A 115343-nucleotide genomic window follows, 5' to 3' on the forward strand; every position below is an offset into this window, starting at 1 on the left:
TTACAATGTACGCGGGAAAAGCAAATTAAAAAAGTGAAAAGACAATGGAAAATTAATTTTAATTGAGTGAAACCATCCTCCGTGGCTTAATTTGAGCGATGAACTATTTTGATGAATGGATCCCCTGCCTACGCAGGGATGACAGCCAACAATTGACATGCTACCTGGTTAAATTTTGTGAGGATCTCTCAAGGCTTATCCGCGGGATCCAGAAGAGCTGTACTAAAATACTGGACCCTGCGGACAAGCCGTAGGGCGTAGGCAGAGATTTAAAATTACAAGGCACTTTCAGATGTCTTGTTTTCATTAATTGTCTTTTTGAGGATTTCTTTTTTATCAGGCCATTGCTGAATTAATGACTTATTCAATTGGGCACAATGTTCTGCAAGCCAAGGCCCCACTTGTACCAAGATTAAAGGTATTTTAGGTTTGATACATGTTTCAAACTCTTTCCGCGCTTCTCTTTTACACAGATCCTTGTTTTCCAGACAGCTTTTTATAATATCATCGGTTAATTGCTGCCAATTTTCTGGTGGAGTCACTCCCAGGAAGGATTCTGTCATGATTTTTGAGAGGATATTTTGGCTGACCGATGCGAATTTTTTGGGAGCAATTTTTTCTTCGCAAAACTCATGGCGTAAGAGTTCATTGACTTGTTTGCCGATCCGTTCTACGTCATTCATGTTAAAACATGGGGTTAAGTTAATCCCCGCTTGCGGTGCAGTATTTGCAATGAGTATATTACTGCTTAAAAGAAGACCTAGACACATGAATATCCTTATCATGTTTTCATCCTTAATAACGCCCTTAATAAAAATGAATATAGAAGAAAAATCAGAAACATTCTATTTCGGGTAAATCCTGATTGCTTGCGCGGAACTGCCAACTAACGGGTAAACTCATCTGCAGAGGGTGGCTCTGATGACCACAACATTTTTATTTTAAAATTACCTTCATCTGAATCAGACGATATGGCTAAACTGCCATCCTCCAAGGTCTTAAGGCTGAACGTAATTTTAAGTTCTTTTGGTTTCTTCTTTGTCGGTATTTTATCGACTGAATCAACAAAGAAACGAATGACTTCGGGTAGCACAGATAAGGAGTCTTTGAAATTACCGTTCCCTTCTCCTGTGCTTCCTTCTTCTACTTCAATGAGAATCGAAGTATTGCTTCCAGAAAATGATTTATATTTAGGCATTGTCGTCGTCATCCTCAGTAGTGCCAGCTTCAAGATCCGGCAATTCCATATCACTTTGCAACCATACAAGCGTGGTTGGAACCTTAAACATCCAGGCTTCAGGGTCATCCGGTGCGATGACTATATCCTCGTTAATATCACCAATCATACTTTCATTTTGTAATTCAGCAACATACTCTTTATAGAGTTTAAATTCAGCATCTGTATTATCTTCTACACCCGCGGCCGCAAAAGTTCCGGATGGGTCAGGTGGATCAAATTTTGGCACATCACCTCCTGGCCACATTTTACCAGTCAGTTGATAAAAGAGGATTGCTTTGGTTGCCTCAATACGAACTGGAACGAGTACTCGCGCAGCACCAGCACGTAAAAAATCTGCAAACAAGGGGTCGTTATCTTTAATAGGATAAATATCAAGCCAATATTTTTTACGTCCCCAGTAGTAAGGATAAAACTCATAGGTCATGTTCTTCCAATCAAATGATTGTTCCAAAAATTGAATTTCTGGAGTCATTTCCAAAGCGTTATCAATATGAATTTCTGGGTAATTATTTGGGACATTCGCATTGGTATCGTGGGTTATTCCGGGTACGGCATTGTATTTAAAACCGGTCCAGAGGGTAATACATCCTTTTTTAAGTTCTTCTCTTTCAATGGTACGATTAAGAAGTGGATTGTTTCCTCCAATTTCGACACCCTCTTGCACTTGTGCCGCTGCAAGACGTTCTTCATATTCAAGTCTTTTTTTATTGTAGGCCGCCATAATCGTTTGATATGTTTTAAGCCGCCATTCATCTTCATATTCCTGGGTTAATTTGCAAACAATCGCAATACTTATCATCAGAGAACCAATTCCATGCCCGCGTACACCAATAGGAAACATGCCGCTAATCGCGGGAATGCTTACCCCGTTTGAAGTAGACTCTTTCTCATCACGACTCAGCACATGTACAGACCGATGGATGGAAAAGCGATAAACGTCCCCTGCTCCGCCAAAGGTATAATACCAAGAGCTGCTGCCGTAAACGTATCCGGGAGGAATTTCCAATTCATTGTCGGTGAATATCCATTGTTCTTCTGCCTTTAATTCACGGCCTATGACCCGTGAAGCTATTATTTCTTTTCTCGGTGGGGGTACGATCCCATCCGCACCATAGCTCTGAGCTAATGCAAGGTAGTTGGTACGGGTAATATGATGAGGAGCTAACGGTTTATTTGTCACTGGATCGACTGGTGACAAGGGTTCTTCAGGCAGTATTTCATTATCAAGCGTATGTTGTCGTGAAAAAATATAAAATGCAGCAGGCTCAGGTATCATAAATTCATAATATAAGCGTTTTCCATAGTTCACCACTTTGGCTCGGTAATATTTATCAACCCAGCGATAAATACCACTTTTATTTTCACCATCCGTATTCTCAAACTGATGATAATTTTTTTCTTCAAATTCATCTAGAGTTCGGATGACTCGTTCTTCCCGAACACGTTCAACCAAGCTTTCTAAGGAGTGCTCCACAACTTCCTTGGCATAATTGACTGCATTAAGATCGGACTCAGTTTTGGAATTGCTGGTGGAAAATTGGGTTGAGACACCGATTTGCACGGGGCCAAACCCAGCCGAAACTTCGGCACCTATCTGAAAACGTGTTTCAGATTGAATGGTTTTTTGAGTTTCCTGCTGCATTTCAAATCGCTCAGTCGTTTGTAGATCACGTTTACTTTCTTCGGTGCGTTCAAACTCACTGGTTATGGTTTCTTCCATTTGTCGTAAACGTCGATGATGACGACCACGGCTTTCTGTCGCCATGACATTCTCGATATGAGCGACCTCCCCTGCAGCATAGCGAACGAGGGTTTGCTTCACTACTTTTAAATCGGCAATGCCAATGGGTTTAATCTTTGATTTGGTCATTTGATGCATCCTTTCTACGTACTATTACAGGGACACCCCTAACCAAGGTAACTCGTTTTGTATACTCTAGCTTAAAAACTTCGCTCTCCAGTTCCGCCTCTTGTCGTTCTAATAAGGCACTGAGTTGGGTTGCGTCATGCGTATCCAGAGAGATACCCAAATGCTCCAAAGCCTTTGCCGCATCGCTGCCAATTTCCTTAGCCGTTAGCATCCAGGGGGCTTTTCGAGTGCTTGTTGAGCCTCCAGAATCTGGAATAGGTTTCGTTTTTTCTGATTCTTCTTTTTCAGTAACTTCAGCCAATTTGGCATGAAATACTTTGACGATTTGGGCACGCGTAGCCTGCAATTGAGCGATTGTCTTTCTTGTCTCCGCAATTTTATTGCTAATGCTCACCGGGATTGAACTACTGCCTGTTTGCTGCTCCGATTCTTTGGTATCTTCCGTTTTTACTGCCCGCACCAATTGATTAGGCACAGCAAAAGACCATTTATTAAAATCATTGATTAAATCCTTAAAGGCATCTCCAGCCACCAATCGCTCTAAAAAATGCCAGAATCTAAGCCAAAATTCGAGTACAGGGCGATCTTGTGCGCGTCTCGTGATTAAGGCAACATTACTGTAATAACTATGCCATAATTGCTCTTTGAGCTGCTTAAATTCCTTACTCCCTACAAAATGTTCCAGGGAATTAAAACTCGAATTAATTTGTATTAATAAGGGATTAAAAAAGGATTTAAATTGGGCTTCGTTTTCAGAGATTTTCAAAAGACGCTGAATTTCTGCCTGACGCGCTAAAAAAGGTTGCCAATTGGGAGCACGCAGAAAATAAGTGGATGAATCCATAAAATCATTGGAGACACGTCGACGTGCATCGTCCAAGGAAACATTATTTGTGGCTAGCCCTGTTATGCGTTTCACCCATTGATGACTCTCAAAATTAATGGTGCGCCCTGGCTTGGATTCCTCAACTTCAGGATTTCGTATCACAGCAAATTTGAATAAAATTTCTGTTTTCATCATTTTGATTCTCATCCTGAGACTTTATAGTCCATAATGAACAATTATAGTTCGCAAAATGGATTTTTCAAACAATAGGATAAGGATATGAGTGCTTACGAAAATTTTTCAGCCGAAATAAGTAAGAATAAAATCAAATTGAACTTTATCTACATTTTAAGCGGAAAAAAGCTGGTTATTGAACTAACTGATTTACGTGGCGCACAGGCTAAAGGACGAATGCCTGCTCATTATCAATATTTGGAACCTACGTCTGATCGTCCTTATGCCATTTTTAAACTCATAGCAGGACCTGGAGTAAGTATTATACTCAACGGATATCCTCCTGAGCCTTATACACCCAACTCATTTTTCCCTTTGGTTGAGATTATTAGAGTACAAGATCCTGAACTCGTGCCCATTATTGGCACTGATTTTAATACCCATAACCTGCTTGGTGAATTCCAGGTAAATCCACCCGAACCGCCACAAGGTAAAGATGTTGGGGATCTTAGGAAATGGTATCTGTATTCGATTCCCTCCAGTAATTTTTTTATGCTTTCACCCCTTAATAATGGGATTATTATTCGCCATCTGCAATCGAAGCAAGATTTGATTATTACCGTACCGCGTCATAATGGTGATATAGAATTTTTAGATTTATTAAACCAGATTGATCAAGTACATTCAGATGCACAATTTGCGTTCCAGATTAATGCAAACGGAAGCATCGATGCCAAGCGCGGAAATAAATTTAGTAATCTTCCATTGCTCGAAATAGTGAAGACTCCCGCGGTTAAAGTCGAATTGGTACGAGAACCTATTTATTATACTCCCGGGAATGTATTACTCGGTGGCAAAAAAACCTCAAGTGCGGTGAGTTTTTTTGAAATTTACGAAACAGAAAAAATAGCGAATGTACCCACACAAGGCCTGCAATTTAATGAGATCAAATCCTATTGGCAACGCCTTAATCCGAAATCAATTCCAATTATTCAACCGATTGTTCTTAGTCCGGAACTAACAGCAATCGATTTAGCCGTTCGTTTTATACCCGCTATCGGTGATGTAGTTGACATTGCTGAGTTTACCAAAGGTTGGTATAGCGGTCGTGATTTATATGGCCGAAAATTATCGAGCACCGAAATTGCAATACTTGGCATCGGGGCGCTACTTCCATTTGCAGCAAGCGGCGCTGCCCGCAGTGTGTCCGTATTAAGACGTTCTTTTGGACGTCGGGCAGAAAAAACAGCGCGATTACTTGAGAAAATAAAAAAAGGTGGACTCAATGCGGAAGATGCAAAACTGATTCGCGAAGCTGAAAAAAGAATTAAAAAAGGACTAGCGGCTACAGTAGAACAAGTGGAGGAGCTGAGTAGAATCTATAAAAAAATTAAAAGCGAACCACCAACTATTGATGATCTGCTCAATGTAGACGGCACGGGATTTATGCATAGTGAGTTGCAAGAGGCTTATCGCATCTACACAAAAGGTAAATCAAGCCCAGAAAGCCCCCGCAAATGGGCCCTGGGTAAAACGCGAAATCCTGAAGCAATCAAATTACTTAAAGGTTTTTTAGGCAGCGACTATATAAGGCGCGCCAAGTATAAGTTACGACAAACACAGCATCTTATTAATAACTTTGAGGTTCCCCGGCCAATGGACCTGTCTGATGACGAAGCCATGCAATTGTTAGCGAAATTCTTTAAGCAACCCGAAAAACTCACAGAACGACTTGAAGATTTTTTTCCGACAACTTTTGCTGGCATTAGCCCCCAAGAGGTATTAAAAAATTATCGAATTCGCACAGCCACCGTCACACAGGGGAGTTTCAATGTTCTTAAAGGCAATTTAGCTGAAATTCTTTCAAAGGATATCAAACTCAAACATCTTGATGAAATTCGCAAAACCGTACCCGATGCCAAACTGATTAGCGGTCTTAAAATTCAATTAATGGAAAAAGGGAAACTCAATCCAGAAAAATTATTTGCTGATGATGTCATCGCGGTCATTGAAAAAGGTAATTTAAGAATTCTCAAATTGTATGAGGTAAAAGCAGGTTATCGAGGAGGACACGAAGCGACCGAACAGATTTTTGATTGGATAGAAGGACGCCTGCCTCATGCAGAAGGCAGTAGACTGCTTCTGCCCAATGGCCAACATTTTACCTACGACCCCAGCAGTATGGGAAAAGGGCGTGTTATTGGACTAAACAACGCCCCCCGTTGTATTATAACCGCTAAAGGAGCGTCACATTTAGGTGTTGATTCCAGCATGCAAGTGGCTGCGAGAACAGAGCGCATCGAACTTGAAATCACCTCAGCACAAATGGAAGAAAAGTTAAAAAAACAATTTTTCACTGAATATCTTGAAGAAGTTGCTCGCAAGAAACAGTTAGCTGATTTTAGTGAAGAATTTATGGATGAATTAGCAAGTAGAGAGATAAGAACCGAGTTTAGTAAAGAATACCAGGATCAATTGGCACGTAAAAAATCAACCGAAATCTTGGTAGATATTATTCCTACGCCGCAAGTGGAATACCTTGAAGAGGTGACCTCGTCCCAACTTGATTTTCTTGTTGCAGAAATCTTCAGCAAGGTCACAATCAAATAAGGGGAGAGGACACACTTTTTGGTCCATCCTGCTGCGTTAACGAGAGATAATGTCGGTATCATCCGATTTTATCCCACGAGTAAAATCACCCCCATGACGAAGACCGCAGAAATCCTTAGCCTTTTCCTTTAAACAGTGTGCTTGGCTAAGCTTTTTTTGCAAAAATCGACTGGTATTGATGGCTCCTTTCGAATCGTCGTGTAACCAATAAGTCATGGTCATTAGAAAAATGAGTGTCAAACCGGTCTCTTCAATAGCACGGTGGTAATAAGTTGCTGAGCGTTTGGCTGCCTCTCGCCACCATTGTACGGTTCTGCTCACTCGCAAAAGCGCAGGAAATTGCACATGAATATGTCCCACTTCCAGTTGTGACCAAAGCATTTGTCTCGCAACATTGCGATTACTTTGCAGCACGTGAAACCAAGACATTAAGAGTTTGTGTAGCCGCTCTGGGGCATCTAGCTCCATCATTTCTGGCTGCTCTGCTCTTGTTAACATTGCTTTGTCCGCCCTATCGAAAAAAGCATCCACTAATTCATTCTTTTCACGAAAAAAAGAACGAATATCCTCAAGATTAACATTAAGCCGCTTGGCAATATCAAATAACCGCACATTTTCCCATGAAGTCTGTTCAGCAAGAGAGAGTGCAGCATTTACGATTTCATCCACAGTCACGCGTACTTTTTTCATAGTTAAAATCCTTTTCGCAAACTCCATACTATAGGTATAGAACAATTCACTATCTTCTCAACTGAAACATGCTGTCCTGGGTGGTGAATTTTTTTAAATTGTTACACAATTTGTGGTGTACTATGATAATCAATCAAAAGTACAACATGTCTTGCCTATGAATTTGACGAACCAACATTCATTACAATTAGCGATTGTTATAATTTCTTGTGCGCTTGTTAGTATTGGACAACTTGCCTCAGTGATTTATTTGCCTTCGCTACCTGAAATCACGCACGCGTTGCATACCAATTCAGCTTTAGTTGGTTCCACCCTTACCATGTATATGTTCTTTTTTGGGATTTCCCAATTAATTGGTGGCGCGTTATCAGATATCTTTGGTAGAAAGCCTGTTATTTTGTTTGGCATGACGATTTATATAGTTGCTGCTGTGTCCTGTGCGACAGCTGAAACCATTACTGTACTACTGCTTGGCCGCGCTGTTGAAGGTTTGGGGGCAGGCTGTATTACCTCGGTTGCCAGAGCAACATTAAATGATTCACATAGCGGAACGTCACTCACTAAAGCAATTGGTTATTCTTCGATAATCGCCTCATTAACTTCCATGTTTTCACCAACCTTAGGCGGGTTAATTCAGCTGATAAGTAACTGGCGATTCATTTTTTGGTGTTTAGCCGGGTACTGCCTGATAATCATGGTCATTACTATTTATTTATTTGAGGAAACTTCTCCTTGGGAAACAAGGCAAAAAGCCAGGTTAAAAGATTCTTTATTTCATCTCTATGCATTAAATAGCAATCGCCAGTTTATCAAATACACCCTGACAGCGACTTTGTCTTTTGCAGCAATGAGTAGTTATTATGTTGCGTCTCCGTTTATGTTACAGCAAGGATTACATTTAAGCCCAGTCATGTACAGTTTAACTTTTATTCTGACTTCTGCGGGTTTTATAACAGGCTCATTGATTAATCAAACAACCATTTTGCCAGCGGATCGGTTGTTATCCATTGCTAATATGATTATGACAGGTAGTCTTATTATTCTCACTCTAGTCGCTGGAATTGGGTTGTTTAATATTTACACCGTACTTGTACCCATTGTTTTTATGACTGGATGTATTGGTATCCTTTATCCCCGAGGAATGTCTGCAGCAGTTGCTCCTTTTAAACACATGGCAGGGTCAGCCGCTGCAGTGGTTGGTTGTGCGCAAATGACCTTTTCAGCCATAGGAGTACTCATCATGTCCCATCTACCCAAAACATATCCTCTCCCGATGGCATTAACTCTGACTGCTATATCACTCATGGTTACCCTTATCTATCATTGCATGGATAAAAGGTAACCAGGAGACTTATGAAAAAGACTTATGGGGATCAATAACAAATTTTTTGGGCGCTCCATGATCAAACTCAACATAAGCACGAGGTGCCTCATTTAAAGTAATCACAGAAACATTGACGGCCTTTGCTATTGGAAGTCGGTCGTTCAAAATAGCCATCATTAAACCATAATTATATTTCATTACCGGCGTTTGGCCTGTAGCAAATGACAGTGATTTTGCCCAACCCGTACCCAGGTGCAAACTTAAAATACCTTTTTTTGCCGCTTTATCTACACCGCCTGGATCTGCTGTGACATATAAGCCAGGGATCCCAATAGCACCAGCCGCCCGAGTTACTTCCATCAACTGATTGAGAACCACAGCAGGTTCCTCAATTGCTTTTCCATCTGCATCGTGCCCCCTTGCTTCAAACCCAACACAATCAATAGCGCAGTCGACTTCAGGTACCCCTAAAATTTGCTGGATTTGTTCACGCATAGACGCATCCAAAGAGGGATTGACCGTCTGACAGCCAAAGCTTTGGGCATGAGTTCGCCTATCTTCATTGACATCACTAATAATAACAACAGCTGCACCAAGAAAAAATGCTGAAGCAGCTGCAGCAAGACCAACAGGCCCCGCACCCGATATAAAGACCGTTGATCCTGATTTAACACCTGCTTTGATACAACCGTGATAACCCGTAGGTAAAATATCGGAAAGACACGTTAAATCACGAATTTTTGCTAGAGCCTGATCTTTATCAGGAAATTTTAATAAATTAAAATCTGCATACGGAATCATGACATATTCTGCTTGACCACCAATCCAGCCTCCGAGATCGACATAGCCATAAGCACCTCCAGCACGCGAATCATTTACATTGAGGCATACATCCGTGAATTGTTCTTTGCAATTTTTACAACGCCCACACGCAACATTAAAGGGAACAGAACAAAGATCGCCTACCTTTATAAATTCGACATCTGATCCTGCCTCAATCACTTCACCTGTAATCTCGTGCCCTAAAACCATTCCCACTGGCGCTGTCGTTCTTCCTCTCACCATGTGCTGATCACTACCGCAAATATTCGTAGATATCACTTTGAGTAGTACTGCATGATTAATTTTTTTCCCTTTAGGATTAACAAATTTTGGGAAATCGATTGCATCCACTTTAACGGTTCCTTTACCGGTATAAATAACACCTCGATTTGTTTGCATTCCATGCTCCTTAAAGATTAGGTAGAAAACATTTTTTTGACAAAAATCGAATCAAATTCCATTCAAACACCTTCGGCTATTCATTTAATTTTAGCTCTTCTTGTCTTATTTTCCTGACTAAGCTTAGATGTACCTTGTAAATGGATCCCTGCCTACGCAGGATGACAGTCTTTTAAGCATAGCTGTAGACTGTAGAATAGTATTTTCCTAGTTAGATTTTGTGAGGAACTCTCAAGCTTTATGGCGGAATCCAGCTCCAGCCGTCAATGCACGATCGACTGGATACGGTGCATAAGCCACGGTAAGCAGACAAAAAAGATATGCGGGTAAATGCATCTAATCAGTGTCATCCCTGCGTAGGCAGGGAGCCATCCATCAAAATAGTTAATAACTCAAATTTAAGCCACGGAGGATTGTTTCACTACCGCAAATAGGTAAAAAAGATAATTATTACAACCAATGTACTAAGATATATATATATACATCCTACATTGCAGGTATGTTATGGAAAACTATCTGATAAAAACCCAACATCTTGGAATACGCTTAATTAAAAAAACAGATGACAAACATTTAAAACTTATAGAAAGAGACCCTGCAGTTAAAGAGTTTTTTCCTGAAGGCCTTTTAAACGATAAAGACATTAAGGATTATATTGATGAATGTTTGGTTGATTATAAAGAGAAGCGTTTACCCTGTTTTGTTATTTTTAAGCATTCTAATGACGAATTTGTAGGAGAATCCTATTTCAACCAGCTTGAAACTGGAGAAATAAAAGTAGGGTATCTTTTACATCAAAAATTTTGGCATAAAGGATATGCTACAGAACTATTAAAAGCGCTTCTGCGCTGGGCAAGGGAGAACATAGAAACAGATTATATTATCGCCTATGCCGATAGGGATAATACCGCTTCATTTCGGGTCATGCAAAAATGCGGTATGAAGTATTATAAAAAAGGGCATTATAAGGATATGGCCTGTTATTATTACCGAATTCGTAATCAATAAATCTAGGGTCTGTTTACATTTCTACTATCTTGGCCCAACTGTCCTGATTTTCTGTGCTTCGATGCTCACATACTTGGTGTATGCTGCGCTTCGGTGCTCGAAAATCAGGCCATTTTGACTCAAGCTAGCGAAATGCAAGCAGCCCCCCTAAACGGGAGCCACACAGAAAAAAGTAATTACATTCTTCATTACTTTTTCGCAGAGGTTAAGTTGTTCTATCGTGATAAATTCATTAGGATTATGTGCTTGTTTAATATCACCAGGACCACAAATAACCGTAGGGATATGTGCATTTTGAATGATTCCCGCTTCTGTTCCATACGAAACTTTTAATCGCTCCTTTATCCCAGTCACTGCACGAACTATCCTCGTGATGGATGAATCCTCAAGGGCACGAAATCCAAGTGCATCCGAGGTTTCATCAAAATAAATCATTGCTTCGGAATAGGTTTTCCTCATTTCAGGGAGCAGCTCATTATTAATATAATTTTCAATTTGACTGCGGAAATTTACGATGGGAAATTGATTGATGTAACGCACTTCAAGAATAAATTCACAACCACCAGGAATTACATTCGTTGCATTGCCGCCACTGACAATATTGACGGTTATCGTACTGAATGGACAATCAAAATCATCATCAAATGGCCCATTTTCTTTTACATAACGCGCAATAGAATTAATATAAGAAATTAAACGACTCCCATATTCGATTGCATTACATCCTTCAAAGGCAAGTGAAGAATGAACTGCTTTTCCCTGTATCTGACAATGATAAAGTTTTCTGGATTTCCCACCTATTATTGGTCGCATATTCGAAGGTTCACCCACAATACAACCCTCTGGCCGAATGTCATTTTTTTTAAAAAAATCAATTACATAAGGAATGCCAACACAACCTATTTCTTCATCGCAAGTCAATGAAAAGTGAATCGGCTTCACCAGGTTTAACTTTTTAAACTCAGGAACAAGAGCGAGAATAACCGCAAGAAACCCCTTCATATCACATGCGCCGCGACCATAAATTTTATTATCAGACTCTGTGGCTACGAAAGGATCTGTATTCCATATTTGCCCCCCTACAGGGACAACATCAGTATGACCTGACAGAAGAATACCTCCTTCTGTTTGACCATTCCGTGCAGGAATTGTTGCAAATAAATTAACTCTGGATTCTTCCGGTCCAGGTATCATTTGAGAATGAATATGATGTGATTTAAACCAGTCATCTATTGTTTCAATGAGCTCCAAATTCGTAGTGTTGGAAATAGATTTGAAGCTGATGAGATGGGCTAACCATTGTAAAATATCCATTGCTGTCCTTGCATGATCAATTAGCAATCACTTTGGACTACAAATTATATAGTGTCAAGACGCTTGGACTTCGCACTTATCCAAGTTTACTTAGCATAGACCCAATAAGCTTCAAAATAAGAATGGTTTAGAAGTTAGTAATTCGTGTTAATCCAGAGCGAGTTGACACAGGTAATATCACAATAAATCCAAGCAGTATCTTTTATTTAGATTATAATTAACCCAAAAGGATTTATTTCTCTAGGAGATTTTATGAGAAATCTTCGGTTCAAAAAATCTGCCGTTGGAACAATTGGTGTTGAATTAGAACTTCAACTTATTGATCCCAAATCTTTTTCATTAATTTCCAAAGCCAAAGATCTGATTAGACATATTAAAGCCGGCCCGAACCAAGTAAGAATAAAACCTGAGATAACGCAAAGTATGATTGAAATTAATACTTCAATCCATCAGTCACCACAAACCATGTTACAGGAGCTATTTGAATTGAAAGCCTATTTGTTAGAGCAAGCCTCTAACCTTGGGATTGCTATTTGTGGTGGTGGAAGTCATCCTTTTCAAAGCTGGGCCATGCAGAAAATATTTCCAACATTAAGATATAAAAATATTTCAAGGAGATATCGCTTTTTATCCCAAATGGCGACCGAATTTGGTCAGCATATCCATATAGGCTGCGAAAACTCAGAGAATGCACTTTATCTTACTCATGCACTCTCGCGATATGTTCCCCAATTAATTACCCTCTCAGCCTCCTCACCTTTTTATCAGAGTGTTAATACCAACTTTTGCTCATCCCGCTCTATAATGTTTAATGCCTTTCCACTCAGCGGTGTTATACCTTATTTAATTAATTGGAAAGAATTCTCAGATTATTTTTATAAAATGCGGCATCTGGGTATTGTCTCATCCATGAAAGATTTTTATTGGGATATCAGACCCAAGCCCGAATTTGGCACGGTTGAAATTAGAGTTTTTGATGCACCCTTAACCATCAAAAAAGCCACATTAATTACTGCTTATATCCAGTCTCTGGCCATTTATTTATTGGAAGAACGGCCTACACAAGTAGTCAATGATTTATATTATCTCTACAACCAAAACCGATTTGAAGCATCCCGCTATGGGTTCGACGGTACTTTTATTAATCCGTATACAATGAAGCAGGGTTTAATTATTGACGATATATTTGATACAGCTGAGAAAATAAAAAAATATACGAGTCAATTAGGAAATACTGACTATGTGACTCAGTTATTGGATGACGTAACCAATAAAATTAATGACTCCTTGGTATTATTTCAAATATTGAAAAAGGTAGGTTCCTTGCCTAAAGTTGTTGAAGAGCAATGCAGAATATGGTCCGAAGAGATGAAACAGCAAGAAAATCATGACTGAGGATATATCAATGGATAACATGGTTATTGAATCGGATGAAAACGAGTTAAATCTTAATAAACAACTGACACAAAGCATAGGTGACTTTCTGAGCCCGCTTGAGCTGGAGTTCCTGATTAAATACGCTAAAATTTCTTCATTCGTGGAAGGTGAAACCATTGTGCATCAAGGAAAAAGAACAGACAGTGTCTATCTTATTCTGGAAGGTACAGTCCTTGTAACTGCGCGAATAATGAACGAGAGCGTCACCAATATGGAAACACTTCCGTCCGGTCATTTTTTTACAGCAAATAGCTTTATTGAGGATGGGCCTTGTTCTACCTCTTTTATAGCATCCAGTTCAGTTCTCTGCTTAGTCATATCTAGAAGTTACTTTGAATTACTTTCTGTTGATTTTCCGGAAACACGATATAAGTTATTACAGGTTTTTGCACAACAGATTTGTAGCCGTTTAAAAACTGTACACGATATCATTACTTCTTTTATTTCTGATTCTGATATGACGAGTTTGTCATTTTTTGAAAGAATTATTTATTCATTAAATCAACCCAAGAAAATTATTTTTGAAGAAAGTAATATCGCTAAAAGCGAGATAGAAAATTTACTTTTATTTAAATCATTGACTCAAGATGAAATTGATACCTTACTCAAACAGTTTGTTATTCTGAATGCACCAAAGAATTGTATCCTGGTAAATGAACGAGATAGCACTGCTTCATGCTATCTGGTCCTTTATGGTGCGATTCAAACATGCATCATACAAGATGGCAAACTTGCTAAATTATCGGTGATTGGTCCTGGAACGTTAATTGCCAGCATTGGTTGTATTGAAAATAATGTACTATTTAATTTTACATACCTTACCTGCGAACACACTATCTTATGCAAGCTTTCTGAATCAGCCATACAACGGATTAAAGAAAATAATCCTCGACTTTGGTATAAACTGTTTAATTTAATTTTTGGCTCGCTGGTAGCACTGAAAAAATCCATTTATAAACTGGATATAAGACTCCATATAGAGAACTACAACAGGTAACATGATATGTGCAGAATATTGACCTACCTTGGTAAACCGATCGTAGTTGAAGAGCTACTCTATAAGCCAGATAATTCATTTATCAAACAAAGTTATAATCCAAAATATATGTCACATTTACTTAATCTGGCAGGATTTGGTATGGCAGCTTGGGACCATACCTCGCATAACCCCCACTGTCCTTATCTATATAAAACAACCCAATTGCCTTTTTACGACGGCAATCTGTATAACCTTGCATCTAAAATTTCGCCCTACTGCCTGCTCGCTCATTTACGTGGAGTTTCTTATCACGAAAGACAAATCATCTCGAACCAAAATGTGCATCCTTTCATTTTTTCGGGTTCGAATGTGGTGCTTGCTCATAATGGATCGTTAAGCGATTTTGAAAAGATGCGTTATGATTTACTCGAATACGTTAATCCTAAATATAAAAAATATATTCATGGAACTACGGATAGTGAATGGATCTATGCTCTTTTTTTATCCCAATTACCCAATTCCATAGGAAACTATCAGACAGAAGATATTATTAAGGCGATTATTGAAACTTTAAAAATACTTCATCGTATTCGTCAAAAAAGAAATATAAAAATTAATTCACCTGTGAATCTATTTATAACGAATGGTGAATTTATTGCTGCCACCCGATTTGTTCTGGACTATGGATGGCCAGAACCCGATGATCCCTATCCCTCCGCCCACTCCGGCTATCATTCATTATGGTATACCTATGGGGACAGTTATGGGTTGTATGATAATGAGTACAAAATGAAAGAAGGCACTAAAAAAAGCATTATTATTGCTTCTGAACCGTTGACTGAGGACACAACTACTTGGCTTGAGGTTCCCGAATATACTCTTGTTGTCGCAAGACAATCTGGAGACGAAATTAAGATAACCTCTCAAGATATTAATTTATAATTTCAGCCCCTGAGCAAGGGACTATTTGGTAGCACCTGGTTGCAAGCAACCAGGTTACGCGTCTTTTTAGATAAACATCATCTGATTTGGAGTTTCCACTTTATCATTTGTTAGCTTAACCACAGATAAAGATGCAGGTTGCCAGAATCGATCTCGAGATAGAGAATCCGATGGAGTTGGTTTCTTTAAGGTTCTCTCTTCTGCATTAATCAGCAAGTCAATTAATACATCATTTGCACTTGCCTGTGGGCGGCGCAAAGCAGCAAATTTGGAAGAAACTCTTATTTTTTCATTCAGCGGTTTAATCTGACTTTCGTAATTTTTCAGTATTTTTTCAAGATCAAATGTATCGCTTAAAAGGGATGATTTTATATAGTTACTCAGGCACAGATCGGAATCCAACTCAAGAAATACCTTAACATCAAATTTATCGCGTAATTGTTCATCCAAAAAAATATCTGGCCCAAAAACAATGACATCTCCATGCGATGCACTCTCGATAGCAGATAATAATGAATCGATAGAATCATAAGTAGAGCTATCAATTAACATAGTACGCTCTTCATTTAATAAAGAATAACATTGTTCACTGAACGCTTTATAATCACTACCTACAGGTCCACAAACAGCCAATATTGTCATTGAAATCACCATGATGAGTAAAAAAACGGCAATTATACTGCTTTGTTAACCACTTTGAAACTGTTGAATCAAATTATATTGAATAGGTTGGGTCTGGTTGCTTGCACCTGTCTCTTAGCTACAAGTTAAAAATCTTGGGGAAAAGTCAGATTTGAGTGCACCAAAACGGAGCATACATGAAGTATGTGAGTATCGGAGCGCATAAAATCGCAGCATTTTTGCCAAGAGAGTAGAATTGTAAACAGCCCCTAATATATGATTCAAAATCTTATAGAGTTATTAAGATAATCAATATGCAAGATAAAAACGAAGGCATCTCTCAACTTGCTGTAAGCCCGCATGGTTTTTTTAGCCATTTATCGAATCAAAACAATAAAGAGTCATCATGGCAAGTGATTTATTCGGGATGGAGGCATACTTTATTTTTTAATCAGACAACAAATACAATTCTAGGTTTTGGTCGAAATGATTTTTTAATCTCTGAATCTAAATCAAACTCTGAGAATTCCTGGGGTATTCCGTTACGTGATGGATGCAAAGTAAAACAAGTTGCATCTGGAGAAAATCATATTTTGATTTTATATGAGAATGGATTATTGGATGGATATGGGCGAGGCGCATCAGGACAATTAGGAATAGGATGTTTTACAAACCGGGAGTTAAAAACTGCCAGTATTTTTTTACCTAATAATGAGCTCCCTGTTTCTATTGCCGCATCTGGTGATTCAAGTTTTGTTCTAAGTGACACGGGAACTTTATATGGCTTTGGCAGTAATTCGCGCGGTGAATTAGGTTTAGGCAAAGAATCAACAATTGAGTTTCCAACACCCATTTTATTACCCGATGGAGCAATACCGGAGCAAATCGTTACAGGACATCAAAGAACGATTATCGCGAGCAAGGAAGGGAAATTGTATGGATTTGGCGATAACACAGAAGGGCAACTTGGAGAATCATCTTCTTACGCCAATTGGTCGCAGGTAACTCCCATAAGATTACTTAATTTTGAAAAATTACAACCCCGTGCCATTGCCATCGGGAAGCATGCAGTAGTTGTCTTATCTGCAGAGAGGGAATGTCACTTTTATGGTATCGACATGAACCATTCTATGCCGATCAATTATATGAAAAAACGTACTATCACTTTGCCACCAGAGGTTAAGCCTGAACAGATAAGTTTCACCTATGAACACTTGGTCGTACTTTCTGAACAAGGCGAATTATGGGAGGTTGGCAAAGGCTTAAGGAAGCAGCAGCGGGATAAAAAAGATCATACTCGTTTTGTGAAAGTTAACCTGCCAAAAGATGGGACCATCAAATCTGCTCTAGCAGGTTATCACGCCACTTTTATTTTCAATACAGAAGATCGCTGCTACGCATTGGGAAGAAATGATGACTATAAGTTAGGCTTAACCCAAAAAAATGAACTCTATGAATCCCCTCAACGCCTTTCCTTACGCGATTCATATTGGTGGGAAAAAACAAAAATATCAAAAACTGCTCCAACAAAATATCGTTCACCCGCCTTTTTATTTTCTGAATATGAACAATCTTCTCAGTACCAAGATAATACAGAGGTGATTCAAATTTTAGAGGAAGAGGATGACCGAGTTATTGAAATCCTCAGACCTTTAACGTTTAACACAGCACTTACTTTAAGTATGTTATATGCTTTTTATGCGAATACCGGGGAAGTTGATCCAGCCCATTTCCACCATAAAAAGATTGGGAAAAATCAGGAGCTAGTGAAGAATCATCTAGGAGCATATCCTGTTGTTGTCGTGGATTTGGGGCGACTGGATTTAAGTTCTTACAGTAGTTTTCAAGATAGCTTTAAACAATTGTTAGCTGATCTTTATATACAACATCGACCTGCACTATTCCAGGGGCCTCTAAAAGAAAAACACTACAAAAAAGATCAATATCAGGACATTGCCATGCAAAGCGGCATGTTTCTACCTCGTGATGCCCTGAGTCAATTGATTAAATATCTTAATAAACATTATGGGAAAAAAGTAAAACTTTTTATTAATCACGCTGATATTTGCATTCGCACTGGTTTATTAAAGAAGGACTACGAATTTATTGCCTCTGAATTAAAAAAATATATAAACCCTGCTCTTAGTAATCCCTTGGTTTCCCAAACTGTTTTAATGGGGGTTCATCCTTCTTTTTTTGAGGCAGAAGAGTTTCCCGTGAAACATATTCACGGTATGACTTCGTTCAACTCCAAATACATACCGTTTTTCCAAGGGGACTTACAGCAAACTCAACTTGAAAAAAATCATTTTATCCATGGGCTAAGAATAAAATCAGACGAGTGCGAACAGATTAGGCGTTTATTAGAAGAAAACACCATTGAAATTGTTGCTGCTCCTGAAAAGACGATAAAAGATAATGAAGTAAATCTCTTTCATTGTTTCATTCAATTAGGACTTCTGGTGCCAACAGTAAAAGAAGCAAATACGGAGGTTCTATCCTGTCATATTGCGAATCCACAAGCTAAAAGCATTTTACAAACATTACATAAAAAATGGCACATACAGAACATGAATAGGGTAACCCTAATATTTGATATTGATAACGTTCTTGCCATGCCTGAAACATGTACACTGCAAACCATACTCTTTTTTCTCCGTAAAGGAGCCGTTATCAAAGCTTATGGGGTAACACATTACATTCCTCCCGGAATATTAGAGCTTATGCGTGTTTTGTTTTCTATGCCTCTGGTTAAGGTCGCATTTTTTAGCTCGGGTGATAAAAGAAGAAATGAAGCTTTTGTAAAAGAATTATTAATTAAAGCCTTGGGTGAGCAACGCTATGCGGAAATTGCTGCAGAAATAATAATCCTTTCTGGACATCATATGAGTGATAATATTGCTTGGAAAGATGAACAACAACAGAAAAAATACGGCTTGCCTCATTCCAGTAATGGGAAAAAAGATATTTCCTACGCTATAGCTCCGGAGGATACTTTGGGTAATGCTATTTTTATCGATAATAATCCGGGGTTTATTTGTTATGATCAAGAAGAGCATTATTTACATATGGAGACCGTAAAGTCGAACCATTTTGATAGTTTAAATCAGAGTGAGAAGCCTTGTAATAACCCCGAGGATGATCTCTTTCGTAAAGTTAATGCTGCTTTTTATTTGGCAGGTGTTTTGTCGGAGTGTATTCAATCTAAAGACAAAGAACCCTTGAGTCAGAAATTATTTTCCTTACAATTTACATCAGCACAAGTACACGATCAGGAATTTCCAACATTTACACCATGCTGGGATCAACCTAAAAAATCTTTAGCCATTTATGAAAAAGGATTGCAGCTATTACAACAGTTCAACTCCGACTTAACTTTGATTACTCCTGCACATTATAAAGAGTGTGTTGCTAAGCCCGCTTCTGAAAATCAGCAAACAGTGATCCTTGATGCCAAAAAAAACGAGCATGTAGATTGCTTGGTAATGTAACTCATGGCTCCTAAGATTTACCGTCCTGGCTGCAAGCAACCAGGACTCTATACATATGTTCCTAGAATTTGCATCCTTAACCAATAGTCCTATAATAGAAACAAACCACCAAGCCCACTTTAAAAAATGATTACTCTCATCACTGGTGCTTCAAGAGGAATTGGACACGCGTTAGCATTTGAGTTTGCACGTCACGGCCATGATTTAATTTTAACCGCGCGCAATCAGAGTTTATTGGAAGAGCTTGCGATTCAAATCAAAGAAAAGTATTCAGTCAACGTAACGGTCATTGCATTGGATCTAAGCGAACCCAAAGCAGCTGCTGCTTTAGTCCATCAAATCGAGGCACTTAATATAGAAATCGATTGTTTGGTGAATAATGCGGGCATAGGTTACCTTGGTGACTTCGTCTCTATGGATGCAGAGTATTTAAATGCATTGATGCAACTCAATATGACGACATTGACGATGCTCACATATTATTTTGCCAAAAAATTTGTTCACAAAGGTCAGGGCAAGATACTCCAAGTCGCTTCTACTGCCGCCTTTCAACCAGGCCCTTTTATGGCGGCATATTACGCATCCAAAAGTTATGTCGCCTCTTTTTCGGAGGCACTGGCTTACGAATTAAAAGGAACAGGAGTTAGCCTTTCCATTCTCTGCCCAGGCCCTACTCAGTCGGATTTTTTTAAAGAAGCAGGAATGGAAAATAGCTTTTTAGCTCGGGGGTTCATTGGGATAAAGTCTACTGAGCAAATTGCCAAAGCTGCCTATCAAGGCGTTAAGAAAAACAAACTTTTTATTATTCCCGGTAGCATGAGCAAAATACTTGCTTACTCCGCTAAATTTACTCCTGATGCATTAAGTCTCAGAATTACCTCTTTCCTGCATAGACGCAATCAGGCAAATACCAAGTAACCCTAGCTTCTCTTCTGGTAAGCCCTAGTTGAGGTACATTTATCCAATAAGTTAGAATCGTAGCAGCCGGGAATAGCTTCACTTGAATTTATCAATTTATGGACAAATAAAACATCTACGATCGGAACAAACATTCTCATCACCTATGTTCGTCACCTGATAAACCTGGTTGTAAGTAGCTAGACTACCGATTAAACATAAAGTAAAAGGGAGACTTCAAATGAATCAGTTTTGGTTTACTATTAAGTCGTTGACGATCGCGATCTCTATGATGAGCTTTGCTTCGATGGCTCAGGCGGCAGCTACACGGACTTGGGTATCTGGCGTCGGCGACGATGTAAACCCCTGCAGCCGCACAGCGCCTTGCAAGACCTTTGCCGGGGCAATTTCAAAGACTGCTGTAAACGGTGAAATCAATTGCCTTGATCCCGGTGGTTTTGGCGCGGTGACTATCACTAAGTCGATTACCATTGATTGCCATGAGGTCTTTGCTTCTATTCTCAACGCATCTACGAATGGAATTAATATTAATTTCAGCTCATTTGCGGGTACAGATACGCGCAAAACCGTACGTCTGCGAAACCTCAATTTTAATGGTGCCGACACTGGACTGGTAGGTGTGAATATCACAGCCAGCAATACCGCTAACACGAAAGTATTTATTGAAGACTGCTTAATCGATGGCAATTTCGCGGGCAATGCCCGGGGGATCTTCGATCAACGCACCGGTACCAACGCACAGCTGTCGATCAGCAACACAACGATACGGAACATGGGTTCGAGCGGGATTTCGGTTATCGGTTCGGCAAATACCAAAGTGTCAATCAACAATTCGAAAATAGCGAATTGTGTGCTCGGAATGGCTGCAGTGGGAGGCCCCAAAGTCAGTATTTTTGACTCGGTATTTACTTCGAACACCACGGGTATTCAAGCTGAGCCGAGTGGCACTGAAATTAATGTGGATCAGTGTATCGTCTCTAGTAATGGCACCGGGTTTATAGGGAACTCCACCATACGCGTTGCAAACACAACGGCCGCAAATAACGGAACACTATCCACGGGGACCGTATCATCCTACGGCAATAATCGAACAGGCGGCGTCGCATTCTCCGGTGCTCCTACAGGACAGAATTAACAGACCGCTTTAACATCAAAAAACCTCTGCTAAGCTTTTGTTGCAGGCAGAGGTTTTTGCATTTGCTCTTTCGTTTTCTGAGCCAGAAAGGCGCCAAAGCGTAGTCTGCATTCATCAACTTTAATGTTGTTCAAAATAATCAGGAGGTACACCGTAAATGGAACAAAGCATGGGCTTATCCAATTTTCTTTCCCAGACAGGGTTTTTAAGAACCTCTATCGCATTTTCATAACCTGTTTTCATGCGATAATTAACTGCTGAGCGAACGAAGTTATAGTCTTTGAACGAATGAGTAAAGGGAGAGCCTCGATAAATGATATGCACCACGCTGAAATGTTTGCTATGCCCCAATTCGAGTATTTTCTGAACCTCAGGATCCTTCTTAGCCTCTGGACTTAATTTTTCACCTAAAAACTGTATGGCTGCTTGCAAGTTTTGACGGCTGGTATACACATTAGTCAACCGGCGTGAGTGACTGGCATAACGTATGTCTTTTTGTCTTTCTTCAAGTTCATCCATAGTTTGCGGCAACCGTCCTTGCAGACTGAAACAATCCACCACAAAACATAAAGTATCCAATTCAGGTAAGGCATCGAGCACCGTCACAAGCGGTGTATTCGCATAGATACCCCCGTCCCAGTAATAGTCATCACCAATTTTAACTGCCGGTAGGCCCGGAGGAAGCGCGCCGCTTGCCATGACATGTTCTGGGGTAATGGTAATTTTTTGATTATTAAAAAACTCCATTTCTCCGGATGCCACATTAACCGCCCCCAAACATAGGGTGACTTTTTTATCATTAATGCGATCAAAATCAATTAAACCTTCCAATGTTGTTTTGAGAAAGGATGTATCATAATAGCTGAGTTTATCCGGTGTATCATAAGTTAACGGCGTCGGTGGAAAGGGACGGGGTTTAAAAAAGCCTTCCAGACCATTGAAGATCGTATTCATAGCGCCCATGCGGTTATGAAAATGATGTAACAAATTTGGAACTTCAGCCTCATAAAATACATCAGTCCATATTTTGGGTACAATCGTATTCCAAAATGCAGTTAATTTTTCAATTTGCTGGTTTCTTGGATTCCCGGCAATAATCGCGCTGTTAATAGAACCTATAGATACTCCCGCCAGAAAATTAGGATGGTATCCTTTTTCATGGATTGCACGAAATGCACCGACCTGATAAGCCCCCAATGCTCCGCCTCCTTGAAAAACACAGGCAATCCGGTCATACGTTTGCTTCGTATTATTTAAAGGGGCTGTAGGTCTATTTATGCGGCATAAAGGGCTTTTATGATGTTTTGTTGTTTTTTCTTTAATTTTCCTGCCCATGTTTATCACTCCTTACCGTCCTTGTTCTTTACAAGTATAATCGATAGCTACAGAATTGTTACAAGAAAAACGCTTCAAAAACAAAATCCTAATGCAAAAGGAGCACATACATGCAGTTAAAGGATGCAGAAATGTTTTGCAGTAAGTGGCTGCCATCATGGACCGGTGGAGTAGAAGCAGTTGAAAATCTACTGTCTTTTTATAGTGAAGACACCTTTTATTTGGATCCGGTTATGAAAGAAGGAATTCATGGAAAAAAAAGACTGTCTCAATACTTTAACAAACTACTTGCAAAGAATCCTGACTGGAAATGGAACGCAGTAGAACTAATCCCCACATTAAAAGGCTTTACCTTAAAGTGGCAAGCAACATTCCCCAAAAATGAGAGCGAACTGATTCTCTTTGGGCTTGATATTGTTGAAATCGAAAACAACCTGATTAGCAGAAATGAAGTTTATTTTGACCGTTCAGACCTTCTTACGTAATCAATGTGTTGGTAATGATTTACATGCATTACTTTGAATGACTAACCTAACCTGGCTGCTTGCAACCGAATCTTCTACACATCACTGAAAAACCAGTCCAGCTCTACCCCAACGTCCCGCAGCTTGTCCCTGAGAGATCCTCACAAAATTTAACCAGGAAACCTATTCTATAGTTTACGGTGATGTTTAAAAGGCTGTCATCCCTGCGTAGGCAGGGATGACGGGCAACAAATGACATTCTTCCTGGTTAAATTTTGTGAGGAACTCTCAGGATTTGTTCGCAGACTCAGAAATTTCGCACCATCACTGAACCTCTCAGATAAATCGACGTTATTGCAAATTGATATATGCAGCCTGGGTGAAGCGAAGCGTAACCCGGGTTATGGAAGCGTGATGTTTATCCAGAACCCGGGTTACGGCTTCGCTTGCACCCAGGCTACATTACTGTCATCCCTGTAGACTGAGAATACTTAAATTGTTCGGCACTATGGGTTGTATTTATATTACCCATAGGATCTGCTCTGCAAACCAGATAAGATATACGTTGCGTCATCTCAGATTAGTGTAATTGCACAACAATTCTCTAATCGAATAATCATTTGAATGGAATTCAGATTAATTAAAAAAGGAGTTTGTTATGAAAATAAACTATTTAATCGGCGCTTTGTTTTTATCGCCCCTTTTTGCTTTTGCTGACAACAGTACAGAAGGGTTCATTTTTTCCCCCTTGCCAAAGAATAAAAATACAGTAGTCAGACATTACAGCAATGAACAGAAATTGCCTGATCTGAAGCAAATGTCCCAAAGAACGGTTGATTTTCCAACGCAAATCGTTCGTGTCCGCGGTAATGTTGCAGGATTGAAGCTTAGTTGTGAGGAGGTAGAAGATGAAATCAATAAGGTATTTTCAAAAAAAATTTCTCCCAATCTATTTACCTACAACACTTATGTCAGTTGCGGGTATGATCAGGATAGCCCAGAACAATACGCGGTAAGTTTTTCAATTCAGAGTTATTTTGATCCATTAACCGATAAAGCTATTGATTATTTAAAAGCCTATCTGCAAGAATACAATGGATACAATTTATTCAATGCCACAACATTACAGATTGAAAATGCCAAAGGTGTTATTATATCGATGAACCTTAATGCGGGTTTAAAAAGCAACCCCGATAAAACCCCATTTACACTTTATCGCCAAGATCGAAACAATTTTTATTTCAAAAGTAATTTCGACATGAGAAAGGAATTAATTGCCGATATTTATCAACGATTTTATTCTAATGATCCCGAGATAATTCTACCCTTTTTAGACAAATGGATTTTCTCCTATGCAGGAACAGTTTATTACTCGATTTTAAAAGCATCCAATTATCTTGAGCTGCAACCGGAACGAATATTTGTGATGGAAAATGAAGGGGATATTTTCGTATCCGATTTAAGATACTACTTCGCCAATCAGTGCATGAAGAGAAATCCGAATAAACATTGCTTGTAACTCATTAAAACCTAACCTGGTTAAATGCAACTTTCTTGAAATAAACTTTTTAAGACAGTTGCTACTTACTTGTAGTCTGGGTGCAGCGAAGTGAAACACGGGTTTCGCTGCGCTGCACCCAGACTACATTTTTAGCTATAGCAAGGTTGGGCTTCGTCCCAATTTCATTATGCCACTTGCGCTCTTCGTGCTTTATCAATGTCACCCAACCGTTCCTTTCTTAATTCTTCGAAAGCTGTTGCAGATGATGTGGTCATACCAAGAACCTGCATTGTTGTATTTTGAGCCTTAGCGAGAATATCATATCGTCCATCGTTTTTATATCGATCAACAACCTTCTGCACATCTTTTGGTGTCTCTGCATTTTCTAGATCCTCATAAAAAACTTTGAGAATCTTACTTTTTAAGAAATCTCCTTGATTGTTTTTGTATCTACTTTTAAAGTCGTTGTCCCTTAAAGAGTCACATGTAACCGCTGAAGTAACTGTTCTCATGGGTTGCTCACCCGGTGTTACATAATGCTTATACTTACCTTTCAATACCCCATTTTCTATTGCCTCAATTTGTTCAAGAGGTACCGTAAGATAAACTTTTCCTGCATTTTTTCCATGTCCAAGTGTCTCGCTTATCCCCTTCATATAGTCGCCATATATGGCTTTAAAGTTTTCAAGGTAATTCTTATTTTTAAATTCAATTTTAACTCTGCTTTTTTCTATCAGTGGTTCTCGTTCAACTCCAGGAGCATGATGTTGGATAAAATGTTTAATAAATGCTTTATGTGTGTCACCAGTAGTGGATTTGTGAACCGGTGGACTTGGCTGCTTGACGGTAGTATGGTGAACCGTTGAACTTGGTTGCTTGAAGGTAGAATGGTTATCCTCCGTTCTTGATTGTCCGACTCTAGACCGATGCACAGGGAGATCCGAAATAAAGTTTGCAAAATTGGCGAATTGTGAATCTTTCTTATATCCTTCTTGATCGGTAAATGTATCGAACCATAGGCGCCTAACTCCCTCAGGATATTGCTGTTGCCTAAAATGTTCCTCAAGCCTACCTCTGAACATTTCCTTATATAGAGAATTGTCAAGCTCGCCCATTTCCTTAAATAAGAAAGCCCATGCCTCCTCAGCAGATATCATCCCCGATGCAGTGTTTTGCTGGCCTGATGCCATCCAGCCTCCACTTACTTGTGCATTAATCTGCCTTCCATCGATTAATTCACCCGTTTCAAGAGCCTTACATATTGTCCTAAGCGACTCTTCAAGCCTTGATGATCGCCCGCTAAAAATGCCGGCGTTGATTAAACTTCTCGTCGATTCAATAAACTGCTCTTTTGATAATTTTGGAGACTCTCTTGGAAAAAGAACAGCATCAATACTTTTTATAGCCTCAGGCTTTACCAGAACAATCGGTATCGCGTTGCCTTCTGAATCTTTCTTGGTAGCTGTAAAATCTATTGAAACGTCTGAAGGAGAAATGTTCTTGATTCTCTCGTAAAAAGCGTCTCGCTCTTGTGTCGTACGAAATTCAAATTGAACAGTCTCCAGGGGCTGTCTTGCATTATGCTCTGGATTATTATGCTTAAAGCCTTTAACTCTGAACTCAACATGTGCACCCAGTGTCAAGGCGATCATTCTTGATTTTTGTACTGTATCATTTTTTTCAGCGACAGTAGGCGGCTTTATCTCTTTGCAAAATTGAAGTATGTTTGCTTTTAGCTTATCAAGATCCACCCCAGGAACATTGTGTTCTATATTTGCCTTATTAGTAGACCCAAAATAGGTGTCTATAAATCTATCATCAAAAAAAGCCACAAGGTCGCCCACAGCTTTTTGAGGATCGCTCGTTACCTTTCCTATACTAGTCATGCCTGTCATATGGCTAGTAGGTGCATAAGCTGTTCCATTTGCTATGCAATCTAATGCTTTTAGTAATTCGGGAATAAATTGAGCGTCACTTCTTAATCCTAGAGAAGTTTCTTTTGTGATTTTTTGTAAATTTTCTAAATCTTTTCCATATTTCCTCAGTAACTCCGCAGCAGCCTGTTGTGAAAGCATTTTAAAACACCTCAAATACTCTTTTATTCAGTATAGTATATAGCGGTATTTTGAGTAAAAAACGCACACTTTGTTTTTTGGAAAATCCTGATTGCGCGCAACCAGGCTACGGACTGTTAGGTATTTCAGTCAGACTCACTATGTTCCTTTCAGGCTCTTTTTCCTTTTGTTTTTTGAAGAAATGATTTAAGCCGCCAATGAGTGTATTACCGGCAGAAAATAGCTTATCAAGCAAACTAAAATCCATTTCCATTTCATAACATCTTACCATGTTGATATCATTAAAATCATTCACCATCATTTGCGAGAAACACAAGAGCATGTAATTGAGAACCGCTTCATCCTGTTCTTTGTGCCCCATCTTTTTAAACTCAACATCATTCTCTAATTTTTTCCAGGTGTAAAAATTAATACTGCGTCCATGATTAGGATCATAAAAATAAGCGGTTTTTCTCTTTAGATCATAACGCAAATAGATTGCATGACCCCACGATTCATGCTCTGTGTCTTGGCTTCCATCTTTTTTAGTTGAGTGATGTCCAATGGATAGTTTTACAATGCCATAATTTTTTAATTTTGACTTCTGTTGCCGAGTAACTGCTTGGAACAGTACTTGATAAATAGCGTCCGAACTCAATGCGGGTTCGTCGGCAAAACGTGTCTCTTCATCTAATTTTTGAATTTTCTTGAGATGAAGTCGTTTTAACACCGCTTGTGATAAACCATTGTTCGTTTCATCCCCTAAACGTACTTGATATAAAGCTTGATTGAAACGATCTTGGGGTGAGATTTTCACTTCTGCTTTCCACTGAGAATCGGAGATTACTTGATTTCTACCTAAACTGGTCATTTCTCGAGTAATTAACCTATAGGTATTTGCTTGACACGCTCCATCTCCCAAGACCTCATCGCTCCCCCCAATAAATCCTTGTATGTTTTCATACTGAATGGGATTGCCCCACTGATTAAAAAATTCGATCTCTTTGTTAACATCATCTAAAAGCAATGCATGCATTTTACTCGCAGACCGCTCGCTGAGTGGTGAAATAATCTCTTTTACCTTGCCATGCTCATTGATTAATCCGGCCAAGCTCTCTTTGTTGTCTTTAATTTTTTGATCGATAAAGCGGCTAAGAGAGCGCAACAATTTACTTTTCGATCGTTTCAAAGCACTGTCAATGTGCTGAGGAATATTCTCATTAGCGTCACTCAGTTCCTTTTTGCATCGCTCATATTCTTGCTCTAACAAAAGAGTTGCTGCTGCAATGAGTTCTTGTCTTGCTTTGGTTACTACGTGAATCAAAGGGGCTAACGAAGACTCACCACCAGCAGCAATAATCTTTTCTTTCAAAGCCATAAGTTCAATCTGATCTTGCAACTCTTTCAATGTAGGGATTTCATGTTCTGCCTGGCCATTAAGCACTGCGTTTTGTATCACATGCTTGATTTTTTGCTGGACAAGCTCTTTATTCATCTTAATTTTGCTCGCGTCTAGGCCGAACGCGGAGAAAACAGCGGCTTCATGCGGATTCTGCAGGAATTTTTCGGGATGGGTAATTTGCTGGTGTACAAATGCTTTTTTTAACACCAGCGAAAAGTCCTGAACATATTCTTTCGGTAACCGCTTGAGCGCCTGTTTCAACTTAGGAAACATTTTAATCACGACTTCTTCTTGAGCCGTGACCTCACCTCGTTCAAGCTTGACACTTAATTTGGACATTTCCTCATCATATTTCTGTTTTGTCATTCTCCCTTCAGCATACGCGATAATTCGAAGTTTATCGGACTCCGTCATCATGCGCGCACTATCGCGAATATCCGTTCCGATCACATCCCAATTACCAATCATTTTCTCAGCCATCTCTTTATTTGTACTACGCTCCAAACGAGCATAAAGATCGATAAGCGCTGCGCGATTACAGGCTGAGCGAACACTCACCACAAACTGATCCAGTGCCTCAACATTCTTAGTGTGATCAACTGATGTAGGTTTATCTGGCATATGTTCAATCACATGCTGAATATCACGAACGATTACAGGAGCTATCGTAGCTACATCGTCAACTCGTTCGTCTTGCAGCACCTGGCTTACGATTTGTATCGGATTTGTATTAACCAATGAAAGTGAGGCGATAACATGGTCTTCGTCGGCAATTTTTTTCAACTGCTCCGCGAGTATTTGTATGAATTCTTCATTATTTGCTTGTTTAGAGCCTAATAGAGATTGGGCTCGTTCCATTGCAACATCAAAGCCCGCTGGCGAACCGTGCCACTCATTCCTTTTTTGTTCAATCATCCTTTTTCGTTGTTGTCCAACAAGAGCTATTTTTTCCATAAACTCATTGATTTCAGATATTGAGCGTAATGGCGGGGCATTTTCATCAAGTCGCCTGGAGGTAGGCCAGTGTGTTTTATACACTTCTTCGAAGGGTAGGTTAGAGTCATATTCGGCACATTTTTTTTTCAACTCATCAAGGATAGAACAATTTATTAGAACGATTACTTCATTGATTAACCTTTGATGCATATGTTGCCAATATCCAAAATTGTTTGAATAAACAGTAAGCTGGATGTCATCTGGAATTAACTCTTTTGCATGGATCATCTTTGCAATAGCAGAAACATTAAAAACATCGATCTTATTGGGGCTACTACCGGGAGGGTTAAAGATGTTCCAAAAGTTAGCCAGATATGTATTAAGATTTGCTTTCATTAAATAGAGTGCATCTAAAGCGAATAATTCTTGCTTCAATTGCTCCAGATTCATGGCCAGTTGCATTTTATATTCATTTAAACTGGGAAGGATCTCTTGATTCTGAGCATAAAAATCTTGCGCGGTTTTCTGAAAGAGCCACGTTCTTAGAACTTCGATGTTGAACGCTCTTAATTGATCATCAGCTACGTCTTGAGGCCAATCACCATTCTTTTTCCAATACGCACTGGTATTAAAATACTCGCATAATTGTCTAAGAGAAATCACATCCTCTAATTCTTCGAGTACAGCAGGAACTGCTCTCATCATCCATGCCATTTTATCGTCACATTGAACTTTTATCTTCTTTACATACTCAACGAAGCGATTGTGCTCAACAGTATAATCGTCCTCTTCTGAGGTCACTGTAGGATATGTCTCTTGAGGTGGGAGGGCAGTTGAGCTCAAACTTAAATCAGCATGAGTTGGAAAATTATAATAAAAAACATATTGTCCACCAAAAATAGAGCGCATAATAATCTCGACAAAATATAAACACTTTGCGCATTATAAACCAAGCACTTTATTATGCCATGCGTAATGCACTAATTTTTAAAAATATGTATAAAAGATATCTAGTTTCTCTCGGAATCAGATCAAAAAAAACCGCTTGCTTGCAATAGGGCTTTTCACTTAATGGCCCAAACATTTTATATTTTTTATAAAATTCATAATGAATTCTTTATTTGAAAGCAGAATCTTATTTTTATAGTAAATTCAATGAACCAACATGAAATTTTTTGGTAAAAAAATTCCGTAGTTAAGAAAAATAATCAACAAAACTACATTGGCCAAGAAAATTGGCCAATAATTATCCTAAAATGCAAATATAGGAGAAGATAAATAAAGGACGTTTTATGGGGATGCAAAAAAAGGAAGAAACGGCAAATCAAGATCAAATAATTGAACTTGATATCCCATCCGAATTGCCTATTTTGGCATTAAATAGAGCCGTTCTCTATCCTTTGACCATGTCGCCGCTTAACGTGGGACAATTGCGCGCCATTAAACTGATTCAAGACGTGACGATGAGCTCTTCACGTTTTATAGGAATAGTCGCTATTAAGGATAATGCAATCGAAGATCCAGGTCCGATTGATGTCCATACAATTGGTACTGCTTCAATAATACATCGTCTTATTCATTTATCAGATGACTCGCTACAAATCATTGTGCAAGGGGTAGAGCGAATTCGTATCAAAGAATTTACTGCGATTGATCCTTACTTCAAAGCCCAAATTACAATTGCAGAGGAACACTCTGTTAAAAATAAAGAAATTGAAGCCCACATGCGAAATACAATTGAATTATTACGTCGCTTGACTTATTTAACATCGCATTTACCAGAGGATTTATTAAATATCGCGCTCAATACCGAGGATCCACTCCAATTTGTTTATCTCATTGCTGGAAATTTCAGATTGGATTTGAAAGATGCACAAGAGCTTTTGGAATTAGATAAAGTCGAGTACAAACTCGTGAAACTCAATAATTTTTTGACTCGCGAAATAGAAATCATCGAATTAGGAAGAAAAATCCAATCACAGGTACAAAACGGCCTGGATAAAAACGAACGTTATTATATGCTTCGTGAACAAATGAAACAGATTAAAAGAGAGCTGGGTGAAGAAGATGAGCAGGCTCTCGAAATTAAAGAATATAAAAATAGAATTACAGAGGCACATATGTCGAACGAAGCGGAAAAGGAAGCCGTGCGTGAACTCAAAAGAATGAAAAGCATGTCTACATCTGTCGCCGAATATCAAATAATTAAAACCTATTTGGATTGGTTGATTGAATTACCGTGGAGTAAGACGACTGAAGATAATCTGGACATCGAGTGTGCGAGAAAAATACTTGATGAAGACCATTATAATTTGAAAGAAGTGAAAGAACGAATCCTCGAATATCTTGCTGTACACAAGCTACGCCTTGAACGTGGCGATAAAAATCAATTAGAAACAGGCTCCATTCTTTGTTTTGTTGGTCCGCCTGGTGTTGGCAAAACATCTCTTGGACAATCAATTGCACGTGCACTTGGGCGAAAATTTATTCGATTCTCGTTGGGGGGCATGCATGATGAAGGAGAAATTCGTGGGCATAGACGTACTTATGTTGGGGCATTGCCGGGCAGAATTATTCAATCAATTAAGCGCGCCAAAACACGCAATCCTGTAATGATGCTGGATGAGGTGGATAAAATGGGGGCCGATTTTCGTGGTGATCCTTCATCCGCTTTGCTTGAAGTGCTCGATCCAGCACAAAATAAAACTTTTTCTGATCATTATCTTGATGTCGATTTTGATCTCTCGCAAGTTATTTTCATCTGTACTGCGAATCAACTTGATCCAATTCAACCCGCTCTACGTGATCGTATGGAGATTATTACACTTTCTGGTTATACCGATGATGAAAAATTGCATATTGCTACAAATTTTCTTATCCCACGCCAGATCACGAAAAATGGTTTAATGCCTGAAGAAATTCAATTTGAAAATGATGCGGTTCTTCTGGTGATTCATGAGTATACCCGGGAAGCAGGGGTGCGAAATTTGGAACGTGAGATTGGCGCAGTCTGTCGTAAAATTGCAACAGGTGTGGCAGAAAACAAAATAACCTCCACCATGATCACCAAGGATAAAGTGATTGAATTACTTGGTAAACCCAAATTCTATTCCGATGTTGCTGAACGAACCACCATTCCAGGGGTTGCAACCGGTCTTGCCGTAACAACAGGCGGAGGTGACATTTTATTTATTGAAGCAACAAAAATGTCAGGTTCTAAAGGTTTTCTCATTACGGGTCAATTAGGTACAGTAATGCAAGAATCCGCCAAAGCGGCTTTTTCTTATATTCGTTCCAAAGCACATCAACTTGAAATAGCTGATAAGGTTTTTGAAAAAAGTGATATTCATTTGCATATCCCAGAAGGAGCAATACCTAAAGATGGTCCCAGTGCTGGTGTTACTATGGCAACAGCACTTGCATCACTCATGACCAATCGTTTAGTCAAGAATGACATCGGGATGACCGGTGAAATCACACTCAGAGGACGAGTACTTCCTGTGGGCGGCATCAAAGAAAAGGTTATTGCGGCTCATCGCGCTGGTTTAAAAACAGTAATTCTTCCTAAACGAAATGCTAAAGATTTAGAGGATCTTCCGGATGAAGTACAGCAAAAAATGAAATTTATCCTCGCAGAAGATGTGAGTGAAGTATTTGCTGCAGCTCTATGTCCTCCAGAAAAGAAAAATAAAAAAAGCAAAATAACAGATAGAAAAGTAATCTGATCATGTTCCTGAAGAACTACTCAATATTAAGAGTAATAATACATTCTGATCTAAATTTATGTCATTCCCGCAGGCGGGAATGACATAATATATAAGCACAAAAAAAAGTGACGATCCCTCAGGTAGTTTTGACCCAACATTAAGGACTTTGATAGATTGTTTTGTTGGGTCAAAACGACCCAACCTACGGGTAAATCCTGGTTGCAAGCAACCAGGCTACATTGGTTAATAATTTTCACTCAAACACTCTCAAGAGTTTGTTATGAGTTCTTTATATTGATCTTCGTTAAAACCCATTGCGATTGTTTTGCCATTTTTTACTAAAATGGGTCTCTTGATGAGTGAAGTATTTGCGATAATAAAATCTATTTTTTCCGACGGACTCAATGCTTCATAATGATCTTTATATTTTCGGTACGTCGTCCCTTTTTTGTTAATGGGAAGCTCTCCTAAATAATCGCTCCATGCTTTTATTTGGGCTTTTGTTGGTGGGGATTTTTTGAAATCAATAAACTCATAATTAATTTTATTTTTCTCTAAGAAGGTACGCGCTTTTTTTACAGTATCACAATTGGGGATTGCAAACATTGAAATCATTTTTGTTCCACAGGACTCGGTTACTACATCACTCCATTTTATAATGTTGCGCTCATTTCTTCTAGAAAATATTAAGTCACACACTCTTAATCAGGGTCAAAAGGATGAGGACCAACAGGTCAATACTCATTCATTGAAATCATGAGTATGTTGGGGCCTTAACAGTTAAGAGCCAATCAGACTTGGGTTATTCATGGGTTATCTTTTTTGAGTATCGTCATTAAAACAGACTTGCCATCTGGCGTATCTATGATACCCATTTCATGAAATCCCACTTTTTCATAACAGCGTTTTGCACGTAAATTATTTGGATCAGCTTCAGTAATGATTTTCTTAATCAGAGGGTTTTGAAATAAAAATTGAATAAATTCTTTCATCATTAACGTGCCGAAGCCTTTATTGATATAATGTTCCTCACCAATAAATTGATCTAAACCTACAGTGTTTGCATCTTCATTCGGCCACCAACCCTCACCCACTTTACTCGCCCAATAATATTGTATAAATGCAATCGGCGTGTTATTCACATAAGCAATATAAGGACAAACAACGTCATCATCGAGACGCATCCCATATTTCTCTTTGATTTGTTCCGGAGTAAGGTGATCATTCCACCATTCCAGAACATGTGGTTTTTTAAACCATTCGCATAATAGATCGAGATCGGAGGTAGTAAGCGGTTTAAATGTAATTTGTCCAGACATTTTTTTCTCGTAACACATGACCTCAATCTTTTTAAAGATTTTCTATCCGGCTTCATTAATTCGAATATTAATAAACTGCCAAGGGTCACTTTGATCCATATTTTTATTTGAATTGTCTTTGTCCTTTATAGGAGTCCAATCTGTATAATAACCACCAACTTGACCAAGATAAGGTATAGCTAAACTCAAAATATACTCATGGTCCATATCTTCAGGTTCTATAATTCCACATTCTGGATTTTTAATGGCCCAAATCATACCCGATAAAACTCCAGCAGCGACTTGTAAGCTTGTAGCATTATTGTGATTAGCTAACTTTCTAGCCTCATGTATGGATAGATTAGAGCCATACCAATAAGCCCCTTTTTTATTTCCCATTAATAAAACTCCGAGTTCATCAGTACCATCAACAATTTCTTTTAAAATAATTCGTTTTTCTTTTTGGGGTATGTATTTTCTTTGCACGAGCTCTTTTAAAGATAAAATAGCATCAGGGCAAGGATGATACGCATAATGAACTGTTGGCCTGTAATACACTTTACTCTTTTTCTTTAAAGTTAAATATTCTGCAATAGATAAAGATTCAGCGTGAGTAATTAAAAAACCATTAATAGGGCCAGAGTTAGGGGTCCAAGTACGGACTTGGGTCTCTGCTCCTGGCCGACTCAGGTATATGCCACAATTTGAGCCAAAGTTGTAATGATTCGCATCATGAGGCCAGTGACGTTCATGGCTTCCCCAGCCCAGTTCAGCAGGTCGAAGTGCTTCAGAAATTAAGGCATCTACTGACCATGTATTGATAAATTCATCCGTTTTTTTGATTTGAGAAGAGATTTGCGTATCATGTTCAGAAATATGTATGGTTTTTATATTAAGATCATGCGCCAATTGTGCCCATTCCACAGCCTTTTTCGGTAGGTCACCTTCCCACAAATTATCTTTCGCCAAATTCCATAAGGCTTGTTTAAGAAAGTGGGATACCAACCCAGGATTAGCTCCATGTGTTAAAACTGCGGTAGGACCCTGCTTTTTATGTTGTAAGGTAGCATCACGTAACGCATAATTAGACAGTAGTTGACTCTTATCGCTATACCTTTCTTCCCAAGGTTCAGCGGCTGCATCCAAATACAATATTTTATTTATCTGGCAATATTTTATTAAATCAATAGTAGATACCCCTACGGATAAATTTAACAAAAAATCACCCGGTTTAAGAATAGAGGACAAAAGTTCTTGGTAATTATTTTCTTTAACAGCACTTTCTTTGAATGAGACGCCATAATTGTTTGCCACATCTGCACCAAGATTATGTTTTGATACGATGTGAATTTGAGACGGATCTAATTTAAAATACTGGAATAAAAGAGGTAATATTGCTTGGCCAATACTGCCGAATCCAAGAATTAGAATTTTATTTTTAAATACTATTTGAGCCGTAGATTGATCCATAAATTACCCCTCAAATAGAAAGCTTCTATTTGTAATTATTTGAAATAGAGGTATAAATTTAGCTACCTCACTATATTTTTAGTATAGCTCACAAAAATAATCTAATTCTAAAATTTTTAACTTAATACGATTGTTGATTGAAAATACTCAAGAGTGTGAAGTCGGAGTTATAATAAATTTATTACACTCAATAAAAGGGACTTAATAGATGAAAAATTATGAAATGTATATTGATGGAAAATTTACTTCTGCCAAAAGCGGAGCCACTCGCGATATTATTGATCCCGCTAATGGTGAATTGATTGCAAAAGTTCCAGAAAGTTCTAAAGAAGATGTTGTGATTGCGATCAAGGCTGCGCGAAGAGCGTTTGATGAAGGTGATTGGAGAAAAACGTCTGCGCTTGATCGAAGTAAGCTATTATTCAAGATTGCCGATTTGATTCGTACCCATGCAAAAATGTTAGCAGAGCTGGAAACACGAAACTGTGGAAAACCTTTGGCAGAAGCAGAATATGATGTGACCGATGCAGCCAATTGTTTTGAATTTTACGCAGGCCTCGCTACTAAAATTCATGGCGAAACGATGTCGGTTCCAGCGAACTCTTTTAGTTATGTTGTACGTGAACCTATCGGTGTGTGTGGACAAATCATTCCCTGGAATTTTCCCTTACTTATGGCAGCCTGGAAACTTGCTCCAGCCCTTGCAGCAGGAAATACCGTCATATTAAAACCTTCGGAATTGACACCAATAACGGCGCTTGAGTTATTCAAACTGATTGATCAATGCGGATTTCCACCGGGTGTAGTGAACCTCATTACTGGCCCGGGTGTAGGAGCAGGTGAAGAATTATCAACTAATTCAATGGTGGATAAAGTTGCATTCACCGGTGGCACAGTGACCGGAAAAAAAATAATGCAAGCCGCTACAGGAAATTTGAAACGAATATCATTAGAACTTGGTGGAAAAAATCCAAATATTGTATTTGCAGACTGTGATCTGGAGATGGCAATTGATGGCGCTCTTTTTGGTGCTTTTGCCAATCAAGGCGAGGTATGTTCTTCTGGCTCCCGCTTAATCGTTGAGCGTTCTATTCACAAAAAAATCGTGGCAGGAATGTTGGAAAAAATCCCGAATATCAAACTAGGTCATGGTTTAGATGAAGGAGTAAAAATGGGCCCACTGGTTTCACGCACTCATCGTGAAAAAATAGAACATTACATCAAGATAGGGATTGATGAAGGTGCAAAATTGATCTGTGGCGGGAAACGTCCTACAGGTAAAGCTTTTGAAAATGGAAATTTTTTTGAGCCGACTATTTTTGATGAGGTAAAGCCCACCATGCGTATCGCTCGGGAAGAAATTTTTGGTCCGGTGCTTGCGGTCATCCCTTTTGATACCGAAGAAGAAGCCATTCAAATTGCAAATGATACCGAGTATGGTTTAGCAGCAGCTGTGTGGACTAAGGACCTTACTCGTGCTCATCGCGTGACCTCTCAAATTCGTGCTGGAATTCTTTGGGTAAACCATTACCATCCAACTCATAATGAAATGCCTTGGGGTGGATACAAACAAAGTGGAGCAGGTCGTGAATTAGGTTTATATGGAATCGAAAGCTATCTTGAAATCAAGCAAGTGAATATTAATCTAGATGATGCACCAATTGGGTGGTACTAATGAATCAAATAAATATTAAAACACAAATACCGGGACCAAAATCAAAAAAATTGATGGAGCGGCGTTATAAACATGTTGCCCGAGGCCCGTTTCATGCGACACCCATCTTTGTGGAACGAGCAAAAGGTTCGTTTATAGAAGATGTAGATGGAAATGTATTTTTGGATTTCTCATCTGGAATTGGCGTGGTAAATACAGGGCACTGCCCCGATGCAATAGTCAATGCAGTCAAGGCTCAGGCCGAAAAATTCATGCACACGAGTTTTAATATTCTTCCGTATGAAGGCTACATCAATGTGTGTGAAAAATTAAATTATCACACTCCTGGACATTTTGAGAAAAAATCAATCCTGTTGAATTCAGGAGCAGAAGCTGTAGAAAATGCAATTAAAATTGCTCGTGCCTATACCGGCAAGCAAGCAGTAATTTGTTTTGATCATGCGTACCATGGTCGCACTTACATGGCTATGTCACTTACAGCAAAAAATAAACCCTACAAACATGGATTTGGTCCATTTCTTTCGGAAATTCATCGTGCTCCCATTCCGTATGAGTATCGTTGGCAAGGAAAAAATTGTGTCGAAGAATGTTTCAATGATTTTTCTGAACTGGTTAATTTTCGTGTGGGCGTTGAAAATACCGCTGCAGTGATTTTAGAACCTGTATTAGGTGAGGGAGGATTCATACAATTTCCAGCCCCATTTTTACAAAAACTTCGTGAATTTTGTACGGTAAACAAAATTGTTTTCATTGCAGATGAAATTCAATCGGGTTTTGGGCGTACTGGAAATCTATTTGCGATGAAGACAATGGGAGTGGATCCTGACCTTACTGTATCAGCAAAAGGACTCGGTGGTGGAACAGTGATCGCTGCTGTAACAGGTAAAGCTGAAATGATGGATGCTGCAATGGTAGGTGGGTTGGGCGGAACCTTTGGAGGAAATCCACTGAGTTGTGCAGCCGCTCTTGAAGTATTCAAAATCTTTGAAGAGGAAGGGCTTTTGAACCATGTCACTAATCTTGCAAAAGTACTTCATTCCAAGCTTTCTGGATTTAAAGAAAAATATAAAATAGTAGGTGATTTCCGTGGTTTGGGTGTTATGCAAGCAATCGAACTGGTGGAAGATAAAAACACAAAGGAACCCAATAAAGTAGCAGCAGACAGATTAACAAAATTTTGTTTAGAGCATGGGCTGGTAATTCTTAGCTGTGGCGGATACGGAAATGTAATTCGCCTCCTCATGCCGCTTTCTACGGATGTAAAAGATTTGGAAATTGGACTTTCTATCATTGAGGAAGGACTCAAGACATTATAAAGCTTGATGCCTATGGGCAAAGCCCCATCCTTGTGATGTTAAGATTTTGGCGTTTCAATTGAGATCCTTAACTCAAATGCACGCCCTCTCCATCGTCATCACTGCTTTTGTCTATATCTTCATCACCGCTTTTGTCTATATTTTGTGATTCTCTGAATGAAGTTAACGTTTGTCTTAGCGTTTGGCAGTTTATTTTATCTGATTCAGGTGCTCTGCTTTTGGATTGCACTCCGTGTTGATTTGGCGAAGGCTCAACCAGGCTTATATCTAGGTCAAGATCATCCAAGTCTTTTAATACTTCATCTACAACTTTACTCTTCAATTTGGTTTCAAATTCTTCGGCCATAGAAATTCGCTTCATAAAATAATTTACAAAATCTTCTTTATTTGCAAATTGCATGTCTTGATTCATTTCTGAGAATCGTTCTGCGATTTGGTTGAGAATATCCCGTCTTTCTGTTTCATCTTCTGGCATGAATTCATAAAGAATCCTGTCTTCTATAATAATCATATTATTCATTTTGTAATTAGAAAATAATAGTTCGAGTGCATTCATTTCCCCATCGTCAGAACTAATATTTTTAATATATGGATCAGCACCAAGTGACATGAGCAGTAGGACCATCTCAAAGTTTTTATTTTCAACGGCTTTTTCAAGAGGGGTGGTATTAAAAATAGAACTGGACTCATTGATATCAACCTCATATTCGACCAATAATTTTACCATTTTAGCATCCGCATTTTCTATTGCTTTCAATATGGGCGTATTCACTTGATTTTTCAGTTCTACTAATGCCCCCTTTTTAAGGAGCGTTTCGGCAAGAGAATGGTTACCATTACTCACAGCAATGAATAAAGGGCTTTCGTCATCTTTGTTCGACTTATTGGGATCAGCATCATAGCGCAGCAATAATTCTACCATCTGACTATAACCGGTTCTTACTGCTTCTAATAAGGGGGTTTCGGATTTCTTATTGGCAATATCAGGATCAGCTTTTTTTTTCAGGAACATTTCGGCTAATGCATAGTTGCCTAGTCTCGCTGCAATGAATAAAGGACTTTCTCCATCACCGTTCACATCAGCCCCATTGTCTAATAAGTAGGTAACACGATTTAAATCCTCTCTGGATGTAGCCAAAGATAAAAGATTAACTCCTTTTGAATCCGTTAACTTATTCATTTCCAATTGTTTATTTTCTTCTGTTTGGTTTAACTCCTTTATCTCTTTTGTCTTTGTCAGCAGGCCAGGATGAAAAGTCATAGAGAAAACCGCATTACTATTAGTAGAAAATCGCTCAATTATTGCCTGCGCACATGCTTCATTATTTGCAAATTGTATTATTTCATCATGATTAACGAGTGCCCATTGCCCCTTATTTCTAACCAATGCCATTCCATGTTCATAGGCATTTAATCCGATTGCCAGTCCTTCAATTGAATTGTTTTTTAGGGCACATAACTTGTCCAAATATTCTGTTAATGTGGTTTTATTATGCGCAACCATTATTTTATCAAATGGTTCCATTTCTTTAGAGTTTTCAGCAACAAGTTGACTCGATATTAGAGCATCTTGTTTTTTTGGAGCATGATTAACCTCAAACAACTCGGGATATAAGTAGCCTTGCATGTACGACTCAATTCCATCAAAAAAAGGGCGGATACTGCATAACAAATCGGCCTTACTCGCTTCTAATTGTTTTTCATCCGCATTTAAAGTATTCCATTCCCATTTCCAGAATGTTTTTGATATTTCATGTTTTTTTAATCTCACTGACTCGGCAAGTGTTACATCCTTAGAAAAGGATGTATCATCCTCATAACTATGAATGAATTCCATACGTTTTTGAAACTCATCAAATTTTCCTCTCACTGCAGCCTGGATCGCCATATTTTCTATGCCAAAGCACACACCCTCCTCGTTAGCAGGGTATTCTAATACTTGCATTGCAGGAATTATTTCCAGTCTCATTTTCATAATTTCCCATCCATGAAGAAATTGATTATTTGTATTTAATTTTAGTTGATTTAAATGAAACAGCCATTCAATGTAATGGCGTCTGTGTGTAGATCGTTTGTTCGCAGACTCAGAAATTTCGCACCATCACTGAACCTTTCAGATAAACCGACGTTATTGCAAATTGATATATGTAGCCTGGGTGAAGCGAAGCGTAACCCGGGTTACGGCTTCGCCTGCACCCAGGCTACATTACTGTCATCCCTGTAGACTGTAGAATACTTATTTTCCTGGTTAAATTTTGTGAGGATCTCTCAGGGACAAGCTGCGGGGAGTTCTAATGGTCTTAGATCGCCTGCTTTTGCTTTTAGACTATAGCTGTACTCTTCCTGCACCTGTGCAAATTTAATTTCCAAATGTTGCGGTATATTGCTCGAATAAATCTTCGATCCATCTGCAAAACTTTGCTGCTCTTTAGCGATATCAGCAAGCTTTTTATTTTTTTCTCGCAGCATGGAGGCTCGTACTTCAAGACTATACACACTCTCAATTTGCTCATTAAGATTCGTTAATTCTTTAGACCAGTAGAACGTAGCTTTTAATTTATTAGGAGATGTATCTTTATTCCATAATGTCCTAAGTTTTACAAAATTGCTGGAGGGATCCGCATGTTCAAGGAGTTGAATGTACGCTTTAAGATAAGACTTAGGAAAATCTTCGCTTTCAGTTATTTTATCGATTAAGCTTAAATTCGTAATCACTAGAAAATATCCCTCATAATTATGCTTTTTCCTTAGAGCAATTGCTATATCAATCCATCGGCAAAAAGCCTTAGCTTTAGCGTCTCCTTGAGCTTCCATTATATCCCTTTTAAGATGAGCCTCTAAGCGCATTCTACCCTCTAAAAATACTTTAAGGTTTGGGCCTGCCTTTCCGCTCTTGGAAAACCCGTCAGGATTTGCAAAATCGTTCAGGGGAATTTTGCTATAATCTGCTCTTAATTGCTCATCAATGAGTGTTGCATCGATTTGTACTAGTTGATTGTACATTTTAAGATAGGGTTTAAAAGCCTTATTTTTTGTAAATTGCCGTGCCCTATCCATTTCTATTAATGTATCACGCACTAAAAAATATCCTTCATAATTATGCCTTCTCCTTAACATGAGTGCGGTATCAACCCATCGATGAAAAGTATGAATTTGAGCGTCTTGAGTAGCGTGCTGGCTGATGTCCTGTCTAACAAAATATTGTAAGGTTTCTCGAGTTTCTAAATGTTCCTCCACGTTTGAACGTGCCTTCCTTAACTTGACATCAAAGAGTTTAGCATAGCCTTGAGCAAATCGAGACTCAATGTAGGCAAGGAATAGGTGATGGTCTTGATCTCTTTTTATTTTTTTGCGTGTCTCCTTTTCAGCAAGCATTTCATCCCACTCAAAGGCAGCATTGGGCTTAGTTAAAAACTGTTGATCTTCTATTAGATTTTTAAAAAAAGAATTTTTATACATAGAAACTGTCACAGCCAAAAAGTGTTTAATTATAAATCTGTCTGCTCATTTTAATCAAGAAAATGCAGTCTGATTGCATGCAACCAGCTGGCTTAATTACACCATCGCATATTTATTAGAGAAAAAGAAGTCATCAATCGCAATAAGACCCTAAATAGCACCAAACCATCCGGGAAGCGAATGACTCGTTGATAAACCTCGAAAGTAACGATATGGTAAATACCAAAATCTTTTACACAAAATGATGCAGATTAAAATTAGGCTATTATTGATAATATTGTACATTGGTGCACACTATGAAACGTCAAAAAGTAAATGCAGCTAGTAATAACGCTGATTCTTTTCCTGTAGAAATTTTTTTGGAAATATTAAAATTTTTACCGCCTAAAGAGATGCAAAAAATTGCATCTTTGTCTTTCTTTTTTAAAACACTAGCTAATGATAGGCAATTATGGAAAGATTTTCTAATTAAAACCTGGGGTGAAAACAATAGTGACTTGATTAAACTCACTCACGAAATTCCCGATAGAAAACAATTGTTTAAAGAACTACACTTCACGGTTCAATATCTATGCGATAATACTATTTGTTCAGAACCTTTCCGTTTAAGTTCTCTCGATGAGAATTTAAAAGAAAATTATGCATTTTATGCAGGAGAAGATGACCAGATACAGGGAAATGAGCTATTTCAGCAAATAGTGTGTGGCCTGGCTAAATGTCACCTGGTTTCAGCTCAATTAACATCAAATGATAAAATTCCTCCTCTTCTAAGGCAAGCAATAGATAACAACGATAAGTATGTCACCCAGTTCCTTTTAAATGTTGCTCGCGTAAGTAGAAAACAATGTTTAACCCATAACATGGTTGCTGATGCATTAGCAGCTTATGCTAATTATAAAAAAGATATACCTCCTCATCCTGATATAGCAAGCTATAAGTTAATCGCCCATGAAATATTTAATAACTTTTTTGATATGACATTGGAAAAAGATATAGCTTGGAACATTGCCGCTGTAATAGCTGACGCCTCTAAGTGGGATAGTAGTGGTGACCAGCCTAATAGCGAACTGGCTTTAACTTACTTAATTACCCGATTTGGCAGGGATAAGATTGCTTCCGTTATTGCTCACTTACCCACCGAAGAATCTCTTCAGGTTTTTCATCTTCAGCCGCACCATCATCAGATAATCAAGCAGGCGTGGACAAAAGTCGAAGATATGCAAGGCCCTGAACAAATGTCTATTGGATAAAGTTCCATTGATTGAGTCAATAAGATGCCCCCTCAGTAGATTCTGATACCCAGAAACCAGACTACAAATCAAAATTAAGAAATATTTAAGTGATTCACCTTGTCAGGTTGCTCATCCATATTTTGTTGCTCTTGCTGGTGTATGTATTTTATATAGTGAATACGGCGCGCCAAGGAACCTGTAGGATTAAAGTCTTTTTGCGTTTCAATTTGGCTGAGACGTACCAACAAATCATCTAGAGAATTACTATCTTTCAGGATTTGATTGACTGCATCCACATGATGCCGCCGCCAATGAAACGTAGCAAATAGAGTAAACCCAGGGAAGTCGCTGGTATTTTTTGTATAATCATTTAAAAGATTTTTCGCTTTCTGGAATAAATCTTCCGTGGATGAGTTCGTAAGTTCAACATAGCTTTCGGGGAAATACTCTTTTTTTCTGTAGTCATCCAGATTTATTTGTTTTTCTTCTTTATGATTGAAAACACTGCAGTTACCGCTTGGAACAGAAAGAGTTTTTACGGAAAGTGGCAGCTTGATAATCAAATTACGTAATGCCCTATCTCCAATAGCGAGATTGTTATTACATACATCACCTAAAAGGTGGATTTCTTGCATTTGCTTAGGGAAACTGCTAAAAAATTTAAACAGCTCATCAAAAGTACAATTTTCAATCACTTCCGCATTCACTTTAAAATAAGTAACATGCGCTGGAATAGCCTTAATTACTTCACCTGCATCTTTCCATTTTTTGCCAGTATTAATTTCAACCTTGGTTACATGTCTGGGCAACTCTTTTAAAAACTCAATACACGATTTTTTGGATTGCGCAGCCATCTCCTCGCCGGCATTCTTTTTCCAATCACTCGAACGGTTGATGTGGCTATCCCAATAAACAACCGAAGTAACCGACTCGGGAAGCAGGGATACATTTTCAGCAAGCTCTTTAGTTCTTATCTGAATATCATGGTTCTTTGGCTTCGCCGAATGCATCAGCTCGACTGCTTCTTGCAAAAGCTCTTTTGTCATTGGGGTATCGTTCTTCCGAATACAGCATCCCCAAGGAGTGCTAGGCTCATACTTTACTTCAATATTTTCTGATTCTTGCACGTGATCGCGTTGAGTTGCGTTGAATGAAAATAGAAATTTTGTTCTCATAATTTAGTACTTCAAAAATTGTTTTACTTACATACAATTATAGTTTTATTTATTTTAAATAAGCTTAGTGATGCTACGTAAAATTCGAATTATTCAAGTTTTACGTAGCATCAGGGGTAATTAATAGAGCTGCCGTGTTGCTTGCAAACAGACTCATTCTAAATAATTGGCACTATAGAGGGTGCTCCTTGTTGGTTTGTTTTGGCTTGAGGTGGAGGCGCGAAAATAGAAAACTGGGCTATGGATACAGGTTTTGTTGGATTACAACCTAAGATGCTTTCTATTTCTTCCTGATAACACTTAGCAGTAAATTCAGGATCATTTATAGGCTCCATCGTTAAGCCCGTTAATTTTTGCATTAACACGATTTCAAGATGCGTCAGATTCTTGTCTTTTTCTACTTGTAAATTCAATAATCGATCGATTTTATCGAATTGTTGTGGCGATAACTGAAATTCTTTGAATAAGTTTTCGCGTTGATTAATAAAAACTAAGGTTCGTGTTGCTTCTGATACAAAAAAAACGCCATCGACTTTCTCTAAGCCTTTAAGGCGTACGCCTTTGAGGCCCTTTTGTTGAATTTTTTGCTTTAGGCCTTGCAATTGCCCTTCCTGCAGGCTAATTAATTTTATTGTTTTTAATTGCGTATCTAACTTATGGATTAATTCTTCAATGTGCTTGCTAAACCGAGTTAAGGTTGGGTCATTTTGAGTATTTGACTTGTTCACATAATCCAATTGCTTTATGAGTTCACCACGTATTTTTTGAATTTGAGTTGAGTAGCACATTGATTTTGGGCTGTTACCATGAGCTAAAACCATAGCAACTTTTTTATCTTGCTGTAGTTTCCCATAATGATCTGGACGCTTAATTTGTTTTTCTTCTTGCGGCAAACATAAACAGGGCGGGAATATATATTCAGCCTCTGTTGGATATTGACTAAGGGCTTTAATAATCGCACCAATACTGTACTTCGAAATACCACTCCAAGGATGAGTTTTTGTAATTAATGCAGTATTAGGATCCGCTATAAAAGTTCCTACTTTGCTTGTATCAAAACTGGTACTGGTAAAACCCGCGTAGTAAAGCGGAATACCTGCCTCTTTTGCTAATTCAAATCGTCGCTTTTCAGCAGCCACCCAAGTTCCTGAGGTAGCACGTATTGAACGACCTTGATGTGTATCTAATAGATCACCTGTAATAGTTACCTGATCATCAGGTACATAACAAAGGTGTTGCGCTTTATTAATACCACGGACAGCACATACTGTTGCTAATAGTGCCTCTAAAATAAGTTGACTTTGTTGCGTTGGAGTAATTTCATCTTGAGTCGCTTGGCCTGTTAATAGCATTTCAAGGCGAAATAATGCATCCTGTACATTTTTATCCGTACTTCCTTTTTCAAATATTTTCGTTGAAATCATTTTTTCACGTAATAGCATATTAATCGGGACATAGGCATCGGTCGTATAAATATTTATTGCCAAACATTCTGAGGAATGACACTCTTGAAAATAATTTTCATCTTTTAGCTGATCATCCAGGTCTTTCATAATTGTTTTCGAATCATCAGATTTCCAATTGACGACAGGAAATGCGACTGGTTTGAGAACTATGCTGGGATCGTTTTGCAAAAAACTTAAATAGGATTCCAATTCATCCTCAGTAAGATTAATCTGGTTAAAATTAGGTTCGTGTTTTAGGATTTGGGTTAAGTTATAGACCTCTTGGCCAACAGTTACTTCAATTTCATTAAGGCAATTGACACGGAACATGTCTGTTACATTGGGATTATTATTTTTGATTTCCTGCATTATGGCTTTTATAATGATTTCCAGATCTTGGGTTGCTTCTGAAACAACGCTTTGATTTTGGATTAAATAATCGAGGTAAGGATTAATTCTTTTTTCAAAAAAAGATTCTTCTTTTAAATCTTTTAGATCATCTCGTGCAGCTGCCTCTAAAAACTTATTATGGATATCAAAGAGCCTTTCCCGGAATTCACATAATTTTGTAAGCGATGAATTTTCAAACTGCACAGCCAGTTGCATTTCCTTAACAAAACTAATCAAAGAAACAAGGTACGATTCGTCCGCTTTTCTTAGGAGTAAATGATTTTTTTCTAAAAGTTGTATTTCCTTTTCAACGACATGCATAAGGAGAATAAGGCCGCTTTCTGAAGCAACTTGTAATCTTTTATACAATTCCTCATATGCTGGAACTTTGCTTTCTGATTTAAGTAGAATATCGATAAAAATTACTGTGTTTTTTATATGGTTAAGACGTGCAAACTCTAATTCTGTTGGCGTCATGTCAACTGTCAGATTAAGCTGATTCAGGTGTTCAAGATTTTCATTGAGCCTATCGATTATAAAGACAATATCAGCAGCAGAAGGAGGAAGCTCTGCGCCAGACTGCATGGCTAAAGAGATACTTTTTTGGATATTGGCCAAATTATTTAACATTAAATTGTCAATATCATTTTCAAATACATTGTATTCGGGCTTACTTTGCATAACGGAGACTTACTTTCAACAACTATTTATATATTATGCATATTGAACATTAATAGCCCTTTAAATTATCCCTATAAAATATTAATGACCCTTTAAATAATTTTATGGAAGAGGAAAGGATTGACTGCAAATATCTGTTTTAGGTGGGCTTAGGTACTGGGGGAATTACACGCATTGCAATAAGCACTAATAGAGTTTTCGAGTGAGATATACTTCCCTGTATTTCCCTTTATGATGCCATATTCGGTGTAGACCTGCTTTCACTAAATTGCTCTAATTCCTTTTCTAAATCCTCTACTGTTTTATTTGCTCCATTAAGCAATTGATTGATTGACGTGAGAAACATAAAACGATCAAGGCCACGATCATCATTATCAGCGAATTCCTTTTCCAGAGTTTTAAGCCGCTCCCTTGCTTTAGCTAATTCGGCTTCTATTTCTACTTTCAATCTCATCTTTTTTTTCTCCATTAAATTAAAAGGCTGTAACCTACAATATTATATAGTATCAAATGGTTATAACGTATTATCCGTGTCTTTTACACTATGCATTCTCGCTAGTTCCTACCTTTATCTTTAGAACAGTGAGTTATTTCTACCTTATGTTTGATCGTCTAAAGTATAACAAAGTCTCCGTGTTTTTATCTTATTGATTCTGAATTCAATTGAAATTTGCTATGGTATATATATTTTTCCGCCGCGGGCTCCGGAAGATCTGCGCTAAAACTCTGGACCCCGCGGACAAGCCGCAGGGCATAGGGCCGAGATGTGATCAAGAGACGGCTGCTCACAACCAGGCTTGCTGGATGAAGACTTATATTGGCAATCAGAGCGATTTGGATCTGCGTAAGGACATTGCTATGAAAATGTAGGTCCAACCGCTGATGATCATATCAATCGCAATAAACAGTCCGATGACCCATAAGCCACTCATTGGCCAGTGCAACAGAATCAGCATTCCAAGTATTAGTGAACATATCCCTGCAAACAAGATCCAACCCCAACCCTTTGTGTTGCGTAAGGATATGGACATACTAATGCGGACAACACCGATAACGATAAGCGTCCAAGCCAATAAAGCAGTAATGATGGTTGATGCTAATAAAGGATCATATAAGACAATACCTGCACCAATAAGATAGAGTATTGCAACGAGAATTTGCCAAACCGTACCTTTCCATTCTTTGTGCTTAAACGCATCAGCAAAGTGTGATAATCCTGAAATCATGAGTAACGCAGCGAAAAAATACATGCTGACTATGGTTAACAAGATATCCATTCCTAAACCAATAATACCAAAGATCAAGAGAAGAATTCCAAAACCCAAAAACCATCGCCAGTGACGTTGCATGATCTTTGTATCGGGATGAAGCGTCATATTATTTGCATTTTCCATATCAGTTCCTTTTGATATATGTAATTTAACTATAGCTGATTATTCGCAATTCGTTCTTTAGACTGAAAAAAATTTCCGCCAGACCCTATCTAAAGAAAATTTAAGGGCGTCTCGTATTAACAGCAATCAAGCTCTATTTGCTTATTAAATATCTGGCGCTGGATAATAGATGTCGCCATCATCATCCTTGTCTTTTGGCTTACTTGGATCAGCCTTATTAACAATGACATCTTCAATTTTATCAAGGACTTGGCTGGACTTTGTTTGATGTACAAAGAAAAATGAACGATTACATCCCCAGTTTATTAAACCTTTAATTACTATTCCGACTCCTGCAGTAGAGATACCAAGAGCGAGGTTTACCAGAAACTCTGACCAACCTCGATGCTTATCAAGTACACCATGGGCTGTACGTATCAAAACTCGAGATTGATCTCTAAATGTTTTGTAAGTCTCTTGGTTTGGATTTGCAAAATATATATCTCCTTGTTTCTTAAGCTCTGTCCGAAGTATTGTCGCTGTATCCCAAGCATTATGAAGCTCAAGATAGTCTTCATCGTTTTCATCACCATTTGCTTCAGCCAAGGCTGTACGTTTGCGGTCTTCCAGATCAGTGATTTTAGCCTGGAGTAGTGCAAGATTTTTGTAGAATTTCCTTTCTCCCTTGATTACATAAGCGCAGTTTACCAGAAACTCTGACCAACCTCGATGCGTATCAAGTACACCATGGGCTGTACGTATCAAAACTCGAGATTGATCTCTAAATGTTTTGTAAGTCTCTTGGTTTGGGTTTGCAAAATATATATCTCCTTGTTTCTTAAGCTCTGTCCGAAGTGTTGTCGCTGTATCCCAAGCATTATGAAGCTCAAGATAGTCTTCATCGTTTTCATCACCATTTGCTTCAGCCAAGGCTGTACGTTTGCGGTCTTCCAGATCAGTGATTTTAGTCTGGAGTAGTGCAAGGTTTTTGTAGAATTTCCTTTCTCCCTTGATTCCATAGGGGGTGGGTAATTGACTTGGAATGATGAGGGCCGGGGGCGCAGCCAGTTTTTTTGCTAACTCTTCTTTTTCGGGGCTTAAAAACGGCTTGAAAAATTCCTCATCAGCGCCGACCCATTGTACGATTTGGTCATCAAACTCATGCGCTTCAAACTCGTAGGATTGAATAAATTCGCGAGCATATTGACTGTGCTTTAAAGCAGGTCCCAACAACCTTATTGCTAAATCTTTAGGCACTTCTTGAATATTTTTTAGATATTTTTCAATGAGAGTGATTGCATTATGTAAGGCACAAAGCTCAATATCAACCTTTTCCCCTCTAAGCCTGCGTGCGGTTAATTGGACGTGATGTTGTAATAACCTGAACCCAGTAGGATTTACTTGAGAATCATGGCCTAGTAAGGTTGAGTAGTGAAGTAATTGTGTGCTTTTATGCCCTTCATAATTAATTTGTTCTAATGGATTAGTCGTCCTTTCCCAATGTCCCCCATATCCGGCACCTAAAGGGTTTCCGGTATGGTAAATCGTTATACATTGTGGATTTGGAAGTGGGATAGTTGGATCAATTGTTGCTGCATACTCATCCCCTTCTTGCGGAATATAGCGTAGGCTAAATCCGAATGGATTACAGACGAGAATCGCTAACTCATCCTGCTCCAAGCTTGTATAGCGAGCAGTTCGATCTATTTCCGTACATTCTTCAATAGCATTTGCTTTAGACCTACCTGCTTTGGGAGGAAGTTTTTCGTATATTCCCGGCTTACCTAGTTGCACTGCCATAAAACCACGAAGGACTGGCCCCATCATGATTTGAATATCAAAAGGATTATACTGCTTTAGAATACCGGCAAATAGTTTCCAGGAAAAAGCGTTCGGATCAAATCCATAAAATTCGGCAAAATTACGTTTTAATGCGGCATAAGCATCATTATGTTGATTATTATAATGCTCGTCCTTTGCGAAATGATATATTTCCTGCACTAACTCAGGAGTTATCGTATGAAGCGGGCAGTTATTCAGTACTGCAGATATTTTAGGATATGGCATTGGGTAATTCCACTTTAGTCTAAGTAAAATTATAGTCCTATTTGATTAAGAAAATATTAACTTTTCGTGCAATGCACGATCCAATTGAAATATAATTCATCAGTAAAATCATTTTCACTCATATTTGCCATCGATAAATATATATATGGAGTAAGTCCTCAAATTTTGCATTTCACCATTGGCTTTTTATCAAGTTTTTTTACACTATGACAAATATTATAAAAAAATAACTTCATGCAAAATTCAAGCCCCGCCCCTTTTATTTGCAAATAACCGGTTATGCTTGAACTGAATCGTTCGTATTAGTATCATCAAAACATGGAAAATTTGTAATTCGCTACAAAGATTAATGAAGATTTGCCTTGTTAGTTTTGTAATTTTTAAAAAATCTTAATCAGTTGTATCATTCTCGGAAGGGATTTTAATGAAAATATTTGGTGTTTATATCGTATCAAATAACAATGAAGTTATTTTATCTGTTAACAATGAAGCAGACTCTATCTCAAGCTTCTTTCCTATAAAAAAAGATGACCCTTTTATTACATCTGCCACCTTGAAATGTGCGAGTAAAAATCCGAAATATTTTCCATACAAACACGAAAAAAAGTTTTACTATGGAGTAAACGATGGGACAGGCAACGCGTACTTTCTTGTTTCAGATGTAAAAGATGATGAATTAGTTAAGACTTTATTAGGGCAAATAAAGGAAATTGACTTAACCATGGAAACACAACAAAACAAGTTAGTTGCCATTAAAAATAAGATCTCAATGTATGCAAATGAATCAACTGCGTCATTGCCCGCACATGTTATTTTCCGTGATCTAAAAAATAGATTTAATAATCTTTGGCCTTAACTCTGCACTCTTTCATTTTATTAGCTAATAGGCCTTATTACGGCCTCTTTTCACTAATAAGATTGCGCGCAACCAGGATTTATCAGAAGAGCAAGAAAACTCAATCATTTCCCTATTCTATTGAGCAACTCTGAAAAGTTCTTACAACTTCGTGAGTATTATTATTGATAATAGAGCCATTATAATGCGTGATTTGCTCATGCGCCTTTGCCATCATCCAGAGATATAGCTCATCTAAATCATCGCTATTCCTTTCATCTATAGTTTTCTCTTCTATATATAATTTTGCAGTATAAATAAACATAATTTGTTCCTGATAGATATTAATATTCAGTGATATCAAGAAAGAACAATTGTTTATTTTTTTTAGATTCATTCAAAATTGATTCGCGTCCCTTTCTTATAGTATGGCATAAATACTGATTTTAGGATGAATCAGACCTTATTTAATTCCCATGATTCACCCTCTTCTATTAATTTCCACAATCAGGCTATGTTTGCTCTTATTTCATTGACCTAATTTAGATAGGCCGAACCACTTCATCAGTAAATTCGGGTAAAAAGCCTCCCACCTGAGCATCCCAAAGGGTTTTATACAACCCACCACGATTCAATAATTCAGCATGGGTACCGTCTTCAACAATGTGGCCTTTATCGAATACTAAAATTCGGTCCATATGCAAAAGAGTAGATAAGCGATGCGCGACTACCATAGTTGTTTTTCCCTGCATCAACTCCCAGAGACTCTCTTGAATGTTGGCTTCTGTAATAGAATCCAGCTGAGACGTGGCTTCATCAAGCATTAGAATCGGAGCGTTTTTTAATATGGCTCGGGCAATAGCAATGCGCTGACGCTGACCACCTGAAAGCTTAACGCCACGTTCCCCGACCAATGTCTCGTAGCCTTCTGGTAAAAGGCTTATGAATTCGTGAGCATGGGCCTTCTGGGAGGCTAAAATGACCTCTTCATCAGTTGCCTCTGTCCTGCCATAACGAATATTATCCATTAGACTTCGATGAAAAAGGGTTGGGTCTTGGGGAATCATGGCAATAGCGTCCCTGAGGCTTTCTTGAGTCACTTCAGATAGGTTTTGACCATCAATCAAAATCTGCCCACCCACAACCTCATAAAGCCGTAAAATCAGATTCACAAAAGTGGATTTGCCACTGCCCGAATAACCTACTAAACCAACTTTTTGGCCTGCTTCAATTGTCACTGACTTATTTTGGAAAAGAGAATAACCGCCGTGGTAATGAAATTTTACCTTGGAAAATTCAATTCTCCCTTGAGTGACTACTAATTGGGATGCATTGTTTTTATTCTTGATACCATGGGGTATCACCAATGCATTTAAGCTTTGTCTTGCCTTGCCTAAGGCTTGGTTAAATTGATCTACTTGATACATGGTGTACCACATCATATGCCCCAGCTCCATAGAAAGTCCAAGAATCAAGGCAAAATCACCAATACTCACAAGGCCCTTGCCATATAAATGGATTAAAGTAATCGATGCCAATCCCATCATGACGGCAATCATTAACCCTTGTGCGCAGCATAACAAAACAATGAAAATCTCTTTCTTTTGAAATGCGTGTTGCACCAAGCGAAAGAAAGAGTTCATACGTTCCACTTCATAGATTTTTCGTGAAAAAATACGAATATTGGATTGATTCGCTAGGCTATCTACTAATTGACCCGAAAGCTGAGATTCTGAACTTGCATGATCATCAGACAATTGGACTAACCGTGCCGACATCCAAATACTAAATGAGGCAAAGACGATGAACCAAAGGAATAAAATATAAAAAAACAAGGGATTAACAAAATAGGCTGTAATAAATGAAACCAGCAAGAGTGACGTCCCGCGAAGAAAATCTACAGACACTCGATACAAAATAATCTCAAGATTATCAGCAAGTGTCGTAATTTGATCGGCAATTCGTCCCGATAGGTTATCCTGAAAAAATTGATGGCTTCCTCCCAATACATACTCAAACGTTTGGCTAATCATTTGATTTTTGATAACCGCTTCGTATTTATAGTTCAAATACCCGAGTGTTCGCCAGGTTACATTGTCAAAAACAATAAAGTTCAATACCAATAACCCAGCTATCCAATACAAAGAGGACATATCCATATTGGTCTTTGCAGCCAAAGTATTAATGAAGGACTTAATCAATAAGCTATTCAACGGTCCCCAAAATCCAGCCAATAGCGCAAGCAGGATAAATAAAATAACTATAGCTCTATACGGTTTTAAAAAATGCCACATAAAAGAGCCCAACTGCTCAGGCAAACGATTAGTCATGATGGATTACCTCTAAATGTGCATCCTTGAAACAATGTAACTTTCCGTGATGAAGCGGATACCTGGTTTCAATGTGAATGAATTCTAGAACGTTGTGATCGAAGATTGACTTACCTGGGCCATGACGACCAATCAGTGGAATACAATCTCCAAAATAGACTTCGCTCCTAAAGAATTCAAAACAGGTTTTATGCGGATAGATAAGACTTAAGTCTTTAAATTGAATCGGTTTATGGTTCATGATTTACTCTTAAGTATGTCTTTTTGGACAGTAAAAAATAGAAAGTCACAAATGACTTGCTCTCTTTGCCCTATAGATGGGCGTACTTAAGATGTAATTTTCATGGCGTTTTAAACCTACTTTTTAATGGTTTCTCTAATCACAGTGAATTTTAAATTAAAATAATTGAATGTGTCAATCTTTTTTTAATCAAAAAACATCCTTTTTGTCTTATTTTAAACCACAACCCCCTCCCATTCTATCATTGGTTAAAATCATAGAGGGTTGGAACTTACCCCAACATCCTGTATCACTTAAGCGTTTTTCCAATGTTCTTTAGCATGCCCTGGTTGCAAGCAACTGTCTCTTGCTTACTTCTTAGAAAAGAAGGCCTTAATATAAAGGACTTCGCATTACCGAAGGACCAACTAATTTCTCAACACATCAAAAATGAATTTTTTAAGTTTTGAATCCGTTTGTTATTTTTTCATAACATCTCTTCAGCACAGTTATTTTTTTACCCACTCGCCTTTCGAGTTTTTTTCATAATCTTTTTTCACCGCACTCCAGGCAACTGCATGGGCCGTCTCTTCCCTGCTACGATCTCCTTGTCTTTCATCTGGATCATCATACTGCCTCCATGCATTATTAAATGCTTCTTTATAAATCTCCTGTGCATGATTAGGTAAGTTATCCTTAACACTATCAGGCAGCTCATTGACTTTTTTATAGGGCATCAGATTCTCCTTTCTCTCAGCAAACAAATGTATGTGACTAAAAACCTATAGTTCAATTTTGTTGAAATAGCAAAATCAATCAACTTAAGCCCATTAGACCTGACTCTGCTCAAAGAAGGATTCATCACCAAGGGTTATTTAATCTTTACGTAATAGTTAAGTTATATACTTATAAACTTTCTACCGTTAAAAATGAACTGCAGGAAAATCAAAAAGGGTGATAGAGAGATACCGACTGGTAAGGCATTTTGACCCTGTTTGATGTATTTGTGTATTTAGATGATTTGCGCCTGTTTTATGCGCTATAGTATAAACAACATCATCTTGATAGAGAGTACTATGGTAAACGTCATTAATCTTAATAAAAAAAGAAAGGCGAAAATTCGTTTGGAAAAAGAAAAAAAAGCTTCTGAAAATCGCATTAAATTCGGAAGGACAAAAAAAGAAAAGCAGCTAGAGAAACAAGAAAATGAACGCAATGAACGGCATCTAGATGGTCACAAATTGGAAAAAAAAGAGAAAGAATAAAGTAGGTAAGTTCTTTGATAATAAAATTATTTTTTTAAGGTCTCTCGACTCTACCACAAGCTGTGGATAGGGAGCACGTCATTCTCTGGTCACAGTACCCCAATAAATCAAATCAATCAATCATTGCGAGTAATTAACCTTCTCAAGGCGTGCAAATACCGATATAATCGCACGACGTATTAAGAATATGTTCTGCTCATACGATACAATTGCCTATTTATCCTGATTAAGAAGAAGTCATCATGTTTTCCAGAGTATTTCCACTCCCGCTTGTAGCCCTCATTGTTATCTCACTATTAGGTTGCTGTATGGAAATTGATATTTCCTTGCCCAGTTTTCCTAGCATTATGACGTACTTCGGCAGTACAGAAGCACAAGTTCAAAACACATTAAGTCTTAATTTTTTAGCATTCTGTTTTTCCGGTTTGCTTTACGGGCCCTTATCCGAAACTTTGGGACGACGTGGATTAATGATTTTTGGAGCGACTTGTTTTTTTATTGGAGCAGTTGGTTGTGTGTTTTCATTTTCCATATACCAATTAATGTTTTGGCGTTTTATTCAAGGTTTAGGCGCCAGCAGTACTTTAGTCATGGGTTTTGCCATGATTTCTGATCGGTATAGTGGCGAAGTGGCTGCAAATTATATTGGTAAGATTAACGCTTATGTCACTATTTTTATGGCAGCAGCTCCTATTTTAGGGAGCGCTATTATCAATTATTTTACTTGGAGAGCTAATTTTACCTTCATTGCGATTATTGCTTTGATTTCATGGCTTTTTCTGATATTGCAATTACCAGAAACCAAAACTGAAAAGCAACCTTTAAATATTTTTACCATATTTAAAGACTATCGGACAATTTGTTCGCATGGTAAGTTTTTAATTTATGCCAGTATGCCCAATATGTTAGTTACGGCTTATTTAACTTTTGTAGGGAGTGCCTCGTTTTATTATATTAATACGTGCAAATTATCTTATTTCCAATTTGCGATGCAACAAGGGTTAATTGTATTGCTATTTTCACTCACCAGTTTTTATGCCGATAAAGTGATTGCACGCATCGGCTCTCGAAAAGCAGTCCATTTGGGGATGGTGTGTTGTACCATATCTATTATTCTTTTCACCTATTTTGCTTTCGAATATCCAGATTCTCCGCGTTGGATTACATTTGCTATGTGCTGGATGGCTGTAGGTTGCGCATTTCCAATGAGCGTCACTTTTGCCCAATCATTAGAAATTCTACCTAATCTCAAGGGAACGTGTTCTTCATTCATTATGTCAACACGCTTGTTTATTTCCTCCGGGGCCGTTGCTTTAACTGGCCTTTTATTCGATGGTTCGATGCGCCCCGTTGCCCTTGTTATTGATGGCGCTATCATTTTAGGAATTGGTATGTATTTCGTAATTGAACGAATGATGCTTCCTAAGGAAAACCTATTGAAGGTAACTTAAGTTCAGTAAAAGGGGCGATTAAAAATCAACTGTCTTTTTGTTATTTTTCAAATAAGTTGCTTAGGGGGGTAGCTTTTTATTTACTTGTTGCATCCCAATTACGTGTTTATCATAATAGTTTATCTATGCATTTCACAATGCAGTGCAGAACGAATTAAATAATGCAGTTTACTTATAATTACCAACAACCTGACGAATATCATTTTAGTCTTGATTCAATTTACCTTGCGCGATTTGTCGCAACACAATTGAAATCTCACACAGATCTTGATTCATTACGCATATTAGATCTCTGCGCAGGCTGCGGAGTCATTGGGATTGAACTATCGTGGCATCTTCGCGCAATCCGGCAGATTGATTTTATAGAGATCCAGGATATTTATACTGACTATTTTTATCAAAACGTGGCGATTGTCAATCGACCTGAATTGCAATTTCGCTGGCATCTTTTAAATTATGATGCATTACATGAAAAAAAATGGGCAAGCAAATTTGATTTGATTATCAGTAATCCACCCTATTTCCAACAAGGCCACGGAATGCTGTCACCATCCAAATTTAAAAATCGTTGCCGATTTTATTTAGATAGCTCTTTTCAGAATTATATTCACGCGCTAGAAAATTCGCTTGCCAACAAAGGTAAAGCTTATTTTTTATTACGCCCATTAACACATCATGGTTTTGATTTATTTTCTGATATACAAAAAACACTCAAGGACACATCAGTCATAGTAAAAAAAATATCGCATATCCGTGGTACGGATATTATTTTATTAGAAAAATGAATGACATTCTTTTGCTAAATTAAGCTCCTTTGCCTACCATTTAAAGATATAAGTCTGGTTGCAAGCAACCAGGCTAGCTTGTAATCTAAACAATAGCATTAGGGAAAAAAATTGTGTGTGTTCCAATTCAAGGAGGGGATCTATGTCGCTATTAACTAATTACATGAAGACGTTTCGCTTCCTCTTAAGACGGAATGACTTGGGTTCTTTTGTCAAAGAGCATGATCGCCTGTTCTTTCTTGCGAAGCAGACTCATAATCATACAGTCGTTGCTACCCATTATTATGACCTCATGGCGGAGGTGATTGAGATTGCTTACGGCAGCAGTTGGGTTTTTTATCCGCCCGAGCATGTGGGACAATCACGCGAGGAAACCATTTCGAACTTACATAAGAAGATCAATTCAGTGCTCTGCCTTTTACCCGGGAAAACAGCTCTTGATATGGGTTGCGGTCTTGGTGGCGCGGCGCGTGATATTGCCCGTCTTTCGCAGGGGAAAGTGTTTGGGGTCACATTGTCTCAAGCCGAAGTAGAGCGAGCGAACGCCCTCAATCGCGAACAAAACCTGGACCATTTGTGTGAAATCACGCAGGGAGATTATACACAAAATTTGCCTTTTCCTAATGATTTCCTGGCCTCAGCGTATAGCATTTATTCACTTAAATACATTTCCAAGGACCTGCTTTCCAAAGTATTTGGACACGTCCATCGTGTCATGGAACCGAATGCACGATATGTCGTCTATGACGCGGTTCTGACATCTAAATACGATGTGAATAATCCGCAGCATCGCGCACTGGTTGAGCGGATTGAGTTTGTGACCGGTATGCCGCCTCTGCACACAAGTGACGATCTAATCGATGCGGCCCGCAGCGTGGGCCTAAGCCTACTCTCCGAAACAGAAATTTCAAAAGAGCTTGGGTGGAGCTATTTTTTTACTGAAAACAAGCTCCTGGCTGGTACGCTTCGTTCTCGGGCAGTGGGGAGCGCGATTTTAGGCCTTGAAGCGCTTCGCCTTTTTCCAAAAGGATTTTCAGACTTCTACAACACGTTCATTGCAGGAACTGTGAATGCCCTAGTCGATGCGGACCGCTTAGGCATTGTGTCGTTCTCTCGGTTATTCGTCTTTAGCAAGACTGATACCTGATGTTTTTGTCGGGTTAATCGCATTAACTGAGGAGCTGGCAACATAGATCTGTATGATGACTGGCACTTTAAAATGCTGGATAGGAAGCTAAAAACCATGAAAATATTGGTCACGGGAGCTAGTGGACACATTGGGAATAACCTCATTGCTGAGTTTATTAAAAAACAATACGATGTCCGCATACTTGTGCGAAGCGAAATGCCCAAATATCTCGCTCACTTTCCTTTGGAGGTGTGCCAAGGAGATATTTTAAATCTGGAGTCTTTGTATCAAGCTACTCGAGATATTGATACCGTTTTTCATTTAGCCGCGAAAATTGATATTACCAATCGAAAAGAAAAAGAAGTCCGTAAGACGAACATCCAAGGCACCCAAAATGTAGTCAATGCTTGCCTTAAAAATCACGTAAAAAAGCTAGTTCATTTTAGTTCCATTCACACGCTAATGCAAAGTTCAAAAAAAGCCAATACGGCTCACATCTTAAATGAAAATTGTTCCCTTGCTTTAGAATCTGTGAATATTTACGATCAATCTAAAGCCCTTGCTGAAAAGATAGTGCTTGATAGTTGTGAGCAGGGATTAAATGCAGTTGTAGTTAATCCCACAGGAGTAATTGGCCCAAATGACTATAAATTATCACTCATGGGAACTGCAATAATTAAAATATACAAAGGATACATCCCCATTTTGGTGCGTGGAGGATTTAATTTTGTTGACGTTCGCGACGTGGTTCAAGGGGCAATCACTGCTGCGGAAAAAGGCAAATCTGGAGAACGCTATATCTTAGGCGGCCACGACATAAACATGCATCAGTTGGTCAGATTGATATCGATTGTAAGACAAAAAAAAATGACTCGTTTGTTTCTTCCTCCAAGCATGCTTAACTTTGTGGTACCCCTCATGGAGTTTTTTTCTAATATCACCAATACAGAACCGCTCTTTACAAAATACTCAATTGAAACTTTGATGTATCCTCCAACGGTGGATTGTACGAAAGCTGAAAATGAATTGGGGTACAAAAAAACGGAAATCGAAACAACGATCCATGATACTCTTCATTGGTTTTCACAGCGTGGCAAAATTAAATTATGACTCAAAACAATCTCACTTTATTTCTTTATTTCTGGAGCGCTTTAGCCATTGTGGTATTTTTCACGCTTTTTTTCAAACGAGCGCCTTATGGACGTTATGTCCAAAGAGATAAATCGCTTAAAATCCCTGCAAAGGTTTCTTGGTGTTTTATGGAGTTGCCCTCTGTGATCACCTTTTTGGTTATTTTTCTCATGGCAAGACCCTCTGCATACACCTGGGTATTTTTTGCAATGTGGCAATTCCATTACGTCTATCGTTCCTTAATTTATCCGTTTCGCTTGAACCATGCAAAACAGGTTCCAATTTTTATTACGCTATCCGCCACGTTTTTTACGACGGTGAATGGTTTTGTAAATGCCTATTGGCTCACTCATTTTCAAGAAATTACCTTTTCAACGTTGCAAACGCCTCATTTTATCGTTGGTTTTATACTTTTTGTTTCGGGATTTGTAATCCATCAAAATTCAGACAACATTTTGTTTGACATGAATAAAAATAAAAAATCCGGCTCCTACACAATACCCTACGGTGGAATGTTTCGTTTTTTGAGCAGCCCAAATTACTTTGGTGAAATGCTCCAATGGATTGGTTGGGGGGTGGCGACGTGGTCACTTGCTGGTTTTTCTTTTACTTTGTGGACAATAGCCAATTTGGCTCCGCGAGCAATCGCTCATCATAGTTGGTATCGCTCACATTTTTCCAATTATCCTAAGGAAAGAAAAGCACTTATTCCATTTCTCCTTTGAACAATCAACTTATTGCACAAGGATAATGCTGCATATCTGGGGATCCATATCTGGGGGTCAGATCTTGCTTTTTGCCTACCGCGTAGAAATTGGCAAAAAGCAAGACCTGACCACACTCGGAACTTGCTCAGGGGCTTTCCCATCTTGTTTAGCTAGTTTAGTAGTTAAAGTTTTTAATTTGTGATAACCATCAAGTACACTGTCTGATATTTTAAGTGCGTCAGGAAAGCAATAGTTGATTTGTTTGCATTGATTAGCCAGTACATGGAGATTTTTCCAATAGCTTATATTTTTTTCATTGATTTTTTTAGAGTCGAGTAATTCTTTATAACAGAACAATTCTAAAAATCTTTTTACTTTATTTATATCAGCTGTACGTTCCATTGTATTTTGAAAAATTATACCTATATGTAGTTGCAATTTTTCTTGTGTCAAAGGCCGTTCTACATTATCAATAATAAATTCCGCTGCCGCTTTAAAAAAAGCAGAAAGCTCGAAGCTTCCTTGAGGTTGTGTCTTCTGTTTGAAAAAAGTAGAAACTGGGGGCTTCTTTTTTCGAACGAATAAATCTAAAAATTCACTGTTTTTTAAAGTGGAATCTAACAATAATTTAAGTGTTGCATACTTATTATCATCGTTTTTACGATCGTTCATAGCAACAGAGGCAGCGACATATAAAGTGGGATCTATATTGTTCAAATGAGTATTTGTTACTAAAGTAATGAGTTCTTGATCACAAGGAACCTTTTCACATTCATTTAAAAGTATTCTTCTCAGCGAGCATCGGTAGACCGCAATGTTTTCTGGATCATTTAGAATAGAAGAATCATCCGTTATGATTTCTATAGCTTGAGTAAATACTAATTTAAGTAGCGCGTTACTGTTTTCTTTGTTTTCTCGGTTAAAATACTCATAAACATCACTAAAAAAATTGGGGTTGTGCGCAGCTTTACTTATTAAATGTTTAAAAAATTCTTTTTTACTCGGTTCTTCGGATGATAAGGCAACGATTTTCTCCGCCTCATTCCAAAGCACTTGATAAAATATCTCTGGTTTTCGCATTTCGATGTTACTTGATATTTTTTTATATATATCTATTCTTGAATGAATATAATTTTTGATATCAGCCTTGGTCTCCCTGCTCAAAGCTTTGTTCTCATTAATTATATGCTCATAAACCCCTATCGCCTTGAATGCTTTCTTTAGGCTTTCAGATTTTCTAATATTACCGAAATAACAGTTGATTACTCCTTCCACCGATTTATCAAAAATATAATTAATTAATTGCCTAAGGTGAAAAAAATCGTCGTCAGTATCTATATTAAACTGTTTATTTTTTAGATCTTTGCCTGATTGCAGCATAGGATTTATCAAATGCTGGATAATACTTTGGCTCTTCATTTCCGTAGTACACCATTTATAGACCTCGTCGGGTAATCGTTCTTTTAACAGACCTTTTAAATTTGCCAGAACACAATTACCTATCTTTTGGGATTTGACATGTTTCCCCAAGCTGAAACTGAAACCCAAATCTTTTAGTGTCTTGTCATACTGATCATAAAATTTCTTATAGTCCTCTTCATTACCGTTTACTACTTCTAATTCAGCAATTGTTTCAATGGCTACTCTTAACTTTCCTAAATCTAAGCCAGCGATATTAATGCGATAAACTAAATTATAAGTCGATCTTTGACCATTACCACGATTGCAATGTGTAATGACTAATTGATTTTTTTCTTGATATATTTGGGTATAGATTGCATGACCAATGCAGCTATGCTCAATTGTTAAATCATTACCAGAAAGGAGCTTTTTAATTCGTTTTGAAGTAATTTCATTTTTATCTTCAATAACGATTGTTTTAATTGATTCACAAAAGCGATTAAGAATTCTTTTGTATTTCTTTAACTCCGAAGCGGTATATGTTTTTCCTTCTACTTTAATGTCTTGTGAGAGAACGGTTAGTAATAGTTTTACAAATTCTTCACTAGCTGCTTTAACAGTTAGCCCCTGCCTTCTAATATGCTCTTTTTGATTAACCACTAAATCAACCCGATAACCATGAAACATGGTGGCCCAGAAGGCCAAGAAATTTTTACTTTCGGTATCATTTATATCGCTTAACCATTTTTTCTTTTTAGTGATCGTTTCATTTAATATGGCTTTCTTTTTAGTTTTGCCTTTTTTGGTTTTTATTTTATTTAATTTTTCTTCTGCGTCAGTTATCTCCTGCTTGATCCGATCATAAGCTGCTGAAGCCGGTTTATTGAGATTCTGTCGTTCGAGATCGGTCCGCATGAATTGCTCGAATACATGAGTAAAATCTACTCTTTCTTCTACCTGTGGATTGGATACACCACCTGCCATCCTACGCTTCTTTTTTTTATAAGCATTTTTTTTTGATTGCATATGCTGACTATCCTAATGATCTGATTTATATCAATACATAGCTAATAGATATAACACATACAGTCACATTGTAAATCTAATTTTACCAAGTTCAATCAGGTTGTATTAATACTTTAATTAGTGTGCATAGGGTAAAGGTCTTGCCTTTTGCCTATTGATACAAAAAAGCAAAAAGGTAGCTGGGGTCAAGTCTTGCTTTTTGCCTACTGCGTAGAAATGGGCAAAAAGCAAGACCTGACCCCAGAATCTGTGCCCCCAGAATCTATGAAAAGGGAAGCGAACCATTTGGGGAGATAGAGTTTCTGTGAGAATTGCTCTGTATACACCTGCTCAACATGGCCCTAATGAGTTTGTTAAATTTGTCTCTTCCTCAGTAGGCTCTGCTATTGAATTACTTTTTCTATATAACATAGTAGCACCGACACCTATAAGAAAAACACCTCCTGCAATTAGTGAATATTTTATCAGAGGGCTCAATGAACTATTCTCCACCGGTAATCCATTTTCTTTACTGATGTCATACCAATCTGGCAAATTATCCTTGTCATAGAGCGTTTGAGAACCCGTGGTATCCAGAACAAAATAGGCATAGGAATCCGCGTTATTAGTTGCCCTTGATGTAATTCTTAAACGATCGCTATGTGTTTGTTTTGGTAAGTCTCTAAAATCTTCTGGATAGCGTCGTTGCTCAGTGCTGTTTTTTACATCTTTTCGCCCATGATAATACCCTCTATCATTGACAAAACCATAACGATGCATGGATTCGTGAATCAATGTTCCTAATGCTCGGGAAGGATTTGTTGTAAGTAATCGATAATCAATATGTATCGCTCCAAAATATTCATTTACGAATAATAAATTTCCATCACCATCAGTAGGTCCATTACCATTAACATATCCAAGAGTACGGTTATTAGGATTATTTATATAAGATTGTTTGAGATTACTGATATAAACTTTATTGGGTTGAGATTCCACATTTTTGGCATGATAAAGCATAATATCTCTCATTAATAAATGATAGTTCAATTTTGCACCATCAACTGTTGCCATATTGTTTATAGCAGGATTTACATTATCAATATTGATTTCCGTTGGGTTACCCTTATTTTCGTAATATAAAAGTGACCACTGATTATTTGATTTTACCAGCACATAGGTTTTATCTTCGAAATTCTCAACTTCTTCCGGTGTTGGTACATGATCAACGATTTCAAGAGAGAGGTTTAATTGCCCTTTCAACCCTTTATATGTTTTAAGAAGGTTGTTTTTAATTGCTGCTGTGCTATTCAGAACATTATTTATAGTATTATCATGGGTAATAGGAATATAAAAATGTCTTTTTAACATTTTTAACGTATGTAAAATTTCTGCAGGAGCATTATTATCAATCATTAGCTGTTTAATATTTTGCACTTGATTTTTAGTCTGACTATCATAGCTATTTAAATAATTTTCGAGTTGGGTCAATAAATCAAGCGTTCTTTCTAATCTCAGTGTAGATTCATTATAAATTTGATTTAGCGTTTGCTTTTCTTGTACAGTTAGTTTCGAATCTTTTGATTTTAATGAAACAACCATATTATCTTGAGTAATGTGCTCTGGAATTTTCTTTGAATTTTTAGGATTTTTTGGCATGTTAGTTTCCCCTGCTCACTAGAATTAAAGTTTTTAAGCATTGGAAAGTGATGAACATTCAAATCTACTAGTTACTTGTTCCTAAGTTGTGCAACCCCAAATCATTCATCTTGAATAAACCCTTTGTGCAGGAGAATTTTAAATCAGTTTCCAATTCGGGAATTGTACTATATTTGAACTTATGGAATTATTAACAAGCATGCGCAAATTATTTAATGGGTAATAAAATAAAATTAAGCTATATATCAATTAGACTGTTTTTATTTCATTTATGGCAGCGGCATGCCAACCGACCTCGCTGTTCGATTTGCCTCAACAAATCCTATTCCAGTAAGTTGGGTCGTTTTGACCTGAGGGGTCGTCAGTTTTTGATAAGAAACCACCACTAATTTTTCGCCTGCCAAAGTGAATAATTAAGAGAACTTAAAGCAATAATCTACATTCGCAACTCCATACATCTCATAATGGCCATTATTGTCTATTACAGGCTTATAGTCTGTAGAAAGTTGATATTTTGCCAATACAGCAGATAAAATTTGGGTAAAGTTCTCGCTTTCAACCGTAATCATTTCATTTTGTAAATTTTTTAAAAAATCCCCTAGAGAATTATTGCCAAAAACTTGTTCTATTTTGGATAATGCATGAATCATATCTTGTTTTGATAGATCAAAAGTTGAATCAATTGGATAACTAAAAATGTCAGAAATATTTGACGGAAGATCTTTAATGCCCAGGGATTTGGCTTGTGCATAATAAAAAGAAGCCCCTATATTGTAGCTTACAATATCGAATGCTGCTTGTTGCAATGCACTCATAAGTTGCATCACATTTATATCTTCCAGGATTTTTTCTGAAATTTCACCGGCTCTTTTAAGCTGCATATAAGCAGCCCCAAGTTTTATTAAAGGTGCGTAATGAGACAAACTATTTGCGGCTTCTATAATTGTTGTTTTATACACTCCGTTTTCAATATCTCCATATTCTTTTGCTACAGGTTCTATCATCTTTAAGTAATATTCAGGAGCTATCTTATTGACCCGCGCATAATAATCAAGGCTGTTTGCTAAATTAGATCCGGAGAGGAGTTCGCATCTTATTACATGCTCTGCCCTATTTGTAATTTTCGATGTTTGATGGAACAATGGATAGGATGATAACCCTTTCATTATTTCAGACGAAGTTTTTTTTACTGACAATTTAGATTGTCTTTTAGCGCCCGGGAGATCAAAATCTTGCGTTCCTTCTGCATATTTAGTGATGCCCCATATGAATATTCTAAGCGCAAACATTGAAAAAAAGGTACCATGTAACGCGTCATTGTTTAATTCTTTAGAAGAGCTGGAATGATATTTGATAAATTCTCCTATCTCTTTTTCAGTCATCAGCCTACATTTTTGTGGGCTATCAATATCTGCTGTCCTGGCAAATAATCTTATATCAGTGGGTAATGGCATTTTATAATCTCAAAAAAAATGTGAATCAAATCATTAGTGCATAAGTATTACATGATAGGCTGATTCTTTTATTAGCCTGTCATAGTAAATTATTTACTCTATCTTCTTTTCATCGTCCGGCTCCTCACTTAAGACATTGCTGTGATAACCATTGAAAATGGATTTTAATGACAAAACAGGGGGAGATCAAATAATAACCCATTTAATAAAATATAAATCCAATTAATCTCATTACCCACAAAATGTTTCTTTACACTTCTTTTTGAGTAAAAAATACAAGGCTAACGAATATTAGGGGGGCAGAACATAACTGTTTGCTTGAGTAGAAGTCATAATTTTGGAACCGTTTGGAAAAGATAAATGACTCACTAGGAATCCAGTTCTTTCGATAATTGACCACACCGGTTCTTTCAGGTGATTGGATTAGATGGATGATATTGAACCGATAAATTTAAAGGAGTGTATATGAAAATTCATTGGTTTAGCGCTCCGTAACTTGCGCACTTTAACAAAAAATTAGCTTATGTCGTAGGTCTCAATTAGATGTTTATCCTGATTAGTACGGGGATTTAAATTGGAATAGACTTTTAAAAAGTTACCCTGTTGCTCTTCTTCTAAATATTTTAGATAGGATGAAACTTCAGCATAGACGGTTGGAATTTTAATATCTTGTTCATTTAATAAATCATAATGAGTACAAGAAGAGACAAATTGGAGCATGGGATTAAAGTATCCTTCTATATTAACCAATCCAAACGGTTTTTTAATAGCCCCTATTTTGATAGCACACCAAGTTTCGAATAGCTCATCGAATGTACCAATCCCCCCGGGCATCGCGATTAACTGCGATGATTTTTCATGAATTAAACGTTTTCGTTCATACATGGAGCTCGCTATATGCAATTCATCTAAAAACTCACTTGGTGTCTCTATTTTGGCAAGATGTTCCGTAGTTATCCCAATAACTGTTCCACCATGAGATTTAACCGTTTGAGCAAGAAGTCCCATTAAACCAGTTCCGCCTCCACCATACACCACTGCATACCCGTGTTGGGCAATTCCTTTTCCTAAAGAGACAACCGCGTCTTTAAAAGATGGATTGTTTCCCATGTTTGAACCCAGGTAAACACCAATTGTTGGCGAACCGATTATTTTTGTATTATTCATAAATTAAATAACCCTTATACAAATTATGCATAAATATAACCAGGGTCTGGTTACATTTCTACTCTCTTGGCCAAAATGACTTGATTTTCTGTGTTCCAATGTTGCATTTGCTTTAAGCCAAATATTAGTTCTGTATAATACCTATCAATTTAATGTATTTATTTTTTAAAATGAAAAAGAAAACAACGAGTCAAGAAGCGCTGAGCAAAATAGATAGATACTGGCGTGCTGCAAATTATTTATCAGTAGGACAAATTTATCTATGTGATAATCCATTACTTAAACGTTCGTTGGTTTCCTCTGATATTAAACCTAGGTTATTAGGGCATTGGGGAACAACTCCGGGCCAAAATTTTATCTATGCACATCTAAACCACATGATTAAGAAATATGATTTGAATACGATCTATATTTCCGGTCCGGGACATGGTGGTCCTGCAGTTGTAGCCAATGCATACCTTGAGGGGACATATAGCGAGCTATACCCTGAAATCACCCAAGACGAAGAGGGATTACGCAAGTTATTTGCCCAGTTTTCCTTTCCTGGAGGAATTCCAAGTCATGCGTCCCCAGAGTGTCCAGGATCTATCCATGAAGGCGGTGAATTAGGATACTCTTTAAGTCATGCTTTTGGGGCCGCATTTGATAATCCCGATTTACTCGTTGCGTGCGTTGTTGGCGATGGAGAGGCCGAGACAGGAGCACTTTCAACTGCATGGCATTCCAATAAATTTTTATGCCCAGTAACCGATGGAGTTGTATTGCCTATTCTCCATTTAAATGGATATAAAATAGCAAATCCAACCATCTTGGCCCGCATTACGAAAGAAGAGCTGGAACAATTATTTTATGGTTATGGTTGGACCCCTTATTGGGTAGAGGGAGATGAACCGCAACTGATGCATGAGAGGATGGCCGCAGTCCTTGAACAGGTCATCGAACAGATTAAACTCATTCAACACGATGCGCGTTCCAATAAGAATATCCAACGTCCACGTTGGCCTATGATTATTTTAAAAACTCCTAAGGGTTGGACTGCTCCTAAGGTAGTTGATGGGAAACAGATTGAAGGGACCTTTCGCTCGCATCAAGTACCTGTTTCTGACTGCTCGGGTAACATGGAACATCTAAAAATCCTGGAGCAGTGGCTTAGAAGTTATCACCCCGAAACTTTGTTTGATGAACAGGGTAAATTACTTGATGACTTAAGAGCGATAACACCTGAGCATGAAAAACGTATGAGTGCCAACCCTCACGCAAACGGCGGCTTGCTATTACAGGCACTGAAACTACCTGAGCCCGATGATTATTCTGTTAATTTCTCAGAGCGTGGTATGCAAGGAATTGGAGATACTCGTGTTTTGGGACCATACATTAGAGATTTAATTCGGTTAAACTCAAACAACTTTCGTCTATTTGGACCCGACGAAACGATATCGAATGGATTAGAAGCCGTATTTGAAGCAACAAACCGTCAATGGGACACGCAAACCCTACCTGGTGACACTTTTTTATCCTCACAAGGCAGAGTACTTGAGGTGTTGAGCGAGCATCAATGTGAGGGTTGGCTTGAAGGATACTTATTAACAGGACGTCATGGTCTTTTTAACTGTTATGAAGCGTTCATTCACATTATTAGCTCTATGTTCAACCAGCATGCCAAATGGTTAAAAGTTACATCAACTATTCCTTGGCGTGAAAAAATTGCTTCATTAAATTACTTGCTCACCTCTCATGTTTGGCGACAAGACCACAACGGATTTTCACACCAAGATCCAGGATTTATTGACCATGTGATTAATAAGAAGGCAGAGATAATACGCGTCTACCTTCCTCCTGATGCACATTGCTTATTATCTACTATGCATCATTGTTTACAGAGCCGACATTACATCAATGTCGTCATTGCTGGCAAACATCCAGCGCCACAATGGCTTTCAATGGAGGAAGCAAAGCAGCACTGTGCCAATGGGATAGGAATTTGGGAATGGGCAAGTCATGACAAAGGGAACGCTCCTGATGTCATCATGGCCTGTGCAGGAGATGTTCCTACTCTTGAAACATTGGCTGCGGTTTCTATTTTACGTTCTGAGTTACCTTATATAAAAATTCGCGTGATTAATGTCGTTGATTTAATGAAATTGCAACCAGACTATGAGCATCCCCATGGGTTAAATGATGAAGACTTTGACTGTTTGTTTCTTCAAGATATACCCATCATTTTTGCCTATCATGGATATCCTTGGCTCATTCATCGTTTGACCAGTAGTCGCTCAAATCATAAAAACATACATGTTAGAGGATACAGAGAAGAAGGGACAATCACGACTCCTTTTGATATGACTGTATTAAACGAATTAGATCGCTTTCACTTAGTTCTCGATGTTCTTAATTATTTACCCAATGCAGGTCTCAAAGAACAAAAACTTATTGAGCGCATCAAAATGAAATTGTTAGAGCATCAATGCTACATTAGACAACATGGGCAGGACCTGCCAGAAATTAGAAACTGGAAATGGGACTCCCATATATTTCGAGATAGAATGACTCAAAACGTAAGTTTAGTAGAATAAATAAGGTCATCATAATGATGACCTGCATACTTGCGCCAAAGTATCAATTTAATTTTTTTTATCCAAAAAAAGGCCGTAATCGTTTTGCAGCAGCGCGTTGTTCTAATTGTTCAGAAGTTGCTGGGTGATCAAACTGTTTGATGGAATAATTGGGATGTGGGCGATAGATACTTGGCATTAAGTGAAGTACGTGTTCCGTTTCCTTTAGCAATGCGTTGAGTTGATAGTCAATTAAGGGCGTTTTATTGACTTGGTGGTAGAGCTGCTTTGCCTGTTCAAGACCATGAATGATGGCTTGGTGAAAATGTGAAATGGGCCCTCTTAATGCGGCAATGTAATCAAAAACAGGCTCTCCAGCTTGCATTTTTATAAGCAGTTCAATTTCCGGATCCAATTCGTGAAGCACTTCTAAAAATTGCTTTTGCTTGGCAAGGAGCAGAGACAACTCTTTCACTACCATGTGATGTTTTTGAGATCTTTTGTCCTTTAAAGTAAATGATGCATGGCTGTTTTTATAACTCGCAACAATTTTAGAGAGAGATCCCGTTAATATGGCTAAAACATTTAAGATTTGTTTTAAATCTTCATTTCCTACGGCATAGGCTAATCGATCCATATTCATTTTTGCGGACTGCCTGGGTTGAATTCCCAGAAAATACAGCACATTATGATCCAGTTGAAACAAAAAGCTCAAGGCATCTTCACAACTTAAACGATATTGCAGCGTTAATTGAATTTTGAGGGTTTTATCTTCATCAGAAGAGTCTTCATCGTCGGTATCCGCTGTTGCTTGAAGAAGTTTACTCAGAATAGATTGAGTCTCATCAAGATATAACTTCGCCTTATTTATTAAAAGATCAATATTGTTAAACATACTGTTCATAAGATTCATGCCACGATGACTGCTTTGGTATCAAGGAGTTTTCTCAGTTATTATAACACATGGAGAGCCGGTCTTTCCTTGCCTATTTATATACTCGATTGATTGCTCAATTGCTTAACCCCATTGATTGCAACAAATCTTCCTTAATTTCAATTTGTACTTGAAGAATACTTTATTTGCTCATTACAGCCCAATACTTTAAACGAGGTACTTACAAAGAGTATCCATGCTGAAGAAAGATTCAAACTCAAGATGGAAAATTTGCATGTTATTTAAATGCACTATATAGGCCAAGTAGGTTGGATCAATAACGACCCAACTCACCTTGCTGAGGCCTTGACAATGCTCACCCCCCAATAAAATTTATAAACTCATAATTTTAAATACTAGCCCTGTTAATAGTTAATTAATCCTTAATGTATACACTTAACGATTATGATGACTTGAAAAGATCATAACCTTATTTATGAGAAGAATTGAGTAAGGTTTTGACAACATACTGGAGAAAAAAATGTCTTTTGATGTATCACTTAAAGATTATGAAAAAAATGAGCAAGAAAGAATAAAAAAATTAAACGAAGAAAATCAAGCAAGAATACAAAAATTAAATGATGAAATCATTAAATTTAACGGTTATCTAGCGAAGATATATGGGAAAGGGATCGAACCCAATGATCCAATTTACCCCACAGTTAGTTCCTTTAATAAAAGGTTGGTGACTATTTCTGCAAAAATAAAGCAATTAAATCTTGATAATCCGGATATTGATAATCAATTAAACGCATTAGCAGAAGAAATGCAGAGTTTATCTTCACAATGGAGAAAGCTTCCGCCTTTTCCACAGGATTACGTAGAGGTTGTAACTCAGTATATTTCTGAGGCAGAAAAAAATCAGCAAGAGTTCGGATTTCAAGTACAAATTAAAAAAAATGATCCTTTTGCACCTGCTCAGCGTATGTTTTCCGACTATTTTAACATGGCCAACAAAGCACAAAGAGCGGGTATTTTGGCTAAAGTACGTGAGGATAATACAAGTTTTGACCGTGTATATGGACATATACAAAATCTTGCTGAAGCGTTTAAACCTTTGCATGCAAAGGTCCTCGAGGAGATGCAAACCAATCATGAGGTCAGTATTGAGACCCATGAGGAAATCAGAGCGTTGTATATGGCTCATTATAACGCGATTCATCATGCTTTGATTGAAGCACATAAAGGGGAGCATCCTTTAACTTTTGCTGGCCAACCCCTAGAAGAAAAACACATAAAATATATAGTTCAAAACTTCATTTTTGCTATTAGTGCTAATTATCCTCACACCACCTACGAAGAACTCTCTGTGTACGAATTGTTTCGATTCATAGGAAATAATCTTCATGCAAAAAATATGCAGTCTGCAATGAAAGATTATCTATTAGGTCCCAATAATTTCATAAATAAATTGCCTGAGAAAGTTGCTGAGGATTTTGGTGTTTATGGTCCCAGTATATTTACTGAAGTAATTAAAAGTGCGGAGGAAAGTAATAAAAATGGTTTATCAACGTTAATTTCCAGTATGAATCCTAAGGATGAACATCAGCGAAAGTTTATTGATTTGGTTTATTCTCCTAGATTGAACGAATTGATGCAAGCAGTTAAGTCTATAAGTTCTGATTATAATGCATTAAAAAGAGATACACATAAGGACGATATCAGGAGACTGTTCGGAAAAATACGCCAGATAAATGAGAATGGCCAACTCAACAAAAAGGAAAAATTCGATGAAATTGTAAATGAATTAAATAAAGCATTTAAAACCGAACAAGAAAAATATACGAATCCTTTCATAGGCTCAGGAATAAGCGCTGAACAATACATCCAAAAAATTAATTCTAAAGAAAGTTCATTTCATTATCCAAGGCTTCTTGCAGTAGCCTTGCAGGTCGCGGACAAAATAGAACCTGCTCTTAAGCGTGAAGGAACGATCGAACCATCAATTTCAGGTGTTCGATTTATTATCCAAAATACAGCACAAAAATATATAGATAAACTCACCCTGCTTGCAAATTCAATGTTCACTAGTCATAGAGGAAATCATGGCTTTAATGAATTTAAAAAAGGGTTAAAAGACGCGGGGGCAACAGTAAACGATAATGCTCAACTCTATCGGCTCTATTTGGAAAGAGAAGATTTGACTCCCCAACGTGCACAGAAATTATTTCCAGAACTTGCTTCTTATGGTTTTGATGACAGCCAAGTCGCTGATTTGATTAATGGAACTGTGGATGAGATACCAGAACCTACAGACGAGGATCTTAGATCGCTACGAGGAAAGAAAAAACAGGAAATTAGAAGGGAATCTGAGGATTTAGATATGATAACGGATGAGCAGATTAGCGAGAGTGCTCAAAAACAAAGGGACATTGATCAAAAATACAGTAAAGCAAATGTAATGCAACGATTAACAGAAATAAAAAATTGCATCGATGTTATTCGTAATGTAGCACCTCATCCTGAAGTGGTACCTAATAATATATAGGGTCACATCAATGGGTCAACTCGATTGATAAGCAACTGTATCAATCGAGTCTGATTCCATTGATTATTTTTCTTTAAACGCTTACTAATCCGAGTCGGGACCTAGTATTAATTTCAAAAAACAGATTACTGATAAACGCAATGAACACGACTCAAAGCAGACTCTGCTAAATCTAAAGCTTTTTGAAACGAATCACCCTCTGTTATCACTGCACACAACAAATTGTCATATCCTTCAGGTGGAACTTTAACCACTTCATTGACCTGTCGTAACAGTTTAAAATCCTTTACGCCAGGTTGTTTACTCACTTCCTCAACATACCTCCAATCTTGAATCGTACCATTCTCTGTTGCGAATAAATTGCGTTCACATGCGAATTTATTCTTTGTTGCTTTGAGCTCTATTGATTCGCCAAGCGCAGTTTGTATGCTTGCTTTAGCCAAATCAATTCCAGAGGCTAACGGTACAAGATGGCTTGAAACGAACCCTCCGGCCATTCGTGAATTCATTTCAACAATTTTAGGTCCTTCTGCGGTCAGCATGACTTCAATATGAAAAGCACAATTGTTGATTCCCACAGCACTTATAGCTGCTTCAACAACTTTATAAATTAACGAACAGATATGCAGATCTAAATCATAAGGGAAACAATGCATCCATTCAGTAAAGCCAGGTTTTTTTACAAATTTTTTTGTAATGCCAGCAAAATACACTTGAGCATGATTAATAATCCCCTCAACACTAACCTCTTGCCCTTCCATAAATTCCTCAGCTATATACTCATCGGAATACAACCAATAAGATACACGTTCACAAGTACTCATCCGTTCAAATGCGTCTTCGAGCTCAACCTGAGAGTTTAATTTAAAAACAGCAACACTCGTTGACGCAGCTACAGGTTTGAATATTAATGGGAATCCAATCGTATTCGCAGCATGCTGTAGATCCGCGATCGTTTTTACAAATTGAAACTTTGGATGGGGGACGTCATGTAACTTCAAAGCTTCTCGCATTTTATATTTATGTTTGACCGTGGTCGCTGCTTTAAGTGAACTACCCGGCAATTTAAATTCTTCAGCAATTGCTGCAACCAATTCCACACTCTTATCCAGTATGGTAATTACACCATCAAAAGGTGTGTCTTTACATTCTCTATTCAAAGTAGAAATAGTCTCAACAATATTAGTTGTATCAGCCCGAATAAATTTATCAACTACTTCTTTAGCCCAATCCGGTAAATTAGGAGCTACCAAAAAAACCTTAATACCAAGCTCTTTTGCGGCTTCTATTTTTACTAGATTATGTGGATTAGAAACATCAACAAATAAAATCGATTTACTCATAATTTTACTCCATTATTAAAAGCTCTTCCTAAAAAACTGTCCATAAGATCTGGGTTTTCTGCATTCACCTAAAAAAACAAAAAAATACGAAATCAGTGATAGCATTCCAATCATGATAAACAGGATCTGCCCCCCCAAAGATTCAAGAATTGCTCCACCAAAAATTGGACCTAACGCCAAACCCAACTCTCTAAATGCTAATGCACCAAAATAAGAACCTTTCAAATGTAACGGAGCTATGTCATCAACAAATAAGAATGCAAAAGGAAATATGAACAGCTCACCCACAGTGATAACTAAAATGGCATAGTAAAAATGGCTTGCTTTATCGCCACAGCAAGACAAACCTATGCAACCAAGGAAAAATAAGAAACATCCATAAAAAATAGCTTGATGCTTGGGCATTCCTTTGCAAAAGAGAAAAATGGGGACTTGCCCAATAAGGACGAAAAATGCATTGAGTGCAATCGTTAAGGAATAAACACGTGAGCCATTATCAACTTGTTGAAATATGAATTGAGCTAATGTTGAATCAATTTGCGAATAGCACAATGCAAATATGATATTAAAAAGAATGAAATTTAATAACCGACGATCTAAAGAAATAACACGCAAAGTAGCAGATAAAGATATAGTACTCCGTTCGTTTCTACAAAATTGGCTTTGTTCCATGAATAAAGCAATATATAAAATGCATCCAAAACAAAAATAAATTAAGCCTCCAATGTAAAATGCATTAGGAGATAAAGTAACTCCTAAATACACGGCTAATAAAGGTCCAAGTACAGCACCAACATTCATTGCTGCATAGCGCAAATGAAAAAATAATTCTCGATGCTCTTTATCTACTAATTCGCTGAGTAATGCCAAAGCTACTGGTTGAAAAAAAGAAGAACATAAACCAAACACCCCATTTAGAATACCAATCCATATTAATTGAATATGCCGAGAATTAATTTGCTCGCTTAAACCTATTAGTATGAGGATACACGCTGATGTAAAAATCGAAATATATAATAAAGGAATTCGGCCGTACTTATCAGATAATTGTCCACCGATAAAACCACCAAATATAGAACAAAAGGGAGCAATTCCACAAACTAATCCACTTATCCATAACGGAGCTTGAGTGTTGTGACTAAGAAATAAAATTAAAAAAGGAAGGCACATAAATTTTGCTAAATTCACGCAAACAATGCCTGACAGTAAACACCAAATTAGCTTTAAATTAGGGCTAGATATTTTCATTATTATATACCCTTAATTAAGCCATTTAAGTTTTGTTAAAATTGCATTTATATGTATTTCAATCGTATCAAACAATGGAATATTTATATCTGCTTTTGATACCAATAGGGGTAGCTCCGTACAACCAAGAATGACCCCATCTAAATGGCAACTCGAAGCTAATTTCTTAATGATATTTAGAACGACCTCTTTTGATTTAGCTGTGACAATACCATGGCATAATTCATCGTAAATAATCTGATGAAGTAACTCCCGAGCATAAGCGTCGGGAATTACTACTTGTAGTCCTTTTTCAAGCAATTTATTTTTATAAAAGTCCTGCTCCATTGTGTAACGCGTACCAATTAAACCTACTCTCTTTGCACCCAAAAGATTTAAATAATCGCCGGTTGCATCGATAATATTAATTAACTTTTTATGGATCGTTACATCCAGTTGACTCGCCAATTTATTCGTAGTGTTAGAACAGATTGCAATTACATCTGAACCTGCTTTATCAAGCAAAATCAATTTTTCTTGAAGCAATCTTAATTCCATTGCTTCATCTTGCTTTTTTTGATGTGCAAGAATTTCTTCGAAATCAAAACTATACAATACAATTTTGGCCGAGTGATTTTTTCCTTTCCTTTTATTGATCATTAAATTTAGTCGTTTGTAGTATTCCAGTGTAGAAACCCAGCTAACACCACCAAGCAAACCAATACACTTCATGCTGCACCTCGCAAATCCGTTTCTTCACTTAACAGATTTATTTTATTCTTCCTGTTTAGACTGTTTTTAAAAGTTAACTTAATAAAATCAGACATTGAGATATTAATTTCTTTAAGCATTTTGGGGAAAAAGCTGGCATGACTTAATCCAGGCAATGAATTGATTTCAAGAAAATAAATCTTTCCTCCTGAAATAATAAAATCAAGCCTAAACATGTTTTCAAATATCAAATCAGAAAAGATTCGTTTTGAAATATCGGCTATTTGAGTGGTAAATTTGTTATAGGATGGAGGAATAATTCGCTCGCTAACTCCAAATTTACATAGTTTTTCGCGACGGCCAAAAAAACCATCTCGTGTCCGCACTAGAATTAAGGGTAATACTTCAACGCTCCCCATATTTTCTATACAACCACAAGAATATTCTTCACCTGCGATGTACTTTTGCACGAGAGCCATATTATCAATCTTTAAGATATCTATAATTAAGTTTACAGCGGCATCAATTGAATTTTCGCTAAGCAACATTCGTTCAGTAAACATACTCGTGCCAAGTGAATTAGGCTTAATAACTATTTCTTGATGATAAAAAGGCCATAATTTTTCCTTTATATTGGAACTATTTACATCTCTAATCGAAACCATTGGTATTGGTTCTAATTCGGGATACATTGACTCTATATATTTTGAACAGTGGAATTTACTTTTACTTAAGCTCGATGAAAGTACAGAGCCAAAAGAACTTTTTATATCGAATATTTTTCCCAAACCTTGAATATGTCCGTCCTCACCAAATTGCCCATATAACAAAGAAAAAACATATTCATTATTCTTTTTAATTTGTTGTAACGCCTCGATAATTGATAACGAGTTTCTTTTATTTGTCATGTAATAATCAGGATCTTTCTCAAAATTAAATGGCTTTCTAATTACTAATCCTTCTTCAGTTACGTAGTAAACATATTGATAGAGATCAATGTCTTTTTCTTGATTCTGTAGCTCAGAATAAATGCTATGAAAAGTTCTTAAAGATAGATCTCGCTCTGCAGAAACACCTCCAAAGATAAAGCTAATTTTTGGATTTACAGTATTGTCCATAATAATTCTCCAATTGATGCAAAATAATTATCTTTCAAGATAATGATTTAGTTTTAATATTTGTTATTGAACTTTTTGATCACGTTAATTTACGAACAATGTATTAGGTGATTCTTGATTTGAGTGACAATGGATGGTGTTATCTTCATTCATAAAAATAACTTTCGGGGTATGGCTTGATACCTTATGTTCTTCAAGGGTGCAGTAGCAAATAATTATAATTTTATCACCTTCGTGAACAAGCCTCGCAGCAGCCCCATTCACACAAATCTCACCGCTTCCTTTACGTCCTTTTATTACATAAGTTTCAAATCGAGAACCATTATTTATATTCACAATTTGAACTTTTTCGTTTTCCAAAATACCTGTTTCTAAAAGTAGTTCTTCATCAATAGTGATACTGCCAATATAATTCAGGTTGGCTTGGGTAATTGTAGCTCTATGAATTTTTGCTTTTAACATCGTTGTTAACATGATTGCTCCTTTTGTTATTAATTCCTTATGACTGGGAAATTTAGTCGCAATCGAAAATTGAAAAAATTCTTTTTTTTACATGTAAATTTTTAATGGAAAATAAAAGTCTCATTGACATTTTTGTGGACAGTTTCATAAACTTATCTTGACAGTCCTATTTTTAGAAAATTAGAATGCAAACAGTTTTAAGGTCATGTACGATAAGGAAGTTGTATTAATGTTCACAGCTATTGATGAGCGGAATGGATTAGTAAAAGTCTGTTGGATTGATGTTCGTCAGCAAGTTAAAAAAGTCGAGCCAGTTTTCGCAGCTATTATAGATGAGCTAAGCCCTGATCAATCATATCCTCTTTATTTAGCGTATTATCCATATGGCGCATCTGATGCAGATACACAAAGCTCACTTTTTCCTAATATAAATGGAGAGTATTATCGGATAACCGATCCTGATGTACCAAAAGATATAATTCACCATCTCGGATATAGTGCAAATAACACCCCATTGGGGATGGTTCTTGATAAAGAAATTGAATGCTATATTGATTTGAAAAATGATAATATTACTATTCCCTGGCTTATCTATAAGGCTGGGGATATTTTTCCTCTTTCTACTGTTTTAAATAAAGTTAATGATCGAGTTTATGCGCCTAATGGCCTATTATCATCTACTGCAGGGGCAAGATCTGCATTTATGTTACCCAATATTGGTGCCACAACAAACCATTCTAATTTACAACGGGATTTTAATATTAAAAGTCGGGTACCAAAATCATTATATGAGCATTGGCAAGTTTTTCGAGAGATAGTTAATAGCAAAGTTATTAACTCAGATTGGCGTTGTTGTGTAATGTATTTTTCAGAAAAATGGTTAATTAGTTTGCATAACGATACTAAATGGAAAATATTAAAACAGTATTTACATGAGTTAGCATGGTATCGATACGAATACGAACGAAATCGGGTTTTTTATGATATCACATTTTCAATCATACAAAAAAATCGAAATTTGAAACCAAATCCATATCTGGCAGATACCGCTAAACATTTATTTGCAACAGCTTTAGGTGTGGCACCTGGCTATGTACCATCAGTAGATAATAGCGCTTTACCCGTAGAGATTCTACAGCATGCTTTTATAGAATCTTATGGTTTGAAAAAATATATTCCAACAATTATGCAACCAAAACATTTTAATTTTGAAAAAGATTCTTTTCCCATATATTACTCATTACAGCATCCAGCAACGCATGTGTTCTCGCCCAGATCAAGACAAGTTACAAGTACAATTTATGAGATGCGCGAACTGGAGCACATAATGAGTATTTTTATACAAGAATTGTCAAAAGACAGCGCCTTATCTTCTGATACAATTATTGGAAAAATAGCAAAATTCGTTGAATTTAATTACTTCCATAATACCCAAGACATACATCATGTGATGCAAAGCTCTCTTGAAATATTAAATATTGATAACCGATTTAATAATTCACAATTCACAAAAGAACATGAAACTGTCTTTGCTGCTGATGCTTCATTTTTACGGGGCTGTGTTAGTATTAAAACGGCTAAAATACCAGCAGAGCAGAAAACAACATATTCCAATGACTGTACTGCAATACCATAATATATTTCCGCCCCAATATTGATATATAAAGCTTCCTAACCAGGGACCTACGACGTTACTAACTGCAAACGTGGATTGAAAAAGACCCAAACTTTGCCCTTTTCTCTTATTACTGCTGTTTTCATAACAAATCAATTGGGCAGTAGAAATAAAGAGCATTTCACCGGTTGTCCAAACAATACAAGAGAGAATAGCTAATGAAAAGACGAAAGAAAAACTTAGTATCAACATTCCTAAGCCCATGAATAAGGCTCCGAGTCCAGTAATGAGCAGCTTATTTTGTTTACATACTAATACGGTGAGTGGTGCTTGGAATAGGACAATTAAAGCAGTATCTAAAAGAAATAAGATACTAACCGCTTGTACATTTAATTTGGGAAAAGACTCCTGAATATAGAGCGGATATGTAGTGCTCAGCTGCGCGATGACCAGTCCTATAAAAAAAATGCAGGAGAGAATTAATATAATAATTTTTGTTGCATTTGTTTTATTTAGATGCTCCTCTACCGTGTTTTGTTTTGCTGCGGGCTTAGTTATTATATTATCTTGTAGTGTAAGATAAGTTGCTGAAAAAAATAACAGGAAACCTGAAAAGCCAAAAATAATTGAAAATCCAAATGTTTCAACTCCACCAATAAAAATACCTGATAGGCCCAATCCTAAATTTGCTGCCACATGAGAAATACTAAGGGTTCTATAGCGTAAATCTATATCATTGACGCAGAAATTTAGCAGATTGATATTATTTGATATTTTAAAGCTATATGCAGATATGCCAAGAATCAATAAGTCAAGCATTAAGATTGACGTAGAATGCAAGTACATTAAAAAGAAGAAACTTGCAGATTGAATATAAAGGCTGAAGATCGAAACAATCCTTGGAGTAATTTTGTCGGAAAGTTTCCCTCCCACTAAGCCCCCAATGATGGTACCTAAACCATAACAAGAAAGTAGTAGTCCAGCAGTTGAAATATTCAACTGTTTATCATTGACAAAATATAGAGATAGAAAAAAACAAATGCCGATGGTAGATGCATTGATACAAATTAAGCTTATACCCTGCCAACAAAATTTGGGCAGTCCTGAGTAATTTTCAGAGTATTCTTTTATGAAAGTTATAAAATAGTTGTACATTCTTCTTCTAGCTTAAGGGCTTTTAAAATGGTTTGATCACAAGCAGTAGTCTTTACAGGTGGTATATATAAAGTTGAAAGATTTGATAAATAAATGTCAGATAAATATTTTAATTCCGACTGTATTATCTTAGGTTCAAAACCAGGATATTGGGCTGCTTCATAAATAACGATCTTAGCTGTAGCCTCATAATATTTTTTTAAATAATCTAATAGCAATAAAATTCCTATTTTCTTATTATTAGTTGTTTCATGATTGAGAATACCTACAGCGTTAATTTGCCAAAGAATTAAATGAGAACTTATATCAAATTGGCGTTGGTGGATCAAAAAATCACTAGCTTCAAATGATTGACATCCTGATGAACCTGGATCAATTAATAAATCTGCAAAAAGACAAGCTTCAGCTGAAATTGCAGGTAGAATTTTTGCGTAATATCCTTCTTGTTTTGCTTTTTTTACTGCATCTAGTCCTGGTTTGGCATAAACACTAGGATGGCCATAAAGAACAAAGCATATATGTTTATTTTGATATAAATGATTTAAAACATAATCAGCAATCAGTTGATAAGAATCGGCGCGATTTGGACAAGAAAGATATAAATTATCTAAAGATTCTGTATATTGATTTTGCTCTTGAATCCATAATTTTAAGACAGGATCATTTACCAAATAAAGTACAACATCAGATTGCTTAATATAGGCAATTACTTCATTTGTTAGATGAGCAAAAAACTTAATACCACAACCGACAACAACTAGCGAAGCTTTACGAGATATATCCTGCATTAAAATCTAGATCTCAAAAATTGTAGTTCGATCAGCTAAAGTGATATCCCCATTTAAATTACTTTTTAAATATGTCGCATCGTTATAACTGAATGCTTTTTGAATCGTTGAAGATTCATCTTTTAAGAATGTATCAAGCTCAATTTTATGATGGACTGTGGTAGCTAATTGTTCCAGAAGCATTATAATTCTCATGGCTAAATCCTTTAGATTAAAAGCTTAAACAAGCATACCATATTGATTACTTAAGTTAAAACAAGATTAAGCTAATCCTTAAAGTAAATTCATTTCGTTTGTTTTATTATTATCCGGATTAATAAAGTGCATAAGGTCAAGTCTTTTTGCCTATTTATATAAAAAAAAGCAAAAGACAAGACCTGACCCCACGAAATTTTATTTTGCCTATTTATCTAAAAAGCAAGACCTGACCCCACGAAATTTTAATATTTTGGTGTCGATCCAGTGTGGATGAGAATTATCTTTGTGATTTTCTTCCTCGTAGGAGGCACAGCGCTTATCGCCCTAATTTAAGAGAGGAAAATGGCTCAAAGAGCCTTATGAGCTTGTTTTTACTCTCAAGCCCATAAGGTTAAAGTGAGACAGTTAGGAGTGTTGATATTCCATTGAAACTTTAGGTGACGTTAATAATTCGTTGAATGCAGCACATGATTCTGCGGCACTTGGTCGTAATGCAGGATCTTTATTGGTCATTTTTTCAAGCATTGAATAAATACCCTCTGCCTGTTCCGCCGTAAAACCATATTTCCTTTGCATCTTGGTAATTGCCCCTTCTTCGCAATCCCCTTCTCCAAAGATAATATCCATTTTGGGAGCCAAGAAGGCAACTGGGGCCGGAGGATCATTAGGCAATGTCAACAATTTATACGTAGTAATTTCTAATATTAAGGCAATTGTTATACCTGCAGAATAAACATCAGTTGCGTAGCTATTTGGTATGCCTTTTAGTATTTCAGGTGCTGCTGTAAGGGGTATACCTGCATTTCCTCTTTTTTCACCTTCCCTGCTTGATAAATTGAAATCAAATAATGCTGCTGAGAGGGGATGTTTTCTTAATCCCAAATTATGTATCCCCACATCAGAATGAATGATTTTTCTTTCATGAATTTTCGCCAAGCTCTCAAGTAATCCCCGAATCGTCACACATCGCTCTTCCACAGAAAGATTAAATTGCATGTTTCCCGGATCTTGATTAATAAGGTAACGTGATACTTTTTTACCAACATAGGGCATAAAAAATTGATGTTGTGAGGTATCAACGTGAGTCCCCATTAACATGCCAACATCTTTTAAAAACTCACCTTCTCGTTCAATCAGTTTAAAATCGCTGTGGTGTTCATGCTTAATTACTTTCACAACCATTTTTTCCTGACGCCCATCAAGGTGTTCCACTAAAATCTTCTTCGCAGTCCCAAAACCTCCACCACCAAGTTTCTTCGAGGCAATTAATTTAACTGAAATTTTGCCTTGTGAGTCGGGCAAGTCAATATCTATAGTTTGATTTACTTTTTGTTTCCAAGTGCCAGGGACATCACGAGCAACAAGCTCCTCGAGTGTTGGCCTTTGTGAGGAAAGTTCTGCCTCTGGAGACGGTTGGTCATAACGATAAATTCTTCCATTGATTATGCGTGATTCATATAATTTCTCTGTTTTTTTCCTATCGTTTGGTTCAGTTACATTAACTTTTTTCAGCGGATCGTTTGCACTATGCGACACATCTCTAACAGCAATATCATCCCCACCAGTATCCATCGTGGAAATAAATTGCGTCTTGGATCCTTTATGATCACGGTGATAAATTATGCCATTAGCCATATAAGAACTCTTTTCTGATGATTGATTTGCTTCCAAGCGCTCACCCTTCGTGATAGTTCTTTCTTGAGATACTGGAATTGATGTTTCATCTTGCTTTGCTTGAAATTCTTTCTTTGAAGGCTTTTGGGATAGAAGACTTCTATAAAGATCCATTGTTGCTTCCCGAGACATGTTTGCCCTTTTTCCTTTTTCATATTGGGCAAGCATTTTCCGCGCCTCCTCATCACTCATTAATTGTCTTTCAATATGAGCAGGAGGTGATTTAATCGATTGATAAAGCGCATTACCAGTAATTGACTGATGGAGTTGTTCTTTTGTTGAGTCTGTTTGTTTTTTTCCATCCGTAGATGGATTTTTTTCTTGAGTTGCAGGAGCTTTATGGGGGAAAATTTTTCTTTTGGTTGCTTGTAATGCTCGCGAAATGCTTAAACCATTTTCTTGCTTTTTATCTGTATCCTTTTTACTTGAGTCGTTTTTAGAGTTCTTCTTCATAATTCGCCTAATTGATTTAAAATTAGGCAATTATACTCCCCAAAGCTTAAGGCAGCCTGAGTTGGAATTAAAAAGAAAATAAAGTGCATAGGGTCAGATCTTGCCTTTTGCCTATTTATCTAAAAAAGCAAGACCCGCCCTGAGATAGTTAATTATTATTTCAAGTGGATAAAGGAAAAACCTGACCCCATAACCTACCTTGCTGTTGCGAATAAATTCCTTCACAGGCGTTACATAGGCTGCGCCTTTAAATCGTGAGGATGTTCCTGAGGCATAAAAATATGCGTGTGTTCGACAAAATTATTTTTACTTTGGATGTAGATCGTGTTCTCACCAGGTACAAAACATACCGAATAGTATTGTCCTGCGTCAATTTTGGGACTCATTGTTGCAAGTGAATTGATTTGGATGCCTTCAGGTAGTCTTTTCTTTAATTGCTCCAGATCAAAATAATCCCCATTATCCACTACAACAATGTCTATTGTTGAATTTTTTTGCAACCCTAACTCCGCATTGGTATATAGAGGTTGCAAATCCAGATACGCTTTTTTGGGCGTGCTGAAAAAAAACGGGTTATCGCTTGCACCGGTTATGGAAGCAGGAGAAACATGAAGCATGAGATACTGATTACGGCTATCACGAATAATTACCGTATGACAATTGGTAACCCTGGTGGATAATAATCGAACGGGGTAGTCTTCGGTGCCTTTTAGATCAACAGGTTTTCCAACTCGTTCACCCTCTTTATAGTGGGGTGAGAGTAACTTATGAATCATTCTCGTTTCAGGGTCATATTGTGCTGCTTCATCCGTTCCAAGTGAAACAAACCCAGGTTGCATTTGATATTGACTATCTTGTCTCCTAATTACTGTCTCAATGGGAAGCGTACTAAAATGCTGAAGAGATAGAATAGCGTCCACATCTAATCGATCACAAATAATCCCTTTTTCTTTAAATAACTCAGTTGGATATTTAAAATAATGGTCTTCCTCTTTCCACCAATTAAATTGTTCCAAATTATCTTTCTGACCTGTTATCAATGAGATTCGAAAATAGAATTGAATCGCTTGGATAAACGATTCTTTTGAATCGATTCGAATATTTTGTGGAAAAATTGCTATGAGTTGGTTTAGCTGTTCTTGAGTCTTTATTTGTTGCAGCCATTCTATTTTTAATTGAACCGCTGCATCCGTTAAAATTTTAATCGCCTGATAGATAGGAGGACATTCAGCAATTCTTTGTATGGGAACACTTGCATTTTCTCGATTTAAATAATTCTGTTGTTCCGCTATATCATAAAGTTTTAAAATAAAATTGGGTAACAGGGACAACTTATCATCGCTTTTTTCGATATATTCCAATTCAGCTATTAAATTATCTTTTTGGGGAAGTGATATTTGAGAACGGATATATTTTTTGGCTAAGTCATACATTTTATTACCTTTTGTAAGAATTGAATTGCGCGCCAATGATCCATATGTTGCGCGATTATATCAATTTGGCCCGAATATGTACAATTTATGTGGCAAGCGTATGTCGAGACTTGGCCTATAGCTGTCAAGCTAAGGATGCGATTTATTTAGAGGTAAATCCTGGTTGCAAGCAACCAGGTTTGGACTTTATGAGTTGTTCATAGAGATTAGGAGATCAGAAGAACTGGTTGAGGTCAAATTATCCTCTTGGAGTTGCTTCACCATTTGTCTGAATTGATGTGTTCTATCTCTGAAGTCATTTACAGGATCTGTTTTTGCTGGTGAGTGAATTGAATGAACTATTGTGGGAATATCCTCTGGTTTTTTGGGTGGGTTTACATCCTTAAAACAACAATAAGTAGATAACCATTGAAACAATGGCTTTATATTGCCAACAATAGGCTCTGCTACCTGTTGAAACACACTGGGCCCGTTCATTGAATTTGCAAAACTTACAACACAATCACCAGTTTCCATGTCCATAGCACAAAATGAAATAGAGCCCGTATTATTCCCCCAATGAAAGGCAATGGTTTTTCCTGTGTCTTTGTCACTATAAACGCCCATCCCCAAACCCCATTGGACGTGTGAGGTTTCAGGCGAGGTCGTTGGGGGTAGACTTGATAGAACGCCGGTCAGTAATGTGGATTTAAGATGTTCGTTTTTAAAGCAATATTGCAAAAAGGTAATGTAGTCCTCTGCGGTTGTAAGCATCGATCCAGCAGGGCCACCAGGAACATTGTCGGGTAATGGGGGTAAAGGACTAAGGGGACCATCAGGAGGGGGATCGGCCATGTGTGCTTTGGCCACATCGCGACGCGTACCATTGAGATAGCCATCTGGCAACTGCCTCATAAAGGTAGAACTCTCCATACCCACTTTTTTAAAAAAATCTTGAGCAATTTCTTCCCACTTTTTACCCGTTTTTTTCTCAAGAACCTCCTTTAAAAACTCAAGCGCTACTCCTGAATAGGTGAATCGACTGTTAGGGGTTGCGATAAATTTTTTTCCATCATCACCATCCTGACCAAAGTTTGCCAGACCCGAACATTGTCCAATAACCATACGCGTTGTAAGTGTTCGATAATGAGGGTCTTGCTTAAGTTCTTCGGGGCCATAGTCAACAATATCCGCTAGAGGTGTGTTTAGATCCCATTTGCCTTGAGCAACCAAATCTAAAACAATCGCAGCTGATACAGGTTTACTGAGGGATGCCGCTTGAAATAGAGTATTTGTATCAACACGGTTTTGTGTTGATGTGTCAGTCTTTCCGTACGCCACAGCATCGCGGGTACCTTTTTGACACCAAGAGAACGATAATGCTGGAATATTTGCATTACCAAGCAGTTCACCCCTTAATTCTTGTCGCTCTTTCATAAAACTCCTTATGATACATTTGTATAAAAATTATACCAAAATAGGATTAAGTAAATATTACCTCTTAATAATTTCATAAGAAATAGCTTGTATAATATTGCCCCCTTGGAGTCTGTATGCACTTCGATATGTTAATAAAAGCATAATTTTTAAATGGTAAAATGGCTTATTTTTAAGTAATTTCAAAAATAATATGTCTAGAGCTAAATTTTTTAAATCAAACCGGACTCATGTAATTGAGCTTTATTGTTATAGTGATGAATATACGAAACAAGCTCATCATGAAATAATTTCAGGTGCCGATTCGGGCCCAGTTCTGACCGATTCGTCTATGCTCCTGATCCGGAAAAATTTAATCTGGTTTTAAAAGAGGCTAGGGAAAGAAGTTATACCCAGCCAATCATAAATCTTTATGAGCCAGATAATATTAAATACTTATTATCTCGACTAAGTCATGCTGATTCTATACTTATTAACGGGCAAGGTGACACTCATGAGCAATTAATTGCAGGACGTACTGCTGAAGAATTAGTAGATATACTTGAAAATGATTTGGGGTTAAAAGAAATATCACTAAAAAATTTGGATATAGATTCTTGTATGATGGGAAGAGTTGAAAGCTATCGCGATGAATTAAAATGTCACTTAAAGAATTTTCAAACAATAACAACATATACCGATTTATGTACAGCGTCACGAAGTAGCGGAAAACCTTACAGGATGTGGATAGAAGAAAGAGCGGATGGAGATTTTTTTTATACCGAAAGCGAAATAAATAAAAAAGGGACCCGCATTATTGAATATACGGATACCTATAAAAATCTATTAAAAGAATTTTGGAAAGCAAACGACAATAACCCAGAAGAAATTGATCTATCCAAGTATATCGATATTTTGGTAAAACCAACATGTTGATTTCATAGAGTAAAACAGGGTCAGATCTTGCCTTTTGCATGTCTATATAAAAAAGCAAAAGACAAGATCTGACCCTTGAAGTAACCAAATAAATTTTACTTATTAGGTAGGAAGCAAAATGAATCCATCTGAGCTTTTTTATCTTTTCTGATTATATCCTGTTTGTGAAAAATACGGTATGTACTTAATCTCAAATGATATATTTGATTCGTGATGTACAACTCGCTATAGTCGAACTAAGTCAAATCTCAGTAATATATTTTACAACATGCCTGAGAAAATCTATTGGGTTTATATTTTGCGATGTAACAATCAAAGTTATTACACAGGATATACAGATAATCTTGAAAAACGTTTTCAAGATCACATTGCAGGTAAAGGGAGTAAATATACGCGAAGCTTCAAACCTCTCTCGATTGCTCAAAGTTGGGAGATAAAAGGCGATAAATCAATAGCCATGTGCATAGAGCGTTATATTAAAAAACTTTCTAAAGTTCAAAAGGAACAACTAATACTCAATCCATATTCTGATACTTTTATAAATATTTTATCCAATAAGTTTTAAAACAACTGAATCCTCTACACCCCATTATTCCTCACGGGTAAAAGCGTCGCATCAATTAAATTTAGAGTAAAACAGGGTCAGGTCTTGCCTTTTGCATGTCTATATAAAAAAGCAAAAGACAAGATCTGACCCTTGAGGTACTCAGAAGAACAAAAGAACTTAAGATTAGCAACCCGTGGGGCAGCAGTTACGCAATGTGGAACAGTGGAGAGCATTGCGGCTCTCTGCCCTCTTATTGAGTTATTTCCTTCTAATTGATTTGAATTATCAAATACTTTATCATCTCCTCTTGAATCAAAATCCAGAGTAAGAAATAAATGCAAAATGTAAAAAAATGTTTGGCTATAGCGCTAATAACGTTGATTCCTACCCTGTCTTTTGCAACTCTAAGACCATTTACTAACAGAGATTGCACCGCTTTAGCGATGCCTAAAACGGTCTTATTAGTTCACGCATCATGGTGCTCACATTGCAAGGCTTTTTTGCCGGTGTATGAACAAGTTTCTGATAAAGAAAAATACAAGGATTGGATTTTCTATCAAATGGTCAATGATAAATTTGAAAATGTTTGTGGTACTGCTATTAGAGGTGTTCCTGTCACTTTTAAAAATAATATGAAAAACAATTTTATGGGAAACAGGTCGCAATCAGCCCTGGAAGAATTTTTAGATTCGAATGCATAAAATAGACTTTGTAGAAACTGTCTTGAAATAAATGTTCAAGACAGTAAGTAGGTTGGCCTTTTATCTATTTATTTAAAAAAACCAATCAAATCTGCCTACATTGATCCTGATTCGATTTTTACTGGGTTGTGATACAATTTAAACCAGTCAGTTTATATAAAAAAATATTATGTTTTTTAAAGCGGAAAAAAAATCACCCTCTCTAGAAATTGTGCAGTCTTTTGCTGATGTTTATTACCCTACTCTAAAATTGCATCCGAAAATGCTTGAGCAATTATCATGGTTGCAAAACAACTCGGTTAATACCAGTCAGTCTAATGTTCATTTAAAACAAGATTTCGTCAACATTGAAGTAAAACGGATATTATCTCGATTTTATTCTTTTAAACTCCTAATGGAGGGCGGCTCATTAGCTTATGCAACATTTGCTCAATCGCAAACAGAAGATGTAGTTTTAAGTGAAGATAATTTCAATCGTTTATCACATTTTATTCAAGAGCTAACTCCTGATGCACGTGAATGTCTCATGGCAACATGCTTTATTACAAAATCGGATCAAGCAATTATGGCAGTTCCTGAAGAGCAACGAAGCAAGTTACCAGCAGATAGCGAACAATTCATTACACATACAGTTACTCATTTTCCCAAGTTATTTCCTATTTGTACTTTACTTACCTCAGAAGCCGTGGATTTATTACCCTATGCTTTTTATAAAAATAGTCATGCACGACAAATACTTGATATGGAAGGTGGATATAACATGGTCTCCAATATGGCAGCGGCCATACGTAATGGGGAAATTACAAAGGAACAATATAATCTTTGGTTTGCTCGTTGGATTATAAACATCGCAGGGTTAGATGGCCATATCAATCATAAGGGTTCAATTTACTTAACAGAACCAGTTGCCAATTGCATATGGGCATTGAAATTAGAATTAGATCAATTATGGTTAAATCCTAAGCACCAAGTTATAGATAATTATTTGGCATTTAGAGAAAAACAACTTGAAGTAAATAATAAATATATTGCATATTTAGGGGCTATAATGAGGCAATATAGTCCAACCAAAGGGCTAGAAATTCAGACTTGGTTTGAAAGCTTGAGCCAAAGTGAACAACAAGAAAGAATACAAGTCTTTAAAGAACAATTAGAACAAACTAAAGTAACGCCAACATTTAAACCCCCAGTTTTGGTAAGTCTTCTGCAATTAGGTTGTCTAGTGCCTGATGCACTCACAATATTTACTGAAATTGAATCCCAGGCAGCGCAAATTTACACTGCAGCTATCGCAAATGGCCGCGTTTCTGAAAGTACACCACTTTCTTATAGAAACGTAGCATTTAAAGAGCTTTTATCTCCTATAAAAGATTTTTATAATAGAAACCATTGCTTACCTGAATTAACCATAAATTCAGATGGATATTTAATTGTAACAGCAGAAGCTTTACAAGAAGAAAATACGGTTAAAAAGGTTGTATAGAGTTTTGGAATCGATGGGGTCAGACTCGATTGATAAATAACCATTTCAATCAATATGGATTGATATTAGAGATAGTCTTAATTACACTCACAAAATCTATGGAAACAAAAAAAGAGTTTTTTACAAACCAATCGAGTCTGACCCCATTGATCTCATGCGCTGAGTTTTTGTTAATTTTAGGAGAATAAGGGTGAAAAGTAACATGATAAATAACTCTGGTTTTAGTTATTGGTTAAGCAGTATTGCTTGCCTTACCTTTCTTACATTAGTAAGCGATAGTGCAGCTGCAGGGGTGGTGTCTTTAGGGGAAATGGCAGAATCAATTACTGGATCATTTACGAGCCTGGCTAAATTGATTACTGCTGGTGCTTATTTGGCTGGCTTGGGATTTTCTATCGGAGCTATTATGAAGTTCAAACAGCACAAAGATAACCCGACTCAAATTCCAATTGGAACGCCAATAGCCCTAGTCTTTATTTCTGCCGCTTTATTATTTCTACCGTCAATTTTAGGTGTAACAGGTACAACAATGTTTGGATCTGCCGGCGGTCAAACTGCAGGACCTAATGGTGTTGTTTTTATAGCAGGAAATCAGTAGGATTGCTGGTTCTACGCCTTTTCGCAAGCATTTTTCGCGCACCAAACAATGGGGCCTGACTCGATTGGTTACAAACCAATCGAGGCTGACCCCATTGAGCGTGATCATTTTCCCAAAAATGACTTACCCATACTCATGCCTTTGTCTATGCCTTCGTTAAGTAAATCTTCTCCCTTATCGATCACTGATCCCATTTGATTCTGTCCTCCTTCACTTCCTTTTTTCTGCAAAAGCGAATCAAAGTTTTTAGGCAGCATAGATGAGGCTAACTGCATCGCAGAATCTGGACTAAACATACCCCCTGAAGGAGCACTCATGTATGAGCTTTGCTCATCATTAGGAGACTGGTTTTGAGCTTGCTTTTGATTTTGAGCATCCTGATTTTGTTTTTGTAACATCTTTTGAGCTTCATCCGCAGCGATCTGCGCGGCAACTATTCCGACTATCTGGGCCATAATAAATATCTTTTAATAAACTACCATATGTTAAGGATAGCACAAATAATGAACACATTTAAATTTGTCGACACGGTAGTTAGGTTCAATTGATTAGAGTAGCACATTTTTTCAATGAACGTTTTTTCTTGAGGAAAATTATATATCATTGATCCGATTTGTTATAATTCATAACCCATAATGTAAATGATTGCGAACAGCCCATGTCATCTTTAAACTTCAAGCCCCTGTTTTATATCAGAAATAAACACATCCAAACGATATTGAGTTCCAAAAAAAAACCTATTATCGGAGATATGGTTCGGAATGAAATTGCTATAACTTTAACAGTGAAAACGAATGAAACGGTATATTTGACAGGGCTATTTTCACCGCAACCTAACCAAACGGCAAAAGGCCTGGTAATTCTTCTTCATGGCTGGCTCGGTTGTGCTCAATCCACGTATATGTTGGGCAGAGGCGAACAGCTCTATCAACAAGGCTATGAAATTTTTCGTCTCAACCTGCGGGATCATGGCCCCACCATTGGATTAAATAAAGGTATATTTCATGGGGCTCGGCTCGAAGAAGTTTTTCAAGCAATAAAACAAATTACAGCCAATTCAGGATTACCTACTACCTTAATCGGCTTTTCTATGGGAGGAAGTTTTGCTTTAAGAATAGGTTGGAGAGACAGTTTTGAATCACAGAAAATATCTAATTTAAAACAGATTATCGCTATTTGTCCCTCCGTTAATCCAGAACAAGTGACGAGAGCTATTGATAATTCCGATATATATCGGCGTTATTTTATTGCCCGATGGAAAAAAAACTTAATCGAAAAACAACGCTGTTTCCCTGAGCTATACGATTTTAATACCATTGTTTCGCAGAAAAAAACTTGGCAAATAACAGAAGAATTAATAATAAAATATTCTGAATTTAACGACCTTGATGCTTACTTCGCTGAATATCATTTTTCGCCCGAAAAGCTTAAAGCAGTATGTGTACCCATGACTATATTAACCGCAGAGGACGATCCGGTAATTCCAATTGATGGTTTTAATGAACTTAAAAATATCAATCCGCTATTAAAATTACATGTTACCCATTACGGCGGCCATGTAGGTTATATCTATAATTTTAGAGGCGACTCTTGGCTTGATACCATATTACCGGAGTTAATATAACGTAAAAATCCAAGCGTACCAACAGCAATAGCAAACCATCGAGTCGGAATGCAATGGATCCACCTGGATTGCTGCTGATTTATTGGTAATTCCAGCAAAATGAATACTTGGTTAAGGTGAATTTAATCAATTTTTAGAAAACAAACTCTTCATGATAATCCATGTAATAAAACCGCATATGCCAATCAATACTACAGCAGGGATAATATTGTGTAGAGGCAAAAATGAGATGGCAGCGAGATTTAAAGCGATTGCTAAACAAGGTACCAATAAGGGAATTCTAAATATTTCAGTACTAATTCTCTCTTTTTTTGTATTAAGTTTAATTTTTATTAGTGCGAGGTTACTTAATGAAAATACGATCAAAACTATTGCGCTTGTAGAACTTGCCAGATCGCCCAAATTACTTGTTAATACCAAGCAAAGTACTATTGGAAAGATCAGAAATATAGCACTATAAGGGGTATGAAATTTGCTGTGAACCCTCTGTAACGATTTCGGTAAAAGATTTTCTTTGGACATCCCATAAAGCAGACGCGATGCTGTAATGTAATTTAATAAAGCTGAATTGGAAACTGCAAAAATGGCAATAACTGAAAACAAAGATTTGGGAAGAGCAGGAGAAGCTTTGCTAACTACGTCTAATAAAGGAGCTTCAGAGTAACTCAATTCACTCCCTGGAATAATCGCTGTCGCTACCCAACTTACTCCTAAGTACATAATCCCAGCAATTCCAACAGAGGATAATATAGCACGAGGTAGATTCTTTTTTGGTTTCTTAACTTCTTCTGCAATATTCGCCATATCTTCAAATCCTGTGAATGCAAAAAAAGCTAAAGCTGTTCCTTGAAGTACATCACCTATTCCAGGCGTTTCTGTAGGAGTGGCAATAACGTTGCTATGATGTGCTGCCAAATACCAAAATCCACAACCAAGCACTATAAGTAGACCACTTACCTCAACTGAGGTACTTATTATATTAGCCATTGATGATTGTTTGATACCGCGTAGATTAATCAAGAGTAAAATAAGCAAAAAACCGAAAATATCCAGTCTACCGGGGATATTAAATCCTAAAGCTCTCAGATATCCAGCAAATGCATGCGATAAAGTGGACATAGAGAGAACCGTAGCGCAAAAGAGTAACAACCCTGTTAATATCGAAAACCACTGAGTACCAAAAGCCTCATGAATATAAATCGATACTCCACCACTTTTAGGAAATCGACTCCCTAATTCACTATAAGATAGCGCTGTGAGTGAGATAATCCCCATTGCAATGGCAAATGAAAACCAAGTTAATGAACCTGCATGACCTGCAATTTTCCCTACAAGGGCATAAATTCCAGCACCAAGAATATCACCCACACCATATATAATTAAAGCACCTAAACCAAGAGCTCTAATTAATTCTGATGAAGAGTTTTTATTCATTTCAAGTCCTTTTAAGCATAAGAGAAAACACTCAATTTAACATTAGGCCCACTTATTTGTTTGCATGAAGAAACCAAGATATAGTGCGCTTGCGTGTAAACACATTATATAGCATCGAAGAATAATGTCTGCATGCAGACACAATTAATGTGTTTATTGACATAGGCAATTGTTTACCATTCCTCGAAAATTACAATTCAATGAATCAATCGAGTCTATCCTCATTGATCTCGATCTATGATCTAGAACCAAATTATGCACCTTCTTTGGGAGCAGTTGCTTTGTCAGGTTTAGGTGATGATTTTTTTACGGTTTTTTTGGGGGTTGCTTTTTTTGCAACTGACACGTCAGCAGCTTTTGAGGTTTTTTTGGGAGCTGGTGTTTTTACGGTTTTTTTCGCAAGTTTTTCACCTTGAGCGTTCTTGTTGTTTTTTGCATGTAGGATTAAATTTGCTTTTTCTTTTAATGTACGTCTTATGGCTTTGAACTCTTCTGTACGAATTTTAGCAAGTTCCTTTTGATGTGCAGCACCAATTAATACATTTCTCTCGATTTTTTCAGATAGTAATGCGTATTTTTTTAGTAAGTGTCGTGCATTTTTAGCCAGCTCTGTAGAATCAATCTTAGCTGGAAATTCTTTAATCTCAGCAACAATTTTTTTAATTTTTGTTAATTCTATTGGAGTTCCTTGTCCCATGATGACTCTCTCTTTTGATAGAAGTAAAAAAAGTATAGCCCATGGTTCGGGGTTCTTCCACACCCCCTAAGTAACTACAGCGAAGATAAGTTTGATGCGTTCAGTTTATAATCAATCGAGTCTGACTCCATTGATCTATTATTTTTTAGCAGTAATCATAAATATTCTTTGATAATGGGGTCTGACCCCATTGATCATCCAGTTAATTAATCCGGCTTAAATGATTCACCAGAATATTCATCAGAATCCTCTTCTTCAGAGGAAGAATCTCCGTTATAACTCCAATTTTCCCATATATCTCCAATAGAAAACTCATCTTTTAAGGCATCATATTGCCCTCGTAAGACACTATACTCATGGTTTAACTCGATGTATCTTTCTCTATCACTTTCAAATTGATCCCATTGAATTGAATGCACCTTAACACTAAATTCTTCTAAATAGTTATGTAAATTGGCTGCGAGATTATAGTCGTAAAGATCGAAATCAGCATTATTGACTAAAACATGTTGTATCATGAGTTTTGTTTTTAATTGCAATATCTCTACTTTTAACTGACAAATTTCTTTGAGCACTCCGGTATTATCCTTTAGGAATAAATGAGTAAAGTTGGAGAGGAGGTTGTTAACAGTACTTTGTATTTTTTCTTTTTCTTTTAATAGCTGTGAATTGAGCTCATTACTCAATATTTCACTATAAGAGGTTTCAATGTGAGACATATCCTTCCTTAATTCTTCACTGACTACTTTATAAATATCAAACACCTTCTTATTAGAAGGATTAATAAAAAAACGGTTCGAATACGACATATATACTCCGAAAGCACAAACACATTAACTAATTATACAATATGAAAATTAAATGGTCATTTTATGATGGATTAAATTGGGAAGAATCAACAAGAGATAGAGGGTCAGATCTTGCCCTTTGATACATCGGAAAATAATTATCAAGAATTAATCCCTGACTCGCTGTCTTTTATGGATAAAGGCAAAAAGCAAGATCTGACCCCTAGACTCGCTTGCCCCCTAGACTCGCTAGACTTGTTTAACTTTTTCAAATGAGCAGAAAACTCACGATCAGTCGTTGGGGCGCTACACTAACTCCCCACCACAACAACGAATCAAATTTCAGAATGCTAAAAAATTTGGCAATGGACTGCATCCGAGATTCTTTGCGTCGCAAGCATGGCCTTAAAGTTTCCTTAATATTTATAGGATAAAATAACGACACATTGACTATAAAAAAAGCCAAAATGCCCTCACAACTTAAAAGCCATGATGAATTATCATCAATAGATTCAGAAATAAAAATTGAGCAATTACTAAACGATATAAAAAAACTAATAGATGAATGTAAAAGCGAACACGATTTAAAACGTATCGCACAAGATAATCCTCACTTAGTGCCAATTATGATTAGCCACTATGGCTCCGCCATTACTAAAAAGTTTAATTCAATGTCACTGGGTGATCTTTTTAATTTTAATTATGACTTTGTATTATTTTTCTTTAATTCTTCAATATGGGAAAAGCTTGCGTCTGATGATAAAGCTAAGCTTTATCTCTACACTAATATACCCTCATTGAAGAAATTGAAAGAAGCAATAGATCTGGCAATCTCCAATCAAGATAAAGATGAAGAAAAAAGACTTACCTTAAAACTAGAAAGAAATATGGAAAAATTGACAGCCCCTGGTTTTAGGTACGACCCCATTCATATTTTAGGTAATAGCTTAAATTGGTTTGCCGAAGAATATGAAGAAGAATTTAAAGAGCTGGGAAGGTATTACCTCGACCTTATTTTAAATAGCAATCAAGGAACTATTTTTGAGTTTCTTCAAGAAACCTCAGGAATGGCCAATCAAACGCAATTTACACATGGTTTGGCAGCTTACGTATTTTGTAATTCCAGCATGATAAGCAATGCTATTAGAGAATTGTCAGGATTTCTCGATGCGTATGATTTAAATGTTAATGCTTACAATTATACAGACAATTTAATCCATTTGGTTGTGGATCATGAACATCTTATGCTTAAACTCTTTGATAGCTATAAAGTTTTTTCCAAAGTAGATCCCAATGGCTCTAAAGAATTTTCAGTGTTACATAAAGCTTTGTTGAGTAAAATGCTAACGGCCCCCAATAAATTACTCCGTTTTGTAGAAAGTGAAGAGCAATTTCAAGTTTTACATACAGAAAATACCAAAAAAGCAGGCTTTAAATTCCCTGCTTTTGAACAATTTACCAAAGACGCCTTAGTCATGAGTCTTCAAACACATCCACATTTAAAGGATGAAATAACACAAATTCAACATTTTCTCGATGGAGATGCAACTGTTGATTGTTACTTTGGTCAAACTACAAAGACCTCAGCAGCTTATCAGTTATTACGCTTAGCGATTTACCCGGAGTCAATAAATCAAGGTAATGCCAACATTTGTGGAGCGGCAGTTTTTTTAAAGGTTTTAATGAGCAGCTATCCTGATTTAACAATTCGAATGCTGATCAATTTCATTAGCAATGGAGAAGTTTGCATTAACGGCAAAACAATTGCTAACAATAACTATTATGTAAGCAATAATCTTATCCATGCTTTTTTAGTTGCATTACGTCATAGCTCTAACAGGCTTGGATATTTACCTGGTTTACCTAAAGCCATTGACTTTGCCCAAGGAGCTACTCCTAATTTTCAAGTCATATCCTGGTTACAAACATTTGGATTCAATTGCACCAATGCGAGTTATCATACCCATACCAATGGTAAACCACTAGGCGGTATTTACACGCTCTTCTTTCATCCCGCGGAGCATCGCAGTTATGCCGGTTGGGAAGAAAACTTCTCTTTTGTACTGGATGCCATACAAAAGCAACCAAATGCAAAATTTATATTGGGTGTCTCAGCTGGACTAACACATAGACTCTGTAAACACGCGCCGTCCGCAAATAAGGAAGATAGCAGTATTTTAGGCATTGCCGCAGATCACTGGGTGGAATTAACCAATTTGAAAATGAATGATGACGGCACGGCAGAAGTGACTGTATTTACTTATGGTGATTATTATCACTGTACTCTGCCTAAAGAAAAGTTATTAGATGGTTGGCGAGGAGCTATTATTGCTACTCCCGAAAATAAACCAGAACTCACTCTCGAGTCTGAAAGTGAGACGCTATCGGCAGTGATCGTGGTTTAGTTCAGTTAATTGAGTAAACTTTCCAACTCTGTTTCAGAAACGGCCCCAGGTGCATAATTTAACCTAACTGCATCAATGGGGTCAGACTATGAGGGGTCGACACCTATTTTAAGAAATGGATTACCTGCAACTCCAATAGATAGCTGTTTTTTATGGATAAAGACAAAAAAGCAAGATCTGCCCCCCTAAACTCGCACAAGTTTTTTCAACATTGATATAGAAATCAAAACCTCAGTATTTTATCAATTGGCGCAATAATGCGCATTATGACCAATCAATTAACTATAATAAAAATAATACTCTTAATTGTGGATAATTTCTATGTTTCAATGGAAAAAGAAACTTCAGGAAGCAAAAGGTGAAAAGATTGGTTCAGGAGTTCAAGGTGATGTTTATTCTAATGGTGATCAGGTAACAAAAAAATATGCAAGTACCCTTGGAAATGAATTTTCAGCGTATGTAGATAAACCGAGGGAACATATTGTTCAAGGCGAAATGGAAGCGTGGAATGCATTTTATAAAAGATATGACCCGTCATTTGCAACAGCTTCTATAGATAAAAATGGTAATTTAGTCATGCCAAAAGTTCCTGGGACAGGGGCCGATAAGTACATTCAATCGGGTGAGCTTGGAGAAAATTTCAAGAAAGATCTTTCATTATTCAAACAAATGGTTAAACAAGTCATGCAAGATATTACTGGAAAAGAAATGCGCGACCAAAAAGATAATGACGTTTTAGTATCAATATTACCCTCAGGAAACTACCGTTTCCTGCAGGTTGACTTTGGAGAATTTGGCATGTACAAGCTCATGAATGAAGTTGAACGGTCTATGCAAGAATCAAACAATTCTCCCCATTGAAGTTTGATGCTCATTTCTTATGGTGCCAAATCCATAATGGTACTATTCTCAGTTGAGAACGAAGTTTCGCTCACATGCAAATTTATTTTTAGTTGTTTTTAACTCAATAAACTCACCAAGTATGGTTCTTCAAACACTTTTATATAATATTCGGGTAAAGCATCAAAGCATGATTTCGGGAGTCAGGATCCGTGAACAGGTACAATATGAATAAAGGCAAAAAGCAAGCTCTGTCCCCCTTGATTCAAGATCTTTTTTAGTGACTAAAAGCTTATCATTTTTTATAATTGGTGACAAGATTTTGATTATAAAGTATTATTTCATGTCACAGTTGACATTAATTAAATAATTCATGTGGAAGGAACTGACAAGATCTTCGTTGCAGTTCTTTGACTGCATTTCTAATTTTTAGTTTTGGATGAAAAATAATGTTTTTAAACAGTGAAGATAAAGAACTGATACGTAATGCCCTTAATTTCCACTTTTGCACGGCAAAAACCCAAAAAGAAAAAAAATTACAACTAAAAACTGTCTATAAAATACTTGATACAATACTTAATCATTTAGAAAAAATACCACTTCAAGAAGAAGCGTCTTTTACTGAGGCAGTATTTTGTTGTCTCAATGAATTAAAACAAGACGAAGCCGTTAGATCCAGCTATTTCTTTTTAATCAATGAAGAGCAAATCAAAGATCCCTTGAAAATGCTAAGTAAAACAAGAAGAGGTCTGGTTAATGGATTTAACCAGACCATTGTGCAACGAGAAATTACTCGATATTTTTTAGTAAATTTAATGGAATATGTTAGAAATAATTTGCCAATATCAGAAAGAAATACTCAATTACTTCATTCATTGCAAAAACGTATTACTGTAATAAGTTGTAATATCGAGATTGCAAATATCAAGTATGTACTTAGCTGGCTCAATGAGATGAATAATATGTCATTAAGATATAAATCCCATATCTTAAAATCAACCAACCTTTTTTTTTCTGTATTTCCTAAAGTGTCATTACTCTATCCTTTAACCTACTTTGGAGCATTGTTTTCTTTTATTTATTCTTTTAGGTCACCTGCACAGTGGATGACACGCTTACTGTTTGATGTATTGAGATTTGCTACATTTTCAGATGATTTCCAGGTAATAACGGAACGTGTAGGCTATGTCAGCTTAATCACTCTCTTTTCTTTTGGTATTGGTTATCTGGGTAATAGATTATTATCTCCTATCATTAATGAACTCGAGGATACTCGTATAAGCGAGGAAAGAATATTGCAAGCTGTAGTTGAGTCGTTTCCCCCTAATGATGTACAAATGAATTTTGGTGATGAGCGGTTTATTCTATCTGTAAAACAAAATCTTGTTAGTTCGCTCAATCTTTCCGAAAGGGTAATACAACAATTGAATTTTTAAAAGCCATGATGCGCTCAAAAGATAGAGGCTCAGATCTTGCTCTTTGAAAGCAAGATCTTCCCCCTGGACTTAGAAATAATTTTGACGAAGATCTGCTTATTGAATTTATGTTATGGATAAACTAAGATGAATGCGCACAATTTGATCATTAACAAAAACAAAGGTTGTAAAAATGAAAAAAATTTTGTCGCTTACCGCCCTTTCCATTTTGATTAGCAGCTGTGCTTCTATTCCAGCTGATCCACAAGCAACTCGTATTATTGCTTCACCAAATTCGGTACCTAAAGGATGTAAGTACCTGGGACAAGTTGTTGGGAATCAAGGTAATTTCTTTACGGGAGGCTTTACTTCTAATCGTAATCTAGAAGAAGGAGCAATGAATGATCTTAAAAATAAAGCAGCAAAATTAGGTGCAAACTACGTTCAATTAGTTACCAATCGTGCCGGAGTTACTGGTTCCACGAGTGGTTCTTTTAATCATCATGGCGGCTTTATAAGTGGAGGATCTGAGCAAACTAACGTCACAAACTTAGGAAACGCATATCTCTGCCCACCAAAATCAATCGGATTAGAATAATATAGAGATAGAGGGTCAGATCTTGCCCTTTTGATACATCAGAAAATAATTATCAAGAATTATTCCTGACTCGCTGTCTTGTATGGATAAAGGCAAAAAAGCAAGATCTGACCCCTTAGGAACAAGAGGGTCAGATCTTGCCCTTTGCCTCTTGTATATAATGTTGCTTTATAATTCTGCTAATTCTTGAGTAGTGAAGTCCAAAATATTTTCCAATTTCTTTCATAGAATACAATCCACTTTTATATGAACTATATATTGCCTCATCTCGATTACCTGACATTCGTTCATATTCTTCAATTGGAAGCCCTTTAACTAAATCTGACACATGAGCCCTGGAAATATCTGTATAATCAACTTTAGGGTCAACATAGCTCACTACTCTGGAAATAAAGTCATCCGAACCAAGATATATTTGATGCTTTAAATCAATCCACGGACTTTTCTTACTTAAGCCAGCATAAACAAATTGTTCATATTTCATTAGTGCTGCTGATTTTATAGTACCAAATGATGACAAAAGCCAGTCAACTGTAAGCCATGAAGGAACTGGTACTCTACCACTTGTTGCTAAATAACTACTCCAATACCACTCATCTGCCTTTTCAACTATCCCTGCTCTAACTGGATTTAATACTATGTAACGCGACAACTCCAATAGATAGCTGTCTTTCTCAACCAATATAGATTTATAGCGACCTTGTAGGACATGCCCAATCCGCTTGTGTAATTTATTAAATTTCTGAGTGTATACCCCGTTTAGATAACGCATACCTTTTGATAGATTACCAAGCGGTGTTTCAATGAGTAAATGGTAATGATTTGTCATCAAACAATACGAATGACATAGCCAGTGGTATTTTAAACAGGCATCTCCTAAAACAGACAAAAAGTTCTCTCTGTCTTCATCTGATAAATAGATCGATTCTTTTCTATTTCCTCGACTGGTAATGTGATAGAGTCCACCAGCAAACTCAATGCGCAAAGGTCTTACCATCGCTAATCCTGGACTTACTTAATTCCTTTTGAAAGAAAATTAATACATCCGGAAATAATTATCAAGAATTAATTCCTGACTCACTGTCTTTTATGGATAAAGGCAAAAAGCAAGATCTGACCCCTTGACTTTAAGAAGGAAGCAAAGTTACCTTGAAAGGGAAATGATGGAGTCAGGTCTTTCCCTTTCCCCTTTAGGATAAAGGAAAAACCTGACCTCCTTTGCTATGGCCCCCCTTTGACTATTCAGTTGTTCTACTCAAATCGACTAATTATATTGACTTATATCTATATTTTAAGTTTGATATGTGAACAATAGGTGGAGATAATTTAGTATCTTTGCGTTTCATTCAATTTAAAATGAGGAAGAGATGGTATGGCCGGTGGTAAGAAAATTGAATCTCCAAAAAACAATAAAACATTCGATTCTCAAAAATATCAGGAATTACTACGTACTGGTGGAACATTCTCAATAAGTGAGGAATATCCTAATATTGATATTGGATACATAGGGAGCAAGAAAATAGGCAATGGTTTTGGCACTGCTGTCATGCGTCATGTTGCTGAACAAATAATTGAAAATGATGGAACAATCACTCTTCAAGCAGTTTGGTCTTCCCATATTTTCCATCTTTACATGGGAATGATTCCCATTGATCGCGAAGTAAACTATCTAAAAGTTACCTATGGTATGGATAGCCAGAGCTGCCTGGAGAAGTTTCGAGTTTTCCCTGTGGATGAATTATCACCAAGTATTATCAATAAACTTATCTTCATCTTCAGAATGGAAAAACAAATCGCTGAGGATCAGATACTGACATTACAAGATATATCTAAGGACGATAACCGCTCTTTTCTCATAAACCTACTTGATAAAAAAGGCTCATATTTAACACATGAATTTATTCCTAACCTATTGTATATATGCGAGGCAAATATCACTCAGAAGTTTCCCAGTACTAGTTCTATGAGGTCCGTCAATATGCAGTTATCCAATGAGGGTAAATCACGATGGGCAGAAGCAATCAATGAGCAAATTGATTTTGAACCTTTCCGCGATTTTGCTCAGCTCTTACCTTACATGACAGAGGAGCAAAAAAAACAATTGCATTCTATTTTAGAACGTCGTGCTGAACATTTTGGTAAACAGAAAGAGACTACAAATGCCGAAATAACTGTACATACAAATTCAGAGAAACAATTAGCTAAATCAGAGTCTGCTCATATCGCTCTCTCTTTGTTTCAACCTGGACCTAATGAGAGGCAAGCAACTAATAATACTGAGCTACAACCAAAAATTTAGTTAAATTGCACCTTAGAGGGCCAGGCCTTGAATTGTGAATTATTAATTAGAAGTTTAGAAGTTGATGAATCTATTGACGATTCGAATCAAAGGATCATTTTGCTTGCATTTTTCTACTGTAAGTAAATAACCCCAAAAATTATGATCCTAGATTTGTAAATTCAAAATTCAAGGCCTGCCCCCTAGGTTTGCTGTCTTATATGGATAAAGGCAAAAAGCAAGACAAGGCTATCCTCCTGAAGTACAAATTTAACTATAGCTTTGTAAAAAAACAACCCCATTTTTTATTGGCTTTTTCATTAAAACAACCCCCTATTTTTATAGGTATATCAATAAAACAACCCTGTGATTTATTGACTTACTATAGTTATTGTTTATAATTTAATAAGTTAACTATAAATATATAATGTGAAAAGAATTTTATTAGAATATCTAGAGAATTGGTTAATATCATCCGATCGGAAGCCTTTGGTCATTCGAGGAGCAAGGCAAGTTGGAAAGACCTGGCTAGTGAGACATTTTGCTGAGAAATCTGGAAAGCAATTAATTGAACTTAACTTCGAGAAGCAACCATCCTATGCAAGTCTTTTTAACTCTAATAACCCAGAACAAATCTTACTAAATCTAAGTACTATATCGAATCAAAAGATAGATCCGGAAAATTGTTTATTGTTCCTGGACGAAATACAAGCATCATCTCAACTATTTAGCAAACTCCGTTGGTTTGCTGAAGATTTACCTCAGTTATCCGTTATAGCAGCTGGTTCTCTATTAGAACTTGTACTAGCACAACATACTTTTAGTATGCCTGTTGGACGAATCAGTTATATGCATTTAGAACCATTGTCATTTGAAGAGTTTTTATTAGCAAATGATAAACAATCCCTCTATGACTACCTAGGTAAGTATGATTTAAACAGCGAAGTACCTGCTGCAATTCATGAACAGTTAACAATTTTATTTAGAGAATATTTACTAATTGGAGGGTTACCCGCTGTAGTCTCTAATTGGATCAAAGAGCGCTCACTGAATAAAGTTAGCCAAATACAAAATGATTTGTTAGCAACTTATCGTGATGATTTTTCTAAATATAGCGGTCGTATAGCAACTGAAAGATTAGATGAAGTGATGACATCAATTCCAAGAATGCTAGGTCAAAAATTTATATTTAGTAGAGTTAATAAAGCGATTCAAGCACCTACAATTAAACAAATTTTGGAGCTTTTAGAAAAAGCTCGGATTAGTCATCGTGTACAAGGTTGTTCAGCAAATGGTGTCCCCTTAGCAGCCGAAATTAAAGAAAAATATTTTAAAGAAATATTTCTTGATATTGGTTTATGTAGTACAGCGCTGGGACTTAATTTAAATCTAGTTAACTCAATAGATGAAATTATTATGATTAACAATGGAGGTGTTGCCGAACAGATAGTTGGACAACTTTTAAGGACAATTGAACCTCCTTATATTGAACCGAGTTTATATTGTTGGCACCGAGAAGAAGCTGGCTCAAGCGCTGAGATTGATTATGTAATACAACATGGTAATAGAGTCATACCTATTGAAGTAAAAGCAGGGAGTACGGGAAGTCTGAAATCATTACATTTTTTCATGGGATTAAAAAAATACCTTATTGCTCTACGCATTAATTCAGATTATCCAAATAAAACAAATGTAGATGTTAAAGATAATTTGGGAAATCCGGTAAAATATACTTTAATCTCTATTCCTTTTTATCTTACGGGACAGATACATAGACTCATTGATTTAATGAATCTATGTTAAAAAAATTTAAGAATATCTATCAATAACATTTGATATTCTCCAATCAGCATGCGAGAGATAGAGGGTCAGATCTTGCCCTTTGATACATAGGAAAATAATTATCAAGAATTAATCCCTGGCTCGATGTCTTTTATGGATAAAGGCAAAAAACAAGATCTGACCCCAGACTTCGGGCTTGTGCTTCTCCAAGAACACTGTTTTCAGCCAAAATATAGACTGGAGCCAATCTTTCGTGGTTCGTGTATGCTTCAAAAAATGCAGGATTATCAGCCAATCGTAAATCCTGTCTAAACCAAACTAACGAGGTACTCATGCCATCCTTATTTATTTTGTTGTGTAGAGCCATTTGCTCTGTGGGTTGAGGCGAAATAGCGAGCCCTAGCCTTTAACTCCTCTAGTTGGGCTTGTGCATGTAAGGTGTTGAGTTGCACTTGGGTAGTCATTTGTTCGCGTTGATTGACTAAAAATAAAGTGCTGTCGCCTTGATAAAACTTTTTTATTTCTCCTTGTTGCACCTTTTGCGCCAAAGCTAATTCTTTTTTTAACAAACGGACTTGCTGCCTACTTCTGTTGATGCCAATTAAAATGTTTGTAAATTCATTGTTGAGTTGTTCGTACAAAAATCTTTTTTCAACACGAACTTGGCGTAACTCACTTTCTGCCTGGATTAGGTTTCCTTTGGCTTGTCTTTGAAATAAAGGAAATTTAAACGACACACCGACCATTGCTGCTTGTGGAATTAATAAGGGATCTCCACCTGCTCCATTTTGCTTGAAGGTGTAGGCGGTCGCATCTAATTGGGGTAGGAGCTCGTTACGTGCCTGATTGCGTTTGAGCTTCATCATATTAGCGAAATGGCCAAGCTTCTTAATCCCTGGATGCTCTCGGAGTAGCGCCTGGGTTCCTGCGATGGTGCTTGAGGTACTGATCAAGGCAGGTAAGGACCGCTCAGGAGGAACTAGCGGCCTGCCCTTTGGATCTCGAAAATAAAGAGATAAGTTAACGCCTGCTTGTTCAAATATCATTTGACCTTGATTGAGTAATTGTTCTCGTTGAATGATTTGTTGTAAATTTTCACTGATGGCAAGCCTTGGCAAATCCCCTTGATTTGCCTGTTGTTCAATTGCGTGTTGCCGTTTTTGTGCTAAGTCCAGGAGTTGTTTAAATATGTTTAATTGCAGGCCTGCTTCGACCCATTGCCAATAGGCTTTAACTGCTTCTTGGTAAATTTTTATTTTAACCGCTTCAGCATCGTGTACTTTCATGAGCATTAATTGAGCAGAAGATAGTATACCTGTCCTATCTTTATCGATTAATCGGTCGCGAAGCAAAGGAAGTGATAGTCCTGCTCGATATTCTCCACCGGAGTTGGTTAAATAGTTTTGATAATAACTTGGCCAGTTACCTTCTCCATTACGATAGCCTGCAAAGAGTTTCACGCCATTATAAAGCGTCGGAATGGTCAGTTGCGTGTCGCCGTAATTATTAATATAACCACCTGCCGGTTGCGAGCGGGTACTGGCCTCCAATAATGGGTCAAATTGCCCCTTCGCATTGATAAATGCACCACTGGCTTTTGCTACTTCAAGACGGGCAATTTTTATTTGGGGATAATGCATGTCGATGCTTTGCAGCACACTCATTAAGCTTAATTTTTGTGTTTTTTCTGAAGCATAGGCCCCTGAGAAGCAGAATAACGCGCTTAGCCCAATAAAAATAAATAATAATTTACTGAGTTGCGATTCCCTCATGAGCTTCTCTTCTCCGCCACACTTTCAGGAGGAAAACCGTTAAATTGTCGCCATAATTCATACCACAAGGGCACTTCGCCTAATTGCACCCAACCATGTACGCGCACTCCTTGTCTTAAAAAGGTTGGATCAGGCCAGGGCTCATCAGGGACAATCACGGCGCGAAATAACCCCATACCGTTATCGGTAGGGTCGATAAAAGCGACTTTTCCACCAAAGGTCCCTACGGCAATTTGCGGCCAACCTCTAAATTGAATGGCAGGCCATCCTTCAAATTGAAGGCGTGCTTTTTGATTCAACTGAACGAATGGGATGTCATTTCCATCAATCCAGAGTGCTACGGCTCTTGATTCAGTTTCAGGTATAATTTGCGCCAATATTTCCCCTTCTTTAACGACAACACTTTCTTGCCCGGTCAAGCGTTTAAAGACGACTCCTGGTACATGAGCTTTAATGAGCTGGGTTTGCTGCCTGGCAATACGAACATCAATGCTAACCTTATCAATATTGGCTTGTGCTAATTCGTTTTGGTATTTCGCGTATTCAATTTGAGCTAATTCGTATTGGCGTTTTGAATTAATACCTTGTTGGTATAAGTTTTTTTGACGATCCACATTGGCTTTCCCGGCGATTAATGATTGCTGTGCGGCTTCTATGCGAAGTAAAATAGCCTTTTTTTCCAGTTCCAATCTTTTGAGTAATTCAGGATCATTGTCAGTAATTTCTACAATCGGGTCGCCTGTTTTAACACGTACCCCTTCGTCAACGTACCATTTTTTAATTCTGCCATAAATGGGCGAATTGACGGTATGCAATCGCTCAGTGGGTGAAAACGCAATCACTTTTCCACTACCCAGAGCAAATTGTTGCCATGGGGTAAAGCTCAGAAATAAAATTAAAATCAGGAGTACTAAAAAAATAATCTTGGCTATTTTCCGCGGATTGGGTAATTTTCCAATCATTTGATAGGCGTGTAGCTTCATGAGAGCACCAAGTGGTTAGGTAATGGAATGTGATTGGGATATTGAGTGATTATAATCAAAAGAGTCTCTTTGAGTGTTGCTAAATGGCCAAGCAGTAATTCGATGTCTTTCTTAGTCAGACTATCAAAAAGACGGTCGATGATAATGAGCTTTGGGTTTGCAACCAAGGCACGAATCACCATAAGTTGAATGAGCTCCTGTTCAGTAAAAACTTGTTCCCAGTCGTAAATGATGCTTTTTAGGCCATTAGGCTGACGCATGATTTTATCCATTAGCCCCAGGGATATTAAAAGCTCTTTTAATTGCTTTATAGAAAAAGACGATTGATTAAGACGTAGATTGTCATAAACACTGCCTGCAAACCATTCTTTGTCTCTAAGCAGTAGAGTGTACTCACGCAGGGAACGTCTGTATTCTTGATGACAGGGGATCTCGTTGATATAAAGGGCGAGTTCCGTATTATTTTTAAAACCTAAAATAAACTCGGCAAGTGACTCTTGATGTTGAGTTTCATTCACGCAAATAACGAGAGAATTTTCAGGGGTGCACGATGCCTTTTCTTGATTTTGAGTCACGAGTAGGATTTTTTTTATGGGAATAATCAGCTCGCTTAGCTCGGTGTTGATAGGTTCCGTTGGCAGGTTCAATACCATGTCGATTTTATGCTCGGAAGCCACCAAGTCGTAATAATTTTCCAAAAGAACACCAAAACGTTTAAACGCATAGATTAATGCACCAAGCACAATTTCTGCTGCAACGAGCTGACCTAAACTTAATTGATTGTTAATCACGAGATAGCCTCCTAAACCGAGTAAGAGACTGCTGGCGATTGCTGAGAGGAGATAAAAGCCTATCTGATGCTTGATGAGTTGCCTAAAATGCATATTGCGCGCTTTTAAAAAAGAAACCAAGCGCTTATCCGTTTGCTGGGTCGCGTAGTAATGATAACGATTAAAGCGAAATAAAAAACGATTAGCTAATAACTCCTCTAACCAAGCTCCTATTTGGTGTTTTTCGGCGCATTCTTTTTCAGCACTTACTAATCCTTTACGGAATGGCAGAAAAACAATTAAAAGGATACCTAATACAATGAATCCATCAAATACGAGAAAGAGTGGATGATAAAAAAGAAGCAATATTAAACCAAAAAAGAGCTGCAAACTTAAGTTGACGCCGTATAGTAATAGACTTGATAGCGCTTTGTTGATGGTCACCACTTCGAAAAAACGATTAACGAGCTCTGGACCATGATGGGAGGAGAAATTATCGAGTGATAAATGAGTAAATTGACGACTTAGGTTAAGACTTATTTTAACCATTAATTTTTGTTGAATGACTTCGATGATAATACTTTGCCATACATTTAAAGCCCCTAACGCAATCATTAATATGAGTACCATAATGCTTAGCGTGAGCACTGGTTGTAGCAATTTGCCAAAAGCAATCAGATTGACTAGGGTTTGAGCTGCAATAGGGATGCTTAAGCTCAGTAGGCTCACGATCACACTTATCATCATTATTGAAGCGATGGTCGCTCTATCCAAAACTTCAACAATTGCATTTATTTCTTGTTTCATTAAACGTCCCATATCCTTTGCTTAATGTTTTAATTTATCCATGATAAAAAACTCCAGCGACTCAATTGCTTTATTTGCCTCTTCTTTTTTAATTAAGGAGACCTGGATGTCTTTTAGAGAGGGCAGGAAATAATCATCGAGTCTATCCAGGTAGTTCGGGATCATACTACGTTGTGTGGCGGTAATCCCTAGGCCTGCTCGAACAGCTGCCATTTTACCCGCATAACTGGGGCTACTAAATGCCAGTCGCCATTTTAGGTGATGTTGATTGAGTGATTCAATAACGTTGCCGCGATAGACGCAAGGAGTGGGGGAAAGAATCAATGGGATAATTGATTTATCATTAAGTACGGGCAGGAGTTCTTTTTTGCCTACCCATTCCACGGGTTCATTCCATACATTAACACCTTCAGTGATTTGATTTTTTTCATTTGTCTTAATCAAGATTAAATCAAATTCGTCTTGATGAAACCGCTCAATTAAATTCAGGGTTAAATCGCACTCCACATTAAGCATGACTCTGGGATGAAGTCTTGAAAATTCAACCAGGATATCCGAGAGCATCATCGATGCAAAGTCTTCAGGAAGACCAAAACGAAGTTCACCCTGAAGCTCAGGTGTTTTAAATCGATCAAGCGATTCACGATGCAGTTCATAAATTCGTTTCGCGTAGCTTAAAAAAAGCTCCCCGTCTGGGGTTAGCGAGAGTTCCTTCCCACGGTTAATTAACTGTTTTTCAATTAAATTCTCAAGTTTAGCAATTTGCTGACTTATTGCCGATTGAGTACGCCCCACACGAGAAGCAGCTTTTGTAAAGCTTTGAGTTTCAGCCACCGCTAAAAAGCATTGTAAGGTTACGGTATCTAATGACATTAGAATTCCTAATAGAAAACATAAATATTTTTAATTTTACTTATATTAGCACATCTAATACATTCTCATTGTATCAAAACAATTTCTAATGGGGAATAATGTGAATACAATAGTTCTAATTTTTTTATATCTGATGTTAGCCTGTCCACTTATAGCTCTTGCCTTTAACTACGTTTTAATTTCTCGACCAATCGTTGCGGCGCGCTTGGCAGGTTATTGTGTCGGATTTGGGTTTTTGATGGGGGTAGGTTTACTTTTTTATTTATCCTTATCTCAAAATCCTACAGTCTACTGGTTAATTACCCTCAATGCATTGAGCCTCTTGTTATGCAGCTTAGTCTTGTTGGTGAGTTTTGTCGTGCATCGCTTTTCATTAAGGTACATGTATGGAGACAGACTCTACAGGCGCTTTTTCCTTCTTCTATCAGCGCTGACACTAACTGCGCTACTTATGGTTCTTGCCGATAATTTATTTCTATTCTGGGGCGCCTGGTCTGTGTCTAATCTATTTCTAGTACTTTTGATGGCGCATAAGAAAGAATGGGCAGCTTCGAAAAATTCTGCGCTTTTGGCATTTTATACACTAGCTTCAGGTAGTGCCTGCTTACTAGTCGCCTTGATTCTTTTAAGTTTCACTTACTCGACTAATTCTATTGAAACATTGACCCAACTCTCCAATCCTGCCCGCTTACTCTTGGTTCCGCTTTCAATGGGGCTTATTCTGGTTGCAGCATTAACCCAGTCTGGATTATTTCCTTTTCATCGGTGGCTTCTCAGCTCTTTAAATTCGCCAACTCCAGTCTCTGCGTTAATGCATGCAGGTCTTGTGAATGGAGGAGGAATTCTAATCGTTAAATTTGCACCATTGATGATGCTTTATCCAGGATTATTAAGTGTACTGTTTATATTCGGTTCCATTTCTGCATTGGTCGGCACCGTTTGGAAGTTAATGCAACATGATATTAAAAAAATGTTGGCTTGCTCCACTATGGCGCAAATGGGGTTTATGATGATGCAATGTGGCGTGGGTTTATTTGCTGCAGCGATTGCACATCTTTGCTGGCATGGTTTATTCAAAGCCTATCTGTTTTTAAGTTCCGGCTCAGCGGTGAAACAAAAAAAATCAGACACTCATTCTTCGAGAGCATCTTTCATGATGCTCATCACCTCTCTTGCAGGTGGCGCGGTTGCAATGATTGCCTTCGCTTTCGTAACTCATAAGTCCATGGCTGCATACGACGCAAGTGCTTTTGTCTTGTTCTTTGCCTTCATAGCGGGCTCACAACTCATGCTCACATGGATTCGTGTTCACCCAACGGTTTTAAGTCTGGTCTCGGGACTCATTTTTGCTTTGCTTTCAGGGCTTATGTATGGCGCAAGCATCGAGCTGATTCAGCGGTTAATACCAAGCATATCAACACTACAAGCACCTCAGCTATCGATAATTCATTGGACCATTATGATTTTATTTGGCGCTTTATGGGCTGTCTTTAATCTTGGAGTACAGCAAACACTAGGCCAATCAAAACTCGGTTGTTGGCTTTACATGAGTTTGTTTAATTCAAGCCAACCCTCTAGAAAAACAGTGACTACTTTACGAAACGACTACAACTATTAAACGTATTAAGGAGTATTTATGACTAATGCTAAAGTATTATCGAAACAAGATATGGCAAAGACAGGAATTAAAAAAGCAGGCATGACCTATCATCCTGGAAAAAGCAAAGGCCTTGAACTACATGCTTTAGTACACAACGCTGCAAAGTGCATTGCTCCTGTTTGGCCACTTGAAACCTTTATTGCGTGTAATCCATTGCAAGGGTTTGAAGCACAGACATTTGAAGAGGCACTGGCTCAAGGTGGTTTTAGGCGCCGAAGATTTGAGCGCAGTCGGGAATTGGAAGAGGTTAATCTGCAAATGATTAAATGGTGCTGTGGCTTTTTTGATGCTGGCCAAGGCAGTATTGACATGCCTCATCGCGAGAATGGCTTTTATTTTGGATTCTTAAAATTAGCTTATTTTGACAAGCAATTGCATCATAATAAAAAAGAGGCAAAGGATTTTTTGCAGCAATTACCAGAGTCTGCGGAAGATGCAATTAAAACCTGCCTTTTAAGACTTCATATTCCAGAAGGACAAGAAGAGGCATTTCTTTCAAAGACACTTTCCTATTTACCCGGATGGGCCGGTTTTGTGAAGTGGAAGACGGATTGGCAGAACTCAAAGAAAACAGGGGAGCCGAAAGTCACCCTCACCGATTTTATTGCGGTTCGCTTAGTGCTGACGTGTCTACTCTGGCCTGATGCGGCGAAAGAAGAAAAAAGCGTCGACGATGGCTCGACGGTTAAGAAAGTATTGTCGCAATTAAAAAGCAATGAGGACTCCTATCGGGAAAAGCTATTAAGTATGCTTCTGCCAGAGGTAAAAAAAGGAGAAGTTCTTACTCCGCGTAGAAGTGCTCAGTTGGTTTTTTGTATCGATGTGCGCTCAGAACCTTTTCGTCGCGCCATCGAGTCTTTAGGACATTATGAAACCTTCGGTTTTGCCGGTTTTTTTGGGCTTCCTGTGCGTATTGATGAATTTGATACCAATAAAAATAAAGAGTGTTGTCCGGTCTTATTAAAACCGAAATATGCCGTTAAAGAAATGCCGGCTGCTGCAAATAAAGACGATTTTGAACGTTATCAGCGAGGAAAGGCGTTCATTAATAGCTGCAAAAGCCTTTATACACAACTCAAACATAATGTGTCCACACCTTTTGCCCTGGTGGAGTCTTTAGGGCTTTGGTGTGGTTTGAATATGGCGTTAAAATCCTTATCACCGGAATTAAGTAAGCATTCAGTATCCACCATCAAGGGTTGGTTGAAACCTCCTATACCAACCAAAGTGGCTTATGAGTTAAGTGAAACAGATACAGAGCAGGGTTTATCGTTGCAGGAACAGATTAGTTATGCTGAAACGGTATTGCGTCTAATGGGGCTGACTTCAGGTTTTGCGAAACTCATTATTCTTTGTGGGCATGGGAGTACTACCGAAAATAATCCGTATGCTTCGGCTCTGGATTGCGGTGCTTGCGGTGGAAATCATGGTGGTATAAACGCGCGACTATTAGCATCCATTCTTAATAAACATGAAGTTCGACGAGGCTTAGAAGACTGTGGCATGCACATTCCCTTGGATACGGTGTTTTATGGAGCATTGCATAATACAACTACGGACTCTGTCGAACTGTATACACAAGATGGGGTAAAACCTATTTATCCTGAGCTTCTAAGTCAACTTCAAAACGATTTAAAAGAGGCAAAGCTTATAACCAACCAAGAGCGAGGAATCAAATTGCAGAGTTGCATTCCTCATAAAGACATCACACGAAGAAGCTTGGACTGGTCTGAAACACGACCTGAATGGGGCTTGGCACGAAATGCTGCCTTTATTGTAGCACCTCGATATCTGACAAAAAACATTGCCCTTGATGGTCGTTGTTTCTTACATTCATATCGCTTTGACCAAGATATTGACGGGGCATTACTCGAGACGATTTTGACCGCGCCCATGGTGGTGGCTGAATGGATAAACACTCAGTATTTGTTTTCTACGTTAGATAATGTTGCTTTTGGAAGTGGAAGCAAGGTGACACACAATGTGGTTGGAACTATTGGGGTGATGCAAGGTAATGGAAGCGATCTCATGCATGGGCTTCCTCTGCAATCGGTGATGAGCTCTGATGAAGAAGCGTACCATCAACCCCAGCGTTTATTGACAGTTGTTTATGCCCCAAAAGAGATGGTTTCTCAAGTGATTGAAAAACACTCCATCTTAAAAACATTATTTTTTAATCAATGGGTACATTTGATAGTTATTGATCCGAGAAATCAAGGTGTTTATCAACTCAACCAATCTGGTGAGTGGAGTTTGGTAAAATAATAGCGAGGAGAAAAAAAATGAGTGTCATTAAAGTTCAAGAACGAAAAGATATTGGTATTAATTTACATCCGATGAAAAAAATAGAAATCATAGTTTCAGGCGAGCATGAGCAGCTCATCAGCTCGATGATGGAGGAAGCGAAAGTCACCGGATTTACTTTATTCAGAAACATTTCAGGTAAAGGCCATAACGGATTTCATGAAGGAAAAATATTATTCAACGACAGGGCTTCACTGATTATGTTTCTTGCCGTAGCTCCAGAGGAAGTGATAGCAACCCTAGCTTTAGGAATGAAAACTTTATTTCAAGAGAACTCTGGTGTAATGTTTGTTTCTGATGTTGATGTGGCGCGAATGGACTATTTTCACTCAATCACTGGAGCTTAATCATGCATTATCAAAATCAATCAGTTTTGCTTGCTTCAAAACATGAGAAAGAAAAAGCAATTGCTGATGTATTTTTTGATAAACTCTCGTGCACACTGGAGGTGCACGATTTTGACACCGATCAATTTGGGACCTTTACTGGTGAGATTGCAAGAACATTAAGCCCTTATGATACCTGCATTTTAAAAGCAAGGCGTGGTGCAGAGTTATACGGTTATGATTTAGCAATTGCCAGTGAAGGAAGTTTTGGCCCTCATCCTGCATTTCCTTTTATTCCCAGTGACCATGAAATCATGGTGTTTTTAGATCGCAAAAACAATTGGGTGATTGCGGAGCAGTATACTACACCCAAAACAAATTACCGCATGATGACGATAACCCCACAAACAGAGCTTGACGATTTTTTAGAAAAAGCAGGCTTTCCCGAGCATGCCCTCACCCTGCAAACTAATAGCGATAAAAGGGTGATTGCAAAAGGAGTTAGAGACTTCGAGGCACTGCATGCTGCTCTAGCGCATGGTTTTCAACATGAAAAAGAGCTTTTTATCGCAACAGATATGAGAGCTATGATGAATCCAACCAGAATGCAGGCGATTTCTGTTCTCGCCGAAAAGCTAGCTCATCGAATTCAATGTTGTTGCCCCGACTGCTTCACTCCTGGTTTTGGGTTTAAAAAAACCTCAGGCAGTCTTCCTTGCAATGACTGCTCATCCCCGACCTCCTTATACCAGCAAGAAGTTTGGGGCTGCATCCAATGTAATTATCAGGAGACTCACCCAAGAAAAGACGGTTTAGAAGCGGCTGAGCCACAATATTGTGATTATTGTAACCCTTAA

The 115343-nt window shown here is 37.5% G+C and carries 92 protein-coding genes and 1 pseudogene; 42 read left to right on the top strand and 51 right to left on the bottom strand.

What is annotated here, in order from left to right:
- Positions 1-275 precede the first annotated feature (275 nt).
- The 4 genes from Lani_RS18860 to Lani_RS18875 all read right to left on the bottom strand — a co-directional run bounded on the left by Lani_RS18860 (position 276) and on the right by Lani_RS18875 (position 4131).
- Positions 276-785 carry a hypothetical protein gene (locus tag Lani_RS18860; RefSeq protein ID WP_040522744.1) on the bottom strand — a complete coding sequence of 170 codons (510 nt, stop codon included), beginning with the start codon at positions 783-785 and terminating at the stop codon, positions 276-278.
- A 101-nt stretch (positions 786-886) separates the two neighbouring features.
- A complete protein-coding gene (locus tag Lani_RS18865; RefSeq protein WP_019234034.1) occupies positions 887-1198 on the bottom strand; it encodes a CU044_2847 family protein in 312 nt (103 codons plus the stop codon).
- A complete protein-coding gene (locus Lani_RS18870) occupies positions 1191-3110 on the bottom strand; it encodes a hypothetical protein (RefSeq protein ID WP_019234033.1) in 1920 nt (639 codons plus the stop codon). The genes Lani_RS18865 and Lani_RS18870 overlap by 8 nt, the downstream gene beginning before the upstream one ends.
- A complete protein-coding gene (locus Lani_RS18875) occupies positions 3091-4131 on the bottom strand; it encodes a hypothetical protein (RefSeq protein WP_019234032.1) in 1041 nt (346 codons plus the stop codon). Before Lani_RS18875 ends, Lani_RS18870 begins: the two co-directional genes overlap by 20 nt.
- 84 nt (positions 4132-4215) lie before the next feature.
- Here Lani_RS18875 and Lani_RS18880 point away from each other — a divergent pair, with 84 nt between their 5' ends.
- A complete protein-coding gene (locus Lani_RS18880; RefSeq protein ID WP_019234031.1) occupies positions 4216-6720 on the top strand; it encodes a hypothetical protein in 2505 nt (834 codons plus the stop codon).
- A 36-nt stretch (positions 6721-6756) separates the two neighbouring features.
- On the opposite strand, the gene Lani_RS18885 is transcribed toward Lani_RS18880, so the two are convergent.
- Complete coding sequence (locus Lani_RS18885; protein WP_019234030.1) at positions 6757-7410, bottom strand: hypothetical protein; 654 nt, start codon at positions 7408-7410, stop codon at positions 6757-6759.
- 157 nt (positions 7411-7567) lie between these two features.
- Here Lani_RS18885 and Lani_RS18890 point away from each other — a divergent pair, with 157 nt between their 5' ends.
- Positions 7568-8752 carry a multidrug effflux MFS transporter gene (locus Lani_RS18890; protein ID WP_019234029.1) on the top strand — a complete coding sequence of 395 codons (1185 nt, stop codon included), beginning with the start codon at positions 7568-7570 and terminating at the stop codon, positions 8750-8752.
- Positions 8753-8761: 9 nt separating this feature from the next.
- Here Lani_RS18890 and fdhA read toward each other — a convergent pair whose 3' ends face one another.
- Positions 8762-9955 (bottom strand): formaldehyde dehydrogenase, glutathione-independent, encoded by a 1194-nt coding sequence (fdhA, locus tag Lani_RS18895; RefSeq protein WP_019234028.1) that lies wholly within the window; start codon positions 9953-9955, stop codon positions 8762-8764.
- Between the two features lie 504 nt (positions 9956-10459).
- Between fdhA and Lani_RS18900 the strand changes: the two genes are divergently transcribed.
- Positions 10460-10963, top strand: a complete 504-nt coding sequence (locus tag Lani_RS18900; protein ID WP_019234027.1) for a GNAT family N-acetyltransferase — start codon at positions 10460-10462, stop codon at positions 10961-10963.
- A 147-nt stretch (positions 10964-11110) separates the two neighbouring features.
- Here Lani_RS18900 and argE read toward each other — a convergent pair whose 3' ends face one another.
- Entirely contained in the window at positions 11111-12277 is a 1167-nt protein-coding gene (gene argE / locus Lani_RS18905) for an acetylornithine deacetylase (protein WP_019234026.1), read from the bottom strand.
- A gap of 252 nt (positions 12278-12529) precedes the next feature.
- On the opposite strand from argE, the gene Lani_RS18910 reads away from it, so the two are divergent.
- The 3 genes from Lani_RS18910 to Lani_RS18920 are packed head-to-tail and all read left to right on the top strand — an operon-like array spanning position 12530 to position 15635.
- A complete protein-coding gene (locus Lani_RS18910; RefSeq protein WP_019234025.1) occupies positions 12530-13672 on the top strand; it encodes a YbdK family carboxylate-amine ligase in 1143 nt (380 codons plus the stop codon).
- A gap of 10 nt (positions 13673-13682) precedes the next feature.
- A complete protein-coding gene (locus tag Lani_RS18915) occupies positions 13683-14711 on the top strand; it encodes a Crp/Fnr family transcriptional regulator (RefSeq protein ID WP_019234024.1) in 1029 nt (342 codons plus the stop codon).
- 6 nt (positions 14712-14717) lie between these two features.
- Entirely contained in the window at positions 14718-15635 is a 918-nt protein-coding gene (locus Lani_RS18920; protein ID WP_019234023.1) for a class II glutamine amidotransferase, read from the top strand.
- Between the two features lie 66 nt (positions 15636-15701).
- On the opposite strand, the gene Lani_RS18925 is transcribed toward Lani_RS18920, so the two are convergent.
- Positions 15702-16277, bottom strand: coding sequence for a nucleoside/nucleotide kinase family protein (locus Lani_RS18925; RefSeq protein ID WP_019234022.1), 576 nt, complete (start codon positions 16275-16277; stop codon positions 15702-15704).
- Between the two features lie 293 nt (positions 16278-16570).
- Here Lani_RS18925 and Lani_RS18930 point away from each other — a divergent pair, with 293 nt between their 5' ends.
- The 3 genes from Lani_RS18930 to Lani_RS18940 all read left to right on the top strand — a co-directional run bounded on the left by Lani_RS18930 (position 16571) and on the right by Lani_RS18940 (position 21800).
- On the top strand, positions 16571-19747 hold the full coding sequence (locus Lani_RS18930; protein WP_019234021.1) for an AAA family ATPase: 3177 nt from the start codon (positions 16571-16573) through the stop codon (positions 19745-19747).
- 126 nt (positions 19748-19873) lie between these two features.
- Positions 19874-20665: an SDR family NAD(P)-dependent oxidoreductase gene (locus Lani_RS18935; RefSeq protein WP_019234020.1), complete on the top strand. Its 792-nt coding sequence runs from the start codon at positions 19874-19876 to the stop codon at positions 20663-20665.
- Positions 20666-20885: 220 nt separating this feature from the next.
- Positions 20886-21800: a hypothetical protein gene (locus tag Lani_RS18940; protein ID WP_019234019.1), complete on the top strand. Its 915-nt coding sequence runs from the start codon at positions 20886-20888 to the stop codon at positions 21798-21800.
- A 120-nt stretch (positions 21801-21920) separates the two neighbouring features.
- Here the strand turns inward: Lani_RS18940 and Lani_RS18945 are convergent, their stop codons facing one another.
- Complete coding sequence (locus Lani_RS18945) at positions 21921-23135, bottom strand: patatin-like phospholipase family protein (RefSeq protein WP_019234018.1); 1215 nt, start codon at positions 23133-23135, stop codon at positions 21921-21923.
- Positions 23136-23245: 110 nt separating this feature from the next.
- Here Lani_RS18945 and Lani_RS18950 point away from each other — a divergent pair, with 110 nt between their 5' ends.
- Together Lani_RS18950 and Lani_RS18955 are read left to right on the top strand one after the other, a co-directional pair.
- Entirely contained in the window at positions 23246-23620 is a 375-nt protein-coding gene (locus Lani_RS18950; RefSeq protein ID WP_019234017.1) for a nuclear transport factor 2 family protein, read from the top strand.
- 637 nt (positions 23621-24257) lie between these two features.
- Positions 24258-25118, top strand: coding sequence for an Lpg0189 family type II secretion system effector (locus Lani_RS18955; protein WP_019234016.1), 861 nt, complete (start codon positions 24258-24260; stop codon positions 25116-25118).
- Positions 25119-25285: 167 nt separating this feature from the next.
- Here Lani_RS18955 and Lani_RS18960 read toward each other — a convergent pair whose 3' ends face one another.
- Positions 25286-27175, bottom strand: a complete 1890-nt coding sequence (locus Lani_RS18960; protein WP_019234015.1) for a hypothetical protein — start codon at positions 27173-27175, stop codon at positions 25286-25288.
- A gap of 106 nt (positions 27176-27281) precedes the next feature.
- On the bottom strand, positions 27282-30401 hold the full coding sequence (locus Lani_RS18965) for a hypothetical protein (protein WP_058388748.1): 3120 nt from the start codon (positions 30399-30401) through the stop codon (positions 27282-27284).
- A gap of 383 nt (positions 30402-30784) precedes the next feature.
- Here Lani_RS18965 and lon point away from each other — a divergent pair, with 383 nt between their 5' ends.
- Complete coding sequence (gene lon / locus Lani_RS18970) at positions 30785-33217, top strand: endopeptidase La (RefSeq protein WP_019234013.1); 2433 nt, start codon at positions 30785-30787, stop codon at positions 33215-33217.
- Positions 33218-33466: 249 nt separating this feature from the next.
- Here the strand turns inward: lon and Lani_RS18975 are convergent, their stop codons facing one another.
- From Lani_RS18975 to Lani_RS18985, 3 genes are all read right to left on the bottom strand, one after another.
- Positions 33467-33814: an arsenate reductase family protein gene (locus Lani_RS18975; protein ID WP_019234012.1), complete on the bottom strand. Its 348-nt coding sequence runs from the start codon at positions 33812-33814 to the stop codon at positions 33467-33469.
- 191 nt (positions 33815-34005) lie between these two features.
- On the bottom strand, positions 34006-34518 hold the full coding sequence (locus tag Lani_RS18980) for a GNAT family N-acetyltransferase (RefSeq protein ID WP_019234011.1): 513 nt from the start codon (positions 34516-34518) through the stop codon (positions 34006-34008).
- 42 nt (positions 34519-34560) lie between these two features.
- Positions 34561-35967 carry a saccharopine dehydrogenase C-terminal domain-containing protein gene (locus Lani_RS18985; RefSeq protein WP_019234010.1) on the bottom strand — a complete coding sequence of 469 codons (1407 nt, stop codon included), beginning with the start codon at positions 35965-35967 and terminating at the stop codon, positions 34561-34563.
- Between the two features lie 208 nt (positions 35968-36175).
- On the opposite strand from Lani_RS18985, the gene Lani_RS18990 reads away from it, so the two are divergent.
- Positions 36176-37642 (top strand): aldehyde dehydrogenase family protein, encoded by a 1467-nt coding sequence (locus Lani_RS18990; RefSeq protein WP_019234009.1) that lies wholly within the window; start codon positions 36176-36178, stop codon positions 37640-37642.
- Entirely contained in the window at positions 37642-38958 is a 1317-nt protein-coding gene (gene gabT / locus Lani_RS18995; protein WP_019234008.1) for a 4-aminobutyrate--2-oxoglutarate transaminase, read from the top strand. Before Lani_RS18990 ends, gabT begins: the two co-directional genes overlap by 1 nt.
- Before the next feature lie 67 nt (positions 38959-39025).
- On the opposite strand, the gene Lani_RS19000 is transcribed toward gabT, so the two are convergent.
- On the bottom strand, positions 39026-40933 hold the full coding sequence (locus tag Lani_RS19000) for an ankyrin repeat domain-containing protein (protein ID WP_019234007.1): 1908 nt from the start codon (positions 40931-40933) through the stop codon (positions 39026-39028).
- A gap of 293 nt (positions 40934-41226) precedes the next feature.
- Positions 41227-42417 carry a RasGEF domain-containing protein gene (locus Lani_RS19005; protein WP_019234006.1) on the bottom strand — a complete coding sequence of 397 codons (1191 nt, stop codon included), beginning with the start codon at positions 42415-42417 and terminating at the stop codon, positions 41227-41229.
- Between the two features lie 296 nt (positions 42418-42713).
- On the opposite strand from Lani_RS19005, the gene Lani_RS19010 reads away from it, so the two are divergent.
- Entirely contained in the window at positions 42714-43667 is a 954-nt protein-coding gene (locus Lani_RS19010) for an F-box-like domain-containing protein (protein WP_019234005.1), read from the top strand.
- 74 nt (positions 43668-43741) lie between these two features.
- On the opposite strand, the gene Lani_RS19015 is transcribed toward Lani_RS19010, so the two are convergent.
- The 5 genes from Lani_RS19015 to Lani_RS19035 form a co-directional block, all read right to left on the bottom strand.
- A complete protein-coding gene (locus Lani_RS19015; RefSeq protein ID WP_019234004.1) occupies positions 43742-44824 on the bottom strand; it encodes a DUF5617 domain-containing protein in 1083 nt (360 codons plus the stop codon).
- Between the two features lie 158 nt (positions 44825-44982).
- Positions 44983-47340 carry a hypothetical protein gene (locus Lani_RS19020; RefSeq protein WP_019234003.1) on the bottom strand — a complete coding sequence of 786 codons (2358 nt, stop codon included), beginning with the start codon at positions 47338-47340 and terminating at the stop codon, positions 44983-44985.
- A gap of 229 nt (positions 47341-47569) precedes the next feature.
- Positions 47570-47794 (bottom strand): hypothetical protein, encoded by a 225-nt coding sequence (locus Lani_RS19025; RefSeq protein WP_019234002.1) that lies wholly within the window; start codon positions 47792-47794, stop codon positions 47570-47572.
- 370 nt (positions 47795-48164) lie between these two features.
- Positions 48165-48734: an HdeD family acid-resistance protein gene (locus Lani_RS19030; RefSeq protein ID WP_019234001.1), complete on the bottom strand. Its 570-nt coding sequence runs from the start codon at positions 48732-48734 to the stop codon at positions 48165-48167.
- A gap of 144 nt (positions 48735-48878) precedes the next feature.
- Positions 48879-50780: a hypothetical protein gene (locus Lani_RS19035; RefSeq protein WP_058388751.1), complete on the bottom strand. Its 1902-nt coding sequence runs from the start codon at positions 50778-50780 to the stop codon at positions 48879-48881.
- A 424-nt stretch (positions 50781-51204) separates the two neighbouring features.
- On the opposite strand from Lani_RS19035, the gene Lani_RS19040 reads away from it, so the two are divergent.
- Complete coding sequence (locus tag Lani_RS19040; protein WP_019233999.1) at positions 51205-51636, top strand: hypothetical protein; 432 nt, start codon at positions 51205-51207, stop codon at positions 51634-51636.
- Between the two features lie 112 nt (positions 51637-51748).
- On the opposite strand, the gene Lani_RS19045 is transcribed toward Lani_RS19040, so the two are convergent.
- From Lani_RS19045 to Lani_RS19060, 4 genes are all read right to left on the bottom strand, one after another.
- Positions 51749-51940 carry a hypothetical protein gene (locus Lani_RS19045; protein ID WP_019233998.1) on the bottom strand — a complete coding sequence of 64 codons (192 nt, stop codon included), beginning with the start codon at positions 51938-51940 and terminating at the stop codon, positions 51749-51751.
- 217 nt (positions 51941-52157) lie between these two features.
- Entirely contained in the window at positions 52158-53945 is a 1788-nt protein-coding gene (locus Lani_RS19050; protein WP_019233997.1) for an ABC transporter ATP-binding protein, read from the bottom strand.
- Entirely contained in the window at positions 53938-54186 is a 249-nt protein-coding gene (locus Lani_RS20685) for a P-loop NTPase family protein (protein WP_019233996.1), read from the bottom strand. Before Lani_RS20685 ends, Lani_RS19050 begins: the two co-directional genes overlap by 8 nt.
- A 488-nt stretch (positions 54187-54674) precedes the next feature.
- Positions 54675-54902 (bottom strand): ChaB family protein, encoded by a 228-nt coding sequence (locus tag Lani_RS19060; RefSeq protein ID WP_019233995.1) that lies wholly within the window; start codon positions 54900-54902, stop codon positions 54675-54677.
- A 339-nt stretch (positions 54903-55241) separates the two neighbouring features.
- Between Lani_RS19060 and Lani_RS19065 the strand changes: the two genes are divergently transcribed.
- The 6 genes from Lani_RS19065 (at position 55242) to Lani_RS19090 (ending at position 60651) form a co-directional block, all read left to right on the top strand.
- The gene (locus tag Lani_RS19065) at positions 55242-55430 is read left to right on the top strand and encodes a DUF4169 family protein (RefSeq protein WP_019233994.1); all 189 of its coding nucleotides are present in this window, start codon (positions 55242-55244) and stop codon (positions 55428-55430) included.
- Positions 55431-55672: 242 nt separating this feature from the next.
- On the top strand, positions 55673-56881 hold the full coding sequence (locus Lani_RS19070; RefSeq protein WP_081595171.1) for a multidrug effflux MFS transporter: 1209 nt from the start codon (positions 55673-55675) through the stop codon (positions 56879-56881).
- 161 nt (positions 56882-57042) lie between these two features.
- Positions 57043-57666 (top strand): methyltransferase, encoded by a 624-nt coding sequence (locus Lani_RS19075; protein ID WP_019233992.1) that lies wholly within the window; start codon positions 57043-57045, stop codon positions 57664-57666.
- 142 nt (positions 57667-57808) lie between these two features.
- Positions 57809-58813, top strand: coding sequence for an SAM-dependent methyltransferase (locus Lani_RS19080; protein ID WP_019233991.1), 1005 nt, complete (start codon positions 57809-57811; stop codon positions 58811-58813).
- A gap of 96 nt (positions 58814-58909) precedes the next feature.
- The gene (locus Lani_RS19085) at positions 58910-59905 is read left to right on the top strand and encodes an NAD-dependent epimerase/dehydratase family protein (protein ID WP_019233990.1); all 996 of its coding nucleotides are present in this window, start codon (positions 58910-58912) and stop codon (positions 59903-59905) included.
- Complete coding sequence (locus tag Lani_RS19090) at positions 59902-60651, top strand: DUF1295 domain-containing protein (protein WP_019233989.1); 750 nt, start codon at positions 59902-59904, stop codon at positions 60649-60651. Before Lani_RS19085 ends, Lani_RS19090 begins: the two co-directional genes overlap by 4 nt.
- 75 nt (positions 60652-60726) lie before the next feature.
- Here Lani_RS19090 and Lani_RS19095 read toward each other — a convergent pair whose 3' ends face one another.
- From Lani_RS19095 to Lani_RS19110, 4 genes are all read right to left on the bottom strand, one after another.
- Positions 60727-63060, bottom strand: coding sequence for a hypothetical protein (locus Lani_RS19095; RefSeq protein WP_019233988.1), 2334 nt, complete (start codon positions 63058-63060; stop codon positions 60727-60729).
- Between the two features lie 330 nt (positions 63061-63390).
- The gene (locus tag Lani_RS19100; protein ID WP_019233987.1) at positions 63391-64698 is read right to left on the bottom strand and encodes a M35 family metalloendopeptidase; all 1308 of its coding nucleotides are present in this window, start codon (positions 64696-64698) and stop codon (positions 63391-63393) included.
- Positions 64699-65111: 413 nt separating this feature from the next.
- On the bottom strand, positions 65112-66152 hold the full coding sequence (locus Lani_RS19105; RefSeq protein WP_019233986.1) for a hypothetical protein: 1041 nt from the start codon (positions 66150-66152) through the stop codon (positions 65112-65114).
- 516 nt (positions 66153-66668) lie between these two features.
- Complete coding sequence (locus tag Lani_RS19110) at positions 66669-67319, bottom strand: LOG family protein (protein ID WP_019233985.1); 651 nt, start codon at positions 67317-67319, stop codon at positions 66669-66671.
- A 170-nt stretch (positions 67320-67489) separates the two neighbouring features.
- Here Lani_RS19110 and Lani_RS19115 point away from each other — a divergent pair, with 170 nt between their 5' ends.
- Positions 67490-69892, top strand: coding sequence for a phosphoketolase family protein (locus Lani_RS19115; RefSeq protein WP_051045710.1), 2403 nt, complete (start codon positions 67490-67492; stop codon positions 69890-69892).
- A gap of 58 nt (positions 69893-69950) precedes the next feature.
- On the opposite strand, the gene Lani_RS19120 is transcribed toward Lani_RS19115, so the two are convergent.
- On the bottom strand, positions 69951-70784 hold the full coding sequence (locus tag Lani_RS19120) for a hypothetical protein (RefSeq protein WP_233437550.1): 834 nt from the start codon (positions 70782-70784) through the stop codon (positions 69951-69953).
- A 502-nt stretch (positions 70785-71286) separates the two neighbouring features.
- On the opposite strand from Lani_RS19120, the gene Lani_RS19125 reads away from it, so the two are divergent.
- A complete protein-coding gene (locus Lani_RS19125; RefSeq protein WP_019233982.1) occupies positions 71287-73293 on the top strand; it encodes a hypothetical protein in 2007 nt (668 codons plus the stop codon).
- Between the two features lie 125 nt (positions 73294-73418).
- Here Lani_RS19125 and Lani_RS19130 read toward each other — a convergent pair whose 3' ends face one another.
- The 5 genes from Lani_RS19130 to panD form a co-directional block, all read right to left on the bottom strand.
- Positions 73419-74636, bottom strand: a complete 1218-nt coding sequence (locus tag Lani_RS19130) for an ATP-grasp domain-containing protein (RefSeq protein WP_019233981.1) — start codon at positions 74634-74636, stop codon at positions 73419-73421.
- Positions 74637-74651: 15 nt separating this feature from the next.
- On the bottom strand, positions 74652-75884 hold the full coding sequence (locus tag Lani_RS19135; RefSeq protein WP_019233980.1) for an MFS transporter: 1233 nt from the start codon (positions 75882-75884) through the stop codon (positions 74652-74654).
- A 12-nt stretch (positions 75885-75896) separates the two neighbouring features.
- Complete coding sequence (locus Lani_RS19140; protein WP_058388752.1) at positions 75897-76595, bottom strand: aspartate/glutamate racemase family protein; 699 nt, start codon at positions 76593-76595, stop codon at positions 75897-75899.
- The gene (locus Lani_RS19145; protein WP_019233978.1) at positions 76592-77692 is read right to left on the bottom strand and encodes a D-alanine--D-alanine ligase family protein; all 1101 of its coding nucleotides are present in this window, start codon (positions 77690-77692) and stop codon (positions 76592-76594) included. The genes Lani_RS19140 and Lani_RS19145 overlap by 4 nt, the downstream gene beginning before the upstream one ends.
- Positions 77693-77776: 84 nt before the next feature.
- Positions 77777-78169 carry an aspartate 1-decarboxylase gene (panD, locus tag Lani_RS19150; protein WP_425268980.1) on the bottom strand — a complete coding sequence of 131 codons (393 nt, stop codon included), beginning with the start codon at positions 78167-78169 and terminating at the stop codon, positions 77777-77779.
- A gap of 190 nt (positions 78170-78359) precedes the next feature.
- Here panD and Lani_RS19155 point away from each other — a divergent pair, with 190 nt between their 5' ends.
- Positions 78360-79790, top strand: a complete 1431-nt coding sequence (locus tag Lani_RS19155; protein ID WP_233437549.1) for a hypothetical protein — start codon at positions 78360-78362, stop codon at positions 79788-79790.
- Here Lani_RS19155 and Lani_RS19160 read toward each other — a convergent pair.
- The 3 genes from Lani_RS19160 to Lani_RS19170 are packed head-to-tail and all read right to left on the bottom strand — an operon-like array spanning position 79704 to position 81907.
- Positions 79704-80924, bottom strand: a complete 1221-nt coding sequence (locus Lani_RS19160; protein ID WP_019233975.1) for an MFS transporter — start codon at positions 80922-80924, stop codon at positions 79704-79706. The genes Lani_RS19155 and Lani_RS19160 overlap by 87 nt on opposite strands.
- Complete coding sequence (locus Lani_RS19165) at positions 80906-81712, bottom strand: SAM-dependent methyltransferase (RefSeq protein WP_019233974.1); 807 nt, start codon at positions 81710-81712, stop codon at positions 80906-80908. The genes Lani_RS19160 and Lani_RS19165 overlap by 19 nt, the downstream gene beginning before the upstream one ends.
- 6 nt (positions 81713-81718) lie before the next feature.
- The gene (locus Lani_RS19170; RefSeq protein WP_019233973.1) at positions 81719-81907 is read right to left on the bottom strand and encodes a hypothetical protein; all 189 of its coding nucleotides are present in this window, start codon (positions 81905-81907) and stop codon (positions 81719-81721) included.
- A 261-nt stretch (positions 81908-82168) separates the two neighbouring features.
- Between Lani_RS19170 and Lani_RS21255 the strand changes: the two are divergent.
- A pseudogene (locus tag Lani_RS21255) lies at positions 82169-82243 on the top strand (PspC domain-containing protein); the annotation flags it as partial.
- 72 nt (positions 82244-82315) lie between these two features.
- On the opposite strand, the gene Lani_RS19175 reads toward Lani_RS21255, so the two are convergent.
- The 3 genes from Lani_RS19175 to Lani_RS19185 all read right to left on the bottom strand — a co-directional run bounded on the left by Lani_RS19175 (position 82316) and on the right by Lani_RS19185 (position 86886).
- Positions 82316-84037: a protein kinase domain-containing protein gene (locus tag Lani_RS19175; RefSeq protein WP_019233972.1), complete on the bottom strand. Its 1722-nt coding sequence runs from the start codon at positions 84035-84037 to the stop codon at positions 82316-82318.
- A gap of 230 nt (positions 84038-84267) precedes the next feature.
- Positions 84268-85470 carry a hypothetical protein gene (locus tag Lani_RS19180; protein ID WP_019233971.1) on the bottom strand — a complete coding sequence of 401 codons (1203 nt, stop codon included), beginning with the start codon at positions 85468-85470 and terminating at the stop codon, positions 84268-84270.
- A gap of 186 nt (positions 85471-85656) precedes the next feature.
- Positions 85657-86886 carry a serine hydrolase domain-containing protein gene (locus Lani_RS19185; protein WP_058388753.1) on the bottom strand — a complete coding sequence of 410 codons (1230 nt, stop codon included), beginning with the start codon at positions 86884-86886 and terminating at the stop codon, positions 85657-85659.
- A 600-nt stretch (positions 86887-87486) separates the two neighbouring features.
- Between Lani_RS19185 and Lani_RS21000 the strand changes: the two genes are divergently transcribed.
- The 5 genes from Lani_RS21000 (at position 87487) to Lani_RS19210 (ending at position 91130) form a co-directional block, all read left to right on the top strand.
- Positions 87487-87801, top strand: coding sequence for a hypothetical protein (locus Lani_RS21000; RefSeq protein WP_019233969.1), 315 nt, complete (start codon positions 87487-87489; stop codon positions 87799-87801).
- Positions 87802-88069: 268 nt separating this feature from the next.
- On the top strand, positions 88070-88366 hold the full coding sequence (locus Lani_RS19195; RefSeq protein WP_019233968.1) for a GIY-YIG nuclease family protein: 297 nt from the start codon (positions 88070-88072) through the stop codon (positions 88364-88366).
- A 317-nt stretch (positions 88367-88683) separates the two neighbouring features.
- Entirely contained in the window at positions 88684-89049 is a 366-nt protein-coding gene (locus tag Lani_RS19200; protein ID WP_019233967.1) for a thioredoxin family protein, read from the top strand.
- Between the two features lie 169 nt (positions 89050-89218).
- Positions 89219-90532 (top strand): hypothetical protein, encoded by a 1314-nt coding sequence (locus tag Lani_RS19205; RefSeq protein WP_019233966.1) that lies wholly within the window; start codon positions 89219-89221, stop codon positions 90530-90532.
- A 190-nt stretch (positions 90533-90722) separates the two neighbouring features.
- Entirely contained in the window at positions 90723-91130 is a 408-nt protein-coding gene (locus Lani_RS19210; protein WP_019233965.1) for a hypothetical protein, read from the top strand.
- A 104-nt stretch (positions 91131-91234) separates the two neighbouring features.
- Here the strand turns inward: Lani_RS19210 and Lani_RS19215 are convergent, their stop codons facing one another.
- A complete protein-coding gene (locus tag Lani_RS19215; protein ID WP_019233964.1) occupies positions 91235-91585 on the bottom strand; it encodes a hypothetical protein in 351 nt (116 codons plus the stop codon).
- A gap of 296 nt (positions 91586-91881) precedes the next feature.
- On the opposite strand from Lani_RS19215, the gene Lani_RS19220 reads away from it, so the two are divergent.
- A complete protein-coding gene (locus Lani_RS19220; protein ID WP_160163608.1) occupies positions 91882-92754 on the top strand; it encodes a YheT family hydrolase in 873 nt (290 codons plus the stop codon).
- 126 nt (positions 92755-92880) lie between these two features.
- Here the strand turns inward: Lani_RS19220 and Lani_RS19225 are convergent, their stop codons facing one another.
- The 3 genes from Lani_RS19225 to Lani_RS19235 form a co-directional block, all read right to left on the bottom strand.
- Positions 92881-94188: an APC family permease gene (locus Lani_RS19225; RefSeq protein WP_019233962.1), complete on the bottom strand. Its 1308-nt coding sequence runs from the start codon at positions 94186-94188 to the stop codon at positions 92881-92883.
- A gap of 253 nt (positions 94189-94441) precedes the next feature.
- Positions 94442-94885 carry a hypothetical protein gene (locus Lani_RS19230; protein ID WP_019233961.1) on the bottom strand — a complete coding sequence of 148 codons (444 nt, stop codon included), beginning with the start codon at positions 94883-94885 and terminating at the stop codon, positions 94442-94444.
- Positions 94886-95091: 206 nt separating this feature from the next.
- Positions 95092-95694: a hypothetical protein gene (locus Lani_RS19235; protein WP_019233960.1), complete on the bottom strand. Its 603-nt coding sequence runs from the start codon at positions 95692-95694 to the stop codon at positions 95092-95094.
- A 446-nt stretch (positions 95695-96140) separates the two neighbouring features.
- Between Lani_RS19235 and Lani_RS19240 the strand changes: the two genes are divergently transcribed.
- The 4 genes from Lani_RS19240 (at position 96141) to Lani_RS19255 (ending at position 100931) form a co-directional block, all read left to right on the top strand.
- Positions 96141-98078: an RNA-binding S4 domain-containing protein gene (locus Lani_RS19240; protein ID WP_127908211.1), complete on the top strand. Its 1938-nt coding sequence runs from the start codon at positions 96141-96143 to the stop codon at positions 98076-98078.
- A 321-nt stretch (positions 98079-98399) separates the two neighbouring features.
- Positions 98400-98939, top strand: coding sequence for a hypothetical protein (locus tag Lani_RS19245; RefSeq protein ID WP_019233958.1), 540 nt, complete (start codon positions 98400-98402; stop codon positions 98937-98939).
- Between the two features lie 428 nt (positions 98940-99367).
- The gene (locus Lani_RS19250) at positions 99368-100354 is read left to right on the top strand and encodes a hypothetical protein (protein WP_019233957.1); all 987 of its coding nucleotides are present in this window, start codon (positions 99368-99370) and stop codon (positions 100352-100354) included.
- 172 nt (positions 100355-100526) lie between these two features.
- The gene (locus Lani_RS19255; protein WP_019233956.1) at positions 100527-100931 is read left to right on the top strand and encodes a DUF4156 domain-containing protein; all 405 of its coding nucleotides are present in this window, start codon (positions 100527-100529) and stop codon (positions 100929-100931) included.
- A 130-nt stretch (positions 100932-101061) separates the two neighbouring features.
- Here the strand turns inward: Lani_RS19255 and Lani_RS19260 are convergent, their stop codons facing one another.
- Positions 101062-101928: a transposase gene (locus Lani_RS19260; RefSeq protein ID WP_019233955.1), complete on the bottom strand. Its 867-nt coding sequence runs from the start codon at positions 101926-101928 to the stop codon at positions 101062-101064.
- Positions 101929-102303: 375 nt separating this feature from the next.
- On the opposite strand from Lani_RS19260, the gene Lani_RS19265 reads away from it, so the two are divergent.
- Both Lani_RS19265 and Lani_RS19270 read left to right on the top strand, forming a co-directional pair.
- Positions 102304-103230 carry a hypothetical protein gene (locus Lani_RS19265; RefSeq protein ID WP_019233954.1) on the top strand — a complete coding sequence of 309 codons (927 nt, stop codon included), beginning with the start codon at positions 102304-102306 and terminating at the stop codon, positions 103228-103230.
- Positions 103231-103638: 408 nt separating this feature from the next.
- Positions 103639-105012 carry an ATP-binding protein gene (locus Lani_RS19270; protein WP_040522719.1) on the top strand — a complete coding sequence of 458 codons (1374 nt, stop codon included), beginning with the start codon at positions 103639-103641 and terminating at the stop codon, positions 105010-105012.
- 130 nt (positions 105013-105142) lie between these two features.
- On the opposite strand, the gene Lani_RS19275 is transcribed toward Lani_RS19270, so the two are convergent.
- The 5 genes from Lani_RS19275 to Lani_RS19295 are packed head-to-tail and all read right to left on the bottom strand — an operon-like array spanning position 105143 to position 110196.
- Positions 105143-105325: a deoxyribodipyrimidine photo-lyase gene (locus Lani_RS19275; RefSeq protein WP_019233952.1), complete on the bottom strand. Its 183-nt coding sequence runs from the start codon at positions 105323-105325 to the stop codon at positions 105143-105145.
- A gap of 7 nt (positions 105326-105332) precedes the next feature.
- Positions 105333-106763 carry a TolC family protein gene (locus tag Lani_RS19280; protein WP_019233951.1) on the bottom strand — a complete coding sequence of 477 codons (1431 nt, stop codon included), beginning with the start codon at positions 106761-106763 and terminating at the stop codon, positions 105333-105335.
- Positions 106760-107746: an HlyD family secretion protein gene (locus Lani_RS19285; protein ID WP_019233950.1), complete on the bottom strand. Its 987-nt coding sequence runs from the start codon at positions 107744-107746 to the stop codon at positions 106760-106762. Before Lani_RS19285 ends, Lani_RS19280 begins: the two co-directional genes overlap by 4 nt.
- Positions 107743-109323, bottom strand: a complete 1581-nt coding sequence (locus Lani_RS19290; protein ID WP_019233949.1) for an ABC transporter transmembrane domain-containing protein — start codon at positions 109321-109323, stop codon at positions 107743-107745. Before Lani_RS19290 ends, Lani_RS19285 begins: the two co-directional genes overlap by 4 nt.
- Before the next feature lie 21 nt (positions 109324-109344).
- Positions 109345-110196 carry a LysR substrate-binding domain-containing protein gene (locus Lani_RS19295; RefSeq protein WP_019233948.1) on the bottom strand — a complete coding sequence of 284 codons (852 nt, stop codon included), beginning with the start codon at positions 110194-110196 and terminating at the stop codon, positions 109345-109347.
- Between the two features lie 100 nt (positions 110197-110296).
- On the opposite strand from Lani_RS19295, the gene Lani_RS19300 reads away from it, so the two are divergent.
- The 4 genes from Lani_RS19300 to Lani_RS19315 are packed head-to-tail and all read left to right on the top strand — an operon-like array spanning position 110297 to position 115343.
- Positions 110297-111814 (top strand): proton-conducting transporter transmembrane domain-containing protein, encoded by a 1518-nt coding sequence (locus Lani_RS19300; RefSeq protein ID WP_019233947.1) that lies wholly within the window; start codon positions 110297-110299, stop codon positions 111812-111814.
- 18 nt (positions 111815-111832) lie between these two features.
- A complete protein-coding gene (locus Lani_RS19305) occupies positions 111833-114121 on the top strand; it encodes a DUF2309 domain-containing protein (RefSeq protein WP_019233946.1) in 2289 nt (762 codons plus the stop codon).
- A gap of 17 nt (positions 114122-114138) precedes the next feature.
- Positions 114139-114507: a P-II family nitrogen regulator gene (locus Lani_RS19310; protein ID WP_019233945.1), complete on the top strand. Its 369-nt coding sequence runs from the start codon at positions 114139-114141 to the stop codon at positions 114505-114507.
- A gap of 2 nt (positions 114508-114509) precedes the next feature.
- Complete coding sequence (locus Lani_RS19315; RefSeq protein ID WP_019233944.1) at positions 114510-115343, top strand: DUF6671 family protein; 834 nt, start codon at positions 114510-114512, stop codon at positions 115341-115343.

This window comes from Legionella anisa (genome assembly GCF_001467525.1).
GTDB classification, from domain to species: domain Bacteria; phylum Pseudomonadota; class Gammaproteobacteria; order Legionellales; family Legionellaceae; genus Legionella; species Legionella anisa.

What these genes read in the sequence shown, in the direction of transcription:
- fdhA (WP_019234028.1), bottom strand. Translation starts at nt 9,955, where the DNA reads ATGCAAACAAATCGAGGTGTTATTTATACCGGTAAAGGAACCGTTAAA.
- argE (WP_019234026.1), bottom strand. Translation starts at nt 12,277, where the DNA reads ATGGATATTTTACAATGGTTAGCCCATCTCATCAGCTTCAAATCTATT.
- Lani_RS18940 (WP_019234019.1), top strand. Translation starts at nt 20,886, where the DNA reads ATGAATCAGTTTTGGTTTACTATTAAGTCGTTGACGATCGCGATCTCT.
- Lani_RS19110 (WP_019233985.1), bottom strand. Translation starts at nt 67,319, where the DNA reads ATGAATAATACAAAAATAATCGGTTCGCCAACAATTGGTGTTTACCTG.
- Lani_RS19175 (WP_019233972.1), bottom strand. Translation starts at nt 84,037, where the DNA reads ATGAAGAAGAACTCTAAAAACGACTCAAGTAAAAAGGATACAGATAAA.
- Lani_RS18880 (WP_019234031.1), top strand. Translation starts at nt 4,216, where the DNA reads ATGAGTGCTTACGAAAATTTTTCAGCCGAAATAAGTAAGAATAAAATC.
- Lani_RS18955 (WP_019234016.1), top strand. Translation starts at nt 24,258, where the DNA reads ATGAAAATAAACTATTTAATCGGCGCTTTGTTTTTATCGCCCCTTTTT.
- Lani_RS19095 (WP_019233988.1), bottom strand. Translation starts at nt 63,060, where the DNA reads ATGCAATCAAAAAAAAATGCTTATAAAAAAAAGAAGCGTAGGATGGCA.
- Lani_RS19105 (WP_019233986.1), bottom strand. Translation starts at nt 66,152, where the DNA reads ATGCCATTACCCACTGATATAAGATTATTTGCCAGGACAGCAGATATT.
- Lani_RS19315 (WP_019233944.1), top strand. Translation starts at nt 114,510, where the DNA reads ATGCATTATCAAAATCAATCAGTTTTGCTTGCTTCAAAACATGAGAAA.
- Lani_RS19205 (WP_019233966.1), top strand. Translation starts at nt 89,219, where the DNA reads ATGTTTTTTAAAGCGGAAAAAAAATCACCCTCTCTAGAAATTGTGCAG.
- Lani_RS19180 (WP_019233971.1), bottom strand. Translation starts at nt 85,470, where the DNA reads ATGTATGACTTAGCCAAAAAATATATCCGTTCTCAAATATCACTTCCC.
- Lani_RS19225 (WP_019233962.1), bottom strand. Translation starts at nt 94,188, where the DNA reads ATGAATAAAAACTCTTCATCAGAATTAATTAGAGCTCTTGGTTTAGGT.
- Lani_RS19030 (WP_019234001.1), bottom strand. Translation starts at nt 48,734, where the DNA reads ATGGAAAATGCAAATAATATGACGCTTCATCCCGATACAAAGATCATG.
- Lani_RS18990 (WP_019234009.1), top strand. Translation starts at nt 36,176, where the DNA reads ATGAAAAATTATGAAATGTATATTGATGGAAAATTTACTTCTGCCAAA.
- Lani_RS18920 (WP_019234023.1), top strand. Translation starts at nt 14,718, where the DNA reads ATGTGCAGAATATTGACCTACCTTGGTAAACCGATCGTAGTTGAAGAG.
- Lani_RS18875 (WP_019234032.1), bottom strand. Translation starts at nt 4,131, where the DNA reads ATGATGAAAACAGAAATTTTATTCAAATTTGCTGTGATACGAAATCCT.
- Lani_RS18935 (WP_019234020.1), top strand. Translation starts at nt 19,874, where the DNA reads ATGATTACTCTCATCACTGGTGCTTCAAGAGGAATTGGACACGCGTTA.
- Lani_RS19285 (WP_019233950.1), bottom strand. Translation starts at nt 107,746, where the DNA reads ATGAAGCTACACGCCTATCAAATGATTGGAAAATTACCCAATCCGCGG.
- Lani_RS19145 (WP_019233978.1), bottom strand. Translation starts at nt 77,692, where the DNA reads ATGGACAATACTGTAAATCCAAAAATTAGCTTTATCTTTGGAGGTGTT.
- Lani_RS19245 (WP_019233958.1), top strand. Translation starts at nt 98,400, where the DNA reads ATGTTTCAATGGAAAAAGAAACTTCAGGAAGCAAAAGGTGAAAAGATT.
- Lani_RS18965 (WP_058388748.1), bottom strand. Translation starts at nt 30,401, where the DNA reads ATGCGCTCTATTTTTGGTGGACAATATGTTTTTTATTATAATTTTCCA.
- Lani_RS19165 (WP_019233974.1), bottom strand. Translation starts at nt 81,712, where the DNA reads ATGCAGGATATATCTCGTAAAGCTTCGCTAGTTGTTGTCGGTTGTGGT.
- gabT (WP_019234008.1), top strand. Translation starts at nt 37,642, where the DNA reads ATGAATCAAATAAATATTAAAACACAAATACCGGGACCAAAATCAAAA.
- Lani_RS19220 (WP_160163608.1), top strand. Translation starts at nt 91,882, where the DNA reads ATGGTTCGGAATGAAATTGCTATAACTTTAACAGTGAAAACGAATGAA.
- Lani_RS18925 (WP_019234022.1), bottom strand. Translation starts at nt 16,277, where the DNA reads ATGACAATATTGGCTGTTTGTGGACCTGTAGGTAGTGATTATAAAGCG.
- Lani_RS19100 (WP_019233987.1), bottom strand. Translation starts at nt 64,698, where the DNA reads ATGCCAAAAAATCCTAAAAATTCAAAGAAAATTCCAGAGCACATTACT.
- Lani_RS18960 (WP_019234015.1), bottom strand. Translation starts at nt 27,175, where the DNA reads ATGCTTTCACAACAGGCTGCTGCGGAGTTACTGAGGAAATATGGAAAA.
- lon (WP_019234013.1), top strand. Translation starts at nt 30,785, where the DNA reads ATGGGGATGCAAAAAAAGGAAGAAACGGCAAATCAAGATCAAATAATT.
- Lani_RS19255 (WP_019233956.1), top strand. Translation starts at nt 100,527, where the DNA reads ATGAAAAAAATTTTGTCGCTTACCGCCCTTTCCATTTTGATTAGCAGC.
- Lani_RS19130 (WP_019233981.1), bottom strand. Translation starts at nt 74,636, where the DNA reads ATGAGTAAATCGATTTTATTTGTTGATGTTTCTAATCCACATAATCTA.
- Lani_RS18945 (WP_019234018.1), bottom strand. Translation starts at nt 23,135, where the DNA reads ATGGGCAGGAAAATTAAAGAAAAAACAACAAAACATCATAAAAGCCCT.
- Lani_RS18865 (WP_019234034.1), bottom strand. Translation starts at nt 1,198, where the DNA reads ATGCCTAAATATAAATCATTTTCTGGAAGCAATACTTCGATTCTCATT.
- Lani_RS19140 (WP_058388752.1), bottom strand. Translation starts at nt 76,595, where the DNA reads ATGAAGTGTATTGGTTTGCTTGGTGGTGTTAGCTGGGTTTCTACACTG.
- Lani_RS19275 (WP_019233952.1), bottom strand. Translation starts at nt 105,325, where the DNA reads ATGAGTACCTCGTTAGTTTGGTTTAGACAGGATTTACGATTGGCTGAT.
- Lani_RS19135 (WP_019233980.1), bottom strand. Translation starts at nt 75,884, where the DNA reads ATGAAAATATCTAGCCCTAATTTAAAGCTAATTTGGTGTTTACTGTCA.
- Lani_RS19200 (WP_019233967.1), top strand. Translation starts at nt 88,684, where the DNA reads ATGCAAAATGTAAAAAAATGTTTGGCTATAGCGCTAATAACGTTGATT.
- Lani_RS18975 (WP_019234012.1), bottom strand. Translation starts at nt 33,814, where the DNA reads ATGATTTCAATGTTTGCAATCCCCAATTGTGATACTGTAAAAAAAGCG.
- Lani_RS19305 (WP_019233946.1), top strand. Translation starts at nt 111,833, where the DNA reads ATGACTAATGCTAAAGTATTATCGAAACAAGATATGGCAAAGACAGGA.
- Lani_RS19155 (WP_233437549.1), top strand. Translation starts at nt 78,360, where the DNA reads ATGTACGATAAGGAAGTTGTATTAATGTTCACAGCTATTGATGAGCGG.
- Lani_RS19050 (WP_019233997.1), bottom strand. Translation starts at nt 53,945, where the DNA reads ATGACTAATCGTTTGCCTGAGCAGTTGGGCTCTTTTATGTGGCATTTT.
- Lani_RS19115 (WP_051045710.1), top strand. Translation starts at nt 67,490, where the DNA reads ATGAAAAAGAAAACAACGAGTCAAGAAGCGCTGAGCAAAATAGATAGA.
- Lani_RS19310 (WP_019233945.1), top strand. Translation starts at nt 114,139, where the DNA reads ATGAGTGTCATTAAAGTTCAAGAACGAAAAGATATTGGTATTAATTTA.
- Lani_RS19035 (WP_058388751.1), bottom strand. Translation starts at nt 50,780, where the DNA reads ATGCCATATCCTAAAATATCTGCAGTACTGAATAACTGCCCGCTTCAT.
- Lani_RS18900 (WP_019234027.1), top strand. Translation starts at nt 10,460, where the DNA reads ATGGAAAACTATCTGATAAAAACCCAACATCTTGGAATACGCTTAATT.
- Lani_RS19075 (WP_019233992.1), top strand. Translation starts at nt 57,043, where the DNA reads ATGCAGTTTACTTATAATTACCAACAACCTGACGAATATCATTTTAGT.
- Lani_RS19265 (WP_019233954.1), top strand. Translation starts at nt 102,304, where the DNA reads ATGGCCGGTGGTAAGAAAATTGAATCTCCAAAAAACAATAAAACATTC.
- Lani_RS19235 (WP_019233960.1), bottom strand. Translation starts at nt 95,694, where the DNA reads ATGTCGTATTCGAACCGTTTTTTTATTAATCCTTCTAATAAGAAGGTG.
- Lani_RS19170 (WP_019233973.1), bottom strand. Translation starts at nt 81,907, where the DNA reads ATGAGAATTATAATGCTTCTGGAACAATTAGCTACCACAGTCCATCAT.
- Lani_RS19040 (WP_019233999.1), top strand. Translation starts at nt 51,205, where the DNA reads ATGAAAATATTTGGTGTTTATATCGTATCAAATAACAATGAAGTTATT.
- Lani_RS19125 (WP_019233982.1), top strand. Translation starts at nt 71,287, where the DNA reads ATGTCTTTTGATGTATCACTTAAAGATTATGAAAAAAATGAGCAAGAA.
- Lani_RS19060 (WP_019233995.1), bottom strand. Translation starts at nt 54,902, where the DNA reads ATGCCCTATAAAAAAGTCAATGAGCTGCCTGATAGTGTTAAGGATAAC.
- Lani_RS19160 (WP_019233975.1), bottom strand. Translation starts at nt 80,924, where the DNA reads ATGTACAACTATTTTATAACTTTCATAAAAGAATACTCTGAAAATTAC.
- Lani_RS19010 (WP_019234005.1), top strand. Translation starts at nt 42,714, where the DNA reads ATGAAACGTCAAAAAGTAAATGCAGCTAGTAATAACGCTGATTCTTTT.
- Lani_RS21000 (WP_019233969.1), top strand. Translation starts at nt 87,487, where the DNA reads ATGATGGGAAGAGTTGAAAGCTATCGCGATGAATTAAAATGTCACTTA.
- Lani_RS18885 (WP_019234030.1), bottom strand. Translation starts at nt 7,410, where the DNA reads ATGAAAAAAGTACGCGTGACTGTGGATGAAATCGTAAATGCTGCACTC.
- Lani_RS19070 (WP_081595171.1), top strand. Translation starts at nt 55,673, where the DNA reads ATGTTTTCCAGAGTATTTCCACTCCCGCTTGTAGCCCTCATTGTTATC.
- Lani_RS19120 (WP_233437550.1), bottom strand. Translation starts at nt 70,784, where the DNA reads ATGAATCTTATGAACAGTATGTTTAACAATATTGATCTTTTAATAAAT.
- Lani_RS19025 (WP_019234002.1), bottom strand. Translation starts at nt 47,794, where the DNA reads ATGAGATTGAAAGTAGAAATAGAAGCCGAATTAGCTAAAGCAAGGGAG.
- Lani_RS19185 (WP_058388753.1), bottom strand. Translation starts at nt 86,886, where the DNA reads ATGAAAGAGCGACAAGAATTAAGGGGTGAACTGCTTGGTAATGCAAAT.
- Lani_RS19250 (WP_019233957.1), top strand. Translation starts at nt 99,368, where the DNA reads ATGTTTTTAAACAGTGAAGATAAAGAACTGATACGTAATGCCCTTAAT.
- Lani_RS18890 (WP_019234029.1), top strand. Translation starts at nt 7,568, where the DNA reads ATGAATTTGACGAACCAACATTCATTACAATTAGCGATTGTTATAATT.
- Lani_RS18950 (WP_019234017.1), top strand. Translation starts at nt 23,246, where the DNA reads ATGCAGTTAAAGGATGCAGAAATGTTTTGCAGTAAGTGGCTGCCATCA.
- Lani_RS19015 (WP_019234004.1), bottom strand. Translation starts at nt 44,824, where the DNA reads ATGAGAACAAAATTTCTATTTTCATTCAACGCAACTCAACGCGATCAC.
- Lani_RS20685 (WP_019233996.1), bottom strand. Translation starts at nt 54,186, where the DNA reads ATGAACCATAAACCGATTCAATTTAAAGACTTAAGTCTTATCTATCCG.
- Lani_RS18985 (WP_019234010.1), bottom strand. Translation starts at nt 35,967, where the DNA reads ATGGATCAATCTACGGCTCAAATAGTATTTAAAAATAAAATTCTAATT.
- Lani_RS19290 (WP_019233949.1), bottom strand. Translation starts at nt 109,323, where the DNA reads ATGAAACAAGAAATAAATGCAATTGTTGAAGTTTTGGATAGAGCGACC.
- Lani_RS19005 (WP_019234006.1), bottom strand. Translation starts at nt 42,417, where the DNA reads ATGTATAAAAATTCTTTTTTTAAAAATCTAATAGAAGATCAACAGTTT.
- Lani_RS19230 (WP_019233961.1), bottom strand. Translation starts at nt 94,885, where the DNA reads ATGGGACAAGGAACTCCAATAGAATTAACAAAAATTAAAAAAATTGTT.
- Lani_RS19195 (WP_019233968.1), top strand. Translation starts at nt 88,070, where the DNA reads ATGCCTGAGAAAATCTATTGGGTTTATATTTTGCGATGTAACAATCAA.
- Lani_RS19000 (WP_019234007.1), bottom strand. Translation starts at nt 40,933, where the DNA reads ATGAAAATGAGACTGGAAATAATTCCTGCAATGCAAGTATTAGAATAC.
- Lani_RS18930 (WP_019234021.1), top strand. Translation starts at nt 16,571, where the DNA reads ATGCAAGATAAAAACGAAGGCATCTCTCAACTTGCTGTAAGCCCGCAT.
- Lani_RS19045 (WP_019233998.1), bottom strand. Translation starts at nt 51,940, where the DNA reads ATGTTTATTTATACTGCAAAATTATATATAGAAGAGAAAACTATAGAT.
- Lani_RS19090 (WP_019233989.1), top strand. Translation starts at nt 59,902, where the DNA reads ATGACTCAAAACAATCTCACTTTATTTCTTTATTTCTGGAGCGCTTTA.
- Lani_RS18910 (WP_019234025.1), top strand. Translation starts at nt 12,530, where the DNA reads ATGAGAAATCTTCGGTTCAAAAAATCTGCCGTTGGAACAATTGGTGTT.
- Lani_RS19080 (WP_019233991.1), top strand. Translation starts at nt 57,809, where the DNA reads ATGTCGCTATTAACTAATTACATGAAGACGTTTCGCTTCCTCTTAAGA.
- Lani_RS19215 (WP_019233964.1), bottom strand. Translation starts at nt 91,585, where the DNA reads ATGGCCCAGATAGTCGGAATAGTTGCCGCGCAGATCGCTGCGGATGAA.
- Lani_RS18915 (WP_019234024.1), top strand. Translation starts at nt 13,683, where the DNA reads ATGGATAACATGGTTATTGAATCGGATGAAAACGAGTTAAATCTTAAT.
- Lani_RS19020 (WP_019234003.1), bottom strand. Translation starts at nt 47,340, where the DNA reads ATGCAAAGTAAGCCCGAATACAATGTATTTGAAAATGATATTGACAAT.
- Lani_RS19085 (WP_019233990.1), top strand. Translation starts at nt 58,910, where the DNA reads ATGAAAATATTGGTCACGGGAGCTAGTGGACACATTGGGAATAACCTC.
- Lani_RS18870 (WP_019234033.1), bottom strand. Translation starts at nt 3,110, where the DNA reads ATGACCAAATCAAAGATTAAACCCATTGGCATTGCCGATTTAAAAGTA.
- Lani_RS19295 (WP_019233948.1), bottom strand. Translation starts at nt 110,196, where the DNA reads ATGTCATTAGATACCGTAACCTTACAATGCTTTTTAGCGGTGGCTGAA.
- Lani_RS18980 (WP_019234011.1), bottom strand. Translation starts at nt 34,518, where the DNA reads ATGTCTGGACAAATTACATTTAAACCGCTTACTACCTCCGATCTCGAT.
- Lani_RS19260 (WP_019233955.1), bottom strand. Translation starts at nt 101,928, where the DNA reads ATGGTAAGACCTTTGCGCATTGAGTTTGCTGGTGGACTCTATCACATT.
- Lani_RS19065 (WP_019233994.1), top strand. Translation starts at nt 55,242, where the DNA reads ATGGTAAACGTCATTAATCTTAATAAAAAAAGAAAGGCGAAAATTCGT.
- Lani_RS19240 (WP_127908211.1), top strand. Translation starts at nt 96,141, where the DNA reads ATGCCCTCACAACTTAAAAGCCATGATGAATTATCATCAATAGATTCA.
- Lani_RS19280 (WP_019233951.1), bottom strand. Translation starts at nt 106,763, where the DNA reads ATGAGGGAATCGCAACTCAGTAAATTATTATTTATTTTTATTGGGCTA.
- Lani_RS18860 (WP_040522744.1), bottom strand. Translation starts at nt 785, where the DNA reads ATGATAAGGATATTCATGTGTCTAGGTCTTCTTTTAAGCAGTAATATA.